Origin of the sequence: Caballeronia sp. NCF2 (genome assembly GCF_023631205.1) — a bacterium.
Classification (GTDB): domain Bacteria; phylum Pseudomonadota; class Gammaproteobacteria; order Burkholderiales; family Burkholderiaceae; genus Caballeronia; species Caballeronia zhejiangensis.
Window position 1 is genome coordinate 1 of sequence record NZ_JALQDN010000087.1, and the last position, 115,343, is coordinate 115,343.

The 115,343-nt window shown below is 60.8% G+C and carries 105 protein-coding genes and 7 pseudogenes (1 of these 112 running past the window's edge); 75 read left to right on the forward strand and 37 right to left on the reverse strand.

Features of this window, described 5'->3' with window-relative positions:
* From NCS02_RS32280 to tagF, 6 genes are all read left to right on the forward strand, one after another.
* Positions 1-139 (forward strand): twin-arginine translocation signal domain-containing protein (locus NCS02_RS32280; RefSeq protein ID WP_284507665.1); only part of this gene is annotated, 139 nt, incomplete at its 5' end.
* A 33-nt stretch (positions 140-172) separates the two neighbouring features.
* A complete protein-coding gene (tagH, locus tag NCS02_RS32285) occupies positions 173-1,498 on the forward strand; it encodes a type VI secretion system-associated FHA domain protein TagH (protein ID WP_250523528.1) in 1,326 nt (441 codons plus the stop codon).
* A gap of 19 nt (positions 1,499-1,517) precedes the next feature.
* Positions 1,518-2,858 (forward strand): type VI secretion system baseplate subunit TssK, encoded by a 1,341-nt coding sequence (gene tssK / locus NCS02_RS32290; protein WP_250523529.1) that lies wholly within the window; start codon positions 1,518-1,520, stop codon positions 2,856-2,858.
* Positions 2,855-4,195 (forward strand): DotU family type VI secretion system protein, encoded by a 1,341-nt coding sequence (locus NCS02_RS32295; RefSeq protein WP_250523530.1) that lies wholly within the window; start codon positions 2,855-2,857, stop codon positions 4,193-4,195. The genes tssK and NCS02_RS32295 overlap by 4 nt, the downstream gene beginning before the upstream one ends.
* A gap of 34 nt (positions 4,196-4,229) precedes the next feature.
* Positions 4,230-7,640, forward strand: a complete 3,411-nt coding sequence (tssM, locus tag NCS02_RS32300; protein ID WP_250523531.1) for a type VI secretion system membrane subunit TssM — start codon at positions 4,230-4,232, stop codon at positions 7,638-7,640.
* Positions 7,640-8,215, forward strand: coding sequence for a type VI secretion system-associated protein TagF (tagF, locus tag NCS02_RS32305; RefSeq protein ID WP_250523532.1), 576 nt, complete (start codon positions 7,640-7,642; stop codon positions 8,213-8,215). Before tssM ends, tagF begins: the two co-directional genes overlap by 1 nt.
* Here tagF and NCS02_RS32310 read toward each other — a convergent pair.
* The 7 genes from NCS02_RS32310 to NCS02_RS32335 all read right to left on the reverse strand — a co-directional run bounded on the left by NCS02_RS32310 (position 8,212) and on the right by NCS02_RS32335 (position 15,060).
* On the reverse strand, positions 8,212-9,024 hold the full coding sequence (locus NCS02_RS32310) for a PP2C family protein-serine/threonine phosphatase (RefSeq protein WP_244808428.1): 813 nt from the start codon (positions 9,022-9,024) through the stop codon (positions 8,212-8,214). The genes tagF and NCS02_RS32310 overlap by 4 nt on opposite strands.
* Before the next feature lie 40 nt (positions 9,025-9,064).
* The gene (locus NCS02_RS32315) at positions 9,065-10,432 is read right to left on the reverse strand and encodes a serine/threonine-protein kinase (protein ID WP_250523533.1); all 1,368 of its coding nucleotides are present in this window, start codon (positions 10,430-10,432) and stop codon (positions 9,065-9,067) included.
* 1 nt (position 10,433) lies between these two features.
* Positions 10,434-11,312, reverse strand: coding sequence for a Tll0287-like domain-containing protein (locus NCS02_RS32320; protein WP_250523534.1), 879 nt, complete (start codon positions 11,310-11,312; stop codon positions 10,434-10,436).
* The gene (locus NCS02_RS32325; protein ID WP_244808431.1) at positions 11,309-12,199 is read right to left on the reverse strand and encodes a FecR domain-containing protein; all 891 of its coding nucleotides are present in this window, start codon (positions 12,197-12,199) and stop codon (positions 11,309-11,311) included. Before NCS02_RS32325 ends, NCS02_RS32320 begins: the two co-directional genes overlap by 4 nt.
* Before the next feature lie 180 nt (positions 12,200-12,379).
* Positions 12,380-13,915 carry a hypothetical protein gene (locus tag NCS02_RS32330; RefSeq protein WP_250523535.1) on the reverse strand — a complete coding sequence of 512 codons (1,536 nt, stop codon included), beginning with the start codon at positions 13,913-13,915 and terminating at the stop codon, positions 12,380-12,382.
* 47 nt (positions 13,916-13,962) lie between these two features.
* The gene (locus tag NCS02_RS36410) at positions 13,963-14,097 is read right to left on the reverse strand and encodes a hypothetical protein (protein ID WP_284504531.1); all 135 of its coding nucleotides are present in this window, start codon (positions 14,095-14,097) and stop codon (positions 13,963-13,965) included.
* A 534-nt stretch (positions 14,098-14,631) separates the two neighbouring features.
* The gene (locus NCS02_RS32335; protein WP_250523536.1) at positions 14,632-15,060 is read right to left on the reverse strand and encodes a MarR family winged helix-turn-helix transcriptional regulator; all 429 of its coding nucleotides are present in this window, start codon (positions 15,058-15,060) and stop codon (positions 14,632-14,634) included.
* Positions 15,061-15,192: 132 nt separating this feature from the next.
* Here NCS02_RS32335 and NCS02_RS32340 point away from each other — a divergent pair, with 132 nt between their 5' ends.
* Both NCS02_RS32340 and NCS02_RS32345 read left to right on the forward strand, forming a co-directional pair.
* A complete protein-coding gene (locus tag NCS02_RS32340) occupies positions 15,193-15,372 on the forward strand; it encodes a hypothetical protein (RefSeq protein ID WP_244808434.1) in 180 nt (59 codons plus the stop codon).
* Between the two features lie 103 nt (positions 15,373-15,475).
* Positions 15,476-15,646, forward strand: coding sequence for a hypothetical protein (locus NCS02_RS32345; RefSeq protein ID WP_250523537.1), 171 nt, complete (start codon positions 15,476-15,478; stop codon positions 15,644-15,646).
* A 1,063-nt stretch (positions 15,647-16,709) separates the two neighbouring features.
* Here the strand turns inward: NCS02_RS32345 and NCS02_RS32350 are convergent.
* The 5 genes from NCS02_RS32350 to hpnI form a co-directional block, all read right to left on the reverse strand.
* Positions 16,710-18,089 (reverse strand): IS4 family transposase, encoded by a 1,380-nt coding sequence (locus tag NCS02_RS32350; protein ID WP_250523538.1) that lies wholly within the window; start codon positions 18,087-18,089, stop codon positions 16,710-16,712.
* A 417-nt stretch (positions 18,090-18,506) separates the two neighbouring features.
* Positions 18,507-19,928, reverse strand: a complete 1,422-nt coding sequence (hpnJ, locus tag NCS02_RS32355) for a hopanoid biosynthesis associated radical SAM protein HpnJ (RefSeq protein ID WP_250523539.1) — start codon at positions 19,926-19,928, stop codon at positions 18,507-18,509.
* Positions 19,929-20,080: 152 nt separating this feature from the next.
* Positions 20,081-21,085, reverse strand: a complete 1,005-nt coding sequence (locus NCS02_RS32360) for a ferritin-like domain-containing protein (RefSeq protein WP_250523540.1) — start codon at positions 21,083-21,085, stop codon at positions 20,081-20,083.
* 93 nt (positions 21,086-21,178) lie between these two features.
* A complete protein-coding gene (locus tag NCS02_RS32365; protein ID WP_250523541.1) occupies positions 21,179-22,213 on the reverse strand; it encodes a lysylphosphatidylglycerol synthase domain-containing protein in 1,035 nt (344 codons plus the stop codon).
* A 43-nt stretch (positions 22,214-22,256) separates the two neighbouring features.
* Positions 22,257-23,441 (reverse strand): bacteriohopanetetrol glucosamine biosynthesis glycosyltransferase HpnI, encoded by a 1,185-nt coding sequence (hpnI, locus tag NCS02_RS32370; RefSeq protein WP_250523542.1) that lies wholly within the window; start codon positions 23,439-23,441, stop codon positions 22,257-22,259.
* 208 nt (positions 23,442-23,649) lie between these two features.
* Between hpnI and NCS02_RS32375 the strand changes: the two genes are divergently transcribed.
* From NCS02_RS32375 to NCS02_RS32400, 6 genes and pseudogenes are all read left to right on the forward strand, one after another.
* Positions 23,650-24,018 carry a hypothetical protein gene (locus NCS02_RS32375; protein WP_250523543.1) on the forward strand — a complete coding sequence of 123 codons (369 nt, stop codon included), beginning with the start codon at positions 23,650-23,652 and terminating at the stop codon, positions 24,016-24,018.
* 20 nt (positions 24,019-24,038) lie between these two features.
* Positions 24,039-24,632, forward strand: a complete 594-nt coding sequence (locus NCS02_RS32380; protein WP_250523544.1) for a cytochrome b — start codon at positions 24,039-24,041, stop codon at positions 24,630-24,632.
* Positions 24,633-24,750: 118 nt separating this feature from the next.
* Entirely contained in the window at positions 24,751-25,590 is an 840-nt protein-coding gene (gene hpnK, locus NCS02_RS32385; RefSeq protein ID WP_250523545.1) for a hopanoid biosynthesis-associated protein HpnK, read from the forward strand.
* Entirely contained in the window at positions 25,587-25,847 is a 261-nt protein-coding gene (locus NCS02_RS36545; protein ID WP_250523546.1) for a hypothetical protein, read from the forward strand. Before hpnK ends, NCS02_RS36545 begins: the two co-directional genes overlap by 4 nt.
* Positions 25,778-26,650, forward strand: a complete 873-nt coding sequence (locus NCS02_RS32395) for a lysylphosphatidylglycerol synthase domain-containing protein (protein ID WP_250523547.1) — start codon at positions 25,778-25,780, stop codon at positions 26,648-26,650. Before NCS02_RS36545 ends, NCS02_RS32395 begins: the two co-directional genes overlap by 70 nt.
* Positions 26,640-26,792, forward strand: a pseudogene (locus NCS02_RS32400) (hypothetical protein); the annotation flags it as partial. The gene NCS02_RS32395 and the pseudogene NCS02_RS32400, both read left to right, overlap by 11 nt.
* A gap of 357 nt (positions 26,793-27,149) precedes the next feature.
* On the opposite strand, the gene NCS02_RS32405 reads toward NCS02_RS32400, so the two are convergent.
* Positions 27,150-27,398, reverse strand: a complete 249-nt coding sequence (locus tag NCS02_RS32405; protein ID WP_250508045.1) for a hypothetical protein — start codon at positions 27,396-27,398, stop codon at positions 27,150-27,152.
* Between the two features lie 223 nt (positions 27,399-27,621).
* On the opposite strand from NCS02_RS32405, the gene NCS02_RS32410 reads away from it, so the two are divergent.
* On the forward strand, positions 27,622-28,344 hold the full coding sequence (locus NCS02_RS32410; protein ID WP_250508044.1) for a hypothetical protein: 723 nt from the start codon (positions 27,622-27,624) through the stop codon (positions 28,342-28,344).
* Positions 28,345-29,496: 1,152 nt separating this feature from the next.
* Here NCS02_RS32410 and NCS02_RS32415 read toward each other — a convergent pair.
* Complete coding sequence (locus NCS02_RS32415) at positions 29,497-30,663, reverse strand: tyrosine-type recombinase/integrase (RefSeq protein ID WP_250523548.1); 1,167 nt, start codon at positions 30,661-30,663, stop codon at positions 29,497-29,499.
* 195 nt (positions 30,664-30,858) lie between these two features.
* On the opposite strand from NCS02_RS32415, the gene NCS02_RS32420 reads away from it, so the two are divergent.
* From NCS02_RS32420 to NCS02_RS32430, 3 genes are all read left to right on the forward strand, one after another.
* Positions 30,859-31,866, forward strand: coding sequence for a DNA-binding protein (locus NCS02_RS32420; RefSeq protein WP_250523549.1), 1,008 nt, complete (start codon positions 30,859-30,861; stop codon positions 31,864-31,866).
* Positions 31,867-31,984: 118 nt separating this feature from the next.
* Positions 31,985-32,272 carry a hypothetical protein gene (locus NCS02_RS32425; protein ID WP_502800916.1) on the forward strand — a complete coding sequence of 96 codons (288 nt, stop codon included), beginning with the start codon at positions 31,985-31,987 and terminating at the stop codon, positions 32,270-32,272.
* Positions 32,273-32,306: 34 nt separating this feature from the next.
* Entirely contained in the window at positions 32,307-32,585 is a 279-nt protein-coding gene (locus NCS02_RS32430; RefSeq protein WP_250523551.1) for an HU family DNA-binding protein, read from the forward strand.
* Positions 32,586-32,614: 29 nt separating this feature from the next.
* Here NCS02_RS32430 and NCS02_RS32435 read toward each other — a convergent pair whose 3' ends face one another.
* Positions 32,615-32,821, reverse strand: coding sequence for a hypothetical protein (locus tag NCS02_RS32435; RefSeq protein ID WP_033536954.1), 207 nt, complete (start codon positions 32,819-32,821; stop codon positions 32,615-32,617).
* Between the two features lie 96 nt (positions 32,822-32,917).
* On the opposite strand from NCS02_RS32435, the gene NCS02_RS32440 reads away from it, so the two are divergent.
* From NCS02_RS32440 to NCS02_RS32450, 3 genes are all read left to right on the forward strand, one after another.
* Positions 32,918-33,358 (forward strand): SET domain-containing protein, encoded by a 441-nt coding sequence (locus tag NCS02_RS32440; RefSeq protein WP_250523552.1) that lies wholly within the window; start codon positions 32,918-32,920, stop codon positions 33,356-33,358.
* Positions 33,359-33,467: 109 nt separating this feature from the next.
* Positions 33,468-34,676 (forward strand): hypothetical protein, encoded by a 1,209-nt coding sequence (locus NCS02_RS32445; protein ID WP_250523553.1) that lies wholly within the window; start codon positions 33,468-33,470, stop codon positions 34,674-34,676.
* A gap of 173 nt (positions 34,677-34,849) precedes the next feature.
* Positions 34,850-35,158 carry a hypothetical protein gene (locus NCS02_RS32450; RefSeq protein WP_250523554.1) on the forward strand — a complete coding sequence of 103 codons (309 nt, stop codon included), beginning with the start codon at positions 34,850-34,852 and terminating at the stop codon, positions 35,156-35,158.
* A 144-nt stretch (positions 35,159-35,302) separates the two neighbouring features.
* On the opposite strand, the gene NCS02_RS32455 is transcribed toward NCS02_RS32450, so the two are convergent.
* Positions 35,303-36,697 carry a hypothetical protein gene (locus tag NCS02_RS32455; protein ID WP_250523555.1) on the reverse strand — a complete coding sequence of 465 codons (1,395 nt, stop codon included), beginning with the start codon at positions 36,695-36,697 and terminating at the stop codon, positions 35,303-35,305.
* 759 nt (positions 36,698-37,456) lie between these two features.
* Here NCS02_RS32455 and NCS02_RS32460 point away from each other — a divergent pair.
* From NCS02_RS32460 to NCS02_RS32470, 3 genes are all read left to right on the forward strand, one after another.
* Positions 37,457-37,906, forward strand: a complete 450-nt coding sequence (locus NCS02_RS32460; protein ID WP_250523556.1) for a hypothetical protein — start codon at positions 37,457-37,459, stop codon at positions 37,904-37,906.
* Positions 37,903-38,172 (forward strand): LacI family DNA-binding transcriptional regulator, encoded by a 270-nt coding sequence (locus NCS02_RS32465; RefSeq protein ID WP_250523557.1) that lies wholly within the window; start codon positions 37,903-37,905, stop codon positions 38,170-38,172. The genes NCS02_RS32460 and NCS02_RS32465 overlap by 4 nt, the downstream gene beginning before the upstream one ends.
* 144 nt (positions 38,173-38,316) lie before the next feature.
* Complete coding sequence (locus NCS02_RS32470) at positions 38,317-38,616, forward strand: DUF4148 domain-containing protein (protein WP_250523558.1); 300 nt, start codon at positions 38,317-38,319, stop codon at positions 38,614-38,616.
* 200 nt (positions 38,617-38,816) lie between these two features.
* Here the strand turns inward: NCS02_RS32470 and NCS02_RS32475 are convergent, their stop codons facing one another.
* Both NCS02_RS32475 and NCS02_RS32480 read right to left on the reverse strand, forming a co-directional pair.
* Positions 38,817-39,059: a type II toxin-antitoxin system RelE/ParE family toxin gene (locus NCS02_RS32475; protein ID WP_350029940.1), complete on the reverse strand. Its 243-nt coding sequence runs from the start codon at positions 39,057-39,059 to the stop codon at positions 38,817-38,819.
* Positions 39,056-39,313 carry a type II toxin-antitoxin system ParD family antitoxin gene (locus tag NCS02_RS32480; protein WP_250523559.1) on the reverse strand — a complete coding sequence of 86 codons (258 nt, stop codon included), beginning with the start codon at positions 39,311-39,313 and terminating at the stop codon, positions 39,056-39,058. Before NCS02_RS32480 ends, NCS02_RS32475 begins: the two co-directional genes overlap by 4 nt.
* A gap of 382 nt (positions 39,314-39,695) precedes the next feature.
* Between NCS02_RS32480 and NCS02_RS36550 the strand changes: the two are divergent.
* The 3 genes and pseudogenes from NCS02_RS36550 to NCS02_RS32490 all read left to right on the forward strand — a co-directional run.
* Positions 39,696-40,070: pseudogene (locus tag NCS02_RS36550) on the forward strand (nuclease-related domain-containing protein); the annotation flags it as partial.
* A gap of 78 nt (positions 40,071-40,148) precedes the next feature.
* Positions 40,149-44,648 (forward strand): AAA domain-containing protein, encoded by a 4,500-nt coding sequence (locus NCS02_RS32485; protein WP_250523560.1) that lies wholly within the window; start codon positions 40,149-40,151, stop codon positions 44,646-44,648.
* The gene (locus NCS02_RS32490; RefSeq protein WP_250523561.1) at positions 44,645-46,195 is read left to right on the forward strand and encodes a hypothetical protein; all 1,551 of its coding nucleotides are present in this window, start codon (positions 44,645-44,647) and stop codon (positions 46,193-46,195) included. Before NCS02_RS32485 ends, NCS02_RS32490 begins: the two co-directional genes overlap by 4 nt.
* A 638-nt stretch (positions 46,196-46,833) precedes the next feature.
* Here the strand turns inward: NCS02_RS32490 and NCS02_RS32495 are convergent.
* The gene (locus tag NCS02_RS32495) at positions 46,834-47,688 is read right to left on the reverse strand and encodes an alpha/beta hydrolase (protein ID WP_244808702.1); all 855 of its coding nucleotides are present in this window, start codon (positions 47,686-47,688) and stop codon (positions 46,834-46,836) included.
* A 31-nt stretch (positions 47,689-47,719) separates the two neighbouring features.
* On the opposite strand from NCS02_RS32495, the gene NCS02_RS32500 reads away from it, so the two are divergent.
* The 7 genes from NCS02_RS32500 (at position 47,720) to NCS02_RS32530 (ending at position 55,536) form a co-directional block, all read left to right on the forward strand.
* A complete protein-coding gene (locus tag NCS02_RS32500) occupies positions 47,720-48,595 on the forward strand; it encodes an AraC family transcriptional regulator (RefSeq protein WP_309790861.1) in 876 nt (291 codons plus the stop codon).
* Between the two features lie 111 nt (positions 48,596-48,706).
* On the forward strand, positions 48,707-49,171 hold the full coding sequence (locus NCS02_RS32505; protein WP_244808701.1) for a RidA family protein: 465 nt from the start codon (positions 48,707-48,709) through the stop codon (positions 49,169-49,171).
* 1 nt (position 49,172) lies between these two features.
* Complete coding sequence (locus tag NCS02_RS32510) at positions 49,173-50,501, forward strand: adenylosuccinate synthetase (protein WP_244808700.1); 1,329 nt, start codon at positions 49,173-49,175, stop codon at positions 50,499-50,501.
* 12 nt (positions 50,502-50,513) lie between these two features.
* A complete protein-coding gene (locus NCS02_RS32515; RefSeq protein ID WP_244808699.1) occupies positions 50,514-51,146 on the forward strand; it encodes a pyridoxamine 5'-phosphate oxidase family protein in 633 nt (210 codons plus the stop codon).
* Positions 51,147-51,296: 150 nt separating this feature from the next.
* Positions 51,297-52,670, forward strand: coding sequence for an MFS transporter (locus NCS02_RS32520; protein ID WP_244808698.1), 1,374 nt, complete (start codon positions 51,297-51,299; stop codon positions 52,668-52,670).
* Positions 52,671-52,732: 62 nt separating this feature from the next.
* Positions 52,733-55,033: an NADP-dependent malic enzyme gene (locus NCS02_RS32525; RefSeq protein WP_250523562.1), complete on the forward strand. Its 2,301-nt coding sequence runs from the start codon at positions 52,733-52,735 to the stop codon at positions 55,031-55,033.
* Positions 55,030-55,536: a RidA family protein gene (locus NCS02_RS32530; protein ID WP_244808696.1), complete on the forward strand. Its 507-nt coding sequence runs from the start codon at positions 55,030-55,032 to the stop codon at positions 55,534-55,536. Before NCS02_RS32525 ends, NCS02_RS32530 begins: the two co-directional genes overlap by 4 nt.
* Positions 55,537-55,859: 323 nt before the next feature.
* Here the strand turns inward: NCS02_RS32530 and NCS02_RS32535 are convergent, their stop codons facing one another.
* The 7 genes from NCS02_RS32535 to NCS02_RS32565 form a co-directional block, all read right to left on the reverse strand.
* A complete protein-coding gene (locus tag NCS02_RS32535) occupies positions 55,860-56,105 on the reverse strand; it encodes a nucleotidyl cyclase domain-containing protein (RefSeq protein ID WP_250523563.1) in 246 nt (81 codons plus the stop codon).
* A gap of 46 nt (positions 56,106-56,151) precedes the next feature.
* Positions 56,152-56,883, reverse strand: a complete 732-nt coding sequence (locus NCS02_RS32540; RefSeq protein ID WP_502800918.1) for an OmpW/AlkL family protein — start codon at positions 56,881-56,883, stop codon at positions 56,152-56,154.
* A 124-nt stretch (positions 56,884-57,007) separates the two neighbouring features.
* Positions 57,008-57,745, reverse strand: coding sequence for an iron-containing redox enzyme family protein (locus tag NCS02_RS32545; protein WP_250523565.1), 738 nt, complete (start codon positions 57,743-57,745; stop codon positions 57,008-57,010).
* A gap of 6 nt (positions 57,746-57,751) precedes the next feature.
* Positions 57,752-59,101, reverse strand: coding sequence for an EAL domain-containing protein (locus NCS02_RS32550; RefSeq protein WP_250523615.1), 1,350 nt, complete (start codon positions 59,099-59,101; stop codon positions 57,752-57,754).
* A gap of 98 nt (positions 59,102-59,199) precedes the next feature.
* A complete protein-coding gene (locus NCS02_RS32555) occupies positions 59,200-60,069 on the reverse strand; it encodes a diguanylate cyclase family protein (protein WP_250523566.1) in 870 nt (289 codons plus the stop codon).
* A 458-nt stretch (positions 60,070-60,527) separates the two neighbouring features.
* A complete protein-coding gene (locus NCS02_RS32560) occupies positions 60,528-60,785 on the reverse strand; it encodes a hypothetical protein (RefSeq protein WP_250523567.1) in 258 nt (85 codons plus the stop codon).
* Positions 60,786-60,922: 137 nt separating this feature from the next.
* The gene (locus NCS02_RS32565) at positions 60,923-61,123 is read right to left on the reverse strand and encodes a hypothetical protein (RefSeq protein WP_250523568.1); all 201 of its coding nucleotides are present in this window, start codon (positions 61,121-61,123) and stop codon (positions 60,923-60,925) included.
* Positions 61,124-62,150: 1,027 nt separating this feature from the next.
* On the opposite strand from NCS02_RS32565, the gene NCS02_RS32570 reads away from it, so the two are divergent.
* The 7 genes from NCS02_RS32570 (at position 62,151) to NCS02_RS32600 (ending at position 69,686) form a co-directional block, all read left to right on the forward strand.
* Complete coding sequence (locus tag NCS02_RS32570) at positions 62,151-63,746, forward strand: ABC transporter substrate-binding protein (RefSeq protein ID WP_250523616.1); 1,596 nt, start codon at positions 62,151-62,153, stop codon at positions 63,744-63,746.
* Positions 63,743-64,786 carry an ABC transporter permease gene (locus NCS02_RS32575; RefSeq protein WP_250523569.1) on the forward strand — a complete coding sequence of 348 codons (1,044 nt, stop codon included), beginning with the start codon at positions 63,743-63,745 and terminating at the stop codon, positions 64,784-64,786. Before NCS02_RS32570 ends, NCS02_RS32575 begins: the two co-directional genes overlap by 4 nt.
* Positions 64,787-64,799: 13 nt before the next feature.
* On the forward strand, positions 64,800-65,723 hold the full coding sequence (locus NCS02_RS32580; RefSeq protein WP_250523570.1) for an ABC transporter permease: 924 nt from the start codon (positions 64,800-64,802) through the stop codon (positions 65,721-65,723).
* A gap of 3 nt (positions 65,724-65,726) precedes the next feature.
* On the forward strand, positions 65,727-66,554 hold the full coding sequence (locus NCS02_RS32585; RefSeq protein WP_250523571.1) for an ABC transporter ATP-binding protein: 828 nt from the start codon (positions 65,727-65,729) through the stop codon (positions 66,552-66,554).
* Positions 66,551-67,306, forward strand: coding sequence for an ABC transporter ATP-binding protein (locus NCS02_RS32590; RefSeq protein ID WP_250523617.1), 756 nt, complete (start codon positions 66,551-66,553; stop codon positions 67,304-67,306). The genes NCS02_RS32585 and NCS02_RS32590 overlap by 4 nt, the downstream gene beginning before the upstream one ends.
* Positions 67,307-67,359: 53 nt before the next feature.
* Entirely contained in the window at positions 67,360-68,364 is a 1,005-nt protein-coding gene (locus NCS02_RS32595; protein WP_250523572.1) for a dipeptidase, read from the forward strand.
* A gap of 152 nt (positions 68,365-68,516) precedes the next feature.
* Complete coding sequence (locus NCS02_RS32600; protein ID WP_250523573.1) at positions 68,517-69,686, forward strand: porin; 1,170 nt, start codon at positions 68,517-68,519, stop codon at positions 69,684-69,686.
* Positions 69,687-69,714: 28 nt separating this feature from the next.
* Here NCS02_RS32600 and NCS02_RS32605 read toward each other — a convergent pair whose 3' ends face one another.
* Positions 69,715-70,710 (reverse strand): LysR family transcriptional regulator, encoded by a 996-nt coding sequence (locus NCS02_RS32605; protein WP_250523574.1) that lies wholly within the window; start codon positions 70,708-70,710, stop codon positions 69,715-69,717.
* 22 nt (positions 70,711-70,732) lie between these two features.
* Positions 70,733-71,719 carry a LysR family transcriptional regulator gene (locus NCS02_RS32610; protein WP_250523575.1) on the reverse strand — a complete coding sequence of 329 codons (987 nt, stop codon included), beginning with the start codon at positions 71,717-71,719 and terminating at the stop codon, positions 70,733-70,735.
* A gap of 256 nt (positions 71,720-71,975) precedes the next feature.
* Between NCS02_RS32610 and NCS02_RS32615 the strand changes: the two genes are divergently transcribed.
* The 9 genes from NCS02_RS32615 (at position 71,976) to NCS02_RS32655 (ending at position 85,054) form a co-directional block, all read left to right on the forward strand.
* Complete coding sequence (locus NCS02_RS32615) at positions 71,976-72,989, forward strand: porin (protein WP_250523576.1); 1,014 nt, start codon at positions 71,976-71,978, stop codon at positions 72,987-72,989.
* A gap of 278 nt (positions 72,990-73,267) precedes the next feature.
* Positions 73,268-74,614 carry an ABC transporter substrate-binding protein gene (locus NCS02_RS32620; RefSeq protein WP_250523577.1) on the forward strand — a complete coding sequence of 449 codons (1,347 nt, stop codon included), beginning with the start codon at positions 73,268-73,270 and terminating at the stop codon, positions 74,612-74,614.
* Entirely contained in the window at positions 74,595-75,650 is a 1,056-nt protein-coding gene (locus tag NCS02_RS32625; protein ID WP_250523578.1) for an ABC transporter permease, read from the forward strand. The genes NCS02_RS32620 and NCS02_RS32625 overlap by 20 nt, the downstream gene beginning before the upstream one ends.
* Positions 75,647-76,537, forward strand: a complete 891-nt coding sequence (locus NCS02_RS32630) for an ABC transporter permease (protein ID WP_250523579.1) — start codon at positions 75,647-75,649, stop codon at positions 76,535-76,537. The genes NCS02_RS32625 and NCS02_RS32630 overlap by 4 nt, the downstream gene beginning before the upstream one ends.
* 65 nt (positions 76,538-76,602) lie before the next feature.
* Complete coding sequence (locus NCS02_RS32635) at positions 76,603-77,622, forward strand: ABC transporter ATP-binding protein (protein ID WP_250523580.1); 1,020 nt, start codon at positions 76,603-76,605, stop codon at positions 77,620-77,622.
* Complete coding sequence (locus NCS02_RS32640; RefSeq protein ID WP_250523581.1) at positions 77,615-78,478, forward strand: ATP-binding cassette domain-containing protein; 864 nt, start codon at positions 77,615-77,617, stop codon at positions 78,476-78,478. Before NCS02_RS32635 ends, NCS02_RS32640 begins: the two co-directional genes overlap by 8 nt.
* Positions 78,479-78,556: 78 nt before the next feature.
* On the forward strand, positions 78,557-82,444 hold the full coding sequence (locus NCS02_RS32645) for a hydantoinase B/oxoprolinase family protein (protein WP_250523582.1): 3,888 nt from the start codon (positions 78,557-78,559) through the stop codon (positions 82,442-82,444).
* Between the two features lie 68 nt (positions 82,445-82,512).
* Positions 82,513-83,541, forward strand: a complete 1,029-nt coding sequence (locus NCS02_RS32650) for a dipeptidase (RefSeq protein WP_250523583.1) — start codon at positions 82,513-82,515, stop codon at positions 83,539-83,541.
* Positions 83,542-83,578: 37 nt separating this feature from the next.
* On the forward strand, positions 83,579-85,054 hold the full coding sequence (locus NCS02_RS32655; protein WP_250523584.1) for an aspartate ammonia-lyase: 1,476 nt from the start codon (positions 83,579-83,581) through the stop codon (positions 85,052-85,054).
* A 389-nt stretch (positions 85,055-85,443) separates the two neighbouring features.
* Here NCS02_RS32655 and NCS02_RS32660 read toward each other — a convergent pair whose 3' ends face one another.
* Positions 85,444-85,590 (reverse strand): hypothetical protein, encoded by a 147-nt coding sequence (locus NCS02_RS32660; protein ID WP_250523585.1) that lies wholly within the window; start codon positions 85,588-85,590, stop codon positions 85,444-85,446.
* Between the two features lie 142 nt (positions 85,591-85,732).
* Entirely contained in the window at positions 85,733-85,876 is a 144-nt protein-coding gene (locus NCS02_RS36555; protein ID WP_250523586.1) for a 2Fe-2S iron-sulfur cluster-binding protein, read from the reverse strand.
* A 169-nt stretch (positions 85,877-86,045) separates the two neighbouring features.
* On the opposite strand from NCS02_RS36555, the gene NCS02_RS32670 reads away from it, so the two are divergent.
* The 10 genes from NCS02_RS32670 (at position 86,046) to NCS02_RS32715 (ending at position 92,809) form a co-directional block, all read left to right on the forward strand.
* Entirely contained in the window at positions 86,046-86,237 is a 192-nt protein-coding gene (locus tag NCS02_RS32670) for a hypothetical protein (protein ID WP_250523587.1), read from the forward strand.
* A 584-nt stretch (positions 86,238-86,821) separates the two neighbouring features.
* Complete coding sequence (gene nthA, locus NCS02_RS32675; protein ID WP_250523588.1) at positions 86,822-87,442, forward strand: nitrile hydratase subunit alpha; 621 nt, start codon at positions 86,822-86,824, stop codon at positions 87,440-87,442.
* Between the two features lie 11 nt (positions 87,443-87,453).
* On the forward strand, positions 87,454-87,774 hold the full coding sequence (locus NCS02_RS32680; RefSeq protein WP_250523589.1) for an SH3-like domain-containing protein: 321 nt from the start codon (positions 87,454-87,456) through the stop codon (positions 87,772-87,774).
* Positions 87,767-88,114 (forward strand): SH3-like domain-containing protein, encoded by a 348-nt coding sequence (locus NCS02_RS32685; protein WP_250523590.1) that lies wholly within the window; start codon positions 87,767-87,769, stop codon positions 88,112-88,114. The genes NCS02_RS32680 and NCS02_RS32685 overlap by 8 nt, the downstream gene beginning before the upstream one ends.
* A 2-nt stretch (positions 88,115-88,116) precedes the next feature.
* The gene (locus NCS02_RS32690; protein ID WP_250523591.1) at positions 88,117-88,473 is read left to right on the forward strand and encodes a nitrile hydratase accessory protein; all 357 of its coding nucleotides are present in this window, start codon (positions 88,117-88,119) and stop codon (positions 88,471-88,473) included.
* Between the two features lie 34 nt (positions 88,474-88,507).
* Entirely contained in the window at positions 88,508-89,521 is a 1,014-nt protein-coding gene (locus NCS02_RS32695; protein ID WP_250523592.1) for a CobW family GTP-binding protein, read from the forward strand.
* A 159-nt stretch (positions 89,522-89,680) separates the two neighbouring features.
* A complete protein-coding gene (locus NCS02_RS32700) occupies positions 89,681-89,905 on the forward strand; it encodes a hypothetical protein (RefSeq protein WP_250523593.1) in 225 nt (74 codons plus the stop codon).
* A complete protein-coding gene (locus tag NCS02_RS32705) occupies positions 89,895-91,313 on the forward strand; it encodes an amidase (protein ID WP_250523594.1) in 1,419 nt (472 codons plus the stop codon). The genes NCS02_RS32700 and NCS02_RS32705 overlap by 11 nt, the downstream gene beginning before the upstream one ends.
* A 485-nt stretch (positions 91,314-91,798) precedes the next feature.
* Entirely contained in the window at positions 91,799-92,008 is a 210-nt protein-coding gene (locus NCS02_RS32710; protein ID WP_250523595.1) for a CbtB domain-containing protein, read from the forward strand.
* A gap of 9 nt (positions 92,009-92,017) precedes the next feature.
* The gene (locus NCS02_RS32715; protein ID WP_250523596.1) at positions 92,018-92,809 is read left to right on the forward strand and encodes a CbtA family protein; all 792 of its coding nucleotides are present in this window, start codon (positions 92,018-92,020) and stop codon (positions 92,807-92,809) included.
* 611 nt (positions 92,810-93,420) lie between these two features.
* On the opposite strand, the pseudogene NCS02_RS36645 reads toward NCS02_RS32715, so the two are convergent.
* Together NCS02_RS36645 and NCS02_RS36650 are read right to left on the reverse strand one after the other, a co-directional pair.
* A pseudogene (locus tag NCS02_RS36645) lies at positions 93,421-93,529 on the reverse strand (transposase domain-containing protein); the annotation flags it as partial.
* Positions 93,493-93,811: pseudogene (locus tag NCS02_RS36650) on the reverse strand (IS66 family transposase); the annotation flags it as partial. The pseudogenes NCS02_RS36650 and NCS02_RS36645, both read right to left, overlap by 37 nt.
* 26 nt (positions 93,812-93,837) lie before the next feature.
* On the opposite strand from NCS02_RS36650, the pseudogene NCS02_RS32720 reads away from it, so the two are divergent.
* A pseudogene (locus NCS02_RS32720) lies at positions 93,838-94,041 on the forward strand (IS66 family transposase); the annotation flags it as partial.
* A gap of 86 nt (positions 94,042-94,127) precedes the next feature.
* On the forward strand, positions 94,128-94,298 hold the full coding sequence (locus NCS02_RS32725; RefSeq protein ID WP_250523618.1) for a hypothetical protein: 171 nt from the start codon (positions 94,128-94,130) through the stop codon (positions 94,296-94,298).
* Here the strand turns inward: NCS02_RS32725 and NCS02_RS32730 are convergent.
* Positions 94,246-94,452 (reverse strand): transposase, encoded by a 207-nt coding sequence (locus NCS02_RS32730; RefSeq protein WP_502800917.1) that lies wholly within the window; start codon positions 94,450-94,452, stop codon positions 94,246-94,248. The two genes, NCS02_RS32725 and NCS02_RS32730, sit on opposite strands and share 53 nt — an antisense overlap.
* Between NCS02_RS32730 and NCS02_RS32735 the strand changes: the two genes are divergently transcribed.
* The 4 genes from NCS02_RS32735 to NCS02_RS32750 all read left to right on the forward strand — a co-directional run bounded on the left by NCS02_RS32735 (position 94,404) and on the right by NCS02_RS32750 (position 98,305).
* Positions 94,404-94,943, forward strand: a complete 540-nt coding sequence (locus tag NCS02_RS32735) for a hypothetical protein (protein WP_250523619.1) — start codon at positions 94,404-94,406, stop codon at positions 94,941-94,943. The genes NCS02_RS32730 and NCS02_RS32735 overlap by 49 nt on opposite strands.
* Before the next feature lie 198 nt (positions 94,944-95,141).
* Positions 95,142-96,668 carry an IS21 family transposase gene (gene istA, locus NCS02_RS32740; RefSeq protein WP_061121662.1) on the forward strand — a complete coding sequence of 509 codons (1,527 nt, stop codon included), beginning with the start codon at positions 95,142-95,144 and terminating at the stop codon, positions 96,666-96,668.
* Positions 96,669-96,670: 2 nt separating this feature from the next.
* A complete protein-coding gene (gene istB / locus NCS02_RS32745) occupies positions 96,671-97,459 on the forward strand; it encodes an IS21-like element helper ATPase IstB (protein ID WP_250523597.1) in 789 nt (262 codons plus the stop codon).
* Positions 97,460-97,492: 33 nt separating this feature from the next.
* Positions 97,493-98,305 carry an IS4 family transposase gene (locus NCS02_RS32750; RefSeq protein WP_284507667.1) on the forward strand — a complete coding sequence of 271 codons (813 nt, stop codon included), beginning with the start codon at positions 97,493-97,495 and terminating at the stop codon, positions 98,303-98,305.
* 541 nt (positions 98,306-98,846) lie between these two features.
* Here the strand turns inward: NCS02_RS32750 and NCS02_RS32760 are convergent.
* The 3 genes from NCS02_RS32760 to NCS02_RS32770 all read right to left on the reverse strand — a co-directional run bounded on the left by NCS02_RS32760 (position 98,847) and on the right by NCS02_RS32770 (position 104,047).
* Positions 98,847-100,457: an acyl-CoA synthetase gene (locus NCS02_RS32760; protein WP_250523599.1), complete on the reverse strand. Its 1,611-nt coding sequence runs from the start codon at positions 100,455-100,457 to the stop codon at positions 98,847-98,849.
* Between the two features lie 1,132 nt (positions 100,458-101,589).
* On the reverse strand, positions 101,590-102,921 hold the full coding sequence (locus NCS02_RS32765; RefSeq protein WP_250523600.1) for an MFS transporter: 1,332 nt from the start codon (positions 102,919-102,921) through the stop codon (positions 101,590-101,592).
* Positions 102,922-103,210: 289 nt separating this feature from the next.
* Positions 103,211-104,047 (reverse strand): cupin domain-containing protein, encoded by an 837-nt coding sequence (locus NCS02_RS32770; protein ID WP_250523601.1) that lies wholly within the window; start codon positions 104,045-104,047, stop codon positions 103,211-103,213.
* Positions 104,048-104,261: 214 nt separating this feature from the next.
* On the opposite strand from NCS02_RS32770, the gene NCS02_RS32775 reads away from it, so the two are divergent.
* On the forward strand, positions 104,262-105,239 hold the full coding sequence (locus tag NCS02_RS32775; RefSeq protein ID WP_250523602.1) for an AraC-like ligand-binding domain-containing protein: 978 nt from the start codon (positions 104,262-104,264) through the stop codon (positions 105,237-105,239).
* A gap of 1,816 nt (positions 105,240-107,055) precedes the next feature.
* Here NCS02_RS32775 and NCS02_RS32780 read toward each other — a convergent pair.
* Complete coding sequence (locus NCS02_RS32780) at positions 107,056-107,901, reverse strand: helix-turn-helix domain-containing protein (protein WP_250523603.1); 846 nt, start codon at positions 107,899-107,901, stop codon at positions 107,056-107,058.
* A 295-nt stretch (positions 107,902-108,196) separates the two neighbouring features.
* Between NCS02_RS32780 and NCS02_RS32785 the strand changes: the two genes are divergently transcribed.
* From NCS02_RS32785 to NCS02_RS32820, 8 genes and pseudogenes are all read left to right on the forward strand, one after another.
* Entirely contained in the window at positions 108,197-109,132 is a 936-nt protein-coding gene (locus NCS02_RS32785) for a PhzF family phenazine biosynthesis protein (protein WP_250523604.1), read from the forward strand.
* Positions 109,129-110,039: pseudogene (locus tag NCS02_RS32790) on the forward strand (ornithine cyclodeaminase family protein). The gene NCS02_RS32785 and the pseudogene NCS02_RS32790 overlap by 4 nt, the downstream one beginning before the upstream one ends.
* Before the next feature lie 73 nt (positions 110,040-110,112).
* Positions 110,113-110,244: a hypothetical protein gene (locus tag NCS02_RS36560; RefSeq protein ID WP_250523605.1), complete on the forward strand. Its 132-nt coding sequence runs from the start codon at positions 110,113-110,115 to the stop codon at positions 110,242-110,244.
* Positions 110,238-110,822 (forward strand): annotated as a pseudogene (locus NCS02_RS32800) (dicarboxylate/amino acid:cation symporter); the annotation flags it as partial. The gene NCS02_RS36560 and the pseudogene NCS02_RS32800, both read left to right, overlap by 7 nt.
* Before the next feature lie 216 nt (positions 110,823-111,038).
* Positions 111,039-112,862 carry an IlvD/Edd family dehydratase gene (locus tag NCS02_RS32805; protein ID WP_250523606.1) on the forward strand — a complete coding sequence of 608 codons (1,824 nt, stop codon included), beginning with the start codon at positions 111,039-111,041 and terminating at the stop codon, positions 112,860-112,862.
* A 54-nt stretch (positions 112,863-112,916) separates the two neighbouring features.
* Entirely contained in the window at positions 112,917-114,248 is a 1,332-nt protein-coding gene (locus NCS02_RS32810; RefSeq protein WP_250523607.1) for an aspartate aminotransferase family protein, read from the forward strand.
* A gap of 14 nt (positions 114,249-114,262) precedes the next feature.
* Positions 114,263-114,943: a GntR family transcriptional regulator gene (locus tag NCS02_RS32815; protein WP_250523608.1), complete on the forward strand. Its 681-nt coding sequence runs from the start codon at positions 114,263-114,265 to the stop codon at positions 114,941-114,943.
* Between the two features lie 79 nt (positions 114,944-115,022).
* On the forward strand, positions 115,023-115,343 hold the beginning of the coding sequence (locus NCS02_RS32820) for an HAD family hydrolase (protein ID WP_250523609.1). It continues 372 nt past the right edge of the window; 321 of the gene's 693 nt are visible here — the first part of the coding sequence; the start codon lies at positions 115,023-115,025; the stop codon falls past the right edge of the window.

Below are 115,343 nucleotides of genomic sequence, written 5' to 3' on the forward strand. Positions count from 1 at the left end.
CGTTTCGCGAGCGCGCGGGGGGGGGGCGGGTGTCGAGCGCCGGGGGGTGCTGCAAAAACACGGGGGGGGGGGGGGGGGGGGGGGGGGGGGGGGCGAGGCCACCCCCCCCCCCCCCCCCCGCGCCCCGCCAGGCCGATGACGGTTCCCGATGAACGGACACGAAGGAGACGCGATGTATCTCACGCTCACGGTGGAGAGCTATCAGGGCAGCGCGCCCGATGCGCCGCTCGCGTGCCGCTTCGGCGCGGCGGGCGGCACCGTCGGACGCGGCCCCGGCAACGTGCTGGTGCTGCCGGATGCGGCGAAGACCGTGTCGCGCGTGCATGCGCAAATCGACTGGACGGAGGACGGCTGGCGGCTCGCCGATCTCGGCAGCAATCCGAGCCGGGTCAATGGCCGGCCGCTCGCGGGCGGCCACAGCGCGCCGCTCGCCGATGGCGATGTGCTGGAGATCGGCGGCTACCGGCTCGGCGTGCGGGCGATGGCGCGCGCGCCCGCCGAAGCCTTCGATGCGCCGCTCGGCGTGCACGACCGTCGCGGCTTCGATCCGCTGAATGCGGAGAGCGGCGAAACCGCGACGGCAGCATTCGCGCACGATCCGCTCGCCTTCGCGGAGGTGCTGGCGGATTCGCCGCTGCCCGGTCCGCGCTTCGATCCGCTCGCCGTGGCCTTCTGCGCCCATGAAGCGCCGCATCGGCTCGACGGCCACGCGGCGTTCGCCGGATCGCAGAGCGATCACGTTCCGCCCGAGCAGGTCGCCTACGTGCCGCCGGTCCGTGATGCGTCGCATGCGCCCGCGGGCGGCATTCCGCACGACTACGATCCGCTCGGCGACGTCGCGCTCGCGCCTTGCACGACGGCCGCCGCCGCGAGCGACGCCATCGCCGAATCGGCCTATGCGGCGCTGCTCAACGGCATGCGCGTCGATGCCGCCGCGTTCGGCAGCCGCGACGCCGCCGAGGTCGCGCGTCTCGCGGGCGCGATGCTGCGCACGGCGATGCGCGGCGTGGTGGACGTGCTGCTGTCGCGCTCGGTGCTGAAACGCGAAATCAGCCTCGACACGACGATGCTGGTCCAGCGCGACAACAACCCGCTCAAGTTTTTCCCGGACGGCGACGGCGCGCTCGCGCAAATGCTGCGCGGCGCGAGCGCCGGCTATCTGCCCGCGCAGACCGCGCTCGAAGGCGCTTTCGACGATATCCGCCGTCACGAACTCGCGGTTCTCGCGGGCACGCGCGCGGCGATGCAGCATCTGCTCGGCCGCTTCGATCCGCAGACGATAGCGGCTGCCGACGCGCGGCGCGGCTGGCTCGACTGGCTGCCCGCGTGGCGCAAGGCGCGTCAGTGGGAGCGTCTCGTCGCGCTGCACGCCGAACTGAGGCGCGCGAGCGCCGACGATCTCCAGGCGCTGTGCGGCAGCGCTTTCAACGACGCATACGAGCGGCAGGCGAACGGTTTCGCCGATGCGAAGCCGCACGCTTCTTCGAACAATCATTGAATCCAGGCGCGAGGCGACGATGTCCAGAAACAACAAGGTGGTCTGGTCCGAAGGCATGCTGCTTCAGCCGCAGCATCTGCAGCAGCATGACCGCTATGTGCGCGCGCAGATCGACGCGCGTTGCGCCGCGCTTCGGCCTTACGCGTACGGCTTCTCGGAACTGGAGATCGATGTCGAGCAACTGAAGCTCGGCCGCATCGCGCTGAACGCGTGCGCGGGCGTGCTGCCCGACGGCAGTCCGTTTCGCCTGCCCGCCGACGATGAGCTTCCGCTGCCGCTCGCCGTGCCCGAGGACGCGCGCGATCTGACGGTCGTGCTCGCGCTGCCCGTTGCGCGTCACGGCGCGCCCGAGGCCGCGTATGCGGCGCACGCTGGCCACGACGGCTTCGCGCGCCATCGCATCGAGGAAACGGAAGTGCTCGACAGCAACGAGGGCTCGACCGGCGCCGCGCTCGTGCAGGTCGGCAAGCTGCAATTGCGCCTCGCGTTCGAGAATGACGTGGCGCACGCGCATACGTCGCTCGGGATCGCGCGCATCGTCGAGCGCCGCGCGGACAACAGCATCGTGCTCGATGCCGCCTACGCGCCGCCGTGTCTCGACTATCGCGTGTCGCGCCGGCTCAGCGGATTCGTCGACGAACTCACGGGCCTCATGCACCAGCGCGCCAATGCGCTCGCCGCGCGCCTCGCCCAGCCCGCCGCGACTGGCGCAGCCGAAATCGCCGATTTTCTGCTGCTGCAGGTGCTCAACCGGGCGGAGCCGTTGTTCGCTGGAATTGCATCGACGACCGGTTTGCATCCGCACGATCTGCATCAGCATGCGCTGCAACTGGCGGGCGAGCTTGCCACTTTCAGCCAGTCAGGCAAGCGTCCGGGCGCGTTCCCGGCGTATCGCCACGAGCGGCTCGACGAGACGTTCACGCCGCTCGTCAACGCGCTGCGCGCCGCGCTCGCCGCCGTGATGGATCCGCATGCCGTGCCGATCGCGCTGGAAGAGCGCAAGTACGGCCTGCGCGTGGCGATCGTCCCGGACCGCGAGCTGTTCCGCTCGGCGAGCTTCGTGCTCGCGGTCAAGGCCGATCTCGCGCCCGCCGCGCTGCTCAGCGGCTTTCCGCAGCAGGCGAAGCTGGGGCCGGTCGAGCGCATCCGCGATCTCGTCAATCTGCAATTGCCCGGCATCGCGCTGCGTGCGCTGCCGGTCGCGCCGCGCCAGTTGCCATTCCATGCCGGCTTCACCTATTTCGAGCTGGAACGCGGCGGCGATTTGTGGCGGCAGTTCGCGACGTCGGCGGGCGTGGCGTTGCATGTCGCGGGGGATTTTCCCGGCATCGAGTTCGAGTTCTGGGCGATCCGCCCATGAATCCCCGGCCTTATCCGACGAAGGAACGCATTGTGAATGCATCGACCTTTCCGCAAACCGGCTTCGACCCGGACGACACCATCCTGATTCCGCAACCGGGCGGACGTGTCGCGGAGCGCGCGCGCACCGAAGACGCGCCGCGCGCGCCGGTGCTGCCGGCCGCGGCGAGCGGTTTGAATCCGCTCGTGCGCGCGGCGAATCCGCTGATCGAACTGGCGTTGCCGCTGCGTCAGCGGGCCGCGATGACCGACATCGAAGCGCTGCGCGGCGAACTCGTGCGCATGATGCGCGCCTTCGAGCACGATGCCCGCGCGAGCGGCGCCGACACCGAAACGCTCGCGGCGGCGCGCTATTGCCTGTGTACGTGCATCGACGAGGCGATCTCGGGCACGCCGTGGGGCAGCGGCGTGTGGGCGAGCCGCAGCCTGCTCGTGACGTTTCACAACGAAGCGTCGGGCGGCGAGCGCTTCTTTCTGATCCTGCAACGTCTCGCGCAGGACCCGGCGCGCAACATCGACGTGCTGGAACTGCTGTACGTGATCCTGTCGCTCGGTTTTGAAGGACGCTATCGCCTGATCGATGGCGGGCGCAGTCAGCTCGAATCCGTGCGCGAGCGGCTCGAACGCATCATCCGCGATCAGCGCGGCGCGTTCGAAACCGAACTCTCGGTGCACTGGCGGCCCGCCGAACGCGCGCGCCGCCCGCTCGGGCAGCGCATGCCGCCGTGGGTGTGCGCCGCGCTCGCGGGCGTCGTCGTGGTGGCGACGCACATCGCGCTCGCGATGAGCCTGAACCGCACGTCCGATCCCGTGTTCGACGCGCTCAACCGCATCCGCGTGAGCGAGCGTCCCACCGCGCCGGCGAGCGTGATCGCGCCTGCCGCGATGCCCGCCGCCGCCGCGACGCTTGCGACCTTCCTCGCGCCGGAGATTCGTCAGGGACTGGTTTCGGTGCGCAAGGCGGCGGACCGCTCGATCGTCACGATCAACGGAGACAACCTGTTCGCCTCCGCCAGCGCTACGCTCGATCCGGCCTACGACGCGCTGATCGGACGCATCGCGGATGCGCTCAAGAGCGTGCCCGGCAAGGTCGTCGTGACGGGCCACACCGACGATCAGCGGCTCGTGTCGGCGCGCTTTCCGTCGAACTGGCATCTGTCGCAGGCGCGTGCGGAGAGCGTGCGCGCGATGCTCGCGTCGCTGACCGGGACGCCCGCGCGCTTTTCCGCCGAAGGACGCGGCGATGCCGAGCCGCTCGCATCGAACGATACGACCGCAGGCCGCGCGAAAAACCGGCGCGTCGAGATCACGCTGCTCGCGCCGGGCGCGTCGTCGTGAGTCGCTCGTCACGCACATCAGCAAGGAGATATCGATGAAAAAAATCGCAAAAACGCTCAGGATGCCGAAATGGCTGACGCTGGCGGGCGTGCTCGCGCTGCTCGTCGTCGTGTGGTTCGAAGGGCCGCTGTTCGCGTTCAACGGTCACGCGCCGCTCGAAACGCCGCGCAGCCGCTGGATCGCGATGGCCGCGCTCATCGCGATATGGGGACTCGTCTGGGGCGCGCGCCTGATCGCCGCGCGGCTCGTCAATCTGCGCTTCATGAGCGGCGTCGCGGGGCAGGGACAGGCGGCCGCCGCCGGCAGCGCGGAGCTTACGGTGCTGCGCGAGCGCTTCGAACAGGCGCTCGCGATCCTGCGGCAGGCGCGCATGAAGGGCGTCAACGGCCGCCAATGGGTGTATCAGTTGCCGTGGTACATGTTCATCGGCGCGCCAGGCACCGGCAAGAGCACGGCGCTCGCGCATTCCGGCCTGCGTTTTCCGCTGCGCGACAAGCTGGGCGAGGACGCGATCGGCGGCGTTGGCGGCACGCGTCACTGCGACTGGTGGTTCGCCGACGACGCCGTGCTCGTCGACACGGCAGGCCGCTTCACGACGCAGGACAGCGACGCGCAAGCCGACGAATCCGCGTGGACGGGCTTTCTGCAACTGCTGCGCAAATATCGGCCGCGGCGGCCGCTGAACGGCGTCATCGTCACGCTGTCGGCGGCGGATCTCGTGCGCGAGGACGACGCCGCGCGCGATGCGCACATCCGCACGATCCGCAGCCGTCTCACGGAACTGAGCGAGCGGCTCGGCGTGCGCTTTCCGGTGTACGTCGTCGTGACGAAGTGCGATCTGCTCGCGGGCTTCACCGAATTTTTTGACGATCTCGGCGAAGCGGAGCGCAATCAGGTCTGGGGCATCACGTTCGCGCTCGACGAATCGCCGGGCGCGGGCGCGGCGCTCGCGGCATTCGCCGCCGACTTCGACGCGCTCGGCACGCGGCTGCAGGCGCGCGTGCTGCATCGCATGCAGCGTGAGACCGATGTCGCCCGGCGCGCGCGCATCTACGGCTTCGCGCAGCAGTTCGCGGGGCTGCAACCGGCGCTCGGACGTTTTCTCGACGGCGCGTTTCGCGGCACGCGCTTCGAGGCGTCGCCGCTCCTGCGCGGCGTGTATTTCACGAGCGGCACGCAGCATGGACGGCCGATCGACCGCGCGATCAGCAGCATCGCGCAATCGCTCGGCTTGCGTCGCGACGCGGCGTATAACCGCGATGCGTCGGGCCGCGCGTATTTCATCAACCGGATGCTGAAGGACGTGGTGATCGCGGAGGCCGGGCTCGTCGGCGCGAACGCTCGCTTCGAGCGCTGCAGCGCGTGGCTGCGGCGCGGCGCGCTCGCGCTGGTCGGCGTGATGCTGATGCTCGCGCTCGCATGCATGGTGGTGAGCTACCAGCGCAATCGCGCCTATGTCGCGGAATTCGAGCGCGAGACGCAGCATGTGGCGCAACTGGCGCGCGAGGCGAACGCGACGGCCGATCCGCTCGCGGTGCTCCCTCTGCTCGACGCGGCGCGCGCGCTGCCCGGCGGTTACGCGGACGCCGGCAAGCCGGTGCCGTGGCTCACGCGGCTCTGGCTGTATCAAGGCGACAAGCTCGGTCAGGAAGCGCGCGTGACGTATCGGCGTCTGCTCGATCAGACGTTGCTGCCGCTCGCGGTCGGCAAACTGACGCAGGAATTGGACGATGGCGGCACGGTCAATGATTCGCCATCCGAAGTAAATCGATATGAAGCGCTGCGTGCCTATCTGATGCTCGGCGACGCGCGCCATTTCGATGCCGCCGCGCTGCGCGCGCATCTGGTTCCGGCGCTTGCCGCCAACGCAAGTCCGGCGCAGCGAAGCGCGCTCGATGCGCATCTCGCCGCGCTCTTCGACAAGGCGCAGTTCGATCCGTCGCTGCCGCTCGACGATGCGCTCATCAAGGCGGCGCGCGCGCGGCTCGCGGAGTTGCCGCTGTCGCAGCGCATCGGCAACCGGGTGGACGGCGAGTTGGCGCAGGCGAACGTTCCGGCGTTCACCGTGAGCGCGGCGGCCGGTCCCAACGCGCCGCTGCTGCTGCGGCGCACGAGCGGCGCGCCGCTCACGACCGGCGTCGCGGGCGCCTACACGCGCGCGGGCTACGCGCAATACACGCGTTTGCGCGACGCCGCGCTCGCCAATGTCGCGAAGGACGCGTGGGTGCTCGGCCGCGACCATGTGGCGCTGACGTCCGATGGCATCGCTTCATTGCGCGCCGCGCTCGACGAGCGCTATTTCGACGCCTACATGCACGCGTGGGACAGCCTGCTCGACGATGTGACCGCTGCGCCCGTCACCGCGCTCGCCGATGGCGCGCGCATCGCGAACGAGCTTTCCGCGCCCGATTCGCCGCTCAGGAAGTTCATCGTCGCGGCGGCGCGCGAGACGACGCTCGGCGCGAACACGGCGACGCGCGTCGACGAACACTTCCAGCCGCTGCATCAGCTCGCGGGCAAGCCGGGCGATGCCACGGCGCTCGATCGCGCGTTTGCGCCGCTCAAGGACGCCGCCGTGTATCTCGATGCCGCCGATGCCGCCCGCAGAATGGGCCAGCCCGCGCCCGCCGGCGACGCGCTCGGCAAGCTGAGGCTCGCGAGCCAGACGAGTCCCGCGCCGCTCACGCCGGTCGCCGCATCGATTGCGACGGCGGGCACGGCGCTCCTCGAAGGTGGCGAACGCGCCCGGCTCGACGCGCAGTGGAACGCGAACGCGGGCCCGCTGTGCCGCCGCGCGCTCGATGGCCGCTATCCCTTCGTGCATGGCTCGACCCGCGACGTCGCCGCCGACGACTTCGGCAAGCTGTTCGCGCCGGGCGGTCTCATCGACGATTTCTTCCAGAAGAACCTTGCCGCACTGGTCGATACGAGCGGTCCCGTCTGGCAATGGCGCGCCGGCACGCCACCCGCGGGCATGCCGCGCGACGCGCTCGCGCAATTCCAGCGCGCCGCGCAGATTCGCGATGCGTTCTTCCACGACGGCAGCCGCGACATGTCGATCCGTTTTCGCGTGAAGGCGCTGTGGTTCGATCCGGCGGTGACGCAACTGAATCTCGACATCGACGGACAGCAGCTCGCGCTCAAACAGGACGGCCTTCAGTCGATGCTGCTGCAATGGCCGAGCGGCAAGAACACGGGCCGCGCCAGCGCGCAGTTCGATCCGGCTTCCGCCGCGCAAGCCGCGCCGCTCGACGCGAGCGGTCCGTGGGCGCTGCTGCATCTCATCGACGCGGGCAGGCTCGACGCCACCGCGCAGCCGGACGGCTACAAGCTCACGCTCGAATCCGCCGGGCGCAAGGCCGTGCTCGAACTCGATGCGACCAGCGTCGTCAATCCTTTCCGGCGCGCGCCGCTCGAACAATTCCGCTGCCCGGAGCATCTGTGATGACGTCGCCGGGTGTCGCCGGATGCTTCGGCAAGCTGCGCGGCAACGGCGATTTCGTGACGCGGCGTCTGCCGCAAAGCTTCGTCGTTCCCTGGGATGCGATGTTGCAGGCGGGCCTCGTCGCGGGCCGCGCGGCGCTCGGGCCTGCGTGGCTCGATGCGTATCTGACCGCGCCGCTGTGGTGTTTCGTGCTCGGCGGCGGCGTGCTCGGTGAAAGCAGCTGGGCGGGCGTGCTGATGCCGAGCGTCGATAATGCGGGCCGGCATTTTCCGTTGACGATCGCCGCGCCCGTCGAAACTCATGCATGGCCGATGCGGCGTCCGCATGCGCGCGCGTGGTTCGCGCAGTGCGGCGCGCTCGCGCTCGCGACGCTCGACAAGCACGCGAGTCTTGCGAATTTCGATGCCGGATTGCTGGCGTTATCGGCCGAAGATGACGCGAACGTCGTTCCGATGCCGCCGCATGCGGGGACTTGGGGAACGAGCGTCTGGTGGCACGCGCAAACGCTGCGCACGAGCGCCGGTTTGCCCGACGCCGCGTTCGTCGCGGCGCTTTTCGATGACCGTGCCGCTTAATCGCCGTCGAAGCAGGCGATGACCGCCGTGATGTTGTCCTTGCCGCCTGCATCGAGCGCGAGCGCGACGAGTCGCCCGCAGGCGTGGCCGATGTCTTGCGGCGTCATCGATCCGAGCACCGCTTCGATCTCGCCGTGCGGCACTTCGCCGTGCAATCCGTCGCTGCACAGCAAGTAGCGGTCGCCGGGCAGCCACGCATGCGCTTGCACGACGGGCGCGATCGACGGCAACGGCCCGAGCGCCTGCAACAGCACGTTGCGCGGCGGCAAATGCTCGATCGCGCCGGACTCCAGCGCCTGCTGATAAAGCGTCTGGTCGCGCGACAGTTGCATGAGCGCGCCATCGCGATATCGATACAGCCGGCTGTCGCCGATGTGAAGCGAAATCAGCCGCGCCGAGCCGCGCGGCTGCCAGATGCCCGTCAACGTGGTGCCCATCGCCCGATGCGCGAGCCGCTCGCGCAGGTTCTTCGCGTGAAGCGTCGCGTTGGCGCGATCGAGCGCGTCGGCGGCGGCGCGCATCGCGCAGGCGGAAGCATCGTGCACGGTGGCGTCGGGATCGTCGGTGCGCGCGCCGTCGGCGTGAATGCGGGACGTCGAATCGGCGGCGAGTCGCATCGCGATGCAGTCGAGCGCGGTCGCGCTGGCGCGCGCACCGAAGGCATGGCCGCCCATGCCGTCCGCGACCGCGACGAGGTTCAGCGTCGGATCGATCAGAAAGCGGTCCTGGTTCTCGCGACGCACGCGGCCGGCGTCGGTAAGGCCGAACGCGGTGCACGCGGCAAGGCGGATCGGCGTGTCGGGATTCATCGGTCGTGCTCCTTCGGATGCGTGTCGTAGTGAAGCGGCGTTACAGCCCGGCGTCGCGCTGGAATCGCGCGCGGTCGTGCTCGTTGGCGATCGCCGCCGCGAGCCGTTCGTGCAGCGCGCGCAGGCTGGCCGCGCGCGTGGACTCGCGTTTCGCGATGATCGTCGCGATCGGGCCGAGATAAACGGCGAGCTTGAGCGCGGCGGCGCGCACGTCTTCCGCATCGAGCGATGACAAAGCCGATGCCGCTCCGTGGGTCGTGCCCACGTTCGACCCGTCCGCGAAGGCGGCGACGAACTGCGCGCGGCCTTTGTCGGAGGGAACATGCGGCGCGAGCAGGGCGACGAGCGCCGGCAAATCCGGCGCATCGGCAATGCGCGCCGCCGCGCGCCGCACGAGCAGACGCGCGACCGGTCCGATCTGCGCGGCGAGCCGCGCTTCGACCGACGCGAGCGTGGCGGCGGGCCACATCGTGAGCGACGGCAGCGAGTCGCCGCGCATGGAGCCTGTTTCCGGCGCCATCGTTCGCGCTTCGAGAATCGTGCGGTCATCCGAGGTTGCGGGACTGCTGCCCGATGCATCGGCAAGCGCCTGCCGCAGCGCGTCGGCACTCTGATAGCGCGCGGCCGGACGGCGGGACAACGCGCGCATCAGCACGTCGTCGATTTCGCGGGGCAGCGCCGGATTGCAGGCGGACGGCAGGCGCGGCGTCTCGTGCATCACTTGCCGCATGACTTCGGCCTGCGAAGCGCCCGCGAACGGCCGGCATCCGGTGAGCATTTGATAAAGCACGACCGCGGCGGAAAACAGGTCGGAGCGGCCATCGACGGGATCGCCCGCGAACTGCTCCGGCGACATGTAGCAAGGCGTGCCGATCATCGCGCCGGCGAGCGTCAGCGTCGACGATTCGACATGCGCGACGCCGAAGTCCGCGACCTTCAGCCGCCCTTGTTCGCTGACGAGCAGGTTCGCGGGCTTGATGTCGCGATGCACGACGCCGTGCGCGTGCGCGAAGCCGAGTGCGGCGAGCAGTTGCGCGAACCAGTCGAGCGCGCGCGCGAGTTCGAGCGGACGGCCCGCGTCGAGCAGGGGCTTCAGCGCGTGTCCGTCGACCAGTTCCATCGCGATATAGGCAGTGTCATCGGCTTCGCCATAGTCGTATACGCCGACGATGTTCGGATGCGTGAGCCGCCCGGCCGCCTGCGCCTCGCTGCGCAAGCGCGTCATGAGACTCGCGCGCTCGCCGGTCTCGAACAACTCGTGACGGACGGTCTTCAGCGCGACATGCCGCTCGATATGCGGATCGAATGCGCGATAGACGACGCCCATCGCACCCGTGCCCAGCACCGCCTCGATGCGGTACTTGCCGAGTTGTGCAATGCGCGGCGGCTCCATCGCGGTGGCTTTCACCTCATGCCTCGATCATCCTGAACGCTTCCACGAGGCTCGTCTTCATGCGCGCGAACGACGCGGCGAGCGAAGCGATCTCGTCGCGGCCGCGCTCGGTGAAGTCCGCGCCGTCGAGTTGTCCGAGGCTGGCTTCGTCGGCGGCGCGCGAAAGGGCGCGGATGCGCCGCGTGACGAGCAGATGCACCATCACATTCAGCGCGATCAGCAGCAGCACGAATACGGCGAGCAGCGAGCCGAGGAAGGTGCGCAGCACCGCGTCGCTGCGCGCGACGGGCAGCGCCATCGGCACCGAGACGAAGTCCGCGCCGATGACATCGTGCATCGCCCAGTTGAAGCCGTTGTCGGGACCGTATTTGTCGATGAGCGTTTTCGGCGCGCGCGACGGCACGCTGTGACACTCCATGCAGGCGGCGTCGGTGATGCGGTTCGGGCGCGCGATATACAGGTTTTGCCCGGACGGCGTGTCGCGCAGTCCGACGATTTCCTTCAGTTCCGGCTTGTCGTGCAGATGACGGATGACATCCGTTTCCCAGTCCGAAGGCCGGTCGCGCGGATTGGTCGGGTTCAGCATCGTCGAGCGATAGGAGTATCCGGCAAGTCGCTTCTCCAGCGTCATCAGCGTTTCGACCGCCGAGAACGCCGGCACCGATTGCGGCACGAAGCTGTATTTGAGCTGCGTCTGAAGGAGCGGCGTGACTTGCGTCGCGGTGTAGTTCTGCGCCGCGCTCGCCGCTTCCATGAGAACGCGCGCATTCTGCACGGTCTCTTCGATGGCCGCGCGACGCAGCAACTCGCGCGCGGCGAACCCGGCCGACACGAAGCCGACGACGAAAACCGCGAGAAACACCAGATTGAACTTGACGGCGAGCGACAGTCTCATGACTCCACCTCGGTTGATTTGTCCTGCACGGGCGAGACCGCGCGACGGTGCGGCATGGCGGGAGGCGGGCACAGCACGCGCCGCCATTCGGGAAGATTGCGCAGGTTCAGCCGCAGTTGCGCGCGGAACGGCTCGCTCTGCGCGAGCGGCCTAAAGCGTGCGACGAAGCTGCGCCGGATGGGCAGCGGCGCGATGAGCCAGTCGGCGATATCGGCGTACGTCGCGGGGCGGCCCTGCGCGGGCGCGACGAGCTTCGCCTTCGCGGGCGTCGAAGCCATCGCGAGCGGATCGCGGAACGGCAGCGGCATCGCGGCGATGAACGACGGCGCGGCGCGCGTGCCCACGACGAGCGGTTTGCCGGTCTCGCGTTCGGCGTAATGCTCGCCGTCGAGTTGCTGATGGGCGTCGGCATGTTCGGGCAGGGCGAGCGTCACGCTGCCCGCTTCGAGAAAGAGCGCGGTCATCTCGCGGGCCGCGTGCAGCACGGCGGCGCCGTCGCGCAGGCTGACGTCGAGCGTGGGCGTGTCGATCGGAAAAGGCTCGGCAGCGCTCATTCGCGGACGCGCGATCTTGATCCAGCCCGAGAGCAGCGCGAGCGCATCGCCGTGCGGCGCGATATCGATGGCGAGGCGCGTGTCCGCGCCGAGCGCGACGATCGTGCCGTCGCTGTCTTCGATCTGCGCGCTGCCGTGCGCGTCGGTGGCGAGCAGATCGCCCGGCTCGAGCGCGATGGGCGCATCGACGTTGAAGACGGACGTCGCGCGAATCAGCGTGACCGTTCCTTCGGGCAACAGCGTGGCCTGGCCCGCTTGCGCGCCGTGAAGCGAGCACAGACAAGCGAGCGCGACGCCGAAGCGAAAGGTTTGCAGCAGGGTTCGGGCGTTCATCGCGGCGAGGCCTCGAAGCGTGAAGTGATTGCGACGAAAACAGCCTTGCCGCGCGTTCTATTCCACGCAAATTTTCTGTTTATCGATGGAACAAATCGACGCCGCGCGGTGTTGCTGACGGAACACGAAAAAAACGCCTTCGCATGAGCGAAGGCGTCGGCTGGTCGATGCAGGAAGGCGCTATCCGTTCAGGAAGCCGAGCACGGCCTTGCGCACCCTCAGATCCCACGTCTGCTCTTCTTTGTGGCTCGTGGCGAGCGTGAGCAGGCCTTTGATCATCGCATCGTCGGAATCGAAGGCGAAGCCCGCATCGCTCAGATAGTCCGATCCCCAGACCTTGAGGCTATCCACGTATTTGCCGCCCGCCGTGAATTCCGCCTGCGTGACGATGCTCTCGTCGTCCTTGAACATCGCGAGGAAGTGCATCTTGTCGCCGCAGATGCCCGAGTTGAGCGCGAGCACCGAGAGCGCCGGAATCGGCACCGCGTAGCGCTTGAACCAGGCGTTGAAGGCGATCGGCCGGGTATGCAGCGCGTCGCGTTGCATGCGTGCTTCCCAGTATCCCTTCGCCTGGTAGCAGAAGCGCTTGATGCGCTTGATCTCCACGATCTTCCAGATGACCTTCGCGAGCGTCTCCATGATGGACACGACCGCATCGACGATGGTCGATGCGCCCTGGCTGGCGAACTGCAGACCGAGGCTCGCTCCGCCCTTGACGAGGTCGTACACGCCCGAGCCGATGCTCAGCTTCATCGCGCGCCTGATGGCTTCCACGATGGTTCCGGGATGCCCGGCCAGCACCTGCACATCGCGGCCTTGCACCCACTCGCGATACTTGGTGATGCTGCTGTCGACGGTATTGGCGATGCCCTTGGCGATATCCAGCCCCGCGCCGATGAATGGCGCGAGCGTCGCAAGCAGCTTGCCGCACAGAAAGTCGACGAGTTTGCGCAAGAGCGCGGGCATCGTGTCGAGCGCGAAGCCGCCGGGATCGTTGCGGATGTCCGCGACCTTCTCGCGAATCATGTCCCACAGCTTTCTCGCGCCTTCCTCGACTTTCGCGCGAATGGCTTCGTACAGCCGTTGCGCCGCGCTGCTCAACGCGGGTAACGTGAGCGTGGAAGTCGCGAGCTGATTCGACTTCACGAGCGTCGGTTCCTTGTGCTTCCTGATCTTCTTCTGCACCTGTTCGAGCGCGAGCGATGCCGACTTCTGCACGACGCTGTTGTCGAGTATTTCCGATGCGCGCGCCGCCGCGACATTGGTATCCGGCGCGAATCCGAGTCCGACGTTGGTGATATCGAATGCGCCTTCCAGCAGCACTTGAAACGTGTCGTCCTCCAGTTCCAGGTTGCCGAAGAGATACAGCACGCCGAGGCGCGCGTTGATGAGCGCGGGCGTCATGAAGTCCTGCGCGCCTGCCGCGGCGTCCGTGTCGCCCTTGCCGTGCAGTTGCTGATCGAGCAGCGTGAAGCATTTCGAGCCATTGCGCGAGCCGGTCTTCCAGGCGTCGTCGGGGCCGACAGATAATCGCCAGCGCTCGAACGCCTGCACCAGCGCGTGGAATTGATGAACTGTCCGGTTGCGGTGATACATGAGGATCTGCTGATCCAGATCCTTCAGCGCCGCGCCGCGCACCTGAAGCAGCGCCGAGGTTCCTCTGAGCCATTCATCGTGGGAAATGATGTCGGGCAGCTGGGCGTAAGCGTAGGGCATGGATGGGTCTCCTATTTCAAGTGGTCATTGACTGTCGGGGAGGCGGCCTAGCACCACGGGATATCGTTCAGCTTTACGTAGCGGGTTTCGATCAGGCGGCCGCTGCGACTGCGCACGTCCACCCGATAGATGCAGCCGAAACTGAAGAAGTTGTGATCCAGCACGAAGATTTCGCGGTGCATGATGCCTCCTGCCGTGGCCGGTTTGCGGATCGAACCGGGCCGATCCTGGCCGCTGCGGGATGTCGCGGCCGTCGATAGCAAAACAGCGGGGCTGGAGGATTTGTTCCGCGTGGCGGCGGCAATATATTTGCGGGCGAGGACGGAATAAACGCGGGACTTAAAGTGTCCGGCCGGACGTTTTTTGTGCTGGATTGACCGTGAGATCGGTGGCCGTCTGGAGATCCGACGATCGGGGCATGGCCCGGCCGTGTCTGCCGAGCTTGCGATATATCTTCGATTACTGCATCTCGCTCCGTGCGGTCACGTTCGCATCTACGCACTCGCCGGCCACCCTTTTGCAATTCGCGGACGTCTGACTGTTATCTTGCAAACGGTGACGAATTCATTGTTATCCACGAGATTGCGGCACGCCGTTGAGCGGCGAATCTCCGTTAGAACGATGCGCAGATCGTAAGTTAGCCCTGCGCCGACGCAGCCGAGTTCACTCGCGACCTGCAACCAGAACAATCCGGTCTTCATCGGAATAACTCCGCTTCACGTTGCGTCCGCTTCGCTTTCGTCCTCGGCGAGCAACTGGCTGTCGGGCAGCCGGAAGGGCACGAGGTTGTCGGCGTTGTTCGCCTCCACCAGACGGATCATTTGGAGCATGAAGACGTCGCGCTCCACCGGCGACAGATGCTCTATCGTGCGATCGTGCGCGCGCTGAACGGCGGCGGCCATCTTCCTGACGAGGCGTTTGCCCGCCGGCGTCAGCTTGACGAGCCGCAGCCGCTTGTCATGTTCTGCCTGCGTGCGGCTGACGAGCCCGCGCGCGTTCAGTCGCGGAATGACTTCCGCGACGCTGGAGCGCTCCAGTCCCACTTCGATGGCGAGCGAGTTCTGATCCATCTCGCCGAGCGATTCCAGCGCCGTGAGCAAACTGTATTGCACCGGCGTGATGTTGAACTCGCTTGTCTCCTGCACGAACAGGAACTGCCTGCGCTTTGCTGACGCAAACGAACGAGTTGTATTCAGGCCGCATTCGGCCTCGTTTCATTTGACCAAGTGGCTGACGCACAGGCGAGTTTCCAGCGCCAAACATTTCCTAAAAGACACATGATCACCCTGCGGGAGGCGGGCGATCGGATCTGCGGCAAACGTTTGAAGGCCCTCATCCCAACGCTGATTGGCTCGATGACACGGCATGGCCGCATGACGCTATCGAAGGCCGTTCGCCAGCGGTTGAACCGGATTTTCTCTGACTGGAAAAATTCTCTGCCTGGTTACCTGAGCTGACGCGCTCGCGCGCGTACAAGCAAAACGACCGAACCGGTATTTCCTCCCCGCGCGGCACTATGTATCGAGCGGCACGGCGGCGTCGTCGGGATTTAGCCCGCAGATGGGCGTGATCGACGGCACGACGCGACAGTTGCTCTACAAGGTGGCGATTGGAGCGGGCGCGCACTCCGTCGCTGTGGACAGCACTCTCGGCCAGGTTTATGTGCCCTTCCAGCCCAGCACTTCGAGCCAATTTCCGAACGGCGGCATCTCGGTTTTCACGACGAAGTAAGCAACGCGAAGAGACTCCGTAATGGGCAACGCGCCGGAGCTCGACCCGAGCTCCGGCGCATCTTTTCCGACCAGACGATATCCGCTCTGGTACTTCGGCATCATGTCGTGGCCGCGGTGCCCAAAGCATCGGAGCTCAGATCACCGAAGCAAGCGATGAGCCTTTCGCATAGGAAAGGATCTTTGCGTTATCGACTCGCGGCAAGGACCCCCGCAAGGTCGCTACCGTTCTTTCCCGGTCGCGGGACGCGGCGTGCGAAAGAAAATCGTTCCGTCGACGGCGAGCGGCGTCACAGTCGAGGCCCGATTCGGCGACCGCCCAGGCCAGCGTACCAGAAGCAGCACGGCGTATACAAGAGCGCACGGGCGGTGCCTCGCCAGACTAGCCACGCAATCACCCGCATCGCAATGCCAGCATTTGCGTAGTACGACGATTCCCCGAGGCTCACGAGCCACACGCCCGCGGCGAACAGGTAGACCCCGGACAACAGCATAAGTCGACGGTGACCCATTGAGTCACGAGGGGGAAGGGGTGCCGGGCGCGGGCCGGCGGATCGGCGTATTCATGGCACGACTCCGGGTATCGACGGGCAAGGGAGCAGCCGGGGCCAGAGCCGGCGATAACGTGCGCAAGAGAAACAAAAGAAATCGACGACAGGTTCGTTGCACTTTTTGCACTGACGAAGCGGAAGAGTAATCTCATGCCTGAGAAGCGATCCGTTCATGGATCAGATATCAAGAAGTTCAGCGATCAATCGATTGATGCCAGCGACGGTGACGTCAGGGCTCTCGGTTGCGACGGACTGTCGAGCTTGGGCGAACACCTACAGCCTGCGAAGCAAACGGAATCCGAACTCAGCAAATAAGCGTCGCGAAGGATACGGCAACTCACAGTCCCTCTTAAGGTGCGGGAGGTCCGTCGCGGGTCTCTTGTGAACAGGGCACACGCTTGAGAGCTTGAACTAGCGCCACGGATGAATTTGGGTAGACCGACCGGCCATCGGAACTGCGGACTTTGTTGGCGAACCCTAAGTCCTAGACCTGGTCCTTACTCACAAGTAAGGTCATTCGTTCTGCCTGAAGATGCGGTACATCTCCGTAATGTCGTGCAGAGCGAGAAAGCCGCGCCACATAACGGTTGGCCCAGGTGGACGATCATGCTTGCGCGCGAGGTAACCGCCGAGTTTTGCGATCCATAGCACGACCTGCGTCAGCGTTGGAAGCCGAGCAGGCAACGTCGTCGTGTTGTGTACGCGGCAATACAACGCGCGCCATTCAAGTTGTTGAAGCAGCACATCGCATGGCAGATCGCCGTCTATTCGGGCCAGCAAGGTCGCGTACAAGATGCGCCAACTGATTACGGCAAATAAGGCGGTGGCACGCACGAATCGATCGAGATTGCCGAATTGCCGTGCCTCGACGCGACAACCGCTCTTGAGTATGCGATGCCACGACTCGATCGTCCAACGCCGCTCATACCATTCCAGGCGCTCCAGTGCTTCTTCGCGAGTATTCGTGGGCACCGAAGTGAGTAGCATCCATTCAAGGGGTTCATGACCTTCGGCAACATCCGCTTCTATGGCGTGAATCGCGAACACCTCGACGTTGGGTAATCTTCTGGGGCGTCGATAGCGCGGTGGGCGCAAGCTCACCGGCGCGCATCGCAACGTTAGGCGTGCGGTGCGTGCGATCGTGCTACCCGAACCTGGAATCTTCAATTCAGTGAAGCCCAGCACCGGCGCTGCGACGATCGTCTCCCACAGATACTTCTGCGGATGCGCCACCCTGCGATTCCAGCTCGCACGAACTAGCCAGTCGACGCCAGCAGGGCGATCGGCCCTGAATACGTCGTAAATGTCTCCCTCACGATCGCATACGCCAATGCAATGCGTCTGCGGACAATGCGCTTTGAGCGCGCTCAGGTGTTCCAGTCCTTCAAGCCATTTCGCGCTTTCCTTCTCCCGGATCGTGCGCCGCCTGCGCAACTCGCCCTTACCGCGCTCCTCGGGTGTACGCGTCCAGGTCTTCATGCCCAGCACACCCAACGGCAACCCTTCTGGGGTTACCGCCAGCATGCTATGCATCATAAAACCGCGAAGATTATGGCCTGCGCAATGGCCTAGACCTTCCGTCGCATGCAGATGCGTAAGATTGAATTCGGTCGTGTCCTGTACAGCCAACACGACCGACGCGTCCCGCATGCGTTCGAGCGTTCGACCAATATGCGAACCAAGCACGCCGTCGGGATCTACCTTCGGATTATCAAAAAACCGGTACGCAGCTTTAAGGTCCGCGCCTTTAAGCGACTGGGGAAAAGAACATTGTGGAGCGCCCGACAATCTACCTGCAAGTGCGATCAAGCGCTGAGTTAGGCGAGCGTCACCCAGTTGCGCCGCGCCGAACTCAACACTTGCCCAGTCATCGGGATCGCTCGCATCAGTCAATGTTGAACATCGCCCACAAATGTCGTATGGGCGGAAGTTAACATCACGCGTCGCAGTTTACAAGTCAACCCGCCAAAGATGTGGGTAAAGACCAGGTCCTAGACAGGGGGCATGAGCGCCTTTGACTGCGCCCAAGCTGTAAGCCGAACGAGGCCGCAGTCCTGATGCAGTAGCGACGGTCTGGCGGCCCGCGCAGCCAGCCCTTGCCGTACTGCGCGCCATCAACGAAGCGCGCCCGAGTAACGGAGGCGAACACAAGGGCGCCACTGGCATTAACGACAAGCCGTAAGTGGACGAACGCAACGCTCGAAGTGCCCGCGTCGGTTCCTCCAGCAGCGGCACCGGCCGACCATTCCATCGACGACTTGATTCAGCGTCGTCTTTTCTGTCGGCCCGCGTTGCAGTCCGTATGGCGCCTCACGCCCTATGGTCGCGCAGGAATCTAAAGAACTCCACGCCTTCCTGCAAGCGTCGTTTCATCATCTCCCAACTTACCAGCATCTCGCGGACGATCTCCCAGATCTTTGTTGGTCGGAAGTAGAAACGCTTATAAAATTCCTCGACGCCAAGAAAGATTTCTTCGCGCGACAGATGTGAATAGCCGATGGTCGATTGCTGTGTGCCCGCCGAGTTGACAAGCATGATGTGCTTGCTTTCTTTGAGCCATCCGTTCTCGACCGCTTGCTTATGGAGAACCGTCCCCGGATACGGCGCGGCGAGCGATACTTGAATCGTGTGCGGATTGATCTCCTTCGCATACTGGATCGTCTTCTGTATCGTTTCGTGTGTTTCGCCCGGAAGCCCGAGAATAAACGTGCCGTGAATCTTGATGCCGAGCTTGCGGCAATCTTCACTGAAACGGCGCGCCATGTCTGTGCGCAGCCCTTTTTTGACATTGACGAGAATCTGGTCGTCGCCCGATTCGTAGCCGACGAGCAGAAGCCGCAAGCCGTTATCCTTCATCACTTTGAGGGTTGAATACGGGACGTTCGCTTTCGCGTTGCATGACCACGTCACTCCTAGCTTGCCGAGTCCGCGAGCGATCTCTTCGGCCCTCGGCCTTAGATCTGTGAAGGTATCGTCGTCGAACATGATTTCCTTCACTTCGGGCATGTTGTCCCTGATCCATTTCACCTCTTCAAGGACGTTCTCCACCGAGCGCGTGCGATATCGATGTCCGCCAACCGTATGCGGCCAGAGGCAGAACGTGCACCGCGACTTGCAACCCCGTCCCGTGTAGAGCGAGACATACGGATGTTTGAGATAGCCGCTAAAGTAATTCTCGGTCTTGAGGTCACGTTTGTAGATGGGCGCAACGAACGGCAACTGATCCATGTCTTCGAGAATGGGCCGGGCTTCGTTGTGCACAATTCCACCGTCGGGCAAGCGATAGCTCAAGCCGAGAATCGACTCGAACGGGAGTCCCTGAGCGATGTCTCGACATGTGAAGTCGAATTCTTCGCGGCACACGAAATCGAGCGCATCGCTCGCGGCGAGGGAGCCGTGCGGATCGACCGCGACCTTTGCCCCGATCATCCCGATGAGGGCACGCGGATTGCGGCGCTTGAGATGCTCCGCGAATTGCGCATCGCTCTCAAATGACGGCGAGCTCGTATGGATGACGATCAGCTCGTATTCTTGAGCAATGTTCAATGTCGCAGCTAGGGACAGGCCATCTGCCGGGGCGTCCACTACACGGCTACCTTCAACCAACGCGGCGGGCTGGACAAGCCATGTCGGGTACCAGAATGACTTAATCTCGCGCCTCGTCTGGAAACGTGAGCCCGCTCCGCCATCGAAGCCGTCGAACGAAGGTGCCTGGAGAAAGAGCGTTTTCATATGTGCCCTCAAAGATGACAGTCCGCTTGCAGGATTTATTCGCCCACAGGAAATCGCCATATTTTTGCGATGCGCTCGACCAAATTTAGGCCGTCAAAAATCGTGAGGATCAGGATTGCAACGTGGCGGCTCAAAATGATACGACTCAACAATTATGAATCGCAACCGCCTGAGCGCTTTCGCATGAAGCGCATCGCGAAGCCGACTAGCTTCGGGATCGTTTCGGGACGAAGCAGCCGCCGGTCATAGCCGGAGAAGCGTCGTTCATTTTCGGCGAGACACAACTCCATGAGGACGCGCACGTCGATCTGCACCGGCGATAGCGACTGGGCGCCGCTTACGGTGAAGTTGTTATCCTGCTTGTGCTCGTTGCCTTCGGCATCGAGCGTCTTTGCAAGGCCCATGCGCTCCCAGCCCAGAAACGGCCACACTGCGGCCACCTTCATCTCAAAACCGATGCGCCGCCACCAGGAAAGCCTTGATCGATGCCACGCGGCCCAGTTGGCAAAGAGCAGGATATGGCGGCATTCCTCTTGCATGACCGGTTCGAAAGTGTCGACGAGTTCGGGCGGGAAGAGTCCTGAACGGCGGGCCACCTCGAACAGGCCGAAAGCGAAGAAACTATCAATGCACTCGCTATAGCCCGTGACCAGATAAGCCCATTCGGCATCCTTGGGATAAACATAAGGCGCTTCGCTCGCCAGCGGAATACCGTACGCAGCTACCATTCGTGACAGCACCTCCTTGTGGCGGTTCTCCTCCCAGGCGTTCAAAGCCAGCGCATCGCGCAGGTCTGGCTCGCTGAGGGTGGCCGCATACGCCGCCATGCGCAGCCGCGCGCGGCCTTCGGTCTGTACTGCGATGTCCCATATCGGAAGGGAAACGATTCGCTCGAGTGCGTCCGGCCCGAGCCGAGGCCACTCGAGGGCCGATGGCCGGTACGGGCTAAATGTCTCACGAAACATTGTGCACATTTCTCGGCGATGTGCGTCGGATCCAGGCTTCAGTGGGCCCACGACATTGCTTGTCCAGTGCCTGACGGCGCGGTCCGCGGCTTCCAGGGTCGCGTGGTCAGGTTCGCGCTGAGGCAGCACAGGCGGATGAAAGCCTTGTATCAGCTTGTCGACAGCAAACCCGTCAAAGAGAAATTCACTCATGATGGGGACATCCAGGTGAATGCAGCACAATCAATTGCGAGGTCGCATGGACCGCTTGCGTCGAATCCGCGAGTCGCAGCGATGGTCACGCGATCACTTTGCATCCGCATCGGCCGCCTTGACGGCCGCTTTCCTAGCCGTCGTCGCAACCGTCGGCCGCCGTAAACCGAAAGAACGTTCGGCTGCTTGCCAGTAAATAAGTCCAGGCACAAAGAACAGCAGGTCCCGCACGCGCCGCGCGCCCGCTAGCGCGAGGCAGGTGCTCGCATCGATGCCCAGCACGCCGCCGATCAGAACGAACCCTCCCTCCTGCACGCCGATGCTACCAGGTATGACAAAAGCCACACTACTCAGGAGCTGGATGAGCGCTTCGAGCACGAAAGCCGTTAGGAAGCTTGCGTTCGTTCCCAGCACGCGCAGGGCAACCCAGATCTCGAGCGCCAGCCCGAGGCACTGAAGCGTCTGCCAGATGAATAAGTAACGAAGTACGAGCCCGGTCTGTCGCCAGATCAGCTTGATGGACTGGTCGATGTGCGCCGACTTGCCGACGAGCGAGTACACCTTCCCGCTAGTGATCCGGTTGACCGTCCGCGCGGCGCGTTCGAACGGCCGCGCGTGTTGCAACAGCGAGAACAGCAAGAGCACTGGCATCAGTGCTGCAAGACCCCACGCCAATCGTCCCGCCAAGCGCGCGGAATCAGACGACGTCTGCCCCAGCACGTATCCGAGCGCGATGAGCGCGAAGACGACCTGGCTGATCAAGGTGAGCTGCATGTCCACGACGAGACTCGCCACGGTGGTTGAAGGGCGCACGCCGCCGCGCCGCAGCAAGCGAAACGAAACGATCTCCCCGCCGATTCGCGCCACCGGCAGCAGGCCGTTGATCGACTCGCGAATCCAGACGAGCTTCAGCATGGTGGCAAAGGAGGGACGCTCGGCATCACGTATCAGCAGGCGCCAATCCCACGCGTTGGGCACCATCGGAAGAACATGCACGAGGGCAGCCAGCACTAGTCCCGCGCCAGCGGACTCAAGCAAATGCAGGATTGCTACCGGATCATCACGCCAGATGAGCCATCCCGCGATCATGAGGCCGAGCATGGCAGCAAGAGATCCGAGGTAATTCATCTGAGTACAGCCTGGTAAGAAAGACCCGCTGTTAATTCGATATTCATTTTGGGCTCGCGTCACGTTGGACACATGGCGACAATAAACCATCCTCGCCTACATCGAATCGTTGTCCTCGCCATAACACGCGCGACGAAAAGTAGCTCCCCAGGTAGATTACGAACTGAAGGACATCCCAGAGCGGCAGCCACACAATGCTGCTGCAACGCGCTCCTGTCGCGCGATCCGTTTGCAAAACCAGCATCGCGCGAACCATCAACGTCAGCGCGATTAGCCCGCAGGCCAAGGCGTTAGCCGAAGAAAGAAGCAAGGCCAGCAAAGCGAGCGGAAATGGGTGCATCAGGACAGCACCGAGATGCCCCATTGGATCGGCCGCGCGAATCGTGCGACTCCATCGCAATTCGTGCGTGATCAACTGCGCAAATGTGCGTTCGACGCAAGCGTGACGCACGACGAACGGCGGAATGGCGACCGATAAGCCGCTGGCACGCACCGCTTCACCAATCGCGTAATCCTCGGCGAGATGATGCGCAAACTGCGCGAGGCCGCCTATGCTCAGCAGTGTCGCCTTTGTCATGGCAATGGTTTGGCCGAAACAGGGTCGCGCGCGTCCAATCGACAGTCCGGTGACCACGCCCGGCAGGAAATGGTAGTCGGTCATGGCGCAACTGACTCGCGGCCAGAAACCCGGCGCGCATGTTCCGCGATAAACGCTGGTGACGAGACCGATGCCGGGTTGCTGAAGCGCACCCATGAGGTCGCGAAGAAAGCCTGGGGCTACGCGTACGTCACTGTCGGCAAAGCAGAGGACATCATGCTCCGCATGATCCACCATATTCTTAAGATTAGCGATCTTGCGGTTAGGCCCGTAGAGCCTGCCGTCCACGACAACGGTCATGCTTTTTTCAGGAAAGCGCGTGCGTAGCATGTCGACAGCTTGGAGCGCGGAGTCACAACCGTCATGGACGCCGAAGATATATTGAACCGGGCCTGGGTAGTCCTGCTGTAAGAAACTCGACAAGTTCTCGAATAATTGCCACTCGTCGCCATGCAGCGGCTTGACGATGGACACGGCCGGGAAGCAAACAGGCGCGCGCATTGGGTGCGCAAAGAATCGTCGCATGAAAAAGCAGGCCGACACTGTATATACGACTCCCAAGGCGGAGCACAGTGCGAACGGCACAGCAGCAAAGGCGAAGAACAGGTGGGCAACATGTAGCTGAGCCATATGTCGTCGGACAGTAGCGCCTCGGGACCCAAAGCCTGCGTGACGCTTGCTTAAGGCAACCTTAAGAGGCTCGCGAGCGGTGGCGCAATTGCCGTCCTTCGCGATGACAAGGAAACCGTCAGGAGAGGCGTATAGACTTTTCAAGGCGATCGCAGTTGCAGCCACCTTTGGCCAATGAGCGGTGTAACCTGAAATCCAAGGCGGACGCTTGAAAACCGTTACTGTCGGCATTGCTCGGACATACCTCAGAACGGCTTCTGCGGCGGCGATGTTATTGCAGGGCTCCCAACTCCTTAGCATTTCGATGTTTGGTACGAGCGAAGCAGTCTTCGAGACGCTTCGATTTCGACTATTAGCTGCCGTCATTATCATCGCGTTTGTGGGATTGGCACGGCTCTGCGGTTACCTCGCGTACGCTCATACGATGGCGGCAAGCACCGACGATTCTCACGGGGATTTCGGCGCATCGATGCCTCGCTGGTCTCGGACCGTACTGCGCTATTTCTTCCTTATGCACTTCCGTTTTACCGGACGAATCGATGATGTCACGGACTGGCATCTCGCCGTGAAGACCTGACATCGACAAAAGGTTCACCCATGCAACGAAATCAGCTTTCTAAACTTTCGAACACCGCTACCCGGATCGTCGCCGGCGATGATAAAACGACGTACGACCGAACTTCGATTGCACTTCATTGGCTCACTGCCGTTCTAGTCTTAACGCAGTTCGTTCTCGCGCAGGTATGGGGCTTCGCCCCTCGGCCGACGAAGCATCTGCTTATCGTCGCGCACATGTCGTTCGGCATACTGCTGACAGCTGTGCTCTTGTTGCGCGTCCTCTGGCGCCTGTCGCCTGGACATCAAACTCGGCCTGCATCGACCGGGTGGATCGAACTTGCCGCCAAGGCCGTTCACTATCTTCTCTACGCGTTGCTGATTTCGGTCGCGGTGCTCGGGTTTGTTCTCCGCTGGTCCGGGAACGAATCGATGAGTTTCTTCGGCCTACCGATCAAGCCACCATTCGCGCCCTTCAGCAAGCCGGCCCATCACAATGTCGGAGAGGCGCACGAATTGGCGGGATGGGCGATTATTGTTCTAGCGGCTTTGCACGCGGCGGCTGCATTGTTTCATCACTTCTTCCTGCGCGGCAACGTGCTCGTTCGCATGTTGCCAATTTTGAAGAAGCGGTGATGTCAGTGCGCTGGCACGCGCAATGGTCATTCGTTGGCAAGCTGGGGCATGATGAAGCGCCGCTTGCGCGAAGGCGTGGAATTCTTCCGCTTTCTGCGGGCGCACGAGGCGTGAGGGCATGCGAGCGTTGATCGTCACCGCCGACGACTTCGGCCTGCACGAGCGCGTCAACGAGGCGGTGATCCGCGGGCATCGCGAAGGCGTCCTCGCGTGCGCCAGCCTGATGGTCGCGGCACCTGCCGCGCGGGATGCTGTCGGGCGCGCGCGGCAGTGTCCGTCGCTTCGCGTGGGGCTGCATGTGGTGCTGGCCGACGGACTGTCGACGCTCGGCGCATCGCGGATTCCCGCGTTGACCGACGAAAACGGATGGATGCGCGATGCGCCGCTGAAAGACGGCCTGCGTTATGCATTGCTTCCCCATGTGCGCCGTCAGCTCGCCGAGGAAGTTCGAGCTCAGTTCGACGCGTTTCGCGCGACCGGGCTGGCGCTCGACCACGTCAACACGCACAAGCATCTGCATGTGCATCCCGTGGTGCTTTCGCTGATACTCTCGATCGGTCGCGAATACGGCATGCGCGCGATGCGCCTGCCATCGGAAGCGAGCGCCCCGTTGTGGCTCAAGCCGTGGATCGCGCTGACGCGCCGGCGTCTGGCGCGCGTGGGCATCGCGCATAACGACTACGTGGTCGGCATGACGCAGACGGGGCGCCTGGACGAAGCCGCGTGGCTCGCGGCGCTCGCCGGCATCGACGTGAACGATAGGCGAGTCGGCGAGATCTACTGTCATCCTGCGGTGGCGGGCGACACGCCCATTACGGCTTCGATGCGCGACTACCGGCACGCCGACGAACTCGACGCGCTCCTGTCGCCGCGCGTGAGCCAGGCGCTCGCGGCGGCGCGTGCGCGCGGCGTCGCGCTTGGCGGCTTCTCCGACGTATTCGGCGCGGGGCGCGCGTGAAGTCGCTACGCAACGCCGCCGCCACGGCGTGGCCGGGCGTGCTCGCGCTCGTCCTGGCAACCGTGATCGTCTACTCGCTGCGCGAGAGCATCGGCCACGCCAGCGAGCGCATCATGCATGCATGGCTGCCGTTGCTTCTGCTCGTGCCGTATCGCGCGTTGCCGCTCGCGCTCGATGCGCTCGGCTGGTGGATTCTGCTCGCGCGCACCGTGCCGTATCGCTTCTATGGTGGACCGCGACCGTACGCGATGGCGTGAGCCGCCTGCTGCCGGTCGCGAGCGTGGGCGGCGAAGTGGTCGGCGTGCGGCTCGCGTGCTGGAGGCTGCGCGATTCATCGGCGGTCATCGCGTCGGTGATCGTGGAGGTGCTCGTTACGCTCGGCATGCAGGCGATCGTCGCGCTATTCGGGATCGCCGCGCTTGCGCATTCGGTCGCGTTGCATCGCGCGTTGTGGCCGCTTGGAGCGGCGAGCGCGGCGACGCTCGCAGTGCTCGCCGCATGCGCCTGGTGGCTGCGCCGCGGCGCGCCGTTCGATGTGCTGATGGCGCTCGCGCGGCGCGTGCTCGGCCACAGTCCGCTGCTGCGCGCGGGTCATTCGCGACGCCTCGACGCCGCCTTGCGCGCGCTGGCGCAACGTCCCCGCGCGTGGCTCGCGGCGCTCGCGTGGCAACTCGTGGGGCAGGCCGCGGGCGCCATCGAGAACTTCCTCGTGCTCTGGGTGATGGGCGTGCCCGTGACGTTCTCCGATGCCGTCGCCATCGAAGCCGTCGCGCAAATTGCGCGACATGTGGCCTTTTTCGTGCCGCTCGGCGTCGGCGTGCAGGATGCCGCCATCGTGCTGACGAGCCAGCTCGCCGGCATCGGCACGGAGGCGGCGCTGTCGCTCGCGCTCGTCAAGCGCATGCGCGAAGTGCTGTCGGGCGGCCTGGCGCTTGCATCGTGGCTCGTCGCCGAGCGCGTGCGCCGCGCGGGAGGACCGCGCGAACTTGTCGACGTAACGCCGAGTCGCTCCAAGAATACTGCAACACTTGAAACCGAAACGTATCCTAATGAAAGGTGAATCCAAAGTTCTGGACATCACGCTGTTCTTCTGGATCGTCGAGATTGCCGCGACGACGCTCGGCGAAACGGGCGGCGATCGGGTGTCCATGTCGCTGAATCTGAGGTATCTGATCGGCTCGGCGACCTTCGCGCTGTTGTTCCGTAGACCGTAATGAATCTGTCACTTTTGCGCCAATAGATTTGTCAACTCGCCGTAGAACGCAGGCCCGTGCCCGCTGAGCCTTGCAAGGCAACGGCTTCCCGGAGCGAATCAATTGTGTCACCGGCGAAGGCAAGTTCGGCAGGGCTGGGCGGCAAGCTGCAGAGCAACGTCTGAGTCCGGCCAGCTTCCGACACTCGCCGGCCGGCACACGGGGACACGCAAAAGGCGGTTCTGCTTTTCTCAACGGACTTTCAAACGTGAGTCGAATGGCCGAGACAATTCGATCGACGATTCTGCAGGCCTACGCGTAATTGAACCGCTCGCGCTTGTCGGCTGTCACCCCGGACGTCTTCATTCACCTAGCAATGCGGGCTAGCTGCACGTCGACCACGCTTACGCGATCTTCCTGCTTCAACACGTCCAGCATCCGGCGCGTAACATCAACGCAATCGGGCGCTCGGCGAAGAACAACTTCTTCTTCAACAACAATCGCGCAGCTCCGGTTGTGCACGGCAACCGGGCGCTGTAGGCCGACGACGGCGCCGACATGTCGAGTGAGATGAGAAAATACTTCCCGCACGAAAAGGCGGTCGAAGTGGATCACCGCCACATCACCGACCTCACTGCGGCATCCTGTCGAGCGTGTGTTCGAAGACCGGCGCCTAAAGGGCGAACCGCTACTTGACTGCCTGTATGCGGCGACCGGAGACATAGGGTGCCAAACAGCATTTGTCAAGCAACTCAAAACTATCGTTTCCACCCCTTCAAAACAGGTCGATCGTAGCCTACAAAATTTCTACAAGGTCCGAACAAAAACGGAGGGCGTCATGATCCGGGCAGGCGCTAAGGTTTTAATGCTCTTTATCTTGGTTGCAAATGCAACGGCGGCTGGATTCCCGCCACCGCCGACGGATGAAGACCGCGGCTATTTCCCTCCGCCGCCGACCGATGAAGACCGCGGCTACTTTCCTCCGCCACCGCCGCCACAAGTTCGTGACGAGCCGCCCGATTTCAAAGTTGTCGCTGTTCACCTCGATCAGACGATGGCCCCAAAGAACATATCTCAAACATTCCAGGAGTGCATTGGCAATGCAACCTGCAAAGCGGCTGTTGATGCTGTAGCGATGTATTTCGGCGTCGATTCTAAGACGGTTACAACGGTCGCGGCCAAGATCGCTCCTCCACGACAGGAAGGCGAAGAAAGTTACTTTTCTTACGCCCTGCCCGACGGCTATTCCTATTGCCGAAGCAAAATCAGCACAGTCTCGATCACACCAGCCGACGGGCGCCGCGCCTCGGTGTTTGCGGGCAGTGCGCGGGGGAATGCAATCGACGTCTACACGTGGACGCCGAAGCAGGGCTTCGGCGGCGGCCGCTCGTGGGTAGAAGCCGACTTCTCCATCATCGGAGTCCGTAATGGGCTCGCGAGTAAGTACCGCGCGAACGGCAAGTGCAACAAAAGCGACACTCATCCACTCTTCAACTGCCGAGGTGCGGGCACCGAGTCTAATGATGGCGAGCGGCCTCCTTGTGGCAGCTGGAGCGATTGATAGGTGTCTTTCGTGTTGCCTTGTTGAGCTCTTGTAAGGGCCTCGCTGGAAAACGTGCGATACCGAACCCTTGAGAGGCCGCCACCAAAAATTGACGGCGAGTTGCGCCGTCGTATCGTTCAAATGCATTTGATTTGCTGCCCAGAAGAACGATCAGTCCGGTGCCTCAAGGCTTCCATCTGTGTGGTAGCTTGGCCCCAGCACCGTCGTGGATGATGGCTCGTCCTAAACTGCAGGCTGCTCGTCGGTGCTCGCTTGTAATGGGCTTGCATCACTCGACGTCGCCGCACGTTCAGACTCACAGGCTTCCATCCAGTCGTCGAGCGCGGCAGAACCCGCGGCGCCGGTCAGCGCAGAAAGCTGACTCCGCGAGACGCCACCAAGGTTAGTGATCGCCAGCTGCGTACGTTAAGGGCAACCGGCATAGATGTCGGCGTAAGGCCAGCAAGGCCCGCGACCGAATGACCGGTGCACTTCATCAAGAGACCTCAGGCCGACCGCGTGTCGAACGACCGGTGAGGGTCGTGAAGACCCATTCGTAGTTGGTTCCCGATATGCCGCGGCGCAGGCCCGCGGCGGTGAAGGGACTTACAACTGACGTACGCTGGCTAGCGTGCGTCTGTCTGGCCCCACGATCCGATCAATGTGCGAATCGACCGGGCACATAAACCGACGTATGCCTGCCGCATTGCCCCGATGAGGCGAAGCTTTGCCTAACGCAAAGATGCAACTAATCGTCAACGCCTTCACCTGCCAGTAATATTGGCGCACCTGCTAGATACTCTCGATTCGCCAACAGGATACCGTTGGCGATCAAGGACGGAGAGGTCAGCCGCGGTTATGCGACCAGGGCGCGTTGATCGCGCCAGCACTTGCGTCGCGCGACCGCTTCGCTCCGACAAAACCCGTTCCTGAATACGCTCACCCGTCGCGCATCGTCCGTATCGGGCTGAAGCCAGAAGAAGACTTGCATACAGCGGCGCGGCATGACGCACGTTCCGCTTTCTCCGCGCCATTCGACGACAAAGTTGAGCGTCTGTTTGTCGGCAGAGAGGTGCGGTTCGGGCACAAGCGGTTTCATGGCGGGTTGCGGGCAGTGCAGGTGATCGGAAGGCGCTTCGGACGACGCGTGGAGCGCGAGGTCGCTACGCTTCACCAGTCTACGCGATGCTTCTCTTCGGTCTCCTGATGGCGCCGATCGTCGTCGACGTGCAGGTAGATGCTGGTGGTCGTCAGCGAAGCGTGGCCGAGGTTGTCGCGCACCGTGCGCAGGTCAATCTTTTGATCCGCCATGTGCGAGCCGGCGCTGTGCCTGAGCCAATGCGCGGACGCTTTTTCGAGGAGATCAGCCCGCGCGCTCGCCGTCTCATCGCGCTCACGCAAGCGCGCCGCTGCGCCCGCAAAGACGTCCTTCACGATGGCGTGCAGCGCCGCGCGCGTAAGCGGCGCGCACGTCTCGATGCGTGCGTTCGACGCCGTGGCGCCAATCGGCAGCACAAGCGGCGTATCTTCGTTCGGCGACGGCAGGGCGCTCAATCCAAGTCGCTGCCGATAGCGGGACAGTTCCATCATCATCTCGCGCGTCGCGGGCACGAGCCGTTGCTTGTCGCCTTTGCCGTGCACGGTCAGCCACCAGCGCAACGCGCCGTCCGCATCATGTCGGACGAAGAACTCGCCCATGGTGGTGGCGCCCACCTCCGCGATGCGCAGTCCGCCGAGATAGAGCAGGGTGAATAACCACCGGACGCGGGACGCATGGGCTTTTTCCCGGTCCGTTTGCTTGGGCATGGTCGCAATGAAGTCCTTGACCTCCTGCCACACGCTCGGCTCCAGATACCGGGTGATGCGTGGCGCGGCGTGGCGCGTGCGTTGGCGTGAGAGCGACAGCGGATTGCCGGCCAGATAGCCGGCCTGCACCAGCCACGAGAACATCGCGTTGAGGATGATGGTTGCCTGGCGTTGACTGGACGGCGAGAGCGGACCGTAGAACGGCCGCCAGCGCACGTCGCTGCGTGGATGCTTGCGCCCGCCCCCGGCCACCCACGCGCGGGCAGGCTGTGGATCGGCGAGAAACTGCTGATAGCGCAGGCAGTCTTCATGGGTCAGAGAGGAGAGGGGTTTGCCCATCTCGACGACCGACCAGAGCAGGAGCCGTTCAGCCTCCTTGCGGTAATTCTCGAACGTGGTTTTCGTATCGACGAAGCGTGACAGCCAGGCGCGGATCGCATCGAGGTCGTGATCGGCGGCAATCTGGGCGCGCCCTGTCACTGCCCGATTCAGCCCCGCCGACCCGTCGAGCTCGGGGGGAATGACGAGCATCTCAAGCGGTGCCGGCTGCAATGCATACGGCGGTGGGGGCGGCGTAGCAGACTTCAAAGTCACGTTTGTTTTGGCACCGGGTCGTCATCAATTTATCAACATTATAGCACTAATGTCAAATTTGGTCCGGATGGAGGTTGGGAAATGGCCGGATTACGTTGTATTATGGACGAACTACTTTGCTCCGTTGCGCGTATGTCCGACGTTCTCTCCGACGAAACCCGCCTGGCGGCCGACATTGAGCGCCTGAAGGTCGACTTTCCCAAGACCCGCGAGCTCTATCGCGAGGTGTGCGCACTGCTGTTTTTCCGCTTCGGCGTGCCGCCCACGGCCAATCGCCTCTACAACCTGGTCCGGCGCGGCACCATGAGCACGCCCGCGTCGGTCTTGAGCGAGTTTTGGGCGGAGTTGCGCGAAAAGAGCCGGGTGCGCATTGAGCACCCGGACCTGCCGAAGGATCTGAGCGAAGCGGCGGGCGAGTTGATCGGGACGCTGTGGACGCGCGCGGCGACCTCCGCGCAGGCCGAGCTCACGTCGCTGCGAGACGAAGTCGAGGCGCAGCGTCTTGAGGCCGAGCGAAAGGTTATCGCCGCCCGGGAAGAACTGGGCCGCACGGAGACGGCGCTCGAGCAACGCACCGCGGCATTGTTAACAGCGCAGGTCGAGATACGGGAATTGGAGCGGCAGCAGGCACAAGAGGCGGCCACGCGCAGAGCGCTCGAGGCGCAGATCCAGCGTCTCGCCGAGGAGGCGGTGACGCGCGAGCGCGAACTTGAAAAAGTGCGCGACACCTTCTCGCGCGACCTTGAGAAGCTGCGGGAAACCGCCAGCCGTGCCGAGGAGCGCTTACGCGCATCGGAGAAGCGCGCGCTCCTGGAGATCGATCGGGAGCGCAGCGCGAGGGCCAAGGCGCAGAAAGAACTGGCCGTGGCGGCCAAGCGGGCGGAAAGACGAGAGGCCGAGCATCGTCGCACCGTCGACGCGCTACAGGCGCAGCAGGGCGACACGCGGCACCAGAACGGCATGCTTCAAGGCAAGCTCGCCGCGCTCGAAGCGGCACATCACGCGCTGCAGGAACAGCTGAAGTCGCTGCGCACCGCGGCGCGGCCGTCGACGCGCGTGACCGCCGCCGAAGCGCGTTCGGGGCGAGTCGCCCGAAAGGCACCGGCTGGCAAAACGGCGAGCGTGAAAGGTCGTCGATAAATACTAATCGGATCGCGCCCGCAGGTAGGCGCCATCCAAGGCCGAAGCCGCGCCATGCGCGTGGTCGGTCAACAGGAGCGGGCAGATGAGAAGATCAGCAGAGAACAAGTTGCGAGTCGTGGCAGTACGCATCGACCCCGTCATCGAACAGCGCTTGCGCGTGTTGGCAGAGGCGACGGGGCGCAAGCAATCGTTCTTTCTGCAGCGGATGATCGAAGAGGGCATCGAGGCCATGGAGGAAATCTGGCTGTCGCCGCAGACGCTCGCCAAGGTCCGAAATGGCGATTTGCCCGAACTGCTTGACGCGCGCAGCGCGACCTCGGATCTGTTTGACTTGGATGTGACCGACGCGGACTCGTCGATAGCAGAGGGTCGCGATCCGATGGATGTCCAGCGTTCGGTATGATCGGGTTTGTTTCTAATAGAAAGGAAGCGTTTCAATGAACAAGCAGGAACTGATTGACGCGGTGGCGTCCGGAGCCGGTACGAGCAAGCTCGCCGCAGAGGAGGCCATCAATGCGGTGTTTGAGACGATCGCCAAGACGGTGGCGGCAGGTGATGCTGTGCAATTGATCGGCTTTGGCTCGTTCGGGGCCGGCGAACGTGCCGCGCGCACCGGTCGCAATCCGAAGACCGGTGAGCCGATCGAAATCGCGGCAGGCAAGTCGGTCAAATTCACCGCGGGCAAGGCGTTCAAGGATGCCGTCAACCAAGCGTGAGCGAGGGCGGCGCCTTTCATGCCGCCGACTTAGAAGAGTTGTGCTCCGAGCGGCCGTAGGCTATTGAGCTTGACGGCCGTGCGACGTTCCGTGCCGTCCGCGTGAATCGAGCGGATCATGATCCGTCGGCCACGCGCCTCGCCCAGCACCTCAACGATGCGATCCTCGTACCGCACGAGGGTGCCGCGAGGCGGTTTGCGTTTGATGCGGCTGCGACCGGTGGAAGAAGACGGCATAAGGGTATCGACGGGCGTGCGGCGATCGTATCATGCCAAGATGCGGCGGCACATCGTGTCGCTCACCGGTTCACAGCAATAGGGAAGGGCAAAATAATGCGCCGCATCGTTGTACGTTCTTCGCCGGTCCACGGACGCGGCGTATTCGCGCTGACCCAGATCCGTGCCAACGAGCAGATTCTGGAATACAAGGGCAAGCGGGTGTCGTGGGCACAAGCGCGGCGCCAGTATGCGCGTTCGGCGGCCGAAGACGGCCACACGTTTTACTTCGATCTGGACGACGGGCGCGTGATTGACGGTGCACAGGGCGGCAACTCGGCGCGATGGGTCAATCACAGCTGCGCGCCGAACTGCGAGGCCGAACAAGACGGCAGCCGGGTGTTCTTCCTCGCGCTGCGCGACATCAAGCCCGGCGAGGAGTTGTTCATCGACTATGGACTAATCGTGGAAGGGCGAAAAACGGCTGCGCTCAAAAAACTCTATGCGTGCCGGTGCGGTGCCGACACCTGTCGAGGGACGATGCTGGCCGCGTCCTGAAAGCGCCCACGAAACGACACACCTGCTTCTGGCTCTCGCACGTCAACTTCCGCACAGGCTCGGCCGCGACGATTTTGACGCTGCACGCTGCTGACGGAACGTGACTGTCATGCCCTCACCGAAATGGACATTTGCTTCACGCTTTCGACGCAACGCATTCGGATGGCGATCGTCGCTGCCGATCCAACGCCTGAAGGAGGCGGTCTCCGAGATCCGTTCGGTCGCGCGCACCGATCGGCCGCTCGCGGCCGACGGGGCTGTTCTTCTTCTTGAAAAACTGTCGCCCGCACTCGAGCACGTCGATAGTTCCTCGGGCGCCCTTGGCAGCGCGGTCAATCGTGCAATCGAGGCGCTTGTCCCCCTGATCGCCTCCGCCGACGTGACTGCTGCAGCACGGCAGCGTTGGCTGGAACGACTATTCGACGCATTGCAGGACGATCAGATGCCCTACATCGAGAGCCTGGGCGAGCATTGGGGAACCTTGTGCGTGACGCCCGCGTTGGCATCTGACTGGGCCGACCGGTTGTTGCCGCTCGTCACACACGTGCTGGAGGCTAAAGGATTCAACTACTCCGTCGGCGTGGTGCCGTGCTTGAGCGCGCTCTACGCCGCCGGCCGCTTTGAGGAAATCGTTGAGCTTGTGCGGCGCGATCGGCTGAGTTCCTGGTGGTATCGCCGTTGGGCCGTCGACGCGCTGGTTTGCCTTGGGCGCCCGGGCGACGCGCTCCGCCTTGCTGAAGCGAGCCGAGGGCTGAATGCGCCCGAAGGCGCGATCGCGCGCGCCTGCGAGACGATCCTCCTCGACTCCGGCATGACTGAGGAGGCCTATGAGCGCTATGCGATCGCCGCTAATCGTGCAGGCACGTACCTCGCAACGTTCCGGGCCCTCATCAAGCAATACCCCGAGAAAACCGCGGAAACGATCTTGTCTGACCTGGTTCGAAGCGAGCCCGGGTCGGAAGGCAAATGGTTTGCCGCCGCCAAAGACGCCGGGCTGTTCGATCAGGCCATCGCGCTGTCCAGACAGAGCCCTACCGATCCCAAGACGCTCATACGCGCCGCGCGAGACTTCGAGACGAAGCAGTCCCGGTTCGCGATGGACTGTGCGCTTTGCGCATTGCAATGGATGGAGGCCGGCTACGGCTATGAAGTGTCGATGGCTGACGTCACTGATGCCTATGATGCCCTCGTCGCAGCGGCGACTGCGAGTCAGATTTCGAAGGCAGCGGTGGACGATTGCGTGCGACGCCTGATTGGCAATGCGGACTCGCTTGTTGGGCGTGCGTTGCGCACGCGATTGGAAGCCGACAGGCGCTAGACCGGAAGGAAAAAGGGTTGGGCTCAAGTAGCGCGTCGGCGCCGCTTGCGCCTTTGCGGAAGCGCGGCAAGGAGCGACCCTCCAGAGCTGCGGTCTCATACACCCCCGCATGCTTCCTTGACTTCCCCAGAGCCTGGATACGCTGGTCTCAACGATCAGGAGATGCACAGCGTATGAAGCCAATCGTAGCAAACCGAAATCATCAGGCCCCCGCCGCTTCACCCGCCGTGCCGAAGCGGACCTCCCTGGAAGCGGACCGTGAACTCGCTCATATACAGAAAGTGGTGACCGCAGTACGGGCAACATCCGTGCCGTTGCCGATAAGCGTTCGTTACTGGAGGGCGCGCCTGCACGAGCTTCGCATCGCCTATGCGTTGCTTCCCGTTCAACTTGCCCGACTGTCCGCGCTTGAGCTTGACGTCGAGAAAATCGCACAAGGACAGGTGGACGTCGGTACGAGCGACGAGCGTCGCGTGGCGTAGACACTCAGCGCGGCAAGCGGACTATGACAGGCGCTATTCTTACGCGTCGTCCCAGACAAGTCGACATTCGCGCACGAAGGCACCCGCGCGCAGCGCGAATTCGATCGCCCTGGAGCCCTGTGCTCACAGGCGGTGACGTCGCCGCTAGAGCAGAACGGCCTGGCGCAATAACTCCAATGCCTTCAGTTCATCCAGGCGACCGGTGCGGGCCTTGCCGGCGAGCGTCTTCAGGAGCGCCTCGGCGATAGGTGCAATCCCGTCCAGGCCGTCCAAGGTGGTCCCTAAAGTGGAGGAGGGTGCCGTGTCTGTAGGCGGTGACATTGCCACCGCAGGCTGCGACGCCACCGGTGCAGGAACGGCTGCTGGCGTGTGGCTTCCGATGCGTTGCACGGGACCGTCGCGGCGCGTTGCGACTGCACTGCCGTTCTCGTGGTGAGGACTCGAAACGTGGTCGCCGTCGCCTGCCGCATCGGCTGGCAATGGCTCAATGTGCGCGTTGCTCGAAGCGCTAGGCAGCGCCCGTTCTATCTCGCTGGTCGGCGCCGCCGCGACTGCTGTGTCCTCAGACGCCGCCACAGCGGTGGGCGCCGGTGCTTGGCCAGGCGCGCGCACGCGTGATGTGGGCGCGAGCAGCTGCGCGACTGACTCGGGAATGTCGGCTTCGCCGCGGGGTGTGTCCAGCCACCCCGCGGGCAGACCCAGACCCGCGGTGAAGCGCTCGGCTTCAGCATCATCCATGCGCTTTTTACCGTGGAGTCGGTGCGCCATATTTGATCCGCTCAGACCCAAGACTGCGCCGAGCTTGACCTTCGAACCGTTGCGTGTGGTGAGAACGTGAAGATTGGCCTGCCTGATGCGCTCTACGGTCGCACCGCCGTTTGCACGCGCCTGTTTCCGCCCGGCCGCTTGATGCGATTGGTGCGGTTTCGACGATTCTGCTGCTCTTGCAGCTTGACCGCTTGCCTGCGCAGACGCCTTTTGGGGGCGGGTCTTGGTCGCACCCGACGCTTCTTTTGAACTTTTAGACGGCATGGTCGTATCCTTGGACAAACTGCTGACAAGCAGCGATGGCTCCTGCGCACTCGGAAGAAGGGGTGCTTGCTCGATGCCACCTTCATTGACGGTCTCGTCGGCATTGACGGACTCGTCGGCATGGACGAACTCGAGGGGCGCCTCCAGGCGCGCAATCGTCTCCGGCGAAAGGACCGGATGAAGTTGGTCAAAAAAGCCGGAAGGCAGCCCAAGCGTCGTTTCCATATGGAAGGCGGTCTCGGGCGTGAATCGCTCTCCGCGCATCAGTTCGGCGATCCGGGTCATGCTGGAATCGAGCCCCAGCGCGATGTTTTCCGCGCCGACCGCATCGACGAGGAATTTCAACGAACGCGTCTTAATAATCGACGCCGGCGTCGCTGCGCCATTAGTCTCTTTGGAAGGAGGCTGAACTCGCGGCGGGCGCTTCGGATTCGTCAAGTGATGAGGTTGACGCCGACTGCTTGGCTTGCCCCGATATCCCGCATTCGGTCCGCGGGTTTGGCTCATAGGAGAACTCCGGTGCAATGCGTAAAATTTCTGCGGTCCATTATATCGGCCGTCATTCGAACTGAGCGACTATCGCCACGCGCACGACAGTGTGGTGCTAATGGGCACTTTCGCGCTATGGCCGATTGCGATTAGTGGCGTGCCGCCGTGTACGGGAGCGGCGAGGCGTGCCCGCTAGCGGCGAATCGTTTCAGCCTCTCCCGTGCGGCAACGTGAACATATCTTGGCGCGCTCGCTAGTTGTCGGTCTGCCTGCTGGAACACCGCTTCGAACAACGGCAGGTCCGCCGCCTCGAATGCCCATCGGCGCTCGACTTCGGCGCGCGCGCAAGGCGCGTTCCAAAGCAGCTTCAGCGCGTGCATAAATAACTACATCCGTGTCCCCATAGCCCGCATCTTGCACAAAGAACGTGACGTAGACCAGTTGAATAAGCTCGTTGAAAAGATAGGCCGATCCAGCGCCGGCCCGACAGGCGGAGAACGTCAAGTGATTCGATAACGCGACGGTCTGCGCCGCCGACGGAGGCAGGGGCAGCAGCATCTCTTTGCTGAGCGGTTTGCGAAACAACGATCGAGCAGCTTGCGAGGAAGAGCGACGAGATGACATCGGGAAAGAAGGAACTGGAGGTGCCTGGAAAACGCATGCCGCAAAAGCATAACAGGCTGGGAGGGTGCGTTATTGTCGCGCGTGCCTCGTTGGCGCATGGACATTTGTGCGTCGGCGAACTTGGGGGCATCTGAATAATGCGTCGCTCTTCTTTTGGCAGTCGACAATCAACGCAGCGTTTCGTCGAACGATCCATGGCAGCGTTCCACCGGAGTCGATGCCGTGTGGCCGCTAATTGCAGAGTTGGCGTGGTTGGCGCCGGCCCGGTTCACCGCGCTCATCGTCACCCTGCAGGACGCTTCGCTCAATGTACTGCGTCGACGCTTTGATGCAGATTTCCGAGGCACAGGCGAAATCCAAGATTACGCGTGGTTTCCAGCGTGGCTGCTGATCATCAAACCGGCAGTCGCAGGCAGGCTCGGAGAGGCGCGCGTACAGCGCGATCTGCCGGCATCACGTGCCACTGCCTTACTCGGAGAGATCTTGCGTCGGGAACGTGAAGGTGAACGGCACGAACTGATTGCCCTGCGTCAAGAGATCCGCCGCCTGCATTCAGGCCTTTTTGACATATACATGGCAACGCGGAACGTGCAGCACCGATGAGGCCACGCCGCGTACGTTGCAGGGCCTCGGCCCGCCGCGTCCCGAACGAAAACCGAATCACTGACTCGGAAATCTTCGCTCCAGACTTTCGGCTGCATGTGGACGGCGATGCGGACTTTGGCGTTTGCATTTTCTGCATAGGCATTGGTTCGCCGACCGTGCAGGACGTCGCGCGCCGCGCGAATGTCTGCGTGGGTTTTGTATCGCGCGTGCTCAATGGACGCGACAACGTCGCGCCGAGGATTCACAAGGCCGTGACCCACTGAGTAGCTTGACCTAGGGTTATCCCGAATATAGCAAGAATTTGTTGTTCAAACGCTCATTAATCTTAAGCGGGCGCTTACCTATACTGAAGTCACTGAAACGCAAACAGGGCTGTTTGCGAAAAACAAGACTCGGAGGTAAGTATCATGAAACTCGCAACTATCGTCGTCGCCGCTGCACTCGCTATCCCGGCAGTTTCTTCTTTTGCTCAAAGCCAACCGGTGACCCGCGCACAAGTAAAGGCAGAACTGGTCCAACTCGAACGCGCTGGATATAACCCAAGCAGGGATCGCGTGACGTATCCGGCCGAGATCCAAGCAGCCGAAGCGAAGGTCGCAGCGCAGAACGGGCAAGCGAGCTACGGCGGCGTGGCTGACACTGCGTCGGCTTCAGGCGGCCCAGCTCACACTGGCAATAGCATCGCTCCTGTCTATTTCGGTCACTAATCGACCGGCAGAGCCGAAGGGCTCTCGCGCAATAAGAGGACTGGCCGCTGTGGTGGTACGGCCAGTTTAACTGACAACACCTCCGCCACCGGCCTAGCCGATGGCTTGCCCAGCACTTAAGTCGTCCTGGGCCTTTTTGCGTGGGTGTTTTCATGGGAAAAGGATCGCGGCGATGTCTCTGGCGCTATGCAGGACGTGACTTACGTCGATGCGCTCGGGTTGCCCGGCGACACGAGGGAAAATCTGGTAGCTGCCGTGAACGCGATGGCGCACGCCGCGGTCTTCGTACCGAGGCACGAGCGGGTAGGCGAGGGCATATCTGCAAGGCTCATGCACTTGTCACGCATCTCAAGAACGAAGCTTAAGGCGCGGCGCGGATTGTCGATAAAGTCGCCGATGGCCTCGAGTTCGGCCTCCGCCGCCGGCAGGATGCGAACAATCATGCATTGCTGTCGATCACCGCCTGATACCTAGCCTCGAGCCGGTCGAACACTTCTTGGGCGGGTATTCCTCGGCCAGCATCTGAATCGACGGTGCCGCGCTCGATCACGGCATCTAACGCGGCGACCTGCGTCTCGCGATCCTGAATCAATCGCACGCCTTCGCGCAACACTTCGCTCTTTGAGCCGTACCGTCCCGTTTCGACCAGCTTCGTGATGTATCCCCCAGGCTGTTGTCCAACGTCTGCACTGGTCATCGTTCTGCTCTCCAAAGGCGGCGACAATCTGCTTTCAGCGTTTGTCTCCACAGCGAGATCTACGATGACGGGCGGCCTTGGAGCGCGGCGCGGCAACCATCACAAGGCGCATTGCTTGCCGCTTTTGCGGCGATTCCCGGTCCGTCAACGAAGTCGGGGAAAGAGGAGAGCCGCGCTGCTCGCTAATCGGCCATAGCGGGCGTTCCCGACGAATCAGACGAAAGTCCGCTTTCAAGGCGCGAGACGACCCCAACCGTGTATTATGCTTTCCTCCGGAAGCCATGCTCAGCCACAAGCCGAAAACGGCCGAAGGCGCCGCAAATGCCCGGACTCGAACTATTCGGAGCAGCGGCGTCACCAAACCAACAATAAAATTCCGTGCATGAAGATAACAAATAGCGGTCGAGGAATTCATCAGCGAGAAGTACCCGGTCTGGATAAGTTACGAGGACTTCCGGACCACTGGCATGCGTTCACCAATCTCGATCTAGCTCTTCCTGGACGAGGGATGCGGGAGATAGATCTCATAATCGTCACAGAAGATCGCTTGCTACTTGTGGATCTAAAGGATTGGTTGGGCCCCATTTCTAGCCGACACGGCAATTGGTTCAATGGAGAGCGCGACCATGGCCGGTCTCCGGTTCACAAGATCGCCGAAAATGTACGAGAACTGTTTCCGCTGCTCAAGAGGTTCCTCGAGCGAAGCAGGCGCGATTCGAACGGGAGCAAGCTGTCTGCACCTTGGCTTGAGGGGGTGGTGGTTCTAACCCAAGCATCAGATAGGTCTGGCGTGTCGCCTGCAGAACAGAACCGCGTGTTCAGTCTCGATCCATTCATGCGAATGATCAAAAACCCGCTGGAACGCAATAACCAACTCGGGAAGGCTTCGTCACGGCAAGACGATCTCACCTCGCCGGAATGGATTGCTCGATTTCGTCAATTTTTCAACACTTCGAGCGAGATTTTCCAAGCGGGCACCCGGAGATACGGCGGATTCGTTGCGAAAAGTGAAAACCCGACCTTCGTGCATCATTCAGGGATCTATTCGGAGTTCGAAGTCGACGAAGAAGGCGTGGCAATGTCCTCCGGATTGCTTCGTCGATGGGATTTTACCAAGGCAGAAACGCGCTTCCAAACCGAAGAAGGGCGGACATCGATAGTCGGTCGAGAAAAAGCAGTCATTGCTTGGCTGGATGATCGGAACACCGATACCGGCTCCCGCCTCATCAAGCCGAGAGTTGACGATCAAGAGCGTGGAGTCGCCTACTGGGAGGTCTTTGAGCGGCGACGACGACTGCGGCGGATGTCCGAATTCTGCAAGACAGATCTCGCCGGTGCAACGCACGCTGAACGGGTTGAGCTCGCTCGGCAAGTCCTTGCATCTGCCAAAGCTCTTCATGACTTAAACGTCGCCCACCTGAACATAGGGCCTCATAGTATCTGGATTGAACCCCCCACTACTGTCAAGTTTTCCCACCTCATGACTGCTTCCTTCCCGGAAGTAAACACACTTGGGGAAAGCAGATTTCAGTTTCTGTCCGCGGTGTCCGCGCCAGAGGATGTATTGGAACATCGGGGAAATCCCCAGCAGAAGGATGTCTTCTTGTTGGGATGCGTGGTACATCAACTGATTTTCGGCAAACCGGCCGAAGGCGAGCCTCCTGAGTGGAAGGCGTCGGTTGATGATGGCCGGGAATTTGATCATCTGCACGCTTGGTTCGATCGGGCTCTCGACATGGACTGCGCAGCGCGGTTCGATAACGCAACAGTCATGTTGGATGCTTTCAATGCTGCAACCGCCGGAGTGTCCAGTGTTAGGACGACCATAGAAGGGCTGGAGCGCTTTAGAAGCGTGAAGTCGCAGCGCGTCATTTTCCAAATTTACCCGGAAAAGGAATTGGTCAGCGAGAATGACCGAGTTGTCATCTGGAAGACCGATACGTCCGATGGCCCAAGCATCGCGAAGCTGTGGAAAATTGAAGCAATCGGCGATATCAGTCGCGAAGGCTCCCGCGTTCTCGCGTTTCTGGAGGGCGTGCAAGCACTCATCGAGTCCCCAATTCCCGGCTCGGCGACATTCAGAAAGGCCCATTGGACAGGGGATGCTATCGTCGTTGTGCAGGATCTGATTCCCGGCAAGACACTTTCCGAAGCAACTGAGTCGAAAGCGCTTTTTTCCGATCCTCCTGCCTTAATTCGCTTTTTAATCGCCCTCATCGATGTTGTTGATGTGCATCATCAGAGGTCCATGGCCCACGGAGATATCAAGCCGGATAACATCATTCTTTCACTGGTGCCGGATTCATCAGAGCTGTCGCCCGTCCTCATTGACCTTCTTGATTTTTCCCCCTCTAGTGATGGCGAGCGACTTTCGCCAGCATACGCTCCGCTGTCCGGTGGTCGTTTCGAACGCGACCGATTCGCGGTCGCAAAGATTGCTGAGGAGTTGATTGCTGGAGCGCCCTTGTTGACTTCCGTCAGTCTCGGTATTGCCGCTGCGATCCAGATGTGTAGATCGGGACCACCTGCGAATGCAACGCTGCTGCCATTGAGGGAAGCGCTGGCGCGCGCTTTGATGCCGGAGGAGATAGAAGCGTCAACCACGATCACAATCGGGCTTCTAGGGGCGGACCTTGGCGTGATGTTACCGGATGAAGGGAAGTACTGGATATCTCGGTTTGGGCCTACTGTATCAATCAGAGGTGCGACGGAAAAGTTGGAGCTGAGGCTCGACGACAATGGCAGGCCAACGTTTGGGAAGAGAAGCTCGGTATCTCAAGCGACAATTCAGCGAGGAAAAAAATTCGAGCTCGCATCATTTACTGGCGAAATCTCATTTGTCGCTGGTCCCACGGATCTATCGGAAGCGGCAGATTTGCTGATTCGACCAGAAATATCCGCAGCCTTCAAAGAAGGGATTACCCGCGGCAGTTCTGAACATGAAGGCGAAATCACATCAGATCGCGATGCTCAAGCCACCGAGGAACTTGAAGATGCGATCGAAGAGAAACTTGACGCGACTGCTGCACAAGCCGCTCATTTCTCGGTTCGACAGCTGTGGGAGCACATTGTTCGAGTAGAGTCGGAGTTGAAGCCCGAAGCGTTGTGTCTTGGAGAGAGTAGTTTCCGCAAAGATGCGCGCCGCCACGTCGTTCCTATTCAGATGACGGCGAGCGACTATGACTTTGACCGTAACGATGTTGTCACCGTTGAGAAGCTCGATGCGAGGGGGGATTGGATTCGAGTTGGTCTGCTGGACCTCGCGTTGTCCAACAAGGACTTTATCGCAATCGAGAGTGGCATGGGGCCTACGCGTCACGCCTTGCTTCTGGAAGGAAGCCGAGTGCGCTTTCAAAGTCGCTATGAAAACACCAGCATTGAAAGACGCGAGGCCGCCACATCGCGCATTTTGAAGGGAGCTTCTGTCCGGGCGGGTATTGCTGACATATTCCAGCCGGATTCCGGTTGTCGGCCCCATCGAAAGGGTATATCGATCGACGAAGCTGCGTTGGTAAGATACCAGCTGAACCCGGTCCAACAGCAAGCCTTTAAGGAAATCGTTGATTTACGGCCGCTCGGTCTGCTCCAAGGGCCTCCGGGGACGGGTAAGACGCGCTTCATCGGCGCGCTTGTGCACTACGCGTTGACGCACGGCCTGGCACGCAATGTATTACTGGCCAGTCAGTCTCACGAAGCGGTCAACAACGCCGCCGAGGCAGTTCTTGATTTATTCGGCAGCGACCGAGACTCGCTGAGCCTCATCCGCGTAGGTCACGAGGATTCCGTTTCTGACAAACTCAGCCCATATCATGCAGGTCGGGTAGAAAAAGCCTACAAGGACCGGTTTCTTGCAACACGATCTTCTAGGCTCGCAGTAGCGGCTCGGGCCGTTGGTCTCGATAGTGACGTTGCCGAACGTGTCCTCTGGTTCGAAGAAGCTGTACAACCTGTTCTCGCCCGGATATCGCATGCGGCGACCGACCAAGCGGGCGATGTCGCGCGTCAGCGGTCACTGTACGATACCGTAGAGCATCTCCTGGCCTCAAGAGGGCTTCGGATCGAGCTTCAAGAAATTGCTCCCGATGAGGTCCAGGACTTGGTGACGTCGTTCTTTCTCTCGTCGTTTCCCACCGAGCACGCGAGTGCAATCGAAAAGTATCGACATGTGATCGAGCTAACTCGTGACATCATCGGGACTGTTTCAACTTGGGAGAGGAGCTTTGAGACGTTTCTAGCGGGTACCCGAAGAGTTGTTGCCGGAACCTGCGTTGGCTTGGGTCGGACTTCGCTGGGATTGACGAAAACCGAGTTTGACCTTGTGATCGTTGACGAAGCCGCGCGCTGCACCGCTAGCGAACTCGCGGTGCCTATGCAGGCGGGGAAATGGATTGTGCTTGTCGGTGATCATGCCCAGCTAGAGCCTCAACATTCACCAGACGTCGTTGAATGTGTTTCCGAAAACCTCGGGATTTCAATGCAGGAAGTCAAGAAAAGTGACTTCGAACGGGTCTTTGATTCACCTTATGGCCAGCAGGCGGGATCAACGTTGACCACGCAGTATCGGATGCTTCCCCCGATTGGTCGTATAGTGTCAGGTGCGTTCTACACATCGGCTCTTGAGAATGGCCGCGACACACCATTGATCGAAAGCACCGCACTGCCCGCACAACTTGCAGTTCCGCTGACCTGGATCACTACGGATGCGTACGGGCGAGCCGCATTCCAACGAACGCCGAAGGGTAGTCGGGGCAGCCTCATCAACGAGTACGAAGCCGATGTCATCATTGACCAGCTTAAGCGCTGGGCGGCTCACCCGCCGTTTGTCGAATGGCTCTCGGCACAGCACCCTGACAAACAATCTATCGGCGTGATCTGTGCGTATGCGGCTCAGCGGGATCTCGTCTGGAAGAAGGTGCAGGCGGAAAACCTGCCCCAGGCTATGAGGCGCGCGCTGAAAGTCGATACGATTGACAGCTACCAGGGCAAAGAGAATGTGATTGTTCTGCTTTCACTCGTCAGAAACAATGATGACGGACCGACTGTCGCTGGAAAAGCCACAATTGCACCGGGATTTATGGCGCGCAAGAATCGAATCAATGTCGCAATAAGCCGTGCGATGGATCGTCTCGTCATCGTGGGCGCCTTGCATGGATGGCGGAAGGATTCACCACTTGGGAAAGTAACCGATGCTTTTTTTGCAGAGGTCGGACGAGGGGACGCGACCGAACTCGACGCGAGTCAATTGCTCGCACAGGCCTTGTCTTCGGCGAAGACTTCAAAAAATGCCAAAGCGAAGTCGAACTTAAAAAAAGAAGAACCGGAGACGACGCGATGAATGATGTTAAGCGAGGGACCCTGTCCTTGCAGAGAGAGAAGCCTTCAGATGCTGCGGAAGCGGTACTGGAGCAGCAGATCCCCGTCGGCGTATTCGACTTACTGCTTCCGAGTAGACAGTTTGTCGTTCATCATAAGGTGGCGGTCCTTACAAATGTCTCGTTGACCGCAGAGTTTCTACTTCGGTTACTGTTCAATCTAGATAGTCTTTCTGAAGAAGACATCGGTGAATTCTTTGCATTCGGCGACGAAGAAGTAAACTTCATCGTGAACGAGACGCACTCGAAGGGATATGTGGAACGGCGGAGCGGACGAGTAGAGCTAACGCAGGCCGGGTACGACCTGTTTAAGGATAGCGACAAGCCCCAGGTGTTCGAGATCGTTAAACGCACTGAGAAGGTCGGATTTGATCTTCTCTCTATGGCGCCGTCGGAGAGGAGCTTCCTCTCTGAAATAGAGTTGGCGTTCTCGGAGCTCGTAGTCGAAGATGATTATCGTGCCAGCAAAGCCTCTCTTGAGGTTCCGGATGCGTTCCGTCGCCACTACCGCGAAATAGTTGGAAAAAAAGACAGGGACATTACGGCTGGCATCAAGCGAACGCTCTACTCGATCGACACTGTTATTCCTTCGGACCGGTTCTCGTCGATCGTGCCGGTTGTAGCGGTAGCTACTTCTCGCAATCCTGCGAATCCTGAAGCGCTGTTCGAAGCTTGGCGAACGACTCACGAACTCGATGACCGCCCAGAGGTGGCGCGTGCAGTCGCGGCATTTCTGGACAATCTAAAGGTATTGGTCCGACCGGACGACAGGCGAGCGTACGACATCTTGCTTGGTGTGGCGGAAGACTATCTGAAGGAGTATCGCACCCGTAATGGTCTAAGCGTCTCGCGCTACTTTAAGGAAATGACGCAAAGAGCCGGAGAAGTGCGCGCAGATCGTCCAACGATTGGCATCGTTGGACCACTGTATGCATCCGGGAACATCGAGCGTGTCATGAAGGTCCTTGAAATTGCCAATGAGCGGTCTACTGCGTTAATGGTCGAACAGTTGGTTTGGGTGATCCCGAAAAGCTCGACGTGGGGAATGTCTAGGGGGGTAAAGAAGTTGCTCGAGCGCATAGCGGGTGAAAGTCGACCGAAAGAGGAGCAAGCGAATCAGGCCGCTCTCACCGAGACTGCGATCACATCGGGAAAACCAAGTGGCCATGTCAGAAAGATCTTCGAAACAATTTTTACTCGCGATGACGATGGGGCGATTCCAGATGCCCTTGAGATACTCTTGATACCGCAGCGGCTCGTTGCCGTCATCGTGCACGCACCGATAGGGCTTGAGCGAGGTTTCCCGGTTCCGCTGGGAATCCTGAGCTTCGATTCGAAAGTTCTAGAGACGGTTAGGGAATATTTAGTTGATCGGCTCCCTCAATTTATAAGACGGTTCGATTCGGGCGATGCGATGGATATACATAAGCTAGTCAATTCGGATGGGATAGCAACTGCTGACGGAATCGCCGCCTCGAACTCGAGCGAAGTGCCGGGCCAGTCACATTAGAACCGAGAGAGGGAAAGACTAAGTCCAAGGTGACCGTATTTGCTTCTGTAGTCAGACATCTGAGTACGCGGACCCAAGGCCGCATCAGATGGCTAAGGACGCCCGCAACCACTGCGAATCTGTCCGGCCGAGACGTCCGCTTCTCAGCCGGTCGCGGCTATTTGCTCGGATCCAGGCGGATGTCCGCAAAGGCCGAAGCTCGCACACCGGTCATCCGACAGGGCTCGGCCACTAAGCGCCGTTCGATGCCAACCCTAGCGAGACGTTCGAATGTCCGATTGGCCTTCGAAAGCGCCCCTCCGTTTCTGACAAAACCAGGGCGCTCGCGTAGGTAGCCTTCGGCGCGACTCCACTAGGGGTGCGTAGACGCTCGCCTGCGAAAGCCGACGAAGGTCCGCGCGAGGCGTCGCATGCGTCGCGCGCGAGATTCGTGCGCCGCCGCGACCAGGAACATGGGTCACACCGATCGACTCTGCCACCCGATGCGCGGGAGTTTCGCGGCGTGACGCTGGGACTGTCAGAACATGATCCAACCTAGATGGAAGCCGCAGGCAATCGAGATTCCGTCGCCCAGCGCAGGCCGACGGCCAAAATACAATGTCGTTCGGCCGCATACCTGGTGAGATGATTGTCGACGCTTACGATTCGATCATTTCGATAACGGCCTTTGATAGTGCCGCGGCCGGTTCGCCGAGACGATCGACCGCATCGAAATGATGCCCATCGGCTTGTCGGACGATCCGCACGTCCAGCCCATGGTTGTTCAACAGCGTCTGATACTCAGCCTGCAACCTATGGAACTCGTCCGATTCGTCGCCGCCGACGGTCAGGATGAAGGGCAACGGCCGCTTGGGAAGATGAAACTTCGGGCTATACGCGCGTACCTCCGCCTCGTCTAATCCCACGACCTTATTGAGGTAGCAAAGACGAATCGGTTCGAGATCGTACAGACCGCTGATTGCGCAGGCGCCCTTCAGGACATCGTTCGGCAGGCCGCGGCTCTCCCAGTCCGTCCCCGCAAGAATGGCGGTCAAATGTCCGCCCGCAGAGCTTCCGGATACGAAGATCGCGTTGCGATCGAAGCTCAGTTCCTCCGCGTTTCGATACAGATTCGCGATGGCCTCGATGTTGTCAGACACGATATCGGCCATGCGCACGGAAGGCGCCAGCCGGTAGTTGATCACGGCAACGTTGATGTCCGCATCCAGATACGGGCGGGCGACAGTGCTGAAATCCGACTTGTCAAGGGACTGCCAATATCCCCCATGAATGAAGACCAGCACGGGGCGCCCGTTCGTCCTGGCAGGAAAGAAATCGTACGCCTGCTGCGCGTCGTTCCCGTAGCGAAGGTCTTCGCGGACCGTGTGCTCCGCGCGAAAGCGTTTGCTTTCCGTTTTCCACCTTGCGAACACTTCGAGATGGTCTGGAATGCCCGCGCGGACGTTGTATTGATCGTCGAGCGCCTCTTGATCGAATGAGCGGTAAACCGGCATGCTGTACCTCGAGAAACAGATGAGTGTTTGAATGATCGATCCGGTCCGTGGATCGCCTTCAACCGTACCGCGACTCGGTTTGGCCGGCGCGCGCGCACGTGACAACGATCAACGAGGAAACGCCATGTTCGGAAAGAGCGAGGACCGTGAGGATTATCAGGCAATCGCGCGGCCCGTGGGAGGGATGGCCCGTGACCTGCCGGACCGGTTCTTTATCGACTATCACGCGCACGTCCGAGGTCAACTCATTTACGCCTACGCGGGATCAATACTGGTCACTGCCGACGGCGGCTCGTGGGTCGTGCCGCCCCAACGGGCCGTTTGGGTTCCGCCAGGGGTCAGGCACTGCATGCAGGCCGTCGGCAAGACCGAAATGCGCACGCTCTACTTCGCGCCGCAGCGCACACCGCTCGACGCGTCGAACTGTTGTGTTGTCTCCATTTCTCCGCTTCTTCGGGAACTGATCGCGGCCATCGTCGCGATGCCCGTCGACTACGACGAGCAAGGACGAGACGGACTCGTCGTCGAGCTGCTCTATCGCGAGGTAAAGCCGTTACAGGTCGAGCCTTTGCACTTGCCGATGCCGGCAGACGAGCGCATCGCGCGTATATGCCGCTGGATTATCGCGAACCCAGCAGAAGAAACCTCGCTCGAGTCCTGGAGCAAAGTTGTCGGGGCAAGCGAGCGGACCATTATCCGGCTCTTTCCGGATCAGACGGGCATGACATTCACGCGCTGGCGTCAACAGGCGCGATTGCTGGCAGCGGTCCAGATGCTGGCCGAGAACCGCTCGGTCACCGAGATCGCGTCGGTGCTCGGCTATGACAGCCCGAGCGCCTTCAGCGCGATGTTCCGCAAATCGCTTGGACGAAGCCCCAGCGAGTTTTTCAGGGTGATGTCGGAGTGATGAACTTGGCATTTGCGCGATAGAGCGCGACCTATCCGCGAGAGCATGACGCCCACGTCCTCTCCAAAATGATGTTGAGCCGCCTCGTTCCGGCGGCGTCAAGGAGAGAAGATGTCAATCTACGATCGCATTAAGGAATCGGGTCTCAGCTTGCCCGTCCATACACCGGTCCGTGCAGCGTTCAAACCATTCAATCGACACGGAAACTTGCTGGTCATCTCCGGGCAGTTGCCGGTTCGTGACGGCAAGGCACAGTGGACCGGGTCTGTGCCGGAAGTAGTGTCCGTCGAGGATGCACGCAGCGCAGCGCGACTCTGCGTGCTCAACGTGCTTGGATGGGCGCACTTGGCGACCGACGGCCACCTCGAGCGCATCTCGAAGGTGCTGAAAGTCGGCGGTTACGTTGTCACGTCTGAAGGCTTCGCCGATGCACCGACGATCATCAACGCGGCGTCGGAATTGATCAATCAGCTCTTCGGCGAGCGTGGCGAACATGCGCGCATCGCAATCGGCGTCGCGAGCCTGCCGATAAATGCGCCGGTGGAAGTAGAAGCGACCTTCGTCGTCGAAGACTGAGATGACTATGACGCGCGGTTACGCGGACGTTCTCGTCGGCCTTCAGTATGGTGATGAAGGCAAGGCCAAGATCATCGACCATCTGGCTCACGCCTACGACATCATTGCTCGGTTCAACGGCGGTGCCAACGCGGGGCATACGGTCCGTACGCCGCTGGGAAGCGCGAAGCTAGCGCAAGTGCCATCGGGCGCATTTCACCCTGACAAGCTGCTCTATATCGGCTCGGGCTGCGCGGTGAACCTCGAGAAGCTGGCCGGCGAGATTGACGGCCTCGAACGCGCCGGCCTGACGCTCGACGGACGGTTGCTCATCAGCGGCCGTTGCATCGTCGTCCAACCCGTTCATGTACGCATGGACGTGCTACACGGATCGGACATCGGAACGACAGGAAACGGCATCGGTCCGTGCTATGCAGATCTCGCGCTCAGAATGCGCTCCAAATGCCGTACCGTCGTTCAACTTCGCGATTTGCACAAGAACCTCGACCTCGCCTTCGGACAGATGGCAGCGTACGACCGCCTGTCGGCACCTTGCTCCAAAGCGCATGAGGCCGATGTCGCCGCCACCTTCCATCGACTTCGGGCGGCGTGGACGCGCATCTTGCCTTTCGTGACGATGGACGACCTATTCCTGACGCGACTGGTGAGAGCGGGCAAGCGCGTGCTTTTCGAGGGCGCGCAGTCGTTGCAACTCGACGTGTCGCTAGGCGATCAGCCTTATGTCACGTCGAGCCATACGAGTGCATCCTTCGCCTACGTCGGTGGCGATCTCTCGTGCCACTTTCACCGCAAGACGATCGGCGTGGCGAAAGCGATCGTGTCGCGCGTGGGTGCGGGGCCGTTTCCCTCAGAATTCGGTGGCATGGCGTCTGCGTCCTACTGTGCTCGGGCCGCCAAGGAGGGGACCGGGCGCGAAGCCGAACGCGCGAGGTTCGATCCGCGTGCGCTTCTTGCATCCGGCGATCCGTTCGAGCTTGGCATCGCGCTGCGGATGCTGACGGACGAATACGGCACGGGCAGCGGGCGGCCCCGGCGCATCGGCGCACTAGACGTTTCGCAGCTTGCCGACGCGGTAAGCCGTCACGCCGTAGACGAGATCTATCTCAACAAGTGCGACAGCCTCGCCCTGTTCCCCAATAAGGCGTCGGGCGCCATTCCGGTGTTCGATGAAACGTCGCTTCGCTGGTTCCCTTCCTTCGCGGGACCGTTGAATGAGAGTTTGCCCCCTTCGCTGCGCGGTCTGATCGCGCATATCGAGCGACGCACCGGAAGCCGTATCGCAGGCATAGGCACAGGTCCGGCCCGAGACGACATCATCTGCTTTCAATGAACCACATAGACAATGACCCCATCCTTCCTTAACGTTCAAATGCGTCGAAGCGATCTCGCATGGACAGACTGGCCATCGATTCTCGCTTTCCTGAAAGACGAACTCATTTGTCGAGTCGCTGTACACGACAAGCCTTTTCCGTACGTGCTCGCGCAGAGCTTCACCTTTACGGGCGATGCATTTCTTATTCACTGCTCTCGTTTTGGTAGCTTCGCCCAGAAGCTGCGCGAGAACGGACACATCACCATCGAAGTGGACAGACCTGTTTCCTTGCTCAAGGCGCCCAAAGGACAGAATACGAGTCTCGAGTATTACAGCGTAATCGCCCGTTGCCACGCGTCCATCGATCACAACACGGAAGCCGTTATTCGCCACCAGAATCAGGCGCTAGACAAGTTTCGCCCAGAGAAAGACTATTCTCCAATCGAACAGGGCGCGGCCAACCAAATCATTGTGATTCGTTGCGCCGTAATTGAGATGACGGCAAAGAAGCGCATTCTCGCCGACGGTCAATATTCTCCGCCTGGTCAGCCCCCGGCTCCGTATGTTCGCTACCCGTTTGCCGCAGGCGCGACTATGTCCGGCCTCGCTCCCGACGCGTTTGATCCCAATCGATTTGCAAAACGGAATCAGGGCGACGCATAGCGCGTTGCGCGGCAGCATAACTTGGCGTAAGCGCGACCATCGACGACATTTTCTAACGCGCCTGCCTTCTTTTGACGACTGATAGTGGTCATGCCGCAGGGAAGTAATTCGGCAAATACACGTACAGGAAGTCACCGAGGAGAAACTCGAATGAAGATGGGCAATGTCGACGTCACATGCTTTGGCGTGGCAGACCGGCTCGAAAGACTGCCGGTTTGCGGTTACCACCGCTGGCTATTTATGATCATTTCGCTTGCGTTTTTCTTTGACAACGTCGACCTCGCCACCATGACGTTCGTTCTGGGTTCAATCAAGTCGGAGTTCGGTTTGTCGCCTGCGCAAGCCGGCCTGCTGGGCAGTGCAGGATTCGTAGGGATGGCCTGCGGTGCCGTCTGCTCGGGAATGCTAGCCGATCGTTTCGGACGTAAGCCGGTGTTCCAGATCAGTATGGTCGTGTGGGGAATAGGAAGTTTGCTGTGCTACACCGCGAGTGACGCGACCGAACTGGGCATTTACCGCGTGCTGCTGGGCATCGGCATGGGCATGGAGTTGCCGCTTGCTCAGACGCTCCTGTCTGAGTTCATTCCGGCGAAGAGCCGCGGTAAGTACCTCGCGCTCATGGACGGAAACTGGCCAATCGCGTTTGTGTGCGCGGGCTTGCTGTCCTACGTGGTGCTCCAATCGCACAACTGGAGAATGTTGTTCCTCATCGAATCGATTCCCGCCTTGTTTTTGTTCGTCATCCGCCGCAGCGTGCCGGAATCTCCGCGCTGGCTCGAATCGCAGCGACGTCATGAAGAAGCCGAGGAGATCGTCTCAAGTATCGAACAGACGGTAATGAGCAAACTGAAGATCGACACGCTTCCGCCGGTCACGCTTTCGGTGGACGCCCGTCATCATGAAGCGCGCGGTCTGAAGGTGCTTTGGTCCTGCGCCTATCGTCAGCGGACCATGATGGTCGGCGTGCTCTGGTTTTTTGCGCTGTTGGGCTTTTACGGACTGAACACGTGGCTCGGAGCGTTGCTTCAGGCATCTGGTTCTGCGGTGACAAAGTCCGTGCTGTTCACGGTGTACATCTCGTTGGGCGGCATCCCGGGTTTCCTGACCGCTGCGTGGGCCGTCGAACACTTGGGCAGAAAAGCGACGTGTGTCGCAACCTTGCTCGGTGGGGCGATCATGACCTATGTCTTCGGTCATGCAGCGCAATGGGGTGCGTCCTCAGCGGGATTGATCATAACGGGTGGCGGAATGCAGTTCTTCGCCTTCGGCATGTGGGCCGTGCTCTACGCTTATACCCCCGAACTCTATCCGTCGCGTGCTCGAGCAACGGGTTGCGGGTTCGCGTCGTTCTGCGGACGGATCGGCGCATTGCTCGGGCCTACGCTCATCGGCTGGCTCTTGCCCGTCGTACAGCAAGGCGGGGTATTCATTTTCGGAGCAACGTGCTTCGCTATCGCATCGCTCGTTGTACTGCGATTCGGCGTCGAGACACGCGGCGAAGTGCTCGAAGCCGTGTCGGAGTGACGTGATAAACGTCAGGACGTTTTTATCAACATTGTGTCAAAGAACCACGCCAACCGACCCATATGACCCAAGACAAACGAGCCGCGCTTGCTGCCGAGGCGCTCAACTATCACGAATTTCCAACTCCGGGGAAGATCGAGATAGCGTCGACCAAGTCGATGCTGACGCCGCGCGATCTAGCATTGGCCTATACACCCGGCGTCGCCAGCGCCTGTGAAGCGATCGTCGAAGATCCGCTGAACGCCGCGCGTTTCACCGCGCGCAGCAATCTCGTGGGCGTCGTGAGCAATGGCACGGCCGTGCTGGGTCTCGGCAACATCGGGCCGCTCGCGTCGAAGCCGGTGATGGAAGGCAAAGCCGTGCTGTTCAAGGAGTTCGCCGGCATCGACGTGTTCGATATCGAGCTGAACGAAAGCGATCCGCACAAGCTCGTCGACGTGATCGCCGCGCTCGAGCCGACCTTCGGCGGCATCAATCTGGAAGACATCAAGGCGCCGGACTGCTTCATCGTCGAGCGCGAATGCCGCAAGCGCATGAAAATTCCCGTCTTCCACGACGATCAGCACGGCACGGCTGTCGTCGTCGCGGCGGCGATCACGAACGGGCTGAAAGTGGCCGGCAAGAATATCGGCGAAGTGAAGCTGGTCGCTTCCGGCGCGGGCGCGGCGGCGTTGGCATGTCTGAATCTGCTCGTCGATCTCGGCATGAAGCGCGAGAACATTTTCGTGACGGACCTGGCCGGCGTCGTCTACAAGGGCCGCACGGAACTGATGGATCCGGACAAGGAACTCTTCGCGCGCGAAACGAGCGCGCGCACGCTGGCCGAAGTGATGGAAGGCGCCGACGTGTTCCTCGGCCTCTCGGCAGGCGGCGTGCTGAAGCAGGACATGGTGAAGGGCATGGCCGCGAAGCCGCTGATTCTCGCGCTCGCCAATCCGACGCCCGAAATCCTGCCGGAACTCGCGCTCGAAGTGCGCCCGGACGCGGTGCTCGCGACCGGCCGCACGGACTATCCGAATCAGGTCAACAACGTCCTCTGCTTCCCGTTCATCTTCCGCGGCGCGCTCGACGCAGGCGCGACCACGATCACGAAGGAGATGGAGATCGCGGCGGTCAACGCAATCGCCGAACTGGCGCGTCAGGAGCAAAGCGATATCGTCGCGACGGCATACGGCATTCAGGATCTTTCGTTCGGTCCGGAATATCTGATTCCGAAGCCGTTCGACCCGCGTCTCATCGTGAAGATCGCCCCGGCCGTGGCGAAGGCAGCGATGGAGTCCGGCGTGGCGACGCGTCCGATCGAGGACATAGACGCCTACGAGCAGCATCTGCAGCAGTTCGTGTATCACAGCGGCACGACGATGAAGCCCGTGTTCCAGCTCGCGCGTAGCGTCGAGCCGGAGAAGAAGCGCATCGTGTTCGCGGAAGGCGAAGGGGAGCGCGTGCTGCGCGCGGTGCAGATCGCTGTCGACGAGAAGATCGCGAAGCCGATTCTGATCGGCCGCCCGGCTGTCATCGAACAGCGCATTCACAAATTCGGCCTGCGCCTGACGCCGGGCGTGGACTTCACCGTCGTCGATACGGATCACGACGAGCGCTACCGCGACTTCTGGCAAACCTATTACTCGATGATGGCGCGCGAGGGCATCAGCCAGCAGATGGCGAAGCTCGAAATGCGCCGCCGCACGACGCTCATCGGCTCCATGCTCGTCAAGAAGGGCGAAGCGGACGGCATGATCTGCGGCACGGTCAGCACCACGCATCGTCATCTGCACTTCATCGATCAGGTGATCGGCAGGAAGGAAGGCGCGAAGGTGTATGCGGCGATGAACGCGCTCGTGTTGCCGGGCCGTCAGATTTTCATCGTCGATACGCACGTGAACGTCGATCCGACGCCCGAGCAGCTCGCCGAAATCACCATCATGGCGGCGGAGGAAGTGAAGCGCTTCGGCATCGTGCCGAAGATCGCGCTGCTGTCGCATTCGAACTTCGGCACGAGCAACGCGCCGACCGCGCAGAAAATGCGCAACGTGCTGGCAATTCTGAAGGAGCGCGCGCCTGATCTCGACGTGGACGGCGAAATGCACGGCGACGTCGCGCTCGATGCGCGTCTGCGCAAGGAGGTGCTGCCGGAATCAACGCTCGAAGGCGACGCGAACCTGCTGATCCTGCCGAACATCGACGCGGCGAACATCTCGTATAACCTGCTGAAGACGGCGGCGGGCAACAACATCGCCATCGGGCCGATCCTGCTCGGCGCGGCGAAGCCGGTTCACGTGCTGACGGCGTCGGCAACGGTGCGGCGGATCGTCAATATGACGGCATTGATCGGTGCATACGCAAAGACCAAGGGAGCGCCATGAGTGCAGATGACAGACTACATCGACTGATCGGAGGCGATCGCTTGGCGCAAAGGCCGAAAGGGAACTATAAAAACATCACACGGTGGGGAGATCTTGTCTTCGTCTCGGGTAAATCCGCGGGTAGATCCGTCGACGGCAAGATGCCCAAGGGCCGTTTAGGGCAAACGCTGTCGCTCGATGACGGGATCGCATTCGCACGTGACGCGGCTCTCGAGCTACTGCTGACGCTGTGCGAAGAACTTGGATCGCTCGAGCGCGTGCAACAAGTACTCGACATACAGGGCTTCGTCAATGCGGACGCTTTGTTTGAAGAACATGCGAAGGTACTCGACGGTGCTTCAGATGTTCTCGTTGACGTCCTTGGTGAGGCGGGAATACACGCGCGTTCGGTTTTCGGATGCGTATCATTGCGTGGAGGTCAACCCGTGATCTTGCGTGCCGTCGTCGGACTGAAAACCTCACCGCGAGGAAAGCCGCTTCAATTTTCGCCGGATTCTCGCTGAAGCCTATTCCACAACGACGAAAATTTTCAGATGTCACTGATGCCGGACGACGGAAGATATCCGATTCGAGACATTAGCATTGATTCTCGTCGGGTGACCGCGTTGGGTCGCGAGTTCGCATTGGCGGACGGCGTGGCAGGTCATTCGCGACAGGCTAACGTGCGAACGGCCGGAAAGCGGCGGTCAGCCGCCTGCCAAAGTTTGATGCTCGAATGACCGCAAAGGCCGAGTTGCTGCTCGGGGCAGGCCAACTTGCGTGACTGGTCCGGTCTTTTGTCAGTGCCGCGCCGATTTGCACGTGGGTTTTCCCAGCGTCGAACAGCCTAAAACGAATTTTTGTTAGCAATCTTGTTTTCGTGCGCGGTCTTGACACGCTGCTCGTCGGGCAGGTCATTGTAGCGTTGCCAGAAGCCGCGCCCTTTCGGCTTCGCGACATACATGGCGATGTCTGCATTGAGAAGTAAAGCGCGCGCGCAGACGCTGTCTTGTGGAAACTCGCTGATGCCGACACTTGCGCCCACAACCACCTGTCTCCCGCTCACGCGAAGATCGCCTTCCAGCGCTCTCACAATGTCCGCAGCGAGATCCGCCGCCGATCGGCCTGCATGGGTCGACTCAAAACGTATAGCCGACCGATAAAAACGTCACGATCGGATCCAATTTCAGCTTGGATTCGCTCTTGACCTGCCCGACGGCGGAGTTCGTCGTGAGCGTCGCGCGTGCGGATAGCCACATGTACGACACGGAGAATGCCGCAGACCAGTGCTTACTGAAGTTGTATGAAAGCCCAGCGTTCAGAACCGGCGCGAACGAGCTGCCGATATGCACGCTAGTCGGGCCCGTCAGCGCGGTGCCGGTTTGCGGCGAATAGAGGAACGCGCCGTTGGCCATTTGCTGGCTCAGCTTGACGTCAGAGAACCACACATACGAGGCGCCCGCACCGACATAAGGGCGAAACTTGCTCTGCGCGCTAAGGAAATAGTACTTGAGCAGTAGCGTCGGGCTCCACTCGCGAGCCGTACCCAGTTCGCCCAGCGGCCTCAGCGTGCCCTCGCCGTTGAGATGAAACTTCGGCGGTACGCCCGTCACGGCTTCGACCGCAATGTGGTCGGTGACGAAATACTGCAGGGTCAGTCCAAATGTATCTGCATCGCTTACCGACGCGCTTGCGCCTTGTTTCGTGACCGTCTGACCGAGCGCGGTGATCTTGAAGGGGCCACTCGAATCCTGCGGCGCGAAGTGCATCCAGCCGGCACTGACCTGGATATCGCCGGCCGACTGCGCATGTGCGCTTGTCACGGCCGCGATGCTCATGGCTGAGAGCGCCGCGCATGCAATGTGTTTCAGCTTCATTTCTTCTCTTCTTATTTCAGATTTCAATGGGTGACAGCGAGCGCCTCCGCATCGCCTGAGCACCGGGGTCCGAGGGCGATGAACGCGCAACAGGGGAAAGCAGGTGAACCGGCAGTCTCTACAGGCAGCAGTCGAGACTCACCTTGAAATACTCGTAGCTCATTTCGATACTGCGCTTCACCGCGTGCACCTCGTCCACGCCGGGCGCGTTGCCGAGCAGCGTCGCGACGATCTCGAGTGCTTCCCACGGGTGCGCGTCGTCGTAGTGCGCGTGCAGGCTGAGCCAGCGCATGGCCTTGCGGCGCATCGACGTCGGAAAGCTGTTCGCGTACGTGTCGCTGCTGCAAACAAGCATCGACCACTCGCCGGTGACCCCTTCGATCGCAAAGTTGGTCGCGGCGATGCTCGCGGCCAGCGGATCGCCGCTGCTGCTCTTCCAGCACCAGTGCGAGAGCGCGTAAGCGAGGGACGGACCGCTGCCTTTCATCAGTGCGCGCTTGTTGACGTCATGCGCAGCTGCCCAGTCCACCCAATAATCGGCGTGGTTTTGCTCGACGCGGATGTTGCGGGTCAGATAGCGCCGCGCCAGATCCTCGCCGCGCGAATGACCATAGCGCAGCTTCTGCAGATTCATCGCCATGTACTGCGGAAATTGCTCGACGACCGGCCAGCCGTTGACGAGGAACGCTTCGGCCTGTCGCGAGGTGAGCTGCGCTTCACGCATCGCGGCAAAGATGGGATGGCCGATGACAGTTTGCTTGGTCTCGCTGGTTTCGTTGAGCACGTCGCCCAACCAGGCCGGATAGCTGGCGATGTGCTTAAAGTCGCCAACCCGCTGAAAAGTGGGATCCAACATCTCCTCCTACGTCATTGCAAGAAATTCAACGTTTTGCGCCCAGAGGGCCGGTCGGCCCACATGGAATCCCTGAACGAAATCCACACCCATCGCGCTCAGCGCGCGCAGGATCGCTTCGTTCTCGACGTATTCCGCGATGGTCAGACGCCCCATCGAATGGCCGATGTCGTTGATCGCTGCCACCATGTCCTTGCTAACGGCATCCTTGAGCATGTCCTTGATGAATCCGCCGTCGATCTTGATGTAATCGACCGGCAGGTGCTTCAGATAGCCAAACGAAGACATGCCCGCGCCGAAGTCGTCGAGCGAAAACTTGCAGCCGCGCTTCTTCAACGTGCGGATGAAACGCGCGGCGGCCGTGAGATTGGCAGTCGCAGTGGTTTCGGTCACCTCGAAGCAGATGGACTCAGGGGCGATGGGGCTGAGTTCAAACTGTTCGGTCAGAAATTGGAGAAAGCGTTCGTCGCCGATCGAGGCACCAGACAGATTGATCGCGTATTGCACGCCCTCGGCATTGCCTATCTTGGCGAGCGTCGTGAACACGGCGCGCACAACCCAGCGGTCGATCGCGGACATTAGTCCGTACCGCTCGGCCGCAGGTAGAAAGGACAGGGGCGATACGATCTTGCCGCCTTCGCCGACCATGCGCAGCAGCAGTTCCACATGGCGCGGATGCTGCTTGGATGCGTCGTTGCTGTCCGCTGGTTGGATCGCGCGGATCTCCTGCGCGTAGAGGCAGAAGCGATTGTTCGCCAGCGCGTCCTTGATGTGACCGCACCACGACATCGCGCTCGCATGGCGCGTGAGTTCCTTGTCGCCGCGCGAGGCAAGGTGCACCCGGTCGCGCCCCCGCTCTTTGGCGAGGTAGCAGGCGATATCGCCGAAGCGCATCGCCGTTTCCATGTTGAGGCCGCGCAGATCGACGTGGCCGATGCTCACGCTCGTCGACAACGTGTGTGTTTCGCATGACCACTTGAACGCGGCCACTTCTTGTCTTAGGCGCTCGGCGACGTTCATCGCGGTTTGCTCGTCGCATTCGGTCATGAGCGCGGCGAATTCGTCGCCGCCTAAGCGCGCGAGCGAATCCTCGTCGCGAAGACATCGCTTGAAGAGGGCGGCCACCTCGCGAAGCATCGTGTCGCCCGCTGCGTGTCCGTAGGTGTCATTGACCACTTTGAACTGGTCGAGGTCGAGCATCATGAGCATGCTGGACTGCTGCGCGCGCGCTATGCCCAATTGCGCGTCGAGCGACGCGGACAGGCGCCGCTCGAACTCCGTCCGATTGAGCAAGCCCGTCAATCCATCGTGCGATGCCTGCCACGACAGATTCGAGACGTATTCACGCTCACGGGTCATATTGCGTAAGAGCAACACCGCGCCCGTGATCGTATCGGACGTATCGTGGACAACAGACGTGATTGCCTGTACCACGGTCTCCGTGCCCTTTTGGTTCGTCAGTACCAGGTCCGTGGTCGGGTCCCAAGGCTCGGTGCCGCGCAGCGCCTGTTCATTGGATCAACGGGACGCCGGTCCCATTCGCGTGCGATGGAGACAATCGCGGTCAACTTGTGCTTCACGCAACTGCCGGCTTCACGACAAAAGAGGCGCTCAGCAGCCGGGTTAATGAACTCGACGAGGCCCGTTGGCCCGACAGAGACGACGGCTTCCCCGATCGAGCCGAGGGTGGCTTTTGCGCGCGCCTCGCTTCGCCTCAACGCGAGCTCCGAGGCGAGTCGCGCCGTAATGAAGCGGCGGGCGTACCACACGGACAACGAGACAAGAAGTGCCGCGACGACGACGTTGATGCCGAAAAGCAACAACGCCGTTTTTCGGAATGCGGAGCCCAGTACGTCGGCGAACGCGCGCGAAACGGGTGTAATCGCGGAATTGACGTTCCAGATCTCGCCCGTCAGCAGTTCGACTTCCAATTGGCCGGGTGCGCCGGCGGATTTGGCGACGCGCAGTTTGTGAGCGGTCGCGACGAGCTGATCAACAAGCGCGTCGCCGCGTGTCCAGTAGGTCACCGCATGTTCGAAGTAGCTGGCGCGGCGGAAGGTGCGGAAGACCCAGATGACCGAGCTGGCATCAGCGGAGTCGACGCCGCTCTCGAGTAGTGCTTGCCGGGCTGTACCGAGATCGGGTTTGGCACCTTCGAGCGCAAGTCGGGCACGCTTCAGGTTGAGCGGATAAGCGATGGCGCTCCCATACTGACGAAAGGCCTCTTCATCGCCGGTCTGTGCATAGCGGATGAGATAGAAGACCGCGTCTTTCTGGCCTTTGGACCAGGTGCTCTCACCCCCGATATAGGCGCGCACGGACGACATGATCGAGAGGCTCGTCGCTACTGTGGCGGGTCTCATTTTGTCGCGACGCGCAGGACACCGATAAAGGTGCCGTCAGAACCATTCCGAACGGTCGTCCTTTGCGGTGAAGCCTGTCGCTTCGATTTATAACGGCATGAGGAATATGAACTTGAGGCTCTACTCGAAATCTTGAGCGTCGAATAGTACCTGCGAAGAACGTGCTAAAAAGCGTTTGTAATAGGAAAGAGTGCGAAGTGTTGTTTTTATCGCATGAGGCATCTAATCTGCATCCGGAGGCCTTCGCAGCGTTGCAGAGTGCGCCGCGCGGGAGGAATACTTCGCACCCCGTTAAAGAACGATTGTGCGGAATTTATGCCGCGCGTCGAGAACGACATTGAGGTTTCCACGAACGACCCCGTCTCGCACGTATGATCCATTCGCAAAGCAAAGGGGCACTTGCTATGCGAGGTCGGGTTTCTTCAACGTCCGCTGGAAATGTCGCGCGTGCTTGTGACCAAGTCGATCTGAGCAAGAAGGGCCGAGGCAATGCGTAGTTGCGCCGGCAGGAGATGGCTCGTCGCCAGAATCGCCGAAACGCGAACGCGCCAATAGTTAAGCGGGAGAGCGGCCTCACGATTCCGGACGGCCATCGCGATCATGTTGCGCAGATGCGCAAGTTCGGCGTCCGTCGATCGCAGCTCGCTTGAACTCGTAGGGAATTTAGCTCTGGCTTCCATTGCCAGTTTATCGGCACGTCACTGAATTTCCTGAGCACCTCGACCGACGCGCTCAATCATCTGGCTCAGGGAAGCGAGTCTCTGAAGATGGTCCAGACGTCTTGATGTTGGATGCCAAAGCCGCCCACAAGTCCGCGTTATCGTACCGTTTGATTCTCGAGCCAGTTCGCGAGAACACCACGTCCGCCGCAGACGCGGAGTGCTTCAATCGGTTGGCGCATGCTGCCAAAGTCGTCGATGAAGAAACCGGAGTTGTCAACTGGAAAGCCTAGCAACTCGGCTTTCAGGGCGGCGGTGCCACCGAGAACGGTATCGTTCCCACGGCCGTCGAAACGCATGAAGAAATCGTCTTAACGTGATGGGATGCTCGCGCGGGCGATCGTTGCGGCTGCGATGGGCGAATCCACTTTGAATCGAACTCCGACAACAGCTTAGCAAGGCGCGCGACCCGAAGACTAGCGAGCGCAAAGGGGCTGAAGACCGCCTCATCTTCGCCGACGAGAACCGGTTCCACTTTGGGCGAGACACCTGCTGAAATCGACGCGCCTTGGTGGTCGCTCGGTTAATGTTCAAAAAACAGATGTCTTTTTTTGCGCGAAGCAGGCACCAGCAGGCGGACACCGATTCCGGAATCTCTCGTACACGCTAATCCAAGCGTCAAATTGGGCGACCCACCATTGTGGTCACCGGGGTACCTACACATGCTACGCAGAAGACATCGGGACATCCAAAAAGGCATGGCTGCATTCGCTTGGCTACGAGCTTTGCAGTTTTGCGAGCGAACGCAAAGGTTACGAGACTGGTAGTTATCTTAGTAGCCGTTGTCTCGCGCGCTGAACGCTCGCCAACACGATGCCGGACCTGACCACAGGTGGCAACGTGCGGTTCGGGTTCCCTTAAATTGTGATCGGGTCGCGCCCGGGGCCGACGTCCGAACATCTCCTTCTTATCTCGTTGCCGCGCCGTCGTGACATGAAATCTCAGCGCGCTCGAGCCGCCCATTTGCCGCTCAGTCAGGTCCAGCACCGCTTGCGAGCGTTCATATTTACGACCGGCTTCTCGGTCGGCCGTCTCCGCACGCTTCCGCAGCCGCAGCCGCAGCCGCAGCCGCAGCGGTCGTCGAACAGGCCGAAAGTTCGAATAAGACGTTTTCGCCACGACCTAAGAGGAAGCTCATGGTGTTAGGGCGGGACGAGGGGGCGCGTTCGCGTGCGGTGTCACGATCGCGGAAAGCGATGAGGATCATAAGCGGAACCACGACTTGGCAAGATCAAACTTTGTAGGGAATACACTTGGCAAATTCCCGCGCTTCGCATACCGGTCTATGTGCGGCCCTGAACTTAGAACGTGTTAGGAGACACCTTGATGGTCACACGTCGACGGTTTCTTGCGGCTAGCGCCGCGTTAGTTCCAGCGTCGATGCTTCATACGTTGCCTGCTGGCGCAACACCGCCCAGAGTCACCGTGCTCGGCAAGGCCATCGACGGCATCGTCAACGGCTTCGATCCTGCGGAAGCCTACGATGCCAGTTCGGACGTTCTGCCGAACCTTTATCGAACCCTCTTGATGTACGACGGCGCCACGCCCGACAAGCTCACGGGAGATCTTGCAGAGTCGTGGGAAATCGGTGGTGACGGGCACACGTATCGCTTCAATTTGCGGCGTGACGCGAAATTTGGCAGCGGCGAGCCGGTTACGGGCGCGGACGTCGTCTACAGCCTACAGCGCGCGGTGAAGATGAATAAGTCGCCGAGCTTCCTACTGACGCAGCTAGGATTGAACGCCGGCAATGTCGAAAGCGTGATCCGGACCACGGATGCTCACACGGTGACGTTGATGTTGCCCGAGCCCCGCGCCGGCGGACTTGTGCTCGCGACGCTTTCCACAACGGTTTCCGGTATCGTCGAAAAGACGGTGGTGGCCCGGCACGACGTGAACGGCGACATGGGCAACCTGTGGCTGCGCAGACACTCGGCGGGCGCTGGATCGTTCCGGCTAGTCGACTGGCAGCCTGCCGCGCATATCATTCTCGAAGCCAATCCGAACGCGTCGGTGCAACCCAAGCTGCCGCGCCTCGTAATCTGGCACATGGGCGAGCCGGCAACCGAATCGCTGCTGCTGAAGAAAGGCGATCTCGATATCGCGCGCACGCTCGGTTCGGACGAACTCAAGGCGCTGGCAGGCGACAAGTCCATCAAGGTAATACCGACCGATTCGCTCGTTCTCATCTATGTACAGATGAACATGGCACACCCGATCTTCCAGAAGAAAGAGGTGTTGCAGGCGGTCAAGTGGGCCATTGACTACGATGCGATCGCGGCGAATGTAACTCCCGGGCTGTGGAGCAAATGGCAGTCGTTCGTGCCGCGCGGAACACCGGGGGCGTTAGCCGTTCAGCCGTTCCGTAAGGATCCGTCGAAGGCTCGTGCACTGCTCGCAGCGGCGGGCTATCCCGAAGGTCTCGACGTTACCTTCGATCACCCTAACGTATGGCCGTTTCCCGATATCGCCCAGGCGATGCAGGCGGATCTCGCGCAGGTCGGCATTCGTCTTCAGCTGCTCGCCGGCGACTACGCACAGGTGCTCGCGAAGCGGCGGGCGCGGCAGCATCAAATGCAGATCGGGCGCTTTGGTGCTGACCACATCGACGCCAGTTCGTTCGCTTCGTATTTCGTGCCGAACACCGACGACAGCGACACGACGAAAATCAAGAACGGTGCCTGGAACAACCACTTCGTCGATGCGAAGCTGACCGCAGCCGCGCTCGCCGCCAACCGCGAACTCGATCCCGCGAAGCGCGTGGCGATGTATCAGCAAATGCAAAAGGACTTCTGGGACGTGGCGCCGATGGCCTTTCTGCTGCAGAAGCGCGACGTCGCGGTGACCCGCTCCAGCGTGAGCGGGCTGGAAATGGGACCGATCGACGCCTACACCCGATATGCCGGAGTAGAGAAATTATGAGCACGTTGAACACAAGCCGAATCGGCTCCGGATTTAGGAATTCGGCATCGGGACTGGTAGCGGTTTTCGCGACTTTGTTCGGCCTGCTGCTGGTGACCTTCGTCATCGGCCGCGCTATGCCCGTCGATCCCGTCCTCGCCATCGTCGGCGATCGGGCCGCACCCGATGTGGTCGCGCGGGTGCGTCTGGAACTCGGGCTCGATAAGCCGCTGACCGAGCAGTTCTGGATCTATCTGCAGCACCTGTCGCACGGCGACTTCGGCACGTCTGTGATGACCGGGCAATCAGTGCTCGGGGATGTTCTGCATTTCTTCCCTGCGACGATGGAGCTCGCGACCACGGCGATTTGCATTGCGGTGCTGCTGGGCGTACCGCTCGGCGTGCTCGCCGCGGCGCGCGCGGGCTCCCGGCTCGACTCCGCGATCCGTTTCATCAGTATTACCGGGCAGTCGACGCCGGTCTTTGTTCAGGCGCTGCTCTGCCTGGTGATCTTCTACGTGAAGCTCGATATGGCGCCCGGCGTCGGCCAGCAGGACATCGGTTATCTCGGCATGGTACCCGCGCGGACCGGCGCGCTTGTGATCGATGCCGCCTTGGACGGTCAGTGGGACGTGTTTCGCGACGCGCTCGCCCACCTCGCTATGCCCGCGCTGATGCTCGCCTTCGTCAGCATGTCGATGATCGTCCGAATGACGCGGACCCTGATGCTCGACGCCCTAGCGGGCGAGTTCTTGATCACCGCACGCGCTAAGGGTCTCTCGCCGATGCGGGTCCTGTGGCGACACGCGTTCGCCAATGTCTCGGGACGCCTGCTGGTCGTGATTGCACTGGCCTACGCCGGTCTGCTCGAAGGCGCCGTGCTGACCGAGACGGTCTTTGCATGGCCGGGCCTCGGACAGTATTTGACGCGGTCGCTGCTCAATGCCGACATGAATGCAGTCTTGGGCGCGACGATCGTAATCGGAACGGTCTACGTCACGCTGAACTTCATCGCTGACGTCGGTTACCGGATGCTGGATCCGCGTGTCAAACAAAAGTGAAGGAGACGGCTAGATGAACGCACATATCACCGACGGCGGCACGGGCCGCTTACGCGAGTGGGTACTCTCGGACACGCCGCAGTCCCGCCGCCAGGCGGCAATCGGCGCGGCGTATCGTGGCTGGCTGCAATTCCGCCGCAACTGGCTCGCGATGACCGGGCTGACCGTACTGCTGGTCCTATTCGCGCTCGGCATCTTCGCGCCGCAACTGGCAACCCACGATCCTAACGCGCAGGATCTGGCGCAGCGGCTCGCGGCGCCGTCCGCAGCACACTGGTTCGGGACCGACCAGCTCGGGCGCGATCTCTTCAGTCGGCTGTTATACGGCGCACGCATTACCCTCGGCATGGCTGTGCTAATCGTGGCCATCGTCGCCCCGGGCGGCATGTTGATGGGCACCATAGCGGGTTTCGCGGGCGGCTGGACGGACCGCATTTTGATGCGCGTGACCGATGTTTTTCTCGCGTTTCCCAAGCTCGTGCTGGCGCTCGCTTTCGTCGCTGCCCTCAAGCCAGGCCTGACGAGCGTCGTGTTCGCCATTGCCCTGACGGCTTGGCCGCCTTATGCCCGTCTCGCCCGGGCCGAAACGCTCGCCATCCGTCACGCGGACTTCATCTCGGCGATCCGGCTGACCGGCGCCTCGCCGGTGCGCATCATCCTGCGTCATGTGATGCCGCTGTGTGTGTCGTCAGTCATCGTCCGGGTGGCCCTCGACATCAGCGGCATTGTGCTGACGGCGGCGGGGCTTGGCTTTCTTGGCATGGGCGCGCAGGCGCCGTCTCCGGAGTGGGGCGCGATGATCGCCAGCACCCGCGGATTCATCCTTCAGCAATGGTGGGTGCCGACCATTCCCGGGATCGCGATCTTCACCGCGTCCCTTGCGTTCAATCTTCTCGGAGACGGTCTGCGCGACGTCTTCGATCCGAAGTCGGAGTGATCCATGGAGATCAACGTAGACAACCTCAAGGTATCATTTTCGGGTCCGCGCGGCAGCGTCGACGCCGTCAAGGGCGTGTCGTTCCGGATCGGGCGGGAAAAGCTCGGCATCGTGGGCGAATCGGGATCCGGCAAATCGCTGACCGCGCGCTCGATCCTCAAGCTTCTGCCGAGCCGCGCCACGCTGTCTGCCGACCGGCTAGACTTCGACGACATCGACATCCTGCGCGCGAGCGAGCCCGACATGCGCCGCATCCGCGGCCGCCGCGCGGGGCTCATCATGCAAGACCCGAAGTATTCGCTCAATCCAGTCATAACGGTCGGCGCGCAGATCGCCGAGACCTGGCGCGCGCATCGCGGGGGCGGACGCCGGGAAGCGGTGGAGGCCGCGCTCGATCTGCTAGACCAGGTGAAGATCCGCGATCCGCGCCGCGTCGCCTTGGCGTATCCGACCGAGCTCTCGGGCGGAATGGGCCAGCGCGTGATGATCGCGATGATGCTTGCACCCGATCCCGAACTGCTTATCGCCGACGAACCGACGAGCGCCCTTGACGTCTCTGTGCAGGCGGAGATTCTGCGCCTGCTCGAAGGACTCGTCGCGACGCGCGGCATGTCGCTCCTGCTGATCAGTCATGACCTGCCGCTTGTGTCGCGCTTCTGCGATCGCGTGCTCGTGATGTACTCGGGCAAGGTCCTTGAGGAACTGAAGGCGAGCGAACTGACGCGTGCAAGTCATCCCTACACGCGCGGGCTGCTCGCCTGTCTCCCGTCACTGTCGCGGCCGCGAGCGCGCTTGAATACGCTGGAAAGGAGCGCCGCATGGACCGCATGATCGAAGTGAATGACCTTACCATCCGCTTTGGTGCGTTCGAGGCTGTGAAAGCAGTGTCGTTCGCGGTGCAGGAAGGGCAGGCATTTGGGCTTGTTGGCGAGAGTGGCTCGGGCAAGTCGACTGTGCTGCGCGCGCTGGCAGGATTGAACGCGGACTGGCTCGGCACTGTGCATTTCAATGGCGTGCCCATTTCGCGCAAGCGCCCGAAATCGTTCTTTCGCGATGTCCAGATGGTATTTCAAGACCCGTATGGTTCGCTGCATCCGCGCCAGACGATCGATCGGGCGCTAAGCGAGCCGCTTGCCGTTCATGGCATCCCCAACGCGGAAAGCCGCGTGGCTCGCGCGCTCACCGAAGTCGCGCTGCCGCTGTCGACGCGTTTTCGCTATCCGCACCAGTTGTCCGGTGGTCAGCGTCAACGGGTGGCGATCGCGCGTGCGCTGATTGCTGAACCTAAAGTGCTATTGCTCGACGAGCCGACCAGCGCATTGGACGTCTCCATTCAGGCAGAAGTGCTTAACCTCCTGGGCGACCTTCGCGAGTCGCGCGGCCTCACGTACATCATGGTCGGCCACAATCTGGCGGCGGTGGCGCATCTCTGCGGCCGGATCGGCGTGATGCAGGGCGGCGAACTCGTCGAGTGCCTGTCAGCCGAAGCGCTGCGCGCCAACCAGATCAAGAGCGCATACACTCAACGGTTGCGAGCCCTCAGCGACGACATCGAAGACCCGTTTGCTCAATCCGTCGATTGAGTTCCCGCCTTTCGTGCCTATGCGAAAGCGCATTTCTGACAAGGCTGTTAAGCATGTTACTCGACACCCCTGCGGGCAAGATCCTAGACCAGGCGATCGCTTGGGAGAATCACGCCTGCATGCCCCTTCGCGCGGACGACCGCTTTCTGCCCCAACTGGAACGTTATCGCCAGTCGGGCTATTCGGTGGTTTCACTCAACATCGGCATGGATCTGAACACGATTCAGGAAATCTTCAGCACGCTCGCGCATTTCCGCAATTGGGTCCGGCGGCATGAAGACCGGTTCCTGCTCGTGAACACCGTAGATGACGTGCTGCGCGCCAAGGCAGAAGCGAAACTCGGAATCTGTTTCGACCTTGAAGGCGCGGGCACGCTGGGCGATCAGCTGAGCATGGTCGCGCTCTACTACGACCTCGGCGTGCGCTGGATGCTAATTGCCTATAACCGCAACAATTCAGTAGGCGGCGGCTGTCTCGACGACGATAGCGGTCTGACCGATTTCGGACGCAACGTGCTAGACGAGATGAGCCGCGTGGGCATGGTGCCGTGCTGTTCCCATACGGGCTGGAAGACGGCCGAGCAGGTGATCGATCACGTTGCGGGTCCGGTCATCTTTTCGCATTCGAACTCCTACGCGGTGTATGAGCAGCCGCGCAATATTCCCGATCACCTCATCAAGGCGTGCGCGCAATCGGGCGGCGTGGTCGGATTGAACGGCATTGCCCGGTTCGTGGGCAAGGACGCAGAGGGCCAGCTTGACAGCCGCAATGAGGCGATCTTCCGGCATCTCGATCACATGGTACAACTCGTCGGTCCGGAGCACGTCGGCATCGGCTTCGACTACGTGTTCGATCTCGACCAGCTCGTGCATCACTACAAATCTCGTCCCGACCTTTTTCCGCCGTCACGCGGCTACCCGACGCCCGCGCCGATGGTCGAACCGGAGCGCCTGCCCTCGCTCGTCCAGATGATGCTGGACCACGGCTATCCGTTGGATGCCATCGCCGCGATCGCGGGCGGAAATCACCTGCGCGTTGCGAGGGCTGTCTGGAAGTGAGCCCGCAGGCGAGCGATCGCTCGCCTCACTGATTTACACCACTGAGCGATGAATGGAACGTCCCGTAGCCGGGACGCGGGGACGCTTTTGTCTTTCCGATCAGCGCGCAGTAACGAAGGCCGAATCATCGAGATTATTGAGAGGAGATAGGCATGGAAAGAAAACACGTAGTCACACTTGGGATTCTTCTGGCATCGGGCGCGGCGGCGTCGAACGCACTTGCGCAAGGATCGGTGACGCTTTATGGAATCATCGATACCGGCATCGCATACGTCCACAACGTGGCTGGTGCAGCCGACAAGACTAGAAATGAGAATGCTGTCGCCGCTACGAACGGGGCGCTGTCCGGCAATCGGTGGGGCTTGCGCGGACGCGAAGATCTGGGCGGTGGACTAGCCGCCGTTTTCGCGCTGGAGAACGGTTTCAAGGCCAGCACCGGTGCGCTGGGACAGGGGGGGCGGCTCTTCGGACGGCAATCGTACGTCGGTCTGAGCGACGCGCGCTGGGGTACGCTCACCTTGGGACGTCAGTACGATCCGCTCAAAGACCTGATTCAGCCACTGACGGCGGACGGTACGTGGGGCACGGTCAACGTCACGCCGGGCGATCTTGACAATTACGACAATAGTTTGCGCGTGAGCAATGCCATCAAATACGTGAGCCCCGTGTTCAGCAACGTGCAGATCGAGGCACTGTACGGACTTGGTGGTGTTGCGGGCAACGTCACCGCGGGCCATACGATGGCGGTTGCAGCTACCTGGCGATATGCGGGATTTGCGTTTGCCGGCGGGTATTTTTATGCGCGATACGATCCGGCCAACGCAGCGGGAAACAGCGCCGACATCATCAGCATCTCGCTGGCAAGCAGCGGCTATTCGGCGGCAGCGAGCGCTTTGCAGATTGCGCGTGTGGCGACGACCTACGACGTGTCGGGGTTCACCGTCGGAGCCGGCTATAGCAATACGCAATACAAGCCGGCTTTCACGTCCGCCACCGCGTTCAACCAAGCAGAGTCGTTCAATTCCGCGTCGGCCTTCGTCAACTACAAGTTCACGCCCGCCGTCATCGCAGGGTTGAGCTATAGCTACACGAATTCGCGTGGCGCGCAGGCGGCGCACTACAATCAGTTGAGCGGCGGTGCCGAGTATCTGCTTTCCACGAGAACAGCCTTGTACACGCTAATCGGCTATCAGCGCGCCTCGGGAACGACCTTGAGCGGCAAGGCGGCAGTTCCGGCGACTGCGTCGGTGGGCGACACTGGTTTTCAGTCCGCGAGCGGTTCGCAGTTTGTTTCCTACGCGGGCATACGGCACCGGTTCTGAGTGTGTTACGGTGACCTCGCGAAGGCGTTCACTTTACGACGGTCACGGCATCCTCCTGCAATGACAACGCGGACATGATGTCGGTGTTGACCTGCCGCTCGAAGCTGTTCGCAATGAGACTGCGCAGTTCGTCGGCAAGGCCGCCAAATTCCTCGTCGCGATACGACAGAAAAAAAGTCCGTTCAAGCTTGGGATACACCTTCCCTCGGCGCGAGAACCGTCGCAGATCGACGATCTTAAGCTGCGGAATATGATGGCGCGCCTGCCAGATGCAAAGCGGAGTCGTCAGCGCGAAACCAAGGCCGTTCGCAACGAGATTGAGCAGCGGTTCGGTCGTGTCGAACTGGCAGGTTCGCCCGATCTTGTCCCCAGTGCGGGCAAAATACTCGTCGATCTGTTTGCCGTTGCGGCTTCGCGAGGTGTACCGTATCAGAGGAAGTGCGCAAGCAAGGTCGCCTAGCGTTCCAAAGGTTTCTGCGTCGAACGATGCTGGCAACACGGCGACAAACGGCTCGGTAAAGAGCCGCACCTTCTTCATGCCCTCAAGCAATTCGCCGTCCATGGGCGTAATCGCGAGGTCAAGTTCACGCTGCACGACGGACTCCTCCAGCCGCCCGGTTGAGCCTGACCACAAGTGAATCTCGCGCGCCGACGATGACAGCGCGCGGATGATGATCGAGCCGCCAGCCGCCGCGAACGAGTCCGTGCATCCCAGACGCACCACGTTCATTTTCGAGCGCGAGATGCGGCGCACGCCGTTCATCATTTCGTCTGCGTGCTTAATTAGCGAAGACGCATGGTCGGACAAACGCTTGCCGGCCGCCGTCTGCCGCGCAGGGCGGCTTGCCCGGTCTAGCAGTGTAGTGGCAAATAATGTCTCAAGCGCCTTGACGCGTTGTGAGACCGCTGCCTGAGAGATGCCTAGCCTCCGCGAGGCCTTGCTGACGGACCCCGCCTGAGTCAGGGCTATCCAGGTCAGCAGCGGCTCCCAGTCGGGGTAGCGATTTTTGGCAATGTCGTTCATGGGTGCGGGTCCCTGCAGTGTCTCAAGCGCCATTGTCCGACTCGGGCGCTATGTCAATCACGCCCGAGAGCAACGCGTCGATAGCGCCCAGGCGTTTGGGCAGGCTGTCCAGCATCAGATCCCGGGCGACGTGGAAGCTGTGATTCATCAATTGATCGTATTCGTTAAGGCGGCCGAGCAAATACAGTGACCGGTCGCTGTGAGAGTCGCCAAGCACATGCACCCTGACGCGCCGCGCGTATTCCGAGCCTTGCAGCAAGCAGAGCGGCGTCGTCACGGCCCAGCCAATACCGCTCGCCACCATGGCCGTCACCGTATCAGCCCGATCGGTTTCCAGCTTGACCGGCACCCTTGCATTGATTCTGCGCAGGAACCGCTCGATCTGCGCGCCAAAGTGCGAGGAACGGTTGTAGCGCACGAGGGGCAATGCGTTCGCAAGCGTTTTCAGTTCAGCAATGCTGCGCACCGCCTGCGAAGACGTTCGCGGTGTGATGACAATAAGCTTCTCGGAGAACAGACGCTTGCGCGAAATGTTGTCGAAGTCGACGAGCGGCTCCGACGAGATCACGAGGTCCAGTTCGCGGCCCACGAGCGCTTCGCCATGATAAGGCGAGAGTCCCGTCCGCACGGATAGTGTCGACGAGTGAGGCAGCATGCGCTTGATGAACTCCGGTCCGAGCGTCGATGCGAACGAATCCACCAATCCCATCCGCAGATCTGGTTTTATGCCGCGACTCGCCTCTATTACCAGCGCCGGTAATCGGCTCATCTCATTCAACAGGCTCACCGCGCGGTTCAGAAGTGCGATGCCGGCAGGCGTGAGATCCAGTGGCCGGCGTTCGCGGTTGAACAGCACCACACCTAATTGTTCTTCCATCTGACGCACGCTCAGCGAAACCGCTGGCTGTGTGAGCCCCAGTTTCCTTGCCGCGTTGGACATGTTTCTCTCTTCGGCGACGGCAACGAAAACCAGCAGGTTCTGTGAGTCGACGGGCTTCTGCAGTTGCATCTGGTTCTCCGCAAGATACCGGAATCGGCAGGATTCGCAATTGATAACGCGTGTTTCACCGCGTTTTCCCCTATCTATGATACCGGGTCGGTCGACAGACTATAAGTTTGGCAAATAATGTTCCGCTATCGCTTTAATCGTAAATTCTGGCTGACTAAGCTTGCGTCGTCTTCAGGAGTCTAGCCCGACAACATCAGCTTGCCGCTTAAGGCTCGGGCCGGCGATCTAACGACTCAAGCAGGCAGACCGATTTGGCGTGGGCGATAAAAAAGGCGAATACATGCATAAGCGATTAGGCATTGCAGCGGCACTCGCGGGGTTGATGCACGCACCGGTGTTCGCACAGAGTAGCGTGACACTTTATGGCAGCATAGACGTGGGGCTTGAGCGGACGAACAACGGGTCCGGCACGGTCTGGGCAGAGAACCAGGGCACGCTGGTTACGAACCGTCTCGGCTTTCTCGGCAAGGAGGATCTCGGGAATGGCTACACCTTGCTGTTCCAGCTCGAGCAAGGATACTTCCCGAACACGGGCGCGCTGGACAACACCAATAACGCAATCTTTAACCGGCAGAGCTGGGTTGGCGTGAGCAGCGATTACGGCACGTTGAAGCTCGGCCGTATTCGGACCTTGCTGTATCAATACGCCTTCGAGTATGTCGACGCGACTGGTAATGCGCTCGCGCCCGCCATGTTCAGACTATTCAATTTCTTCGGCAATCGCACGTCGAATACGATCGAGTACAGCAAGGAGTGGAACGGCCTCACCTTCCAGATCCAGCATTCGCTCGGTGGCGTGGCGGGCAACATCAAGGCAAATAGCATGACTGCCGAAAGCCTCGCCTATAAGAAAGGACGGCTCGAACTTCTGGTCGTGAACCATAGTGCCTACAACGCAGCGGGCAATGACACACAACGCGCGACCACCTTCGGCGGCAACTGGGACTTCAGCCTGTTTCGCATGTATGGCGCGTACGCCTTCAACCGCGGTACCGGTGCGCTCAGCACGCGCGACATGTCGATCGGCGTGCGTGTGCCGATCGGTCCCGCGGCGCGGTTTATGGCGTCGTGGGTGCGCAAATCCGACCACTCAAAAGAAGAAGCGAATGCCAACATGTTCGGCGTTGGCTATACCTACGCGCTCTCCAAGCGAACGACGCTCTACGCAAGCTGGGCGCAACTCGCGAACGACGAGAATGCAAGCTATATGGTCACGCGTCCCGGCGCCACCTGGCGCACGTTCAATGCGGGCGTTCAGCATTATTTCTGATCAGCCAGGCCTTTTGCAGTGGATAGGACATGACAAGTATTTCCAGACGGAAACTCATCGGTGTCGTTGCGTCGACGGCGGGACTCGCCGCGATCGGACGGATGACCGTATTCGGTCATCCGCAGCCGGCCGCCGAGGGCGCGCGCGTGCTCATCGTCGTCAATTCAAACGACATCAATAACTTCGATCCGCATACGAATTCGGACGAGCCGACCACAGCCCTGTTGAAGAACGTCTACGACGCACTCGTTTCCACGCAGGACGATCCGCCGCGCACCGTGCCGCAACTCGCCCAGAGCTGGACCGTCTCGCCCGACGGCAGGGAGTACGTGTTCAAGCTGAACCCGGCGGCGCGGTTCCATAACGGCGAGGCGGTCACGGCCGACGACGTTGTCTATTCGTTCCGCCGGTCGCTGAGGCTCAAGAAGGGCAATGCGTACATGATCACCGGCATTCTCGGCGCTCAGGACATCGAGGCGCTGGACGCACACACGGTCCGCTTCAACCTGGAGCGACCGTTCGGCCCGTTCCTGCAAGTGCTTCCGTGGATCTGGATTGTCAATCCCAGGCAGGTGGAAGCCGCGCTCGGCAGCGACGATGGCCAGACGTATCTTCGTGGCGCCGTCGCGGGCTCGGGGCCGTACCGGCTCAAACGGGCCGAGCCCGGCAACCTGTATGAACTGCAGCGCATTCGCGGCGGCTGGCAGCGAGCCGCGGGCAATAATTCCGGCGTTATCTACAAGATCGTGCGCGAGAGTGCCAATCAGCGTCTCATGCTTCAACGCGGCGACGCGCATGTCGCCGTGACCCTGTCGAACGACGATGCGACTTCGCTGCAGGGACGCAAGCGCGTCAACCTGGTGATCCGGCCGGAATTCCGCATGTTTATGTTTCGCATGAACACGAAGCATGGTCCGCTGGCGGATCCGGAATTGCGCAAGGCGATCTGGCACGCGGTGAACTATCAGGCGATGATCGAGGTGGCGGTCTTTGCGCGTCCGGCAAGAGGGCCGATTCCCGAGGGACTGTTCGGGTTCGATCCGAGCCTGCCGTTGCTACGGCCCAATCTCGCACTGGCCAGGCAACATTTGGCACGCTCACGCCATGCAAGCGGGCCGCTGAAGCTGAGGGTGTCGTACATCAGTGGTTATGAGCAGCAGCGGCGCTGGTGCCTCGTACTATTCGACAGCCTGAAGCAACTCGGGATCGACGTGGACATTCGCGCGGTTACGTGGCCTGACCTGGTGGCCTCGTCGCGCACGCCGGAGTCATGTCCTGACTTTTTCTCCAGTTTCACATCCGTCAATTACGCCGATCCGGCAGATACCTCGTTCAACCACTATCACTCGTCCCGCAACGGCAACTGGGTGAACCCGACATACTCGAATCCCGTGGTTGACGCGTTGATCGAACAGGGACGAAGCGAGCTCGATCCCGCGCGGCGCATCGCGATCTACGCGCGTTTCCAGCGGCAGGTCATCGCGGATACGCCGGATCTCTTCATCTCATCGGACATTCGCAAGATCGCGTTGCGCCGCGATGTCGAAGGGTTCCGCTTCTCGCCGATTCGACCCGGAGCGCTCGAATTCGCGGCGTTGTCGGTGAATGGTTCGTACATCGTTTGATCGCCGACGTGCTTCCGGAGTCACTCTTATGTTGAAATTTTCGATACGCCGCATCATCCTGATCGGTCCCGTGCTGCTGGGTTTATCGCTGCTTGTGTTCGTGATCGGCCGGCTGCTGCCCGGCGATCCGCTCGCGCTGGCGGCAGGACCCAATGCCACCGCCGCGGATATCAGGCGTCTCGCGCACGAGTTAGGATTTGATCGGCCCGTGCCCGTGCAGTACTGGCGTTACCTCACCGGACTGCTGCATGGCGACTGGGGCGTGTCCGTCTTCACGCACCGCCCGGTTATCCGCGACCTAATGGTTTTCCTGCCCGCGACGCTCGAACTGGTCGCAACAGCGATGTTCCTCGCCGTCATCATCGGCGTTCCGGCGGGCGTCCTCGCGGCGGTTCATCGCGGACGCTGGCCGGATTATCTGACGCGCTCGTTCTCGCTCGGCGCGATCTCGATGCCGCGCTTCTTCCTGGGCCTGCTGCTGCAGCTCGCGTTCGCCATCGCGCTGGGCTGGGTGCCGTTAAGCGGCCGCTATCCGCTGGCGTTGCAGCCGCCTCCGCATGTCACAGGCTTTCTTACCATCGACAGCTTCATCGCCGGCGACTCGACCGCGCTCGGCGCATCGCTCGCGCATCTGATCCTGCCGGCGCTTGCGACGTGCTTTTCGCCGCTGGCATCGATTACACGAATGATGCGAGCGAGCACGATCGAGGTCCTGCATCAGGATTACGTGCTCACTGCTCGTGCTCTTGGCTTGTCGCCGCGGCTGGTGGTGTGCAAGTACGTCGCCAAGAATGCCCTGTCGTCCACGCTGACCGTGATCGGCCTCTATATCGGCTGGCTGCTCGGCGGAACGGTGCTCGTTGAGACGGTGTTCGACTGGCCGGGCATCGGGCTCTATGCAACCAACGCCATCGTCTCGCAGGACTTTACGCCAGTGATCGGCGTGACCTTGATGATCGGCGTGCTGTTCGTCTTCTCCAATCTGATTGTCGATCTGCTCTACGGGGCACTCAACCCGAAGGTGCGCTACAAATGAGTACCCAACCCCTCGCAATGGAAAACAAGCCGCGCCCGCCCGGCAAGTTCAGGCGCGCGTTCTACCGGTTCTCGCAAAGCTGGATTTCGCTCTTGGCGCTCGGCGCGATCCTGCTGCTGTTTTCGATGGCGCTTCTTGGGCCATCCCTGGTGCCTTATCCCGAAGACGTCGCGGGCGCCGTGCATACCGCTCTGCGTTTCCAGCCGCCGTCCGCTCAGCATGTCTTTGGCACTAACGAGTTCGGCCAGGACATGTTATCGCTCGTCGTCGCCGGTTCGCGCGTGTCGCTTTTCGCGGGTGCTGCGGTGGTCGCGCTCGGCGCGCTGCTGGGGATCTTTATCGGCGCGGTGGCGGGCTATGTGGGCGGCTGGGTCGACGAAGTGAGCATGCGATTTGTCGACTTGGTGCTGACGCTGCCCGGGCTGATTCTCGCGATGGCGATCGCCGCTGCGCTCGGCGCGGGAATCTTCAACACAGTCCTCGCCATCGCGTTGTCGTGGTGGCCCGGCTACGCGCGACTCGTGCGCGGCGAAGTGCTGGCGAAAAAGGAAGAGGTCTTTGTGCAGGCCGCGCGCGCACTCGGCGCTAGCTCGGGACGCATTCTCTGGAAACACATCCTGCCGAACATCATGTCGCCAATCCTGATTAAGGTTTCGCTCGACATGGGCTTCGCCGTTCTGTCCGTGGCGTCGCTCGGCTTCCTAGGCATCGGCGTGCGGCCGCCAACGCCGGAATGGGGTTCGTTGCTGTCGCTCGCGCGCGGCAATATTCCGGACTTTTGGTGGACGGCGCTGTTTCCCGGGATCTTCATCTTCGTTACCGTGTTCGCCTTCAATTTGCTGGGCGACGGTCTGCGCGACATGCTCGATCCGAAGTCGCGGCGCTGACAAAGACGTTGGATGGGCATTCAAGCGTCGGAAGCTAGACCAAAAATTTTTGGAAGGATGGGAATGTGGCTTTTCTAGAGATCAGCGATCTGCATCTGAACATGCATACCTTCGACGGTAGCGCGAAGGTGCTCAACGGTATCGAGTTGAGCGTGGAGCGAGGCGAGATCTGGGGGCTCGTGGGCGAATCGGGATGCGGCAAGTCTCTGACCGGGCTTTCCGTGTCGCGGCTGATCGAGTCGCCACCTGGCGAATATGTGCGGGGAAGCATCCGCATCGCCGGGGAAGACGTGCTGCAGGCTTCCGAGCGCCGGATGCGCGCGTTGCGCGGCCGTCACATCGGCATGATTTTTCAGGACCCGACGACCAACCTGAACCCGGTATTCACGGTCGGAGAACAGATGATCGACGTGGCGCTGCATGTGGCGACCACCGACGAGACCTTGCTGAACCTGCCGGCGAGCGCGCCGCGGCATGCGCGCCGCGCGGCGGCGCGCTCGCTCGCCATCCGCATGCTCGGCATGGTGGGTATCGTCGATGCCGAGGCGCGCGTCGACGCTTATCCGCACCAGTTTTCGGGCGGCATGCGCCAGCGCGTGCTTATCGCGATGGCGCTCATCGGCAAGCCCGAACTGCTGATTGCAGACGAGCCGACCACAGCGCTCGATGTGTCGGTGCAAGCGCAGATCCTCAAGCTGATCTTCGATCTCGTCAACGAACACAACCTCGCCGCACTATTCATCACGCACAACCTCGGAGTCGTCGCGCAACTATGCAGTCATGTCGCCGTAATGTACGCGGGCAACATCGTCGAGGCGGGCCCGGCGGAAGCGGTCTTCGCGCGTCCCAGTCATCCCTACACGAAGGCGTTACTCGCCGCCGTGCCGCGCGCGCACATGCGGCGCGGCGAATTGCAGGCGCTCGCGGGCTCGGTGCCGGACCTGTTCCAGCCGCCGCCCGGGTGTCGGCTGGCGCCGCGCTGCCCTCATACGCGGCCTGACTGCATCGCAGGGTTTCCGCGCATGGCCGAGATCGCGCCCGGACATCGTATCGCGTGCGTACTGGCCCGAACGAACCATGAGTGAACCGGACATGTTGATCGTCGACAAGCTGACCAAGATCTATCCCGTTTCCGGCTCGAGCCCTTTCGGGCGTCAAGCGGGCTTTACCGCGCTCAAGGAAATCGCCCTGAACATCGCCCGGGGAGAAAGCGTTGGCGTCGTTGGCGAGTCGGGTTCCGGCAAGACGACGCTTACCCGCTGCATCCTCGGACTCGAGCCGATCACCAGCGGGCGCATTGAATTCGACGGCACCGATCTCGCCTCGCTGACCGCGGCGCAGATGCGTGACATGCGCGCGCGCATCCAGATCGTCTTTCAGGATCCTTATGCCTCGCTGAATCCGCGGATGTCGGTGCGCGACATCGTCGCCGAGCCGATGCAGATTCATCGCGCCAGACTAGGCCTCGACGGACGTCGCCAGACCGACCGCGTCATGGAACTGCTGGAGATGGTCGGCCTCGGTCCCCGCCATGCATCGCGCTTTCCACATGAGTTCTCAGGTGGGCAACGCCAGCGCATCGGCATCGCGCGGGCGCTGGCTGTGAAACCCGAACTTCTGATCCTCGACGAGCCGACCTCTGCACTGGACGTCTCCGTGCAGGCGCAGGTGCTGAATCTTCTGCAATCGCTGCAAGACAGTCTCGGGTTGACCTATTTGTTCATTTCTCACGATCTGGGCGTCGTTCGCTACGTCTGCGACCGGGTCGCGTTGATCTATCGCGGCGAACTCGTCGAGCAAGGCCCTACCGAACGCGTCTTCGACGATCCGCAGAAGGACTACACGAAGATGCTGCTCGCGGCGATGCCCGAGCCCGACCCGACCCGTTCGACGCTGCGTGCAGTGCGTCATGAGGCGCGAGCAGACGTGGCAGAACATTAAATTGATTTATACCGTTTGGCCACGTCACGCGGTCAAGCTTAACTTTTACCGATGGTCCGACTTACCTTGGAAGAGAACATGACGACGCAAACCGATCGCAGTGCATCCGAAACCGAGAGTGGCGAGTCGTTGACACGTCGCTGGCGGATCGGCTTCGATATCGGCGGCACCTTCACGGACTTCGTCCTGTATGACGGCGAGGGCGGCGCGGTCGGACTGCACAAGCGCCTGACGACGCCACACGATCCGTCCGAAGCCGCACTCAAGGGCCTGGCCGAACTAGTCGCGCAGGCGAATATCAGCCTCGCCGACGTGTACGAGATTGTGCACGGCACCACGCTCGTGACCAACGCCGTCATTGAGCGCAAGGGCGCGACGCTGGGACTGCTGACGACCGGTGGGTTTCGGGACCTGCTAGAGATAGGACGCGAGCAGCGTTACGATATCTACGACCTATTCTTGAAATTTCCCGAGCCGATGGCACCGCGCAATCTCCGGCTCGAAGTGGCGGAGCGCATGGACCGCGACGGCCGCGTTGTCCAACCGCTCGATGAAGACGAAGTGCGCTCCCAGATTCGAGAGCTGCGCGATGCGGGTGCGGAAGCACTGGCGGTGTGCTTCATCAACGCCTATCGCAATCCGCAGCACGAGCGCCGCGTCGGCGAAATCGCGCGCGGCGAGTTTCCGGACATGTCGGTATCGCTGTCGTCTGAATTGGTGGCAGAGATCTCGGAGTACGAACGCGGCGTGACGACTTGCGCCAATGCGTACGTGCAGCCATTGATGGACCGCTATCTGCGCAAGCTTGAGAACGCGTTGAGCGCGGCGGGCTTTCGCGGCGCACTCTATCTGATGCATTCTGCAGGCGGCCTCGTGTCGCTCGCGACGGCCCGCGCGTTCCCAATCCGTCTGCTGGAATCCGGACCGGCAGGCGGGGCGCTTGCCACGGCGCTGTTCGGCACGCGCGCCGACAAGCCTGACGTGATCGCGTTCGACATGGGCGGCACCACAGCAAAGGCGGCGATCGTGCGCGATGGTCGGGTCGATATCGCGCCGATGCTGGAAGCGGGGCGCGTGCATCGCTTGGCGAAGGGCTCCGGGCTGCCGATAAAGACGCCGACCGTGGATCTGATCGAGATCGGCGCGGGCGGCGGTTCCGTCGCGTGGATCGACGATGTCGGCCTGCTCAAGGTCGGCCCGCATTCGGCCGCCTCGGACCCGGGACCGGCCTGTTACGGGCTGGGCGGCACCCAGCCGACCGTGACGGACGCGAATCTGGTGCTCGGCTACTACGATCCCGGGTTTTTCCTCGGCGGACGCATGGCGCTCAAGCCGCAGGACGCGCGCGACGCGATCGGCAAACTGGCCGCGCATTTGGGGCTTTCGGTCGACGAAACCGCGTGGGGCATCCACAAGGTCGTGGTCGAGAGTATGGCGTCGGCGGCGCGCGTGCATCTCGTCGAGAAGGGGCTTGATCCGCGGCATTATTCGATGGTCGGGTTCGGCGGCGCGGGTCCCGCGCATGCCTGCGACGTGGCCCGTGCGCTCGGCGTGCGCGAAGTGATCGTGCCACCGGCTTCGGGCGCGGCATCGGCGCTGGGCTTTTTGGCGGCGCCATTGTCGATCGATCTCGTCCGCTCGTTGCCAATTGAATTCAACGCCGGTTTCAATGCGCAAGCGGTCAACGACGTACTGTGCGCGCTGGAGAGAGATGGCCGGCAGTCGCTGAACGAAGCGGGGGTCGCCGACGACCGTATGTCGGTCGAACGCACCGCGGATATGCGTGTCGTCGGCCAGACGCATCAGATCTCCGTAGCGTTGCCCGCGACACAGATCGATCCCGCGAGTCTTTCAGCGATCCGAGCCGAATTTGAGAAGGTGTATTCGGCGCGGTATACCGCCGTGTTCGAAAACGCGCGCATCGAGGCAGTGAACTTCCGCGTACGGGTCTCGAGCGACGTGCCGAACCTGTCGCTCAGCGGAGCGACGGGCGGCGGCGATGGCGCCAAGCTGAAGGGCACCCGTGCGGCATGGTTCGACAAGGGGGCCGTCGACACGCCCGTGTACGACCGCTACGCACTCGCAGCGGGCGATGCTTTCGACGGCCCGGCGATCATCGAGGAACGCGAGGCGACGACGGTTGTCGCGCCAGGCGACACGGTGCGCATCGATGACGCGCTCAACATTCGCGTCGCAATCGGTTCAGCCATTTCAAGCACCGAGGCGATCACGCGGGACATGCCTTTAGAAGACGCAGTGCGGATCATCGAAGCAGATCCGATTTCGCTGGAGATCATGTGGGCGCGGCTCGTCACCGTAGCGGAAGAAATGTGGACCACGGTCTGCCGCACGGCTTTCTCGCTGGTGATCTCAGACGCGCAAGACTTCGCCTGCGAACTTCTCGATCCGAATGGCGAGCCGATCGTGCATTCGCCGCGCGCGATGCCGGTGTTTAACTTATCGTTGCCGCGCAGCGTCAAGGCGATTCTCGAGCACTACCCACCGCATACGCTCGAGCCCGGCGACGTGCTTGTGACGAACGATCCGTGGCTGTGCGCAGGGCATCTCTTCGACATCGCGGTGGTTACGCCGGTGTTCCGCGAGAAGATGCTGGTCGGGCTGGTGGCGACGGTGGCGCACGTCGCTGATATTGGCGGTACGCGTAATCAATTGACGACACGCGAGATCTTCGAGGAAGGCCTGCAGATCCCGCCGATGAAACTGTTCGAAGCGGGCCGCAAGAACGACACGCTGTTCCGGTTGCTGGCGCAGAACGTGCGCGACAGCGAGCAGGTCATCGGCGATGTCCATGCGCTCGTTTCGGCCAATGGCATGGGGGCTTCGCGTCTGCTCGAGTTCATGAGCGACTACGGCATGGCGGACTTGCAGGCGCTCACGGCGGTCGTGCAGCGCCGCTCCGAGAAAGCCATGCGCGATGCGATCCGCGCGCTCCCGGACGGCGTCTACCGGGCCGAATGCCGGACCAATCCGGCCAACGGGGAATTGCTGCTGCCGTTGAAGCTGACTGTGGCGGGCGACGAGATCGAATTGGACTTCGACGGCGCGCCGCCGCAACTGGCGCAAGGCGCCTTCAATTCAACGCTGAACTACACGGCCGCGCAGGCGACCTATCCGCTGAAGTGCATCCTGACGCCGGACGTGCGAGGCAACGCCGGTTGTTATCGCCCGTTCACGGTGAAGGCGCCGGAAGGCTCGGTCGTTAACTGCGTGCGGCCGGCGGCGGTATCGCAGCGCACGCGCACCGGCTGGTATCTCGGCCCCGCGGTGTTCCGTGCGCTGGCGCAGGCGATGCCCGAACGCGTGCAGGCGTTCACAGGAACCTCAGTGAATCCCCGCTTTTACGGGCGCGACGCGCAAGGCCAGACGTACTCTGATCTGTTCTTCTCCGGTGGCGGTCAGGGCGGATCGGCGGGGGCCGACGGCAAGTCGGCGCTACTGTGGCCGACCTCTGCCGCCAACAGTTCCACCGAACTGTTCGAGTCGCGCGTTCCAGTGCTCGTGGTCGAGAAGACCCTGCTCGCCGATTCGGGCGGCCCGGGCAAGTTCCGCGGCGGCCTGGGGCAACGCGTCCGTTTCCGTAAGCTCTATGACGATGGACTCGACACCATGATCTCGTTCTTTCCGGATACGGTGATTCAGCCGGGTCTGTTCGGCGGCCTGCCGGGCCAGCAGGGCTCCGGGCGCGTGATCGGCGCGGATGGCCGGGTGTTGCGGGAATGCGGCACCGGCAATTTGCTGTTCGTGAGGGAGGCGGACGAGGTCGTCGAAGTCGTGCTGGGCGGCGGCTCCGGTTATGGAGATCCCCGCGAACGGGCACCGGGCGCGATTGAACAAGACATCGCACTCGGGCTGGTGAGCGAGGCGGCAGCGATGCGCGACTACGGCTACAAGCGCAGTGCTCCAAATGATCAAGCTCGAGAACTGGGACAGCGCACGACTATCTGAGTGGCGCAAGCAGCGGCATGCGCGGCGTACATGCCCCTTTTCGATTTCTTGTGGAGTACCGAGCAGCCATGAATCAAAGCGAAAACATGAGCCTCGACAGTACGGTGTCGGCTCTTCTCAAAGCCCAGGCAAGGGCGTTGCTTGAAGACGCCTTCGTCTGGGACGCACACGGCGGCTTCACCAGCAAGACAGACCAAGATCTCTCGCAGCTCTCCCGCTGGGAAACCGCGCATGTGGATTTCCTGTCGGTGAACGTCGGATTCGACATACATCCTTGGGAGCATACGATCAGCGTCCTGGCCGCTTATCGGTATTGGTTCGCGGCAAGGCCTGAACGCTTCGTACTCGTCGACACCTTCGAGGACGTGCTGCGGGCCCGACGCGAAGGCAAGATGGCGATCGCCTTCGATCTGGAAGGCGCGGTTTCCCTGAACGGACAGGTCGAGATGCTGGCGGTGTACCGCCGTCTCGGCGTGCGTCAGGCGCACTTCGTCTACAACCTCAACAACGCGGCCGGCGGCGGTTGCCAGGATGACGATACGGGCCTGACAGCGTTCGGCGGCAGTCTTGTGGACGAATGCAACCGGCTGGGCATTCTGATCGACATGTCGCATGTGGGCGCGCAAACGAGCTTCGACATCATCGAACGCTCGGCGTTGCCTGTGGTCTTTTCGCATTCCAATCCCAAGGCCCACACAGAGCATCCGCGCAATATCACCGATGCGCAGATGGCCGCCGTGGCCGCAAAGGGCGGGCTCGTCGGCGTGACCGGCGTGGGCCGCTTCCTGGGCGATCCGGACGCGTCCTCGGAAAGTTTCGTGCGTGCGATCGACATGACCGTTGAGCGCGTCGGAGTGGCCCACACGGCGATCGGCCTCGACTATACGTGGGCACCTGGCGGTCCGGCGCGCGCCCCAGCTTTCTGGCCGCCGGAGTTCTATACGGGGAAATTCGCCTATCTCGGGCCGCACCAGCTCGAGGAAATCACGGAGATGCTGCTCAGACGAAACTTCCGTGAGTCCGAGATACGGGCCATCTACGGCGAAAACTACCTCCGTATCGCGCAACAAGTGTGGGCGTCCGAAGCTTTAACCTAAAAGCCTGACTCAACTATTTCCTTACCATACACTTGACATGACACAAAGCAACGTTGGGACGACGCGGATCGAGCAGGATGCGCTCGGATCAATGGAACTCGAAAGCGGCATAAGCTACGGCATACAGACCGCTCGAGCGGTGCAGAACTTTTCGATCTCGGGAAAGACCATTGCAGACGTTCCATACCTGGTGGCAAGCATCATTGACGTAAAGCAAGCTGCAGCTGTCGCGAATGAACGCATCGGCGTCCTCGCTCCTGAAATCTCACTCGGCGTTCAATGGGCAACTAGGCAGGCGAGACAACGGATCGACGCGGGCACTTTTCCAGTCGACGTCTACCACGGCGGTGGGGGAACATCCGCGAATATGAACGTCAACGAGGTGCTAGCGCATCTAGCTAACGCATGGCTCAGCAAGGCCGACAAGCAAGCGATCGTACACCCGAACGATCACGTAAATCTTGGCCAGTCGACGAACGACGTGATTCCTTCGGCGATGAAGATCGCTACCTTCATGCACTTAGGCGAACTAGAGGCCTCATTGGTGCATGTAGTAAGGGTATTGAGCGACAAGGAGGCTGAGTTCGAAGGTGTCGTCAAACTTGGCCGCACCTGTTTGCAGGATGCGCTACCCGTTACACTTGGTCAGCAATTCAGCGGATACCGGTCAGCGGTCGAGCGGCAAATCGATGAGTTGCGTCGCGTGCAGAGACTCTGTCTCGAACTGCCGCTCGGGGCAACGGCGGTCGGGACCCAGTTTGGCACATCGAGGGGTTACGTAACAGCGGTCTACGAGAGTCTGGAAGCGATCACGGGCATTCCGTTCCGCAAAGAGCCTAACTTTTTCGATGGCCTACAAAATGCTGACGTGTGGTTGTCGATCTCTTCGGTACTGAAAGCGATCGCATCAGTTTTGAACAAGCTCAGTTCTGACCTCCGGCTAATGTCGTCCGGTCCGCGCGCAGGATTAGCGGAGATCGAGTTGCCCGCGGTGCAGCCAGGGTCGTCGATTATGCCTGGCAAGGTGAACCCGGTGATCCCTGAAATGATTATGCAAGTTTATTTCCGCGTGCTCGGAAATGATCTCGTCGTGGCCCGTGCGTGCGAGGGGGAGCTAGACCTCAACGTCTGGGAGTCCGTCATCATCGCGAGTATCAGCGAATCCATAACGCTCCTTGCCGAAAGTAGCCTTTTGCTCGCCGATCGTTGCGTGCTTGGCATCAAGGTCAATGTTGAACGCTGCCTACAAAATGCACGCGAATCTCTGGCGATGTCAACAGTCGTCGCCGCGCTGCACGGCTACAAAACGGCAAGTGCCGTGGCTAGAGAGGCTGCGAGCCGCCAAGCCACGATTGAGCAGGTAGTTGTGGAGAGCGGCCTGATGACGGAGCGGGACGCACAGCAATACCTGGACCCTGCCTTACTGACAGAACCACACCGCTTCCACGAGGTCTTCGCATCGCCAAAGGGACGCGAGATAGCACATCTGAGCCGGGATGAAGGTCGAGAATAAGCGGACCCTATGAAATATGAAGTGCCACCCTTGTCTCGTATGAGGTCAATTCGGCGATCCTTCGCAGTTAGCTAGTAATTCGCATAACGCGTCGAACAACAGTCGGATGCGCGCGGGCTGGGCGTTCTGTGCCGGCGGTACACATAGAGGTTAGTTGGGGTGGCTTTAGATGTTCCAACATCGACACTACGCGCTTTTCCTGAAGGAGCGGCGTAGCAAGATGACCAGGTAGTTGTCCAAAGCCGATACCCGACAGTACGGCTTCGCATTCCGCTTCGGCGGCTATCGAGCGGGGAGAAGGCTTGCGCCTGGAAGGTCAAGCGGCCGCCGAACGACCTGCTTTCCGCGAAGAGCGGCCGGCGGGTTGGCTCTCGGCCTTTTCAACCGGTTTACCTGTCAGGACGCTGTCTCCAGAGGCCATATTTCCACGACGCAATGGGCGCCGCGCACGGCACGCCCGATACCTCATTGATGGTTTCGGCCATGTCGGCGGCCTCGATGATGGAAAACCCGGCGATCGGCAGGCTCGACGGCATGAATGGCCCTTCGGTCACGAAGCGCCGGTTTTCGAGACGGGGGAGAGGTTGGCCGATCGTCGCTTGCCGCCTTCCGTCGTAGCGCCGCCAAACGCCGGCTACATCTCGTCGCCGCGTGACGCACCGCCTCGATGATGTTCACCTAGCCTGTGCAACGGCAGATGTTGCCTTCGAGCGCGTGGCAGACGTTTGCTTCGTCGAGCGACGGCTGCTCGCGCAGGTAATAGGTCGACGCCATGATCATGCCCGGCGTGCACAAGCCGCATTGCAGGCCGTGATATTGCACGAACGCGTTCCGCACCGGATGCAGCGGAGCGTCGTTGCTTTCGCGCAGCCCTTCAACGGTCGTAGCGGCAGGCGGCCTCGATGTTGCGGCCGGAGTCAAGCAAAAAGGCCCGTAACAGTCTACCGTAACAGTCCGGGTGTTCGCGGGTCCGTCCGCCGCGGCGGATGCGATGAAAAACCGCGCGCCGCAACTGTGTGGCGGCGCGGCGAACATCCTATGCTTCCAGACGCAGATCGGCGATCGCGACGCCGCTCGCCGCATCATCGCGGATGCGCCGTTCGTGCTCTGCCGTGACTTACATCACAGCCGCGTCGGGCACCGCGCTGATATAGATGCGCGTGCCGGCTCGGAAGTCGCCTGAACACAGGAGGCGCCGGCCGGCGTACTCGGGCAGGATAATGCTGGCACCGAAAGCTGGATTGTCCACAATCGAATATCGACGCGGGTGCAACGCCGCGCTCTGGCAAGAAATGGGTACATGCATGACATGACGCGATCATTGACGAACGCACGCCGAATACGGCGCCCGAGTCCAGACGACCATCGCCGTTGCGTAAGACATGCGCGACAAGTCGCTCACAATCTTCAACGAACTTTAATGCTATCGTCAGCGGGCGGTATCAGCGCGAGAGCGGGTTCTTCCCCTAGAAGCCGACCTTCGTCCTTCGCCGTCACCTCGGCGCGCGGAGCCTTACGAACATACCACTCGTGACTCTCGATCTTTCATCGGCTGCGGTAATTAAAGCATCGGGCTGCCGGCGGTCAAACGCAACTCGAGCTTCCTGCAAGTTAGGGTGTGGAGGCGCCACGGAGCCCGGCGGTGCTTTGCGACGACCAACGCGTACTGTCCGCCGCAGGCAACTAGCATGTCCCGGGTGGTCAAGCCCGCTTTCTCGCACCTAGTACCATTGAAGAACGGATAATCAACTCGACTGAAGGACGTCTATGGACTCGAACGCGAATATCCCTGGCCCGAGCTCTGACGCCGCCCTGCGGATTAGAGCCATTGAAGAAATTCTTACTGAGAAAGGCGTCATTGACCCTAAGGCAGTAGATGTTCTTGTCGATATGTTCGAGCACAAAATTGGGCCGCGTAATGGGGCGAGAGTCATCGCGAAAGCTTGGACAGACGCCGATTATAAGAAGCGCTTGCTTGCCGACGCGACTTTAGCCATCGCGGAGTTGGGTTTCTCGGGTCTGCAAGGCGAAAGCATGGTGGTCGTCGAGAACACGGATACCGTCCATAACGTAATCGTATGCACATTGTGTTCGTGCTATCCGTGGCCGACGCTTGGACTCCCCCCGGTTTGGTACAAGTCGGCAGCCTACAGGGCCAGAGCAATCAGTGACCCTCGAGGTGTTCTCAAGGAGTTTGGCACTGAGATCGCTGAAAATGTCGAAGTGCGAGTGTGGGACACGACCGCGGAACTTCGATATCTTGTTCTTCCACAGCGGCCAGCTGGTACCGACGGTATGCGTGAGGATGAGCTTGCCAAACTGGTGTCCCGGGACTCAATGATTGGTGTCACAAAAGCGCTCGAACCGGCCAATGGCCAAGCTAACTGAGGACTGTCTTCATGAACAGCATCGCAGACATCGGTGGCATGGAAGGTTTTGGCCCGGTCACCCCAGAGCAGAACGAGCCGGTTTTTCATCAGGAATGGGAGCGACGGTGCTTTGGAATGTTTCTCACCTCCGCTGCAGCTGTTGGCTACGGCGTCGATGAATTTCGTCATGGGATGGAGAGCTTGCCGCCGATTCACTACCTCTCGGCCTCATACTACGAACACTGGCTCGGCGCATATGAACAAATCTTCGCCAAGCGGGGCGTGATTACGCCGGACGAACTAGAACAGCGAGTAGCGGCATTGAAGCGGGAGGACCAAGCAAATGCTTAAAGCAGACAAAATTGCAGCCGCAGTAGCGGCGGGCGGTGTATATCGGAACGACGCAAAAGTTGCTCCTTCCTTTTCAGTGGGCGACCGCGTGAGGGTGAAGAACCATCAGCCTAGTGGCCACACCCGGCTCCCTGGCTATGTGCGACTAAAGAAGGGCATCATCGCCATCGACCACGGGGTATTTGTCTATCCGGACACAATGGCCCATGGAAACGGCGAGACCCCACAGCACGTCTACACCGTGCACTTCGAAGCGACTGAAGTGTGGGGGGGCAAGGGCGTCGCAGGTGATACGGTTCGTGTTGACCTCTTTGATGACTATCTCGAACGCTGCGAGTAACGATGGCACTTCTTAACGAGCAGGTGGTCCTTCTCCGCGAGCGCGCAATGCCTCTCTGCGTCGACGGAGATATGGTCTTCAAAGAGCCCTGGGAAGCGAAAGCTTTTGCGCTCGTGGTCACGCTTTCGCAAGAAGGGCGGTTCACTTGGTCCGAGTGGGTCGAATGCTTTTCGGCGCATGTCGAACGCGCGACGAGCGCAGAGGCTGAAAGAAGAACGGCGCGAACTTACTATGAGCAGTGGGTGGATGCGCTGGAAGAGTTGCTAGTGAAAAAAGGAGTAACCTCCACTGAGCAGATCTATGCTAAGCGCCTATCTGCATTCGCGCCGTCTCTAGGCCATACAGTAAATAGAACTTGACCAGCAGAGTGTCGAAGAGTGCGCGGAGCTAGACGTGAACGCTACAAGACAAATCGAATCGAAATTGCCTGTGACCATTCTCACTGGCTTCTTGGGCGCGGGAAAGACTACGTTGCTCAAAAACATTCTCAGCGAGCGTCAAGACGAGCGAATCGCGATAATTGAAAACGAATTTGGCGAAACAAGCGTCGACGCGGACCTTTTGTTCGAGGACCGAAGCGAACAGGTAATCGAAATAAACAACGGGTGCATCTGCTGCAAGGTACGCGGTGACCTTGTGCGCATCTTGTCCGATCTCTATCGTCGCCGCGCTGCAGGCGAGATTGATTTCAGTCGTGTAATTATCGAGACGACCGGCTTGGCCGACCCGGCCCCCGTCGCGCAGACCTTCTTCGTTGAAGAAGACATTTCCCAATGCTATGTCCTCGATGCCATCGTCACACTTGTTGACGCTGTCCATGCCGGCGCCCAGCTCGATGCGCATCATGAGGCGGTCGAGCAGGTGGCGTTCGCGGACAGACTGCTGGTGAGCAAGGCAGATTTGGTCGGCTCTCAGGCGGTAGAAGCGCTTTCAGCTCGTCTACGCAAAATCAATGCTCGCGCACGAATAGCATTGGTCTGCTTGGGTCGAACGGACCTCCAAGCTCTTCTAGATGTAAGTTGCTTCTCTCTTAGTTCGGTACTCGACATCGAGCCTGACTTCCTCAGCGACGTGGCTCACGAGCACGACGATGAAATCGGGTCATTTGTGTTTTCCTCGCTGCTGCCTTTCGACCCAGCAATGATTACCCAGCATTTGCAAGAGATGATTCAAAAGCATGGAACGGAACTGATGCGCTACAAGGGCGTCTTGTCGTACGCCGGCTTTGAGCGCAAGGTCGTTCTTCAAGGCGTACATATGGTCATGCGCTCCGATGTGGGACAGCCTTGGTTCGACGAAAAACGCGTGACGAACATCGTGTTCATCGGTCGAAAGCTGCCAGAGCGTGAGATTAGACGAGCGCTCGAAGGCTGCTTGATACAACCGGCCGCGCCAGCGGCGGCATAGCAAGGAAGAAGAGCGGTGCGGCAGCGCTATGGATGGACTTACCAAGGGGATGCACCAGACGCCCAACGCGCAATCAATTGACCCCTCGTTGAGCCGCATAACCAAACGTTTCAGATCAGACCGATCCGTCTGCACCAAATCTACTGATGGAGAGCGACAATGCGCAATCGAAGTGTCGAGCAACTGATTGCTACGACGGCTGAACACTCAAATCTCCCGCTTGAACAGGGCCGGGTCGCAATCATCAGCGAAATTTTGGCAGCGTGGCTGAAAGACGCGAACGCCCTGTCAGCGAAGATGAGCGCACCGGAATTCGCGCACGTGACGCCGATCACGGGGTTTCTACAAACCGCCGTACACGGTGAGGTGACGCATGAGCTGTGAATTGGCAAGACTGTCGATTGCTGCGGCGGCGAAACTAATTCGCAAAGGTGAAGTCAGCCCGACCGATCTGCTTAACGCTTCCCTTGCCGAAATTGAACTACATAACGATGGTCTGTGTGCGTTCATCTCAGTGACCGAAGACTCAGCAAGAAAAGCCGCGACTGCGGCGGAACTAATGCTCTCCGCTGGATACGACCTTGGTCCTCTGCATGGCGTGCCACTCGCGATTAAGGACAACATTGGGATCCGTGGCCAAAGAACCACTGCTGGGAGCAAGATCCTTGCTGATTGGTATCCGGAAAAGGATGCGACTGTTATCGCCAAGCTGAAGCAAGCAGGGTCAATCTTTGTCGGTAAAACTAATATGCATGAGTTCGCGTGGGGCGGCACTTCAGCCAACCCTCACTATGGGCACGTGCGCAATCCGTGGGATACAAGCAGGTTCCCCGCTGGCTCGAGCGGCGGTTCCGGGGCTGCCGTGGCCGCAGGCCTTTGCTTCGGAGCGCTTGGTACAGACACAGGCGGATCTATTCGGCTACCGTCCGCGATCAATGGATGTGTCGGGCTGCGGCCTACATACGGAAGAGTTAGTAACTCAGGTATTATCCCGCTTGCATGGAGCATGGACACCGCTGGCCCAATGACTCGAACGGTGGAAGACTGTGCATTGATCTTCAACGCGATCGCAGGGCCCGATCCGATGGACCTTGCAACGTCGCCCTGCGCCGTTGATGATTATGTTGCCCGGCTCGATTCGGGCGTGCGAGGTCTGCGTATTGGAGTGGTGCCGCGATACTTTTTCTCGCATCTGCAAGCAGAAGTGAAGGAAGCTGTGGAGCAAGCGTTGCGCACCTTCGAGGGCTTGGGCGCGCAACTTATCGAAGTCGATATCAAGCACATTGATGGGAATATTTCCGCGCAACTCACCATCGAGTCAGCAGAGCCGAGTACATACCATCAAGATGCTTTGCGTGTGCGGCCGCGCGATTACGGGAGCGATGTGCGCGCGCTCTTAGAGGTGGGCGAGATGCTTTTGGCGACGCACTACCTGCAAGCTCAACGTTACCGGTCTCTCCTTCGCGCGGAGTTCATCGATGCATTTAGGAAGGTTGATGTTTTTGTTTGCCCTACCTTACCATTCACTGCAACGACCTTGGGAGCAACCAAGGTTGTCATTGAGAACGATGTCGAAGAGGACATGCTATCCGCGATCATGCAGTTCACCGGGGTGCCGAGCTTGACCGGCCTTCCCTCGCTCGCTGTTCCATGTGGGTTCGATTCGGATGGCCTACCGATCGGCATGCAGATCATTGGCGCACCGTTCTCAGAGTCAAAGCTTTTCTCAGTGGGACACGCGTTTCAAACAGCGACGGACTTCCATACAAGACATCCTAGCCCATCAGCATAGTCCCGACGACGCTGCTTTACAGAGAGAGGTGGGGCCCTCACGTGTCGGCATGGATTCTAGCGTCAGGCGATAACCGTGCGGCGGCAGAAGGGAACGCTTTAGCATTGCTGTTCCCATAGCACCGGGCGAACGATTGTGGCGCTCGCGGTGTTGGTCGAAGTCGCTCCCGCGACACAGCCGGGGTCTGCGGACCATCGAACCCCGCTGATCGCGCGTAGGCAGTTATGCGTAGTCTCGTCCCCGAGACTTGAGGAGAGGAGGATGCCGCAAGGACTCGCACAATCGATAAAGCCCGTCGAGTGGCGAGCGTTGCGGATTGCCTTGTCTGCGCTAGACAAATGTAATGGCAAGGAGAGGCAAGTCTAAGTCCGGAGTTGAGCCTAGCATTGGGTAAGGTCGAGCGCCTCGTAATGCGCCTGCCCTTTTTCGGGCCGCAACGGCCTGTTCCTTCCCGTCTAACCCACCATCGAAAGAAAGGAGCGAGCATGAGCGAAGCAGTCACCGGTGCGGTGAGCACCCCGTCCGCGATCCCCCTGAACGAAGTTGCGCCTTGGCTTGTCTTTGGAGGATTGCTTTGCCTGATTGCAATCTATTTCGTTGGTGCCGAGCAAAGCGCAACCTCGCTCATCTCGGGAACATATGTCCACGAGTTTGTGCACGATGGCCGGCACCTCCTTGGGTTTCCTTGTCATTGAGGTGCGGAAATGGCTGGTAGATTGTTGTTGCGTGGGATGCTTGCAGGCGTCATTGCTGCATTAATCGCCTTCGTCTTCGCACGACTGGCAGGCGAGCCGCTAGTTACTAGCGCGATTGCTATCGAGCAACGCAGTGCGCACTCTACTTTGTTGCAGGACGATGCGGGCAAGTTATTGCCTCATGCTCATCAGCACCATCACGAGGAAACTGCTTCGGACAATGTGGTGAGTCGGCAAACACAAAGCGGAGCCGGCTTGCTGACAGCGCTGGTCGGATTTGGGGCAGCGATAGGCGGATTATTCTCACTTGTATTCGCCGTTGTCTATGGTCGCATTTGGAAAGCCGATGCAACGACACTGTCGTTGTATCTTTCGATCGGCGGCTTCATAGCGCTGGCGCTGGTGCCAGCTTTGAAGTATCCACCTAACCCCCCTGCCGTTGGGAGTCCCGAGACGATCGGAGCCCGCACGGCGTGGTTTTTCGTGGCCATTGCCTTGTCAGTGGCGCTTCTGGTTGTTGCACTACGCTTTTACAGCGCTTGGCGTTTCAAGCTTGGGAATACGAAGGCGGCCCTCTTGTCGGTATCCATGTATATGGCCGCGGCTGCGGTACTCTTCCCTGCAATGCCAACGATTGATGAAGTTCCGACCGGGTTTCCTGCAACTCTTTTGTGGAATTTCCGGATAACAGCTTGGGGCTTGCAGTGCCTACTGTGGACGAGCCTTGGCCTCGCGTTTAGTTGGCTGTCTCATCGCGCAAGCATGAAACAGCGCCGTTCCGGGAAAGATGTGTTGTATTGATGGCGTCCATCTTGCTGTCTGTGGTTAATTTCGCGTCTTTTAGCGATCAGAAGATCAAAACACCGAATCTTGGACCTATGCAACTGCAACGCCCATCGGTAAGCCTAGCTTCATGCGCGTCGGCGTCTCGGAAAAACGTCTGGTTCGCGGTAAGCGCTCGTTTGAGCGCACCGAATGCGGATGTCTAACAAGGCGTCGTCGAGACGTTGCTCAGGGGGCGAGGGCTTTCAGATAGCGCCGCTCTCTTTCAAGATCTTCCTCAAGTTGGCGCCGATGCTCCGTAAAGGAGCAGAGGATGTCCCGCATGATGTAAAGGAGCTGTTCTGAGTGCGACGAATCTCTTCCGCACTCCTTCTGGTCGCTAACGCGCATTTCTTGCTGCGCGATTCGCCGCAGGGCTTCCGCGATCTGACGATCCGCCAGCACTAGCGCGGATTCTTCGCTCTGAGGAGGCATGGTGGCGGCCGGTCTCGAGTCGCAGCAAGGGTGTCGCTGTGGTTGCCTTATGAGGATACGCCCAGAATTCGGAGGTAGCGGTCGGGTGTTCGGCATCGATCCGCTGTCGGGGTTATATCGGTCTGATCAAGCGCGGTATGGCTTTCTGAAACGCGTTTCGCGAAGTTGAACGGCAGGAGGTCAGTGACATCGCCCCTGCGGCTTGCGCTGCGGCAGTTCGGTGAGCACATGCAGGACATATGCATAGGGCTCAACGTTTCGAGCGTACGCCAGCCGGAATACTCTTCTCGGTCATAAGCAGGCCCTTGTAGCCCGCAACAAAGGCCTGAGGATATTGCTCTCGGCGCGCCTTGGCTGATAGTCGAACAGCATGATGGGCTCAGAACAGCCTTTGGCGCTGCGGTAACACCCACATGCACGAGGTGCTCTGGGCGGGCGGCTTTGCCCGGCTCTTTGAGCACCTGTACCGTTGTTTGTCTCGTCGTCGTGAGCCAGCTGTTGCGACAGGAGTGTCTTGCGCAGCGCCTCGTACAGGCGACTGTGGTTTGTCCGGAAGCGGAGCATGATCGGGCATGCACCGCAGTTTACAAACCATTGCCGAGCTCCACGCCTTGGTGCTCGAGCAGCAGGCATCGATGGCGAAGATGCGCCAGGAGATCGCCGAACGCGACCAGGAGCTCGAGCGCCTGAAGGCGCAGATCGACAAGCTCAGGCGCATGCACTTCGGTCGCAAATCCGAACAACTTGACCGGCATATCGATCGGCTTAGCCTTCGACGCGGTTTAGAACATCGACAATGCGGCCGTGCGACGGGGTTGTCAGAACCGTACGCAGCATTTCGGCGTCAACTACGCCATCGACCTTGACCACCGCCCGGCCGATCCGAACTTCAATCGTGCCGACGCTCGTGGAGGGCTTCACGATTTCCTATTGGACCGACGGTGTTGAAGTGCTTGTGCCCGACGCGCTTTCTACGACCGTTACCGGAACAAGCGGCAAGCTGCTCGGCGCCGATACCGGCGCCGCCACTTGAACAACATATTCGCGTTGATGCCATGCTCTCGGGCGAGGTTCGAAACCGAGACGCCAGGCTCACATGCAGCCTCGGCCAGGCGGCGTCGAAACTCCGGACTGTGGTTTGGGCTTCCTCTACGCGTCCCCGACGCCGGTTTCTCTTCTGATCCCAAAATGGTTCCCGCTACTCGAAAATGACATTTGTGTGGGCGATGTTCAACATTGTCTGATGCGAGCGATCCCGATTGGTCGAACGCTCGAACGCATGCGGGAGGGGTCGGTCGTGTTGGCTGTACAGGACACGACCGACTTTAATCTTACGCATCTGCATGCGACGGAAGGTCTAGGCCATTGCGCAGGCCATAATCATCGCGGTTTTATGATGCATAGCATGCTGGCGGTAACCCCAGAAGGGTTGCCGTTGGGTGTGTTGGGCATGAAGACCTGGACGCGTACACCCGAGGAGCGCGGTAAGGGCGAGTTGCGCAGGCGGCGCACGATCCGGGAGAAGGAAAGCGCGAAATGGCTTGAAGGACTGGAACACCTGAGCACGCTCAAAGCGCATTGTCCGCAGACGCATTGCATTGGCATATGCGATCGTGAGGGAGACATCTACGACGTATTCAAGGCCGATCGCCCTGCTGGTGTGAACTTTCGCCGTTAAGGAACCAAACCGTTTTCGGCGTAAAGGCGCCAGGGACTTTTCGGCGTTTAGGCGCCACAAGTCTTTCGGCATATAGGCGCCGGTAGATTTTCGCCGTAAACGCGCCTTTGGCGTCTGAGTCGGGCGCTCGAACTTCGCCAACCGCTACTCTCCTGGCACGCATTTGCTCCGGAGGGTGGCTTGAAGAGGAAGTTCGAGATGTACCAATATCGACAGGTTCTGGTGCGAATGCGCCAGGGTGACTCCGACCGGGATATCGACCGGTCGAAGATCATGGGCCGTAAGAAGCTCGCGGCCGTGCGGGAGATCGCGACCGAGCGCGGGTGGCTTTCTCCGGACAACGCTCTGCCGGATGACGCGCAGCTTGCTACAGCGTTCAGCCGCAAGGAGTTCCTGCCCACGAGCTGTATCTCGTCGGCCGAGCCGTGGCGCGAACAGATTGCCCAGTGGCATGACGCAGGCGTCCCCGGCACGACGATTCACAGCGCGCTGGTGCGAAACCACGGCTACGCGGGAAGTTACTCATCCGTCTACAGGCTGCTTCAGCAATTGAAGGCGGAGCTCACGCCGGACGTACCGATGCGGCTGGAGTTCAAACCTGCAGAAGCCGCGCAGGTTGATTTCGGCGCAGGTCCGACCATCACCGATGCGCACACCGGCGAGATCCACAAAACGTGGTTCTTTGTGATGACGCTGTGCTGGTCGCGGCATCAATACGTTGAGTTTGTCCGCGACCAGAGCGTCGACACATGGTTGCTATGTCACCGTCATGCCTTCGAATGGTTCAATGGCGTAGTGGGACGCGTCATCATAGATAACCCCAAGTGTGCCATCGTCAAGGCCTGTATCTACGAACCCGAAGTCCAGCGCGCTTACGCGCAATGCGCCGAAGGGTACTTGTTCAAGGTCGATCCATGTCCGCCGAGGGACCCGGCTAAAAAAGGAATTGTCGAATCGGGCGTCAAATACGTGAAGTCGAGCTTCCTTCCTCTTCGCGAATTCCGTGATCTTGACGACGCCAACCGGCAAGCGCAAGCCTGGGTGATGCAAGAGGCCAGCACCCGGACCCATGGCACGACGCGCGAGGTGCCGCTCAAGCGTTTCGAAGGTGTCGAACAGGCGCTGTTGCAGCCGCTTCCCGATGTGCCACCGGAGCTGGCAACCTGGGCGCGCGTGAAGGTCCATCGCGACGCCCATGTGCAATTTGAGCGCGCCTATTATTCCGTGCCGTTCCGGCTTGCCGGTAAAGATCTATGGCTCAAGGCGACCGCCACCATGGTGCAGCTCTACTACGAGCACGAACTGTCGGCATCGCATGTCCGCCAAACTGCGCCAGGAACGCGTATCACTGTGGCCGATCACATGCCGCCAGCAGCACAGGCCTGGCAAATGCACGACACCCAATGGTGCCTGAGAGAAGCGCAACGCATCGGGCCGTCCTGCTACGCGCTTGTTCACGCGCTCTTTGGCGATCGGGTTCTCATCAAGCTGCGCGCCGTACAGGGCGTGCTGCGCTTCGCCCAGCAGTTCGGCGCATCTCGCCTGGAGGCGGCCTGCCGTCGCGCGAATCACTTCGGCAATCCAAGCTACAAAGCCGTCAAGCTGATCTTGCAGAAAGGCCTCGATCAGACCTGGCTGTCGAACGAACCTGTTGAATCGGGCGCGACCACCTACACCCACGGCGGCCGCTTCTGCCGCGATACCCAGACTCTCCTGATCCATTGAACATGAATCCAATTCCCGAACTCACGTCTTCTCTTAAGCAATTGCGACTATCCGGCATCCTCGACACGCTCGAAGCACGCAACCGTGAAGTCATCGACCGCAAGCTTGCCTATACAGACTTCCTGACGTTGCTCATCCAGGACGAGATCGCACGGCGCGATCATCGAAAGCTCGACGCCCGCATGCGCCGCGCCAACTTCCGTGGACAGAAGACACTCGAGGGTTTCGACTTCGACCGGCTACCCAACCTCAATCGCGCCGTCGTCCATGATCTCGCGACCTGCCGGTTCATCGATGAGAGGGTCAGCGTGCTGATCGCCGGTCCGTGCGGAACGGGCAAAAGCCATCTGGCGCAGGCACTGGGCCATGCGGCCGCCCGGCAAGGTCACGATGTCCTGTTCATGACCCAGACCCGGCTTCTCAGCACGCTACGCAACGCGCAAGCCGTGGGCTCCTACGAACGGCGATTCCAGGCGCTTGCCAAGGTGCCGTTGCTCATCATTGACGACTTTGGACTGAAACCCATGCGCACGCCCGAAGACGAAGACTTCCACGATCTCATTGCCGAGAGGTACGAGCGTACATCGACTGTCTTAACGAGTAATTTGGATTTTACGGAATGGGGCGACGCGTTCGCGACCAACAAAATGCTCGGCGCCGCAACGCTCGATCGCCTGCGACATGCGGCATACCGCGTCGTGCTCGACGGTGAAAGCTATCGCGTCCCTCGTCCGATGCCCGAGAGCAACAAATCAGCACTTGCGAAAGGAGGTAAAAACAAGGATTCTTGATCCCCGTTCGAGCCCCGAAACAGGCGCCTTTCTCTGGCGCCATTACGCCGAAAACACCCGGCTCCTTTACGGCGAAAGGCAACAGCTGGCGTCGACTGGCTAGTTCGTGCGAGCTGGAATCGCAGGGTGGCGCATCCGCAGAAGTATCTGTGGGATACGATCGTCGCAGCGCCGGTGCTGGGCTTCGATGGATTGAGGATTCCAGGTACGGGTAGCACGGTCGCACGCACCGCACGCCTAACGTTGCGATGCGCGCCAGTGAGCTTGCGCCCACCGCGCTATCGACGCCCCAGAAGATTACCCAACGTTGAGGTGTTCGCGATTCACGCCATAGAAGCGGATGTTGCCGAAGGTCATGAACCCCTTGAATGGATGCTACTCACCTCGGTGCCCACGAATACTCGCGAAGAAGCACTGGAGCGCCTGAAATGGTGTGAGCGGCGTTGGACGATCGAGTCGTGGCATCGCATACTCAAGAGCGGTTGTCGCGTCGAGGCACGGCAATTCGGCAATCTCGATCGATTCGTGCGTGCCACCGCCTTATTTGCCGTAATCAGTTGGCGCATCTTGTACGCGACGTTGCTGGCTCGAATAGACGGCGATCTGCCATGCGATGTGCTGCTTCAACCACTCGAATGGCGCGCGTTGTATTGCCGCGTACACAACACGACGACGTTGCCTGCTCGGCTTCCAACGCTGATGCAGGTCGCGCTATGGATCGCAAAACTCGGCGGTTACCTCGCGCGCAAGCATGATCGTCCACCTGGGCCAACCGTTATGTGGCGCGGCTTTCTCGCTCTGCACGAGATTACGGAGATGTACCGCATCTTCAGGCAGAACGAATGACCTTATTTGTGGGTAAAGACCAGACTCGAAAATGGTGGGAACCACTTTGGCGTCTCAGATTGCGCAGATCAAGACGGCCGTGCCGCGACGCTTACCCTGATGCGCCGACACCGACAAGAAGCAAACCAGGGGGTAAACCGTTATCGGCGGACCTGCCGCGCCAGCGCATTGAATAGGGCCTACCCAAAAGCGAGAAGGTAGGTCCGTGCTGCGCGCATGGTCTGCGCCGTTTGGGCGAAGAGGTCAGCGAACAATAGCATGTCGAAGCAAAGGCCTCAGTGCTTCAGCACGCTCGCTTCAAATTCGCATGTCGTCCCGAGCGTCACGCGGAGCGTACGCCGGTGGTCACAGCGCCGATGCCGGCGCAGGCGTTGACGGGAAGTAATGCCAGTGCGGCGATGATCGCCACCGTTCTGCCGGCAAATATGTCGACCGGGACGCCTCTATACCGGATGTCCAGCGCTGGCACGCGCGGATCGAGATCGGGCGTGACATTTGGCGAACTGGATCAGTCTCGATCAACTAGGAGCGCACAGAACCTTTATCCTTTGAGCGCTTCGCGCAATTCACGGCGCACGACCTTCCCGGTTGCCGTCAGCGGGAGCGCGTCGATGAAGCGCACGATACGCGGGTATTCGTGCGCAGCGAGGTTAGTTTTCACGTACTCTTGCAGATCGTGCGCGAGCGCATCGCCAGGCGCATGCCCCTCGTTGAGCACGATGAAGGCGCAGACAATCTCGGTGCGCGCAGCATCGGGCGCACCGACCACCGCCGCAAACCGCACCGCGGGGTGACGGGTCAGGCAATCTTCGATAGGTCCGGGGCCTATACGGTAGCCAGCGCTGGTTATGACGTCGTCGTCGCGGCCGAGAAAGTGAATGAATCCTCCGTCGTCCTCCCGACCGAGATCGCCCGTGATAAGAAAGTCGCCGCGATATTTCGCTGCGGTAGCGGCGTCATCGTGCCAGTAGCCGAGAAACATCACCGGATCTGGCTTCGCGACGGCGATCGAACCGGTTGAGCCGCGCGGAAGACGCCGACCGTTCTCATCGACTATCGCGACATCGTGACCTGGCACTGCTCGCCCCATCGCGCCGCCGACCGGCGAGAACCATCGCGCGCACGACGAGAGCACCATGTTGCATTCAGTCTGGCCGTAGAACTCGTTGATCGTCACGCCGAGCGTCGCGCGTCCCCACGCTAGCAGCGCCTCCCCCAGCGGCTCGCCTCCGCTTGCCACCGAACGCAACGCGAGTTGCGGCGGCGCGGCGAGCGAGGTCGCTCGCATCATTTTCAAAGCTGTCGGCGGCAGGAAGGCGTGGCTCACGCGATGCCTTGCGAGCAGCTCGAAGGTGGACGCGCCGTCGAACTTATCGAACCGGCATGCGAGTACCGGCACGCCGTGATGCCATGCGGGCAAAAGAACGTCGAAGAGGCCACCGATCCACGCCCAGTCAGCGGGCGTCCACATTAGGGCGGCGTCGCGAGGAAAGCCCTGTTGCGACATCTCCACGCCCGGCAGATGACCAAGCAAGACTCGGTGCGCGTGTAGGGCACCCTTTGGTTTGCCAGTAGTGCCGGACGTGTAGATGATGATCGCAGGATCGTCGGCGGCGGTATCAACGCGCGGATCGGAGACGCCGGCGACTCCGATCACGTTCCAGAACGACGGCGCTTCGCCATTGGTTAAGAAGCGATGGTGCAGTTCGGGCAACTCGACGTCGATGGCATCGAGCTTGGCGGCGCCCTGGCGGTCGGTGATGATCGCTCGCGCGCCGGAATCGGCGAGACGATATGCGAGGGCCTCGGTGCCGAAGAGCGCGAACAGCGGCACTGCGATGCTTCCGATTCTGTAAGCCGCCAGGTGTGCGACGGCCGCTTCGACCGACTGTCGCACAAAGATCGCGACGCGATCGCCCCGCACTACGCCGTGGGCGAGCAGCGCGTTGGCGAAGCGCACCGATAAAGTGTGCAGATCGTCGAACGTGTAGCGCGAATCGGTGCCGTCGGCATGCTCGACGATCAGCGCAAGACGCTGGGACCCGTCGGCCCATTTGTCGCAGGCGTCGTGCGCGATGTTGTAGCGTGCGGGCACCCGCCACGTAAAGTCGCGCGCGGCGTCTTCGTAGGAACTGCAATCGGCTGGTAGCATGGGTCTCGTCGGCGCGTGGCAAAGTCGCCATCTTAGCGGTCGGGCGCCAGCGAGCTTGACCGAGCGGGCCGGATCGCTTGTTTTACTGGGACAGCGCCCGCCGTCGCAGTAGTGCGCGAAAACCGATTAGCTCAGCGGCTGGCTTTCTCGGGGTTTCAGCGTCGCGATCGCACATGCGCCGATAAAATGCTTTTCGCGGACCCGTTGCTCGGCGGTCAACTGACCGGCGACTCGACATCCATTCGCTGCGCTTCGGACCCACTGCGTCACCGGGCGCGGCCGCGCGCACCGTGCTAGTTGCCGCAGCGGCGCAGCAGTGGCGATGCAATCTCGATAGTTTTAACGCGCAGGGCGGCATGGTCATGCGCGTATCGAGCAAACAGAGCGCGAACTATCGCCGATCTCGTGGAAGCGGCCGCAAAGATGCTCGTACCGCAGAGGCTGACGCTCAAGACCTCGAAGGATCCAAGGCTTATCGGCAAGCCAGTCAAGCGGCTGTATTCGCCGGGGAAGGTGGATGGCGCTGCGAAGCTCAGCCTTTGGTTTGATGAGCGTGTGTGGGTCATCTGCGAGCACATCTGTGCCGGCCGTCAAACGCGGCGCGGCCGCGCTCATCGTTCAGTGGGATGAAGGGCCCGGGCGCGGGCGTGACGACGGCCCAGTTCTGAGACGACATGGCGACAGCCGCCCAGCAAAAGACTAAAAAGACTGATGTATCGCGTGGAATGACGGGAACGCAGACAAGGCATTCTCCCATGCGAAAACACGCGTCGATGCCGGTCTACGAACAGTCGCTTCTCACGCCACGCGACCATGGAGCCGATCAACTGCACAGTGCACGTCAGGGCCGGTCCGGGCGATATTGGACCGGCAAGCAACTTCCCACCCACATCCCCGATGCGGGCATGGAGGCTCCGGGTTTACTGGCGGACAAGATCGCCAGCGACGGACGACTGTGCGCCTGTCTATTACGTTGCTGTCTGCTTCCATAGGCGCAGCAAGCAAGAGGAACTTACTTGATTGGACGCTGACCGATAGTGAAGAGCCGGGCGCCGAAGTTCGCGTCACGTGGCTTCGTGCGCGGCGTAGAACGCCGCGGCGCGTGGCAGGCGCCGGCAAACCTCCGACGCTGCTACGCGTCCTCGTGCGTGCGGCCCCGATGGAAGAGCGCGGCGAGGATCGCTACAGCGCATAACGCGACCACATAGATAACTGGCGCGCGCACAGTCACTGCGCTCGCGAGGGCAATCAGGATCGGCGTAAGGCCGCCGAAAATTGCATATGCGACGTTGTACGAGAACGAGATGCCGGAGAACCGGATCGCCGGGGGAAACGCGCGCACCATCATCAGCGGGATTGCGCCGATCATGCCCACTGCGAAGCCCGTCGCCGTGTACGAAAAAAGCCACGCGCCCAGCGGCGCGCCCGCTGACAGCTGGCAATAGAACCAGGTGAAGCTTGCTGCTAGTAGCATGGCGCCGCATGAAAGCACGATGCGCGGACCCATCCGATCGGAAAGCGCACCGGCGACGACGCAGCCGATCGTCAGCGCGACAGTGGCTATGCTGTTCCCAACGAGAGTGTCGGCGGCGGGCAGATGGAAGTTCTTTTGCATCAGCGCGGGCATCATCAGCACGATCACAATAATGACCGCTGACAGCGCCCATGTGAGGGTCATCGAGAGTGCGACGCCACGCCAGTGCGAACGCAACACAGTCCTTAGCGGCAATTCCGAAGCGAGTGCGCGATTCGCCTGCAATTCGCGAAAGACGGGCGTTTCCTCGAGCCAGCGTCGCAGGAACATCGCCGCGATGCCGAACACGCCGCCCGCCAGAAACGGCAGCCGCCATGCGTAAGTGAGGATCTCGTTGCGGGTGAACGCAGTGTTGATCCCGGTGGCGATTAGCGAGCCGAGCAGAATCCCTGCGGTGAGGCCACCCGTAAGCGTGCCGCATGCGAAGCCGACGTGACGGCGCGGCACGTGCTCGGCGACGAACACCCAGGCACCAGGCACTTCGCCGCCGACTGCGGCACCCTGCAGCACGCGCATCGCGAGCAGCAGCAGCGGTGCTGCGAAGCCAATCCGCGCGTACGGTGGCAGCATCCCGATCAGGAGTGTGGGAACCGACATCAGCAGCACGCTCAGCGTAAACATTTTCTTACGGCCCAGTACGTCGCCGAAATGCGCCATCACGACGCCGCCGACCGGCCGAATGAAATATCCGATCGCAAAAATGCCAAAGGTTTGCAACTGACGCAGCCATTCCGGGCTGCTGGGCGGAAAAAAAAGGGTGCCGATCACCGACGTAAAGAATACGAATATCACGAAATCGTAAAACTCAAGCATGCCGCCGAGCGCGGCAAGTGCGAGCGTGCGGTAGTCACGGTGGCCAAGTGGACGCGATCGTTGCGACTGAGGAAGCGGCGTGTCGATCGGCAGCGCTTGATGAGGCGGCGTGTGCATAAAAATATCCGTTTTGGTCCGTATAGGGATAGCGCATCGTAAGAAGCGGAAATTGCTGACGCCTGACTTACCGCGCCAGCTTGATGGTCCGCCCCGGCCAGAGACGCTGCCGCACGGCGACGCAAGCGGCACTGATGCAGGCGTCTACTCGCTCGTTGCCGCGCGTTTGCAGGTCGCACGTTCCAACAGGTGACCGATTTTCGTCAGCTAGCGCCGTCGCTTCCCGATACGGTTACCGCCTGCATTTCTCGGTAGCGCGGATTGCAATTACGCCGAGGAAAACTCAGCATCACTGCAATGGCTGCCCCATCTGCGAAGTTTTGAACGGTACGTAGTTGTACTGACCCCCGCCTTGTACGATCAGAAAGAGACACGCGTTTCCGCTTGTACCGGAAACAAAATGCGGCTGTCGCGCGTGCGCGCGACACGTTTCGCCAGGCATCAGCACGTTCGTGGCGTCAGGATTGCGCGTGATAACCCGCATCGGGCCGTCGATGCAGAAAAATGTATCTGCGACATGGTCGTGGCTATGCCATGGCACGCAGCGCTTTTCGCCGAGACCGAGGATCAGCACGCGCAGCGCGTCTGCGCGCGCAAGCACGTCGACCCGCGTGTAGCCGGCGCGATAGGCGTCGAGATCGTCGTCGACGACGCCGTCGAAAGCGTTGTCGCGTGGTGCGGGCTCGTCGCGCAAAAACGGCTCACGGTCCATATGCGCGACGCTCGCCTCGGACAAGTCCCACGGCGCGCCGGCTCTGATCAGCACAAACCGTACGTCGCAGTGGGGCGCCGCCAGTCGATAGGTCAGATTCGGTGGAAACGTGTATAGCTCGCCTGGTACAAGATCAGCTGCGTACATCGGCTTATCGATGTCGATGCGTAGCCGTCCGTGCAGACACATGACGATCACGCTCGCGGCCGAGTGGCTGCGCCACGACGTTGCCTGCGAGCGCGGTAGCACCGCTGTGCCGATCGCAAGTCCGGGCACCGAATCGAGCGCCGTTTCGACTGCAGGGAAGAAATCTGCCAATTGCGCTGTCATGGACTTCCTCTGGTTGAGTATTTTTTTTGCTGTACGTATGATGACTCGCACGCACCGGGCGCATGCTGCAGCCCAGCGGGGCATGAAGCCCGATCGTAGCTGAGCGCTCGCGCGGTGAGTGGCTTCTGCCAGCCGCCTGTTTGGAACGTGGGCGACAGGCGGAGGCAGTTGCCATGGCAGCAAGCAGTGAAACTGCTAGTTGCCAAATCCGCTAACGACTCTTAGATTAAGCTGTCGAACCTCAGACGAACACAGCTAACCGCACATCTCCCGACGGGCTTTTGTAGGTTTCTGGGCCATGGATCACATCTATACGACTGTCGCCGTCCCGCCATCGCAACGTTTTGCTTACTGGCAGGAAGTCGTTTGTCGCCATTGCATTCCCGCGGCGAGCGTGCCCCTCGACGGCAACCCGTTTGACGGCAGCCTGCGCGTGCGTGATCTAGGCACGCTGAGCATGAGCGAACTAATTGCGCCGCGTCATAGCTGGAAGCGCGAGAGCACACATATCCGCACCGGACCAAACGACAGCTACTGGGTTGGCCTGATGATGCAAGGGGAGGGAAGGCTTGAGCAGGACGGCCGCGCTGTTCTTCAGCATGAAGGCGATCTTGTGCTCTACGACGCGGCGCGGCCGTTCCAATTCGAGCTAGCAGCGGGCGCGCTCTGCATCGTCGAAGTGCCGCGCAAGGTGCTGAACTACCGTTTTCCGCTCGCGGAAGCGTTTACCGCAACGCGGATCGGCGCAGGTCTGCCGACCGGCGATTTGCTAACGCGGATGATTCGCGAGGCGAACGCGCTAAAGCTGTCGGAGAATCAGGCAAGCACCGCCTCGCTAGTGGCGAGCGCGATCGTTGATATGCTGGCGGCGACCCTCGAATGGCAGGCGGGGCGACCCGGTCATGTCTCCGCACATGAGGCGCTGGTTGCGCGCACTAAGGCGTATATCGATCGCAATCTCGACGTGCCGACACTAGATGTCGAACAGATAGCCGCGGCGCAGGGGGTATCGAGTCGGACGCTCACGCGCGCGTTCGCACAGCAAGGTGCGACGCCGATGAGTTGGCTTTGGAAGCGCCGCATCGAGGCGAGCTATTGCGCCCTAAAGGAAGCCAGTGTACGCAACGTTACTGAAGCGGCCCTTCGCTTCGGTTTTTCCGACCTTTCGCATTTCAGTCGCGCCTTCAAGAAACAGTACGGTGTTTCGCCGCTTGCTGTGAAAAAAGAGAGCGACTCTCCGAAACATTCGTCGAAAACTGCTTCGAGCAGCCGGTGAGCGAGTCCCGCCTCTCACGCGCGCCTGATGAGCGAGCACAGCAGGCTTTATCGCGGGAATGACGTTGCGAAATGTGATCAATCGGCCACCATTGGCCGACAGACGCGCCTGCCGGATCTCCAATAAGAGAGTCGACAAATGGAAATCCATTGCGTCACATGCGGGCACTCAACGGCAACTGGCGTGACGGCGAGACTGCGTCGATTGACAAGACCGCGTCAAAAACCAGAAACTCCAATCTCGCCGGGCGCTCCCCGATTGTCGAGCCTACAGCGCTCTCTCAGCCTCGCGGGCGACGAAGTGAGGCGACTGTGCCATCAAATGCCGCCGGCATAGTCAACATGTCGTCTTGCACGGCGACGACACATTTGCGCCGCCGAGTACTCTACTCGGCGAACAAAGGCGCGAACCGAGATACCTTTGGCCAACGGCGACCGAAGTCTCGTAATGTAGAGGCGCTACCTAGCCTGGTCTCGCTTCTGAGAAGCTTGGTTTGCATCTGCGGAGAGTCTATTCTGCTTCGATGGCGCCGAGCTCCGGAAGTATTTGGCGACGAGACCGGTGGAGCGCACCGTCAAAACACGCTCCTATACCGGAACTTCTCGGATTCCATATTTCACGTCGGAGGACGGCTTGTTGCTGAAACGACCAATCCGGCGTCTTGAAAACGTCTTCTCAAGCATACGTTACACTCAGTCCGCGCCCACGCATCGCTCTGCGTATCGGGCCGCGAAGGCACGCGTCGCGTTAGCCAAATCCGCAGCGCGCGCCCGCCGTCTGGCGTCTAGGTGCGATGTTCCCTTCGACACGGCGAGTTCAAGGTCGATCGCGGCATCCTGAAGGTCCGCGTCCAATGCTCCGCGCCGGAACAGTGTGTCGAGAGTAATCGCACCGGAAAGAACTCGCGAAACTTCGGGGTTGCGGCCGGCTGCCTGTTCGTCAAGTGAGTAGGCGGCATCTAGAAGCCCTGTGTAGATTCGGTCGCATTTTCCCATCAGGAGCTCCGTCTGAGCGATACAAGGGCACGACCTGTCGATAGGGTCGCGCGAGATGAACGCACCGAAAGTGACGCGCCAACGCGTCAACGCTGGATCACGCACGCTTCGGTGCAATTGGGCATGCCGTGGTAGTAGATAAAACGGTGAATCTCAGGTGCCAGCCGGCCGCTTGCGATCAGAGTCGGTCAACCGGCTCAATAATCCAACGAGACTAGCGCACTTCTTGAGGGCAGATCGGATAAATCTGTTCTGCTTAGCAAGCGGTGCGACAGGCCCGAGGGGGCAACTATCAAACTTAATATTTTGGCAGCGGTATTTATGATGCCCATGTTGCTCGACGCAGGCAAGCGTTTCTTGTCGATCGTATGTTCGCTCGGCTTATCAGGGCTCGTCGATGGACGCTGTTTGACCGGTGCGTAATCTGGAATTAAAGGCGAAAGCGCCAGCGTCGGTGATCCGCATTTCGATTGATAAGGGGGAAGGCTCGGAGATAGGGGATCTACCGGTATGGTCCATGTGGCGAAAGACACAGTCTTACTGAGGGGGAGATTTGACTGGGAGGAGTTTGCGATCCATGCAGGTAATCTGGGGTTGCGCCAACACGGTACGAGTCTCGGGTTGGCATGTCGGCCGATGCGTGGTCGTGATCTCCGTAATGAGCGGCGCGCAGCTGGCAGAAGGTCATTCTTTTGCCTCCGGTCCGAGCGAATCTTGTTAGCGGAAAATCATTCATCGACCTCTAGTACGAACCGGAAGGCCAAAGCAACGCTTGGCGTTTTGGCACTACGCCATCAAATTTCGACTCCGCCCCCAGCTATTCATTTCGTATCAGCTGACGCTCGCGCTTTAAGCGATCGAGGCAGCGCCTCCCCATGCTTGCGGAATAAGCGAGCCAAATATGACGGCGAGTCGAGACCTACCGCCGCCGCGGCCTTGACGACAGACATACCGGGAGATTGCAACAGCAGCGATGCATGGCGTACTCGCTGCCGCGATTGGTACTCGACGATGGATTCGCCGGTGACCTCACGAAACATTCGCGTCAGCGCGCGCTGGGACAGACCAAACTCATGAGATATGCGTTCAAGCCCGATCGCTTGATCTAGCGTCGAGTCAAGAAAGGACTGAATATCCATGACGCGTTCGCGGCGAGCTTCGGCACGTGTCAACGATAGGACATCGGAAATCAGCCCTGCTTCAATGCACGTGGCGGCTAGCGTCCTCGCGGTTAGTTCCCGGCGGAAAGCGGCAAGTTCCGGGACGTTGCGCGGTTCTGCGCCGCTGGCAAGACGTACTGCGTTGAGCAGCGCCAGGGGCGCTGCGCAGACGCCTATCTTCGCGCATGACAGGCTTTTACGCGCCTTGCGCTCGCAGTACGCGACGAAATCGCTTGCCACATAGACGGCGACGTGTTCCTGCTGTGCTCGGAAGCCATGTGTGTCGTGCAGGAGCTTTGGCGGCACGACGACGAACGACATCGGCGCCACGCGCAAGGGCGACACATTCGATTCGACGTTCAGGACCAGCTGGCCCGTGCGTGGCACCAAAAACATGTACTCGTCATGTTGATGCGGTTGCGTACGGTAATTGCCGACCGAAACTAGCCGGACATCTGCAACGCGATCGTCGAGCAGATGAGTCTTGGCGGTTGGATAGTGTTTCATGTATCACCCTCGGGCGCCATGTGCAATAGCTTCGCGGACGGGGATCGCCAGGCTGAGCCCGTAACGCGCTGCATCAAGCTGAGTATAGCGTTTAGAGGTTTTGTGCGTGAGGCTAGACGCGCACGCGGCAGCGGCCGCTCCGCCCGCGATAAGGGAAAACACGGGGCTGCACGGTTCACCGGACCATGGGGTAGGCGCGCAAGTGGCCGGATCGTGCGCATGACGTGGCCCGACAAGCGGCGAAATTTCGCCCTGGAATCGGCATGCTGGCTTCACCTAAACGTTGGAGCCTTTCATGTCGGATGAAAATCAATCGCTTATATTCGATTCGCGGCACATCGCGCTCGCGCTGCGCGCGCAGGGGCGCCTGCATTTCGTGCGGGTCTTTTCCGCCGGGGCCGGAGGCGGGAACCCCGCGCCAATCGTCTTGGACGCGGATGTCCTGTCCGCTGAAGAGATGAAGGCGATTGCCGCAAACTACGGCCACGAAACAGCTTTCGTGTGCGCGCCGCGCGATGAAGGCAACGCGTATTCCCTGCGGTTCTTCGTCCCTCGTCACGAAATGGAAATGTGTGGCCATGCGACCCTCGGCGCTTTATGGCTTCTGCGCCAGCTTGGGCGCTGGACTTCGCGAGAGGCAAGACTCGAAACATTGAGCGGCATCGTCGAGGCGCGCTTTAATGAGGATGCCCAATCCATCCAAGTGAGTCAGCCTAAAGGCGGCGTGCAACCGATTGAGGAGGAGCGATTGCACGCCGCCATACGCGATGTGCTATGCGTCGATGCGCACGAACTCGGCCCCCTCGGCATCGTCAACGCAACGACGAGCCGGACAAAGACGCTGATTCCGCTTCGTTCTATGCAGCGACTGCAGACAATCGCGCCGCGCTTCGATAGGATGCGCGCCTTATGCGATGAGTTGGGGTCGACGGGCCTCTATCCATTCGCCGTGGAGCGTACCGGCCCCCTCGAGTTGCAAGCACGGCAGTTTCCACGTTCATCGGGTTACCCGGAAGATGCGGCGACCGGCATTGCTGCTGCAGCGACGCTATACGGCGCGCTGCACTACGGTCTGCTCCCGCAAGGCGCATCGAGCATGACCGTGCATCAAGGATACGCGATGGGAAAGCCATCCAGCATTCAAGTGGTCATGCGAGACCCCAACAATGCGGACGCTGGCTGCTGGATCAGCGGCGCAGTCGAAAGTACGGTGCTGGAGCCGCTGCAATGAAGTTCTTTACCAACGATCAAATATCCGAAGTCCTTGACATACACCTCGCATCGCAAGCCATCCGCGCCGCGTACCTCGACCTTCAAAGCGGAGAGGCAGCGGTTCAGCCACGCGCACGCATCGGCTTGAGCGAAGCAAAGTTCAGCGCTATGAGCGCCATGCTGGGTAACAACAACGTCGCAGCGATCAAGATGTACACAACGCTTTCTGGCCAATTCCGTTTTTACATCGCGCTGTTCTCGCTGTTGGATGGTGCACCCCGCGCAATGCTAGAAGGTGATGCGATCACAGGCGTGCGCACGGCCGCGACTACAGCCCTTGCGGCGTTCCATCTTGCGCGTCCAGCGAGTCGAAGCCTCGGACTTTTTGGCAGCGGAGTACAGGCACGGGCCCATGCAGACGCTTTAGCGAGTCGACCGGGTTTGTGCGAAATCTTCATAAATAGTCGTGACGATGCAAGCGCGAAAGCGCTTGCCCACGACCTCAGGCGTCGATTCGGGCTGGCAGTGTCGGTTGTAGACCAGAAAAGTGCGCCTCCGCCGACATCGTCGTCCTGGCGACGCGGTCATCGGAACCCCTGCTACGCGGCGGTTGGTTAAGCCCGGGCGCATTTGTCGCGAGCATCGGCGCAACGCGCCCCGATCAACGGGAGCTTGACGACACTTCGTTGCTCGCGGCATCGCGCATCGTCGTGGACTGGGCACAACAGACGCCTTTTGAAACAGGCGATCTTGTGCTTCCATCGCGTGAGCTTTTGCACAGCAGGGCAGTGATAGACCTTTCGTCCGCCATTGGCGCGGATGAGCGCCGTACGCACGACGCGACAGACATCGTGATCTATAAAGCCGTTGGGATCGCCCTGCAGGACGCGGCAGTCGCGTATATGGCATACACGCAACTCAGCTAGTGACAGTTTCCCGCCGCCGTTACCTGTCAGGAACTTCATTGCACCGCTTGCTTTCTGTTCGCTCGTCATCGGCGTGAAGAAGATAGGCGATGTCCGTGCCGTGGGTCGCATCGGGTTCAGGACGTTGGCGTGGTTCGTCTTCGCATCTTTCGTTTCGGCCTACTTCTCGCTCCTCGCCGAGATGTTTCTACGCCTGGCGTCTTGATCGGGCGCAAGGTGTTTTCGCTTGTGCGTCTTATGCGCGTGCAGATGTTGATCGGCTTCAGTACCGCCAGTAGTGAGGCAGTTTATCCGAAGACGCTGGAACAGCTAGTACGTTTCGGTGTCCCCGAGCGGATTGCGAGCTTCGTCTTGCCCATCGGTTATTCGTCCAATCGCGACGGCACGATGATGTGTTGCACGTTTGCCACACTATTCATCGCGCAGGCGTATGGCGTGCATCTAACGTTTATGCAGCAGTTATCGATGCTTGCGATCTTGATGCTTACGAGCAAAGGCATGGCCGGAGTGCCGCGCGCGTCGCTGGTGGTTATTGCCGCGACGCTCACGCAGTTCAATATCCCCGAAGCCGGGCTCCTTCTCATTATTGGTGTCGACCATTTTCTCGACATGGGACGTACAGCAACCAATGTCCTCGGAAATGCGGTTGCCTCTGCCGCCGTCGCCACGTGGGAAAGCGAGCTTGCGCCGACAGTGTCGACTGTTCAGTCAGTCGATGACGGGGGTAAGGGCCAAACGGGTGAGCTCCGTGCAGGTGACGATCTGACGATTCGCAACGTCTAAAGTGCGGGTGGCGCGAGATTCACGCGAGGCCGGGGGCGGTTTTGAACTCAAACCCAATGGGAGTGGAACCTGGGTGGACCGGACCCCCGTGACCGCGCGGGGATCAGGGGCGAAAATGAGACCGCGCCACTTTTTCTCGGAGCGTCGCAGAGTCGACGCAAACTCCGCTCATAGCATAGGGATTCCACTTAGTGAGAAAGCTATACATTTGCTATAATGTATACATTCATACGATCGCACCGACTGGAGGTGGATGTGGCAGGAGCCGTAAACAATTCGCTGAGAAGCCGTCGGTGGTTCAACGATCCGACGGATCCGGGCATGACCGCTTTGTACCTCGAGCGGTACATGAACTACGGCATCACGCGTGAAGAGCTCCAGTCGGGCAAGCCAATCATCGGCATTGCGCAGACCGGGTCTGACTTGTCACCGTGTAACCGTCACCACTTGGCGCTCGCTGAACGAGTTCGCGACGGCATTCGGGATGCGGGCGGAATCCCACTCGAGTTTCCTGTTCATCCAATCCAAGAGACGGGAAAGCGGCCGACTGCGGCGCTGGATAGAAATCTCGCTTATCTTGGGCTTGTCGAGGTGCTGCATGGATATCCGATCGACGGTGTCGTGCTAACTACCGGTTGCGACAAAACAACCCCCGCGTGCCTTATGGCCGCCGCGACAGTCAACATTCCTTCAATCGTGCTGTCAGGCGGGCCAATGCTTGACGGGTGGCACAACGGCAAGCTGGCAGGCTCGGGTACCGTGATCTGGGCTGCACGCAAAAAACTGGCTGGCGGCGAGATCGACTACGACGACTTCATGGACATGGTTGCGTCATCGGCGCCTTCTGTGGGCCATTGCAACACGATGGGAACCGCATTATCGATGAACTCGCTTGCCGAGGCCGTAGGTATGTCGTTGCCGGGCTGCGCCGCTATCCCAGGTCCCTACAGGGAGCGCGGATGGATGGCGTTCGCAACGGGCAAACGTATTGTTGAGATGGTCGCAGAAAACCTCCGGCCGTCCGACATTCTTACCCGGCCAGCATTCGAAAACGCGGTGATAGCGGCGACGGCGCTAGGGGCGTCGTCAAACTGCCCGATTCACATGATTGCAATCGCCCGGCACATGGGCGTCGACCATTCTCTTGCGGATTGGCAGCGCTTGGGTACGGACGTTCCCCTGCTGGTCGATTGTCAGCCGGCCGGCCGTTTCCTTGGTGAGTCGTTCCATCGAGCGGGCGGAGTTCCAGCGGTGATGAAGGAGCTTTTGTCAGCCGGGAAGATTGATGGCCGAGTCATGACGGTGACCGGCAAGACGGTGGCAGAAAACCTGTCGGAGGTGCCGACACCCGATCGAGCAGTAATACGCGCCTACGCTGAACCGATCAAAGAAGCGGCTGGGTACGTAGTGCTAGAAGGGAACATCTTCGAGAGTGCGATCATGAAAACGAGCGTCATCGATGAGAAGTTCCGTAGCCGCTTCCTTTCTGATCCTGCAAAGTCAGACTCGTTCGAAGTGCGGGCGGTGGTGTTCGAAGGCCCGGAGGATTATCACGCTCGTATTGACGATCCGACACTTGGGGTAGATGAGCGTTCCATCCTCGTAATTCGGAATTGTGGCCCGGTGGGCTATCCCGGCGGGGCTGAGGTCGTGAACATGCAGCCGCCTGCTGCTCTCATCAAAGCCGGAATCGATACGCTTCCTACGCTTGGCGACGGCCGCCAAAGTGGAACTTCGGCTAGTCCTTCCATTCTCAACGTATCACCTGAGGCGGCGGTGGGCGGAGGCATTGCGTTACTTCGCACCGGCGATCTGCTGCGAATAGACCTAGCAAAAAGACGGGTCGACCTTCTTATTGAGGAACGTGAAATGCAGCAGCGCCGGGCCGCGTGGCGCGCGCCTGTGCTGGAGAATAAGACGCCTTGGGAAGAGATCTACCGTGGCTCCGTTGGCCAACAAAGCCATGGCGCGTGCCTTGAGCCGGCCACACAGTTCCTCAATATCCTCGAGACGCGGGGTGAGTCTAGGCATAACCACTAGTGCACCTTATCTCGACATTGTATACATTCTTAATGCATGTAAAAGGAGTCAAGTATGACTGCGGTCGCAGCAGAACTGAAAAGCGCAATTGAAAGCGAAGTGGAAGTCGCTAAGAAACGCTACGCAGCACACAACCCTCGTAGCGCCGCGTTGTACGCTAAGGCTAAAGAGCACATGCCCGGTGGCAACACGAGAACAGCGCTCCACTTTGAGCCGTTTCCACTCTACGTGGAGCGAAGCGAAGGCGCGAGGATTCGCTCAGTTGATGGGCAGGAGTATTTGGACTTACTCGGGGAGTTCACTGCTGGACTATATGGTCACCGAAACCCGACGATCACCGCAGCGATCTTGAAGGCGGCCGAAGCGGGTGCCTCTAATGGTGCGCCTGGTGAAAATGAGATCAAGCTCGCTGAACTTATTTGTGATCGATTTCCGTCTATCGAACGCGTTCGCTTCTGCAACTCCGGAACCGAAGCAAATCTGTTTGCGTTGACTCTTGCACGTATTGTTACCGGCCGTAGCAAATTCATCGTAATTGACGGTGGTTATCACGGCGGAGTTCTCTCGTTTCAGGGAGCTGGGACGATCATGAACGTTCCAATGGACTTCAGGCTCATCCGATACAACGACTGTGAATCCGCCGAGAGAGCTATCGCGGAGGCAGGCTCCGAACTGGCGGCCGTCATCGTAGAACCGATGATGAGTAACGGCGGGTCGATCCCCGCGAGCCGCGAGTTCCTTGAAACGCTACGTAGATGCACCCGTGAGCAAGGCGCGCTGCTCATCTTCGACGAAATCGTCACCTCACGAATGGGGCGTGGAGGATTGCAGCAGTACCATGGCATCACGCCTGACCTCACGACACTTGGCAAATACCTGGGCGGGGGCTTTTCTTTCGGTGCGTTCGGCGGTTCTGCCGCGCTGATGGAGCGCTTTGATCCCTCCCGCGCTGGAGCGTTGGTGCATTCCGGAACCTTTAACAACAACGTTTTTACGACAGCGGCCGGGGTCGCCGGTCTTCGCGATGTATTCACCCGTGAGCGTTCGGAACGACTGTTCCAAGACGGTGAGACCCTGCGCCGACGACTTCAGTCGCTTACTGCTCAGTGCGCCGGTGTGACGCTCACAGGAATCGGATCGGTGATGAAAATTCACTTCGGGAGCAAGGGTACAATCACATGCCCACAAGATGTTCCGGCCGTGTCTAAAGAAATTGTTGAGCTGTTTTTCTTTGATCTCCTTGAACAGGGGATTTACCCCGCTCGCCGCGGTCAGATGACGCTGAGTTTGCCAATGACGTTCACTGATTTTGACATCATTGCAGATGCCGTCGAGCGATTCGTCGCAGATCGCCGCGAGCTTCTCGAAGCTTCCGTTCGTAGTTAGCCATCGGACCCTATATGACGCTTGACCGCCAGTTCAAACAGAGGAACCTGCCCGAGCAGGTCGCCGACTACATCGTCGCAGGAATTGCCAAGGGCGAGCTGCGTGCTGGTCAACGTCTTATTGAGGTCGATCTTTGTGACAAGCTCGGAGTGAGTCGAATACCGCTACGCGAAGCGTTACGGATTTTGCAGGCGCAAGGGGTCGTAAGAACCATCCCCAACCGCGGGAGCTTCGTGAATCAACTGAGTGCGGAAGAGACGGCGGAGATCCTTGAGATCCGTCTCAGTATCGAGCGTACCGCCTTGCGGCGGCTACTTAAACGCGTTCCAACCGAGCCCGCAATTGTAATGGAGCTCCAGGGGCGCCTCGAGGATCTTCGCCGGGCAGCGCGGGTACGCGATCAACTAACTTATTGCCAGGCGGATTTGGCGTTTCACCAATGCATCGTGGATCTCTCCGGCAGTCCACTTTTGCAGGCAACTTGGAACTCCCTGGCTCGGGGCGTGCTGTTCTTTCTGATGCAAGAACGTGAAGTGAAATTCGATTACCGCGAGCAGCTCAGAGATCACCAACGTTTGGTCGATCTGATTCAAGCTGTCGACGGAGCGGAACTTGAAAGTGAAATTGGAAGCCACATTCGGAAGAATCTCGAGCGCTTCCCCACCAGAATGCTAGATCCGAATTCGGCAGACTAGATCGCTGCGCCGCGTTGGGCGGCACCTTGATCTCCTTTCGGACGACTGATAAATGCACAACCTCTGACATTTGTGAAACATGGATACGATCAAAGCTATCACGTTTGATTACTTCGGCACCTTGGTTGACGTGGACAAAGGGGGCACCGCCGGGATTGCGGCCGTGCTTGCTTTGCTGGGCATTAGCACGAAAGCCAAGCCAAGTGAGTTGTATCTGGATTGGGACATCCGAACAGTGCGGTTGTACCGTGGCTCCGCTTATCGCCCTTACCGCGAGGTCGCGACGGAAGCGTTGCGAGACTGCATCGAAAACGTCGCACCGGGCGCATGGAGCCGACACAATGTAGACGAAGTGGCGGAATCGTTCTTGACACATCTGATGGAGTCATCGACGCCGCAT

Coding starts and splice junctions, on each gene's coding strand:
- NCS02_RS32805 (WP_250523606.1), top strand. CDS start 111,039: ATGTATACATTCATACGATCGCACCGACTGGAGGTGGATGTGGCAGGA.
- NCS02_RS32380 (WP_250523544.1), top strand. CDS start 24,039: ATGCAACGAAATCAGCTTTCTAAACTTTCGAACACCGCTACCCGGATC.
- NCS02_RS32340 (WP_244808434.1), top strand. CDS start 15,193: ATGATCACCCTGCGGGAGGCGGGCGATCGGATCTGCGGCAAACGTTTG.
- NCS02_RS32420 (WP_250523549.1), top strand. CDS start 30,859: ATGTCCGACGTTCTCTCCGACGAAACCCGCCTGGCGGCCGACATTGAG.
- NCS02_RS32520 (WP_244808698.1), top strand. CDS start 51,297: ATGAAGATGGGCAATGTCGACGTCACATGCTTTGGCGTGGCAGACCGG.
- NCS02_RS32435 (WP_033536954.1), bottom strand. CDS start 32,821: ATGCCGTCTTCTTCCACCGGTCGCAGCCGCATCAAACGCAAACCGCCT.
- NCS02_RS32680 (WP_250523589.1), top strand. CDS start 87,454: ATGAACAGCATCGCAGACATCGGTGGCATGGAAGGTTTTGGCCCGGTC.
- NCS02_RS32490 (WP_250523561.1), top strand. CDS start 44,645: ATGAATGATGTTAAGCGAGGGACCCTGTCCTTGCAGAGAGAGAAGCCT.
- NCS02_RS32495 (WP_244808702.1), bottom strand. CDS start 47,688: ATGCCGGTTTACCGCTCATTCGATCAAGAGGCGCTCGACGATCAATAC.
- NCS02_RS32610 (WP_250523575.1), bottom strand. CDS start 71,719: ATGCAACTGCAGAAGCCCGTCGACTCACAGAACCTGCTGGTTTTCGTT.
- NCS02_RS32325 (WP_244808431.1), bottom strand. CDS start 12,199: ATGAACGCCCGAACCCTGCTGCAAACCTTTCGCTTCGGCGTCGCGCTC.
- NCS02_RS32570 (WP_250523616.1), top strand. CDS start 62,151: ATGGTCACACGTCGACGGTTTCTTGCGGCTAGCGCCGCGTTAGTTCCA.
- istA (WP_061121662.1), top strand. CDS start 95,142: ATGTACCAATATCGACAGGTTCTGGTGCGAATGCGCCAGGGTGACTCC.
- NCS02_RS32295 (WP_250523530.1), top strand. CDS start 2,855: ATGAATCCCCGGCCTTATCCGACGAAGGAACGCATTGTGAATGCATCG.
- NCS02_RS32625 (WP_250523578.1), top strand. CDS start 74,595: ATGGTTCGTACATCGTTTGATCGCCGACGTGCTTCCGGAGTCACTCTT.
- NCS02_RS32600 (WP_250523573.1), top strand. CDS start 68,517: ATGGAAAGAAAACACGTAGTCACACTTGGGATTCTTCTGGCATCGGGC.
- NCS02_RS32630 (WP_250523579.1), top strand. CDS start 75,647: ATGAGTACCCAACCCCTCGCAATGGAAAACAAGCCGCGCCCGCCCGGC.
- NCS02_RS32765 (WP_250523600.1), bottom strand. CDS start 102,921: ATGCACACGCCGCCTCATCAAGCGCTGCCGATCGACACGCCGCTTCCT.
- NCS02_RS32760 (WP_250523599.1), bottom strand. CDS start 100,457: ATGCTACCAGCCGATTGCAGTTCCTACGAAGACGCCGCGCGCGACTTT.
- NCS02_RS32510 (WP_244808700.1), top strand. CDS start 49,173: ATGACTATGACGCGCGGTTACGCGGACGTTCTCGTCGGCCTTCAGTAT.
- NCS02_RS32415 (WP_250523548.1), bottom strand. CDS start 30,663: ATGCTCGTCATTCCCCCCGAGCTCGACGGGTCGGCGGGGCTGAATCGG.
- NCS02_RS32485 (WP_250523560.1), top strand. CDS start 40,149: ATGCGAATGATCAAAAACCCGCTGGAACGCAATAACCAACTCGGGAAG.
- NCS02_RS32365 (WP_250523541.1), bottom strand. CDS start 22,213: ATGAATTACCTCGGATCTCTTGCTGCCATGCTCGGCCTCATGATCGCG.
- NCS02_RS32655 (WP_250523584.1), top strand. CDS start 83,579: ATGACACAAAGCAACGTTGGGACGACGCGGATCGAGCAGGATGCGCTC.
- NCS02_RS32710 (WP_250523595.1), top strand. CDS start 91,799: ATGAGCGAAGCAGTCACCGGTGCGGTGAGCACCCCGTCCGCGATCCCC.
- istB (WP_250523597.1), top strand. CDS start 96,671: ATGAATCCAATTCCCGAACTCACGTCTTCTCTTAAGCAATTGCGACTA.
- NCS02_RS32530 (WP_244808696.1), top strand. CDS start 55,030: ATGAGTGCAGATGACAGACTACATCGACTGATCGGAGGCGATCGCTTG.
- NCS02_RS32450 (WP_250523554.1), top strand. CDS start 34,850: ATGAAGCCAATCGTAGCAAACCGAAATCATCAGGCCCCCGCCGCTTCA.
- NCS02_RS32670 (WP_250523587.1), top strand. CDS start 86,046: ATGAAAAACCGCGCGCCGCAACTGTGTGGCGGCGCGGCGAACATCCTA.
- NCS02_RS32700 (WP_250523593.1), top strand. CDS start 89,681: ATGCGCAATCGAAGTGTCGAGCAACTGATTGCTACGACGGCTGAACAC.
- NCS02_RS32685 (WP_250523590.1), top strand. CDS start 87,767: ATGCTTAAAGCAGACAAAATTGCAGCCGCAGTAGCGGCGGGCGGTGTA.
- NCS02_RS32410 (WP_250508044.1), top strand. CDS start 27,622: ATGATCCGGGCAGGCGCTAAGGTTTTAATGCTCTTTATCTTGGTTGCA.
- NCS02_RS32525 (WP_250523562.1), top strand. CDS start 52,733: ATGACCCAAGACAAACGAGCCGCGCTTGCTGCCGAGGCGCTCAACTAT.
- NCS02_RS32560 (WP_250523567.1), bottom strand. CDS start 60,785: ATGGAAGCCAGAGCTAAATTCCCTACGAGTTCAAGCGAGCTGCGATCG.
- NCS02_RS32605 (WP_250523574.1), bottom strand. CDS start 70,710: ATGAACGACATTGCCAAAAATCGCTACCCCGACTGGGAGCCGCTGCTG.
- NCS02_RS32690 (WP_250523591.1), top strand. CDS start 88,117: ATGGCACTTCTTAACGAGCAGGTGGTCCTTCTCCGCGAGCGCGCAATG.
- NCS02_RS32780 (WP_250523603.1), bottom strand. CDS start 107,901: ATGAAACACTATCCAACCGCCAAGACTCATCTGCTCGACGATCGCGTT.
- NCS02_RS32565 (WP_250523568.1), bottom strand. CDS start 61,123: ATGCGTTTCGACGGCCGTGGGAACGATACCGTTCTCGGTGGCACCGCC.
- NCS02_RS32785 (WP_250523604.1), top strand. CDS start 108,197: ATGTCGGATGAAAATCAATCGCTTATATTCGATTCGCGGCACATCGCG.
- NCS02_RS32555 (WP_250523566.1), bottom strand. CDS start 60,069: ATGTCGTCCGTGCGCGCCTATATCGGGGGTGAGAGCACCTGGTCCAAA.
- NCS02_RS32505 (WP_244808701.1), top strand. CDS start 48,707: ATGTCAATCTACGATCGCATTAAGGAATCGGGTCTCAGCTTGCCCGTC.
- NCS02_RS32480 (WP_250523559.1), bottom strand. CDS start 39,313: ATGACCAGTGCAGACGTTGGACAACAGCCTGGGGGATACATCACGAAG.
- NCS02_RS36410 (WP_284504531.1), bottom strand. CDS start 14,097: ATGCACCGCGAAATCTTCGTGCTGGATCACAACTTCTTCAGTTTCGGC.
- hpnK (WP_250523545.1), top strand. CDS start 24,751: ATGCGAGCGTTGATCGTCACCGCCGACGACTTCGGCCTGCACGAGCGC.
- NCS02_RS32500 (WP_309790861.1), top strand. CDS start 47,720: ATGATCGATCCGGTCCGTGGATCGCCTTCAACCGTACCGCGACTCGGT.
- nthA (WP_250523588.1), top strand. CDS start 86,822: ATGGACTCGAACGCGAATATCCCTGGCCCGAGCTCTGACGCCGCCCTG.
- NCS02_RS32550 (WP_250523615.1), bottom strand. CDS start 59,101: ATGACCCGTGAGCGTGAATACGTCTCGAATCTGTCGTGGCAGGCATCG.
- NCS02_RS32705 (WP_250523594.1), top strand. CDS start 89,895: ATGAGCTGTGAATTGGCAAGACTGTCGATTGCTGCGGCGGCGAAACTA.
- tagH (WP_250523528.1), top strand. CDS start 173: ATGTATCTCACGCTCACGGTGGAGAGCTATCAGGGCAGCGCGCCCGAT.
- NCS02_RS32470 (WP_250523558.1), top strand. CDS start 38,317: ATGAAACTCGCAACTATCGTCGTCGCCGCTGCACTCGCTATCCCGGCA.
- NCS02_RS32715 (WP_250523596.1), top strand. CDS start 92,018: ATGGCTGGTAGATTGTTGTTGCGTGGGATGCTTGCAGGCGTCATTGCT.
- NCS02_RS32575 (WP_250523569.1), top strand. CDS start 63,743: ATGAGCACGTTGAACACAAGCCGAATCGGCTCCGGATTTAGGAATTCG.
- tssM (WP_250523531.1), top strand. CDS start 4,230: ATGAAAAAAATCGCAAAAACGCTCAGGATGCCGAAATGGCTGACGCTG.
- NCS02_RS32585 (WP_250523571.1), top strand. CDS start 65,727: ATGGAGATCAACGTAGACAACCTCAAGGTATCATTTTCGGGTCCGCGC.
- NCS02_RS32815 (WP_250523608.1), top strand. CDS start 114,263: ATGACGCTTGACCGCCAGTTCAAACAGAGGAACCTGCCCGAGCAGGTC.
- NCS02_RS32810 (WP_250523607.1), top strand. CDS start 112,917: ATGACTGCGGTCGCAGCAGAACTGAAAAGCGCAATTGAAAGCGAAGTG.
- NCS02_RS32515 (WP_244808699.1), top strand. CDS start 50,514: ATGACCCCATCCTTCCTTAACGTTCAAATGCGTCGAAGCGATCTCGCA.
- NCS02_RS32645 (WP_250523582.1), top strand. CDS start 78,557: ATGACGACGCAAACCGATCGCAGTGCATCCGAAACCGAGAGTGGCGAG.
- NCS02_RS32360 (WP_250523540.1), bottom strand. CDS start 21,085: ATGAGTGAATTTCTCTTTGACGGGTTTGCTGTCGACAAGCTGATACAA.
- NCS02_RS32595 (WP_250523572.1), top strand. CDS start 67,360: ATGTTACTCGACACCCCTGCGGGCAAGATCCTAGACCAGGCGATCGCT.
- NCS02_RS32775 (WP_250523602.1), top strand. CDS start 104,262: ATGGATCACATCTATACGACTGTCGCCGTCCCGCCATCGCAACGTTTT.
- NCS02_RS32640 (WP_250523581.1), top strand. CDS start 77,615: ATGAGTGAACCGGACATGTTGATCGTCGACAAGCTGACCAAGATCTAT.
- NCS02_RS32430 (WP_250523551.1), top strand. CDS start 32,307: ATGAACAAGCAGGAACTGATTGACGCGGTGGCGTCCGGAGCCGGTACG.
- NCS02_RS32580 (WP_250523570.1), top strand. CDS start 64,800: ATGAACGCACATATCACCGACGGCGGCACGGGCCGCTTACGCGAGTGG.
- NCS02_RS32465 (WP_250523557.1), top strand. CDS start 37,903: ATGAGGCCACGCCGCGTACGTTGCAGGGCCTCGGCCCGCCGCGTCCCG.
- NCS02_RS32440 (WP_250523552.1), top strand. CDS start 32,918: ATGCGCCGCATCGTTGTACGTTCTTCGCCGGTCCACGGACGCGGCGTA.
- NCS02_RS32590 (WP_250523617.1), top strand. CDS start 66,551: ATGATCGAAGTGAATGACCTTACCATCCGCTTTGGTGCGTTCGAGGCT.
- hpnI (WP_250523542.1), bottom strand. CDS start 23,441: ATGGCTCAGCTACATGTTGCCCACCTGTTCTTCGCCTTTGCTGCTGTG.
- NCS02_RS32310 (WP_244808428.1), bottom strand. CDS start 9,024: ATGAATCCCGACACGCCGATCCGCCTTGCCGCGTGCACCGCGTTCGGC.
- NCS02_RS32475 (WP_350029940.1), bottom strand. CDS start 39,059: ATGATTGTTCGCATCCTGCCGGCGGCGGAGGCCGAACTCGAGGCCATC.
- NCS02_RS32545 (WP_250523565.1), bottom strand. CDS start 57,745: ATGTTGGATCCCACTTTTCAGCGGGTTGGCGACTTTAAGCACATCGCC.
- NCS02_RS32650 (WP_250523583.1), top strand. CDS start 82,513: ATGAATCAAAGCGAAAACATGAGCCTCGACAGTACGGTGTCGGCTCTT.
- NCS02_RS32455 (WP_250523555.1), bottom strand. CDS start 36,697: ATGAGCCAAACCCGCGGACCGAATGCGGGATATCGGGGCAAGCCAAGC.
- NCS02_RS32320 (WP_250523534.1), bottom strand. CDS start 11,312: ATGAGACTGTCGCTCGCCGTCAAGTTCAATCTGGTGTTTCTCGCGGTT.
- hpnJ (WP_250523539.1), bottom strand. CDS start 19,928: ATGAAAACGCTCTTTCTCCAGGCACCTTCGTTCGACGGCTTCGATGGC.
- NCS02_RS32770 (WP_250523601.1), bottom strand. CDS start 104,047: ATGCCCCGCTGGGCTGCAGCATGCGCCCGGTGCGTGCGAGTCATCATA.
- NCS02_RS32330 (WP_250523535.1), bottom strand. CDS start 13,915: ATGCCCTACGCTTACGCCCAGCTGCCCGACATCATTTCCCACGATGAA.
- tssK (WP_250523529.1), top strand. CDS start 1,518: ATGTCCAGAAACAACAAGGTGGTCTGGTCCGAAGGCATGCTGCTTCAG.
- NCS02_RS32445 (WP_250523553.1), top strand. CDS start 33,468: ATGCCCTCACCGAAATGGACATTTGCTTCACGCTTTCGACGCAACGCA.
- tagF (WP_250523532.1), top strand. CDS start 7,640: ATGACGTCGCCGGGTGTCGCCGGATGCTTCGGCAAGCTGCGCGGCAAC.
- NCS02_RS32345 (WP_250523537.1), top strand. CDS start 15,476: ATGGGCGTGATCGACGGCACGACGCGACAGTTGCTCTACAAGGTGGCG.
- NCS02_RS32660 (WP_250523585.1), bottom strand. CDS start 85,590: ATGCCGTCGAGCCTGCCGATCGCCGGGTTTTCCATCATCGAGGCCGCC.